This is a genomic window from Alcanivorax sp. VBW004 (genome assembly GCF_009718865.1).
Lineage (GTDB): Bacteria > Pseudomonadota > Gammaproteobacteria > Pseudomonadales > Alcanivoracaceae > Alcanivorax.
Genome location: NZ_WNHC01000001.1, coordinates 1,421,517 through 1,516,613, shown reverse-complemented (window position 1 = coordinate 1,516,613; position 95,097 = coordinate 1,421,517). Strand labels below are relative to the sequence as shown.

Below are 95,097 nucleotides of genomic sequence, written 5' to 3'. Positions count from 1 at the left end.
GTCTCGTCCGTGGCGCTTCGCTGTGGTGCGTTGCGTTGTTGCCCCGTCGAGGAGTGCGCATTCTAGAGAGTTCGCTCTGGGAGTCAAACCCTTTTTCGCACTTTTTTTAAAAAACCTGCTGACCGTTCAAATTCCGCTCAAATCGCCGAGAAAACAGGCGCCAGCGCCTGTTATTTGACCGTTACCCGGGCAATCTTCTTCTTTCCGGCCTGAATCACGTGGCTATCGCCACGGGAGAAGGTGCGCTCCTCACTGAGCTGAGCCCCATCCAGGTACACCGCGCCGCGCCCGAATACGTCCTTGGCCGCCTTGCCGTTCTGCACAAGGCCTGCTTCCCGCAGCAACGGCAGGATATGGATGCTGTCCTGATCACCCAGCTCCACCTCGACTTCCGGCACATTATCCGGGATATCGCCCAGCGCAATCTGGTTGCCTGCCGATTTGGGCGCCGCCTGGGCCGCCTGAGCCCCATGGAACCGCTCGACCATCTCCAGCGCAAAGGCTTTTTTGGCCTCCTGGGGCGAGCCCAGTGTATCGGCCTGCGCCTTCAGCTCCGCAATGCGCTCATTGGAGCAGGCACTGAGCAGTTCATAATAGCGCCAGGTGAGGCTGTCGGGAAGCGAGAGCAGCTTGCGGTACATTTCCCCCGGCGCATCATTGACCCCCACATAGTTGCCCAACGACTTGGACATCTTCTGCACGCCGTCCAACCCTTCCAGGATAGGCATGGTCAGACAGATCTGCGGCGCCTGACCATAGGACTTCTGCAGCGTACGCCCCATCAGCAGGTTGAACTTCTGATCGGTCCCGCCCAGCTCCACATCCGCCTCCAGCGCCACGGAGTCGTAGCCCTGCACCAGCGGGTAAAGGAATTCGTGGATGGCGATGGGCTGATTACCCTTGTAGCGCTTGTCGAAATCATCACGCTCCAGCATCCGCGCCACCGTGTACTGGCCTGCCAGCTTGATCATGCCGGCCGCGCCAACCTCGTTCATCCAGCTGGAGTTGAAGGCGACCCGGGTCTTGCTCTCATCGAGAATCTTGAAGACCTGCTCTTTGTAGGTCTCCGCGTTGCGCAACACATCCTCGCGACTCAACGGCGGGCGAGTCGTACTCTTGCCCGTGGGATCGCCGATCATCCCGGTGAAATCGCCAATCAGGAAGATCACCTCATGCCCCAGCTCCTGAAACTGGCGCAGCTTGTTGATCAATACCGTATGCCCCAGGTGCAGATCCGGGGCAGTGGGGTCAAAGCCCGCCTTCACCCGTAACGGCCGGCCCGATGCCAGTTTTTCCCGCAGCTCCTCTTCCTGGATGATCTCATCCGCCCCGCGGGTAATAAGTGCCAGTTGCTGATCCACCGTGGCCATGCCTACCTCTATTTCCAGACCCATTAATGAAAGCGCGCCATTGTAGCACTTGAACGCGGCCAGAGAAGGCGGGTATCTTTGCAGGTCAGTTTTTCGCTGTGCCCTGCGGGCGCGCCAGTCTCTATTTACCCAACCAGGCCCTCACAGACTCTTCATGAAACAACTTATCTCTGCTGCCGGCAGGCTGGTGCGCCAGTTCCCACGCACCCATTTACTGCTGAGCATGGTATTGCTGGGCGGCGTCATCCTGATCGCCTTTCGCCCGGACAGCACCGAAACCGCCCCGGAACGCGTTCAGGCCATCAGTCTGCCGGAACGCACAGCACCCGCACCAAAACCGCAAACCACCAGCAAACCCGCACCGGCCACACCGCAATGGCAAACGCTGACCGTGGAATCCGGGGACAGCCTGTCCTCATTACTGCACCCCCTGGGCATTGGCGCCGGGCAAATCGATGCCCTGCTCAAAGGTGACGACAAGCTGAAGCGGCTCACCCGCTTGCGCCCCGGGGAAGCGCTGGAAGTCATTGTTAGCGACAGCGGCTCCCTCACCAACGTGCGCTACCACCCCTCGAAAGTTGAAACCCTCACCGCACGGCTGACGGGCGGCGGCTGGAATGTGCGCCTGAGCCAACGGGAATACCAGAAGCAGACCCGCTTCGCCCAAGCCGACATTACCGGCTCCCTGTTCCTGGCCGGGGCCGCAGCTGGCATCACCGACCGGCTCACCATGCAGCTGGCCAACCTGTTTGCCTGGGATGTGGATTTTGCCCTCGACATTCGCAAAGGTGACCGCTTCCGCATTCTCTATGAAGAACTTTATCTGGATGGGGAGAAAGTCGGCGAAGGCGACATCCTGATGGCCGAATTCTGGAACCAGGGCCGTCATCTCACCGCCTTCCGCTACGAAACCCTGTCTGGCGACGTGGAGTACCTGAACATCAAGGGCGACTCCATGCGCAAGGAATTCATCCGTACCCCGGTGGCCTTTGCCCGCATCAGCTCGCGCTTCAACCTGAGCCGCAAACACCCCGTGCTCAACCGGATCCGCGCGCACAAGGGCACAGACTACGCAGCTCCATCCGGCACCCCCATCAAGGCTGCGGGCGATGGCAAGGTCATTTTCGCCGGAGTGAAAGGTGGCTACGGCAACGTCATCATCCTTAAGCATGGCCAGATCTACACCACCCTGTATGCCCATATGCGCAGCTTTGCCAAGGGCATTCGGGTCGGCAAACGGGTCAAACAAAGCCAGACCATTGGCTATGTGGGTTCGTCCGGTCTGGCCACCGGCCCACACCTGCATTACGAATTCCGCATTAACGGCGTACACCGCAATCCACAGACGGTGCCATTACCCAAGGCACGCGGCATCAACGACAACGAGAGAGCGGAGTTCCTGATTGCTGCCAACCGGCTGAAAGCACAAATGACCCTGTTCTCCGAAGCCTCAACACTGGCCAGCAGCGATGTCTTCTAAGACCGAGCCATCCCTGTTTATCGGCCTGATGACCGGCACCAGCGTGGACGGCATTGATGCCGCCCTCGCCCGCATTGGCGACGACCATTTCACCCTGCTCAGCACCTTGAGCCAGCCGATCCCGGCCCCGCTTCGCGATGATATTCTGGCCCTGTGCCAGCCCGGCAGTAACGAGATCGACCGGGCCGGACGCGTCAGCCAACAACTGGCCGCTGAATACGCCACTACCTGTGAGGCCCTGCTCGCACAGGCCAGCCTGACACCGGCCCAGGTTCTCGCCATTGGCTGCCACGGCCAGACCGTTCGCCACCGCCCTCAAGCACCCGGCTTTAGCGTTCAACTGGGCTGCCCGGACACCCTGGCGGTGCAGAGCAGGATTCCCGTGGTCAGCAATTTCCGCAACAAGGACATGGCACTGGGCGGGCAAGGCGCCCCGCTGGTACCCCCCTTTCACCGGCAGCTTTTCGCCCAGGCAGACCAGCGCATTGCCGTGGTCAACATCGGCGGCATGGCCAATGTGACCTTGCTGGATAACGGCCAGCTCACCGGCGGTTTTGATACCGGCCCCGGCAACGTGTTGATGGACAGCTGGATCCAACAGCACCGCCAGCAAGCCTATGACCGCAATGGTGACTGGGCCGCCAGCGCCCACCCCGATGCCGCTCTGCTTGCCTCCCTGCTGGATGACCCGTATTTCCATCAGCCGCCCCCGAAGAGTACCGGGCGGGAGCGTTTCAGCCGTGACTGGCTCAACACACAACTGGCGAACCACTCACTCCCTGAGGACGTCGTCCAGGCAACGCTGGCAGAGCTCACCGCCCATTCAATCAGCGATGCACTTAACAACTTCCAGCCCGATCATGTGCTGATCTGCGGCGGAGGCGCCCACAACCAACACCTGCTGGAACGCCTTCAGGCACTACTCGGCGCCCCGGCCTCCAGCACCGCTGAGCACGGGCTGGACCCGGACTGGGTGGAAGCCGCCGCATTTGCCTGGCTAGCCTGGGCGCGCATGGAAGAGAGGACGGGCAATGCGCCGGTGGTCACCGGGGCATCAAGGGAGGCGGTATTGGGGCAGATCACCCTGCCGTAGGAGCGTCGCTGGCGGCGCGATTCCAACTTTTGGCTCAAGGCATTTTCACCACAGAGGGCACGGAACTCACTGAGACAATCCTGTCTCTCCCTGCGGTGAAATGAAAGTGTTCGCTGTGTCCCGAGTTATCGCGCCGCAAGCGACGCCCCTACCGCAAGGGCAGTCAAACCAGCCACAGCCCAATCATGGCGCAGCTGAAACCCAGGGTGGCACCGGCGAGAATATCCGACGGGTAGTGAACCCCCAGCAGCACCCGGGACAAACCCACCATCACCGCCAACCCCAGTGCCAACGCCATTACCGGCGGGTAGAACACGCACAACAAGGTGGCCATCACAAAGGCGGCTGCGGTGTGCCCGGACGGAAAGCTGAAGCGGTCCGCCGGTTGAATAAACGCTGACAAACTTTCCAGGGCATCCGCCGGCCGGGGGCGCTTGATCAGGTGCTTGAGCAGCACAAACAAGGGCACCTCCAAGGCATAGGCCGCCATGGCAGTCAGGGCAAACTCGCTACCCCCTTGTCGATCCATCCACCAGATGAACAGCGTCAGCGCCACATAAAAGGGGCCATCGCCAAGGCGGGAGATCATCCGCGCCATACGAGCGCGGCGGGCTGCTTGCGGCTGCTGTAGCAACCAGCACATGGCCCGGGTGTCCGCGGCGGTCATTCGCTGAAATGTCGGTTTTGTCGTCATCATGGGTTCAGTGTCTACCCGAAAAGCGACGAAATGTTGATCAAACGGTGAAGGTTTTGTGACAACAAGAGACGCACCACGCTTCACGCCGCCCTTCGGGCGCACGCTAAAACCAAGAAGGCGCCATAGGCGCCTTCGTACTGCTCATGCGTGGTGCGTGTTTGCGTGGTGCGTGCTGCGTTCTCAGACCGAGAAGGACGAGCCGCAGCCGCAGGTAGTGGCCGCATTGGGGTTGCTGACCACGAAACGCGAGCCCATCAGGCCCTTTTCGTAATCCACCTGGGAGCCATCCAGGTACTGAATGCTCATGGCGTCCACCAGCAAGGTGACACCCTCTTTCTCCACCGAGGTATCGTCTTCATTCACCGCTTCATCGAACGTGAAGCCATAGGAGAACCCCGCACACCCGCCGCCGGTGATATACACACGCAGCTTGAGGTTCGGGTTTCCTTCGTCGTCACGCAGCTCTTTGACTTTGGTGGCGGCGGCATCGGTGAATGAAATTGGCGCTGACTCGCTCATACTCTCGCTATTGGCTGACATCTGGGCAGTAGAAAACCCGCCCCGGCACTAAACGCCCGAGCGGGTTGATCATGTTCCAGTACCCGACTAAAACAGTCAAGAATTATCCGCGGGCACCTTCCGCCTTCCCGGGCGCATCGTTGCTTGCTGCGTCCTTGCCGGCGGACTCCGGCTTGGCCGTTTTGCCAGCATCCGGCGCGGGCAGATTACGGCGCTCGTCATCCAGGCGGACCAGTTTGCCATTCACCCGCGCGCCCATGACCATTTCGATCATCCGGTAGTACACGTTGCCTTCCACGGACGCCTTCTCCGCCAGCTCCAGGTTCTCGGTGGCGTGCACATCCCCTTCCACGCGACCATTAATCACCACCTGGGCGACCTGGATTTCGCCTTTCACCACACCGCTTTCGCCAATCACCAGGCGACCGCCATCCTTGCCCACGCTGACATTGCCTTCCACGGTGCCCTGAATATGCAGGCCTCCGGAAAATTCGATATCACCACGAACGGTTGCGCTGGGCGCGATCAGGGTATGGTTACGGTAATCCTGGGACGATGCCCCTGTAGTCACTGCGGTTTTCTTGTCTCGGCCTAGCACACGTCTCTCCTACTGCCATTTTATGGTTTTCTGTGTCTGGTAACGGTTTCTGCCGCCGCTCTCAGCATCCACATCTACCGCTTGTACCACCACCCCTTCGGGCACCTTAAAGCGGCCATTCAGCTCCTGAAAGTAACGAAACCGGAAGCGTGTCTCACTCCCGTCTTCAAGCCAGCTACTGCCATTGAGCTCAAACGCTTCCCCGTCTTTCTCGCCATGCAGGTGCAAGCTGATATCCCCGGACAGGTAACCGCGGTTGTCACCGGACTGTACCAGCACCACCCGGTAACGGTATTCGTCAGTCTCGTTGTCCTGCTGCACCGTCATTTTTTCGATCTGCAGGCCACCCTCGGTGCCAGCCGGTGCCATCACATTCTTGTAGAACAGTACCGCTTCTTCCAGCTCGGCCACCTGGTCCTGCAACGCCTTGATCTCCTGGCGCACCTCTTCACGTGCCTCCAGGGTCAGTTCGGAATCCGCTCTGAACACCGCCAGTTCATTACGCGCAGTCTCCAGCTCTGCATCCAGGGTCTTGACCTCACCACGCAGTCGGCGATTGGATTCCGAGGCATCCAGAGCACCGCCAGCACCCAGCCAGCCGCCCAGCAAAAACAGCAACACCGCGACGACAAGCGCAACCGACACCCACAGCCGCCGCTGCTTCTTCTGCTGAGACGGGCTGATCGGCATCAGCATCACATCATCGATGCCCGCCCGGCTTTTCGGTTTCTTCGCCATAGTTACGGCGCCAACGGAACCACTGCCAGCCCCGCCCCCTCATCCAGACCAAACATGATATTCATGGCCTGCACAGCCTGACCGGAAGCCCCTTTTACCAAGTTATCAATCACCGACAGCACCACAATCACGTTCTCTCCCCGCGGTTGATGCAGAGCCAGCCGACAGATATTGGCTCCCTTCACGAAACGGGTTTCCGGGTGGCTGCCCAGCGGCATCACATCCACAAAGGGCTCATCGGCATAACGGGCCTCGAACGCCGCCTGAATATCTTCCAGTGGCGGCGCCGATTCGGTGAGCTGACCGTAGAGAGTGGCATGAATACCACGGATCATGGGGATAAGATGTGGAACAAATGTAGCGCTTACCGGGCCACCAGCGATATCGCCCAGCCCCTGCTCGATCTCCGGCAAATGCCGGTGACCGCTGGCGCCATAGGCCTTGTAGCTCTCACCCGCCTCCGCCAGCAACATGGGCACCTTGGCGCCTTTGCCGCCACCGCTGGCGCCACTGGCCGCGTTGGCGATCAGCTGATCGGGCTTGATCCAGCCCTTTTCCAGCAACGGCAAATAGCCCAGCTGGATCGAGGTGGGATAACAACCGGCGCAGGCCACCAGCCGAGCGTCACGAATCGCCGCCCGATTCACTTCCGGCAGGCCATATACCGCATCCGCCAGCAACTCCGGGCAGGCATGGGGCTCGCCATACCATTCGCTCCAGAGTTCATGATCGCGCAGCCGGAAATCCGCTGACAAGTCCACCACCCGCACGCCGGCGTCCATCAGCTCAGGCATCATCCGCATGGCCACGTTATGGGGCGTCGCAAAGAACACCACGTCACAGGCCGCCAGCCGCTTCACATCCGGCTCACTGAAAACCAGATCCGTACGGCCACGCAGGGACGGAAACAGGTCAGCCACCGCCACACCCGCTTCGCCACGAGAGGTAATCACATCCAGTTCAGCATGGGGGTGGTTAACCAACAGGCGCAATAATTCGACCCCGGTATACCCGGTACCGCCGACCACACCTACTTTCAGCGGTGCACTGGCTGGTGCTGGCTGAGAAGACATACCCCACTCCTGAACTGCATTAATAAAAGGAAGCCCTGCATGATAGGGTCGCCATCGATCAGCGGCAAGAAAGTGCCGCCCATAACGGCCTGAAAACCGCCTTGCCCACCCGGATGACGGTCAACCCGGCAGTTGCCGCTCCGACTCTTTCTCTCCATCCGCCGACTCGGTTTTTTCATTGCCTCGTTCCGCCGGCTTGTCCTGGGGCTTTTCCAGCGCCATGCCCTGACCATCAGAAAGGCGGTCAGCCAGGGAGTCATACAAGGGGCGAGCCCAGACGACTTTGGCCACCGCTGCGGACAGTAGCGCACCCGCCATCAGCGGCAGCAGGATATCGTGGCGGTTGCCGGTCAACTCCATCACGATCACGAAGGACGTGATCGGCCGCTGTATCACCCCGGCCAGAAACGCCGCCATGGCCACCAGAGTCAGGCCCACCAGCGACGAGCCAGGAAAGAAACCACCAACCACGTTACCAATACCCGCCCCTGCCGCCAGGCTGGGGGAGAACAGACCACCGGGAATGCCGGTAAAATAAGACACCAGGGTGGCTGACATCTTGGCCAGCGCGAAGGTCCAGTTACCCGGCTGCTCACCACTCAGCAGGGTAGATGCCTGCTCATAACCACTGCCGTAGGTGGCCCCGCCCGTAATCAGCCCCAGAAACACCAACACCAGCGCGCACAGCACCACCACACGGTATGGGTGCTCCTTGGCGTAGGGCGAAAGAAATTGGCTGCCCTTGATCAGCAACCGGCTAAAAAAGCCGCCCAGCAGACCACACACCAGCGCCGTCACACCAATCGCTGCCCAGTCCCGGGTGATGTCCAGCGCCCCGTCCGGGTGCCCAAAAAAACTGTAGTGCCCCATTATCATTAGCACCACCACACCGGAAAGAATGATGGCCATGATCAGGGTACCGCTGGTGCGCTGCTCAAATGATCCGGACAGCTCCTCGATGGCAAACACAATCCCTGCCAGGGGCGCATTGAACGCCGCCGAAACCCCTGCCGCGCCGCCCGCCACAATCAGGGAGTTGTCCACGTATTTCTGGTTAAGCCGCCCCACCCGGCCCACCGAATACATCATCGCCGCGCCCATGTGCACACTGGGGCCCTCGCGGCCAATACTGGCCCCGCACAGCAACCCCAGGCAGGTGAGTACAAACTTGCTGAGAATAACGCGCAAGGACAGGAAAGCAGGGCGCAACCAGTGGTAGCGCTGCTTCAGCACCACCAACACCTGAGGAATACCACTGCCCTGGGACTCGGTACCCAGCTGGCGCATCAACCAGACAATCACCACCATACCCACCGGGGTTATTAGTACCGGCAAGTATGGAGACTGGGCATGGATTTGCGTGAAAGTGTGGGACGCCAACTCTGCCACCCAGGCAAACGCCACCACCAGCAGCCCCACCATGATGGCGCCAGACCAGAACACCGCGCGCAATTTCCAGTCCTGCCAGGAACCCAGCTGCCGACGGCTCAGCCGCCGGGTGCGAAACAGGTAGTAACGCATCAGACGACTATGGCGTGGCCGCTTATTCACAGCGCTCCTTTACTTAGACAGCAGCAAGTGGACCGGAAAGAATACAGGTAAGTCTGTATAGTGTACGCCCACTGGAAACATCTCTCCAATGTCGCCACCCATAACAAGGGACAGCCCCCATGCAGTTTGCGCTCGATTACTTTCTCTGGATCAAGGCCTTCCACTTGATCGCCGTGATTTGCTGGTTTGCCGGCATTTTCTACCTGCCACGCCTGTTCGTGTATCACGCCATGGCAGAGGATCAACCCAGCCGCGAACGCTTCAAGATCATGGAACGCAAACTCTACCGGGGCATCATGAACCCCAGCATGATTGTCACCGTAGTCCTTGGCATGTGGATGTTCATGGCAAACATGGAAGCCTACAAAGGCAACGGCTGGATGCACGCCAAACTGACGCTGGTGTTCCTGCTGATTGGCTACCACCACGTCTGCCTGTCCTACATGAAGAAGTTCGCCGCCGACGCCAACACCAAAAGCGACAAGTTCTACCGCATCTTTAACGAGATTCCGGTTTTTCTACTGATCGCCATTGTGATATTGGTTGTGGTGAAACCTTTCTGAGACACGCCATAAGCTGGGCGTCACACAGCAAGCGGCGTCCGGCACCAGGCATTTAGCATCAGGCCCTCCAATGAAACCCAATATTCTTGTGATTGCCGGCCACGACCCCTCCGGGGGCGCCGGCATCCATGCCGACATTGAAGCCATTCAGGCTCTGGGCGGCTTCGCCTCCACCCTGATCACCGGCCTCACCGTACAGAACAGCCAGAACGTGCGCGGCTTCCGGCTCACTGACATCGATTTGCTGCAACAGCAGGCCGACGCCCTGCTGGACGACATGGATTATCAGGCCATCAAGATCGGCATGACCGGTTCGGTTGCCATCCTCGAGTTCATTACCCGGCTGCTCAAACGGCTGCCCGGCGTTCCCGTCATTCTCGATCCGGTACTGGCCGCCGAAGCCGGTGGCAGCCTGGCGCAGGAATCTCTCGCCGAAGCCATGCTCGAAAAACTGGCGCCACTGTGCGACGTGATGACCCCCAACCTGCCAGAAGCCCAGGCCCTGAGCGGGCAAACAACCGTCAGCGACTGCGGCCGAACCCTGGTCCAGCGCAGCGGCTGCGCCACCCTGGTCACCGGCACCCACGACGACACTGATCAGGTCATCAACCACCTGTTCACCGCCGTCGGCGAAGAACAATGGCGCTGGGACCGGTTGCCACACAGCTATCACGGCTCCGGCTGCACCCTGGCCTCGTCCATCGCCTGCCTGCGCGGTCGCGGCCAGTCACTGGACAGCGCTGTCGCCAATGGCCAGGCCCACGTGGACCGCTTTCTGCGCGGCGCCTTCCAGCCCGGGCAAGGCCAATACGTGCCCAACCGCCAGGCCTGAAACGCCCCATGTCTCGCTATCTCCGCCTCCACGGCCTCTACGCGATCACCGACCCGGCACTGACCCCGGACGAGCGCCTGTTGCCCGCCGCCGAAGCCGCCCTACGCGGCGGCGCCCGGCTGCTGCAATACCGGGACAAGACCGCCAGCCCGGCTCAACGCGAATACCGGGCCGCCCAACTACGCGCCCTGTGCCACCAGTACGACGCCCTGTTTATCGTCAATGATGACCCGGCCCTGGCCGCCCGCGTGGATGCCGATGGCGTACACATCGGCCAGAGCGACGGCGGCATCAAGGCGGCCCGCGATCAGCTGGGCGACTCACGGATAATCGGCGTCACCTGCCACGGCGATCTGGCATTGGCCGGCCAAGCTGCCGAAGCCGGCGCCGATTACCTGGCCATGGGCCGCTTCTTCACCTCGCAGACCAAACCCCAGGCGCCGCCGGCCTCACTGGCGGTGCTGCGCCAGGCCTGCCAGCAGTTTCATCAACCCGTGGTAGCCATCGGCGGAGTGAATCCGGATAATGCGCCGCAACTGATCGACGCTGGCGCCGTGTCTGTGGCGGTCATTCATGCCCTGTTCGGGCACACCGACACGGCCTCCATCGAAGCCACAGCACGCCGCTTCAGCGCCTGTTTCCCGGCCACCGCCGGACAGGCCATCCCAGAATAGATTCAACAGAGGACACACCATGAGCCGCAAGCACTCTGAACAGCTTTTCCGTCAGGCCCAGAAACACATTCCCGGCGGCGTGAATTCCCCGGTGCGGGCGTTCAAAAGCGTCGGCGGCACACCGGTGTTCTTCCATTCCGCCCGTGGCGCGTACCTGTTCGACGAAGACGACAATCAATACATCGATTACGTGGGCTCCTGGGGCCCCATGATCTTGGGCCATAACCACCCCCACGTGGTTGCCGCCGTGCAGGCGGCCGTACAGGAAGGCCTGAGTTTCGGCGCCCCCACCGCCACGGAAGTGGCCATGGCCGACAAGGTCTGCGAACTGGTGCCCTCCATGGACATGGTGCGCATGGTCAACTCCGGCACCGAAGCCACCATGAGCGCCATCCGCCTGGCCCGCGGCTACACCGGCCGCAACAAGATCATCAAGTTTGAAGGGTGCTATCACGGGCACGTGGACAGCCTGCTGGTGAAAGCCGGCTCCGGCGCCATCGCCATTCCCGGCTCCCCCGGCGTACCGGAAGCCGTCACCGCGGACACCCTGGTGCTGAACTACAACGATGCCGCCAGCGTCACCCAAGCTTTCGAAGAACACGGCGACGATATCGCCGCCATCATCGTGGAGCCGGTGGCCGGCAACATGAACTGTGTCCCCGCCACCGAGAATTTCCTGCAGACCCTGCGCCAGCAGTGTGACAACAACGGCGCGGTGCTGATTTTCGATGAAGTCATGAGCGGTTTCCGGGTAGCGCTGGGCGGCGCCCAGGGCCATTACGGCATCACCCCGGACATGACCACCCTGGGCAAGATTGTCGGGGGCGGCATGCCGGTGGGGGCTTTTGGCGGCAAGCAGGCCATCATGGAGCATCTGGCACCGCTGGGGCCGGTCTACCAGGCGGGCACCCTGTCCGGTAACCCGGTGGCCATGGCTGCAGGCCTGGCGACGCTGAACCTGATCAGCGAGCCCGGTTTCCACGACGCGCTGACGGAAAAAACCACCCGCCTGCTGGAAGGCCTGACAGCCGCCGCCCATGCGCAAGGGGTGTCATTCACCACCGCACAGGCCGGCGCCATGTTCGGGCTGTTCTTCACCGACCAGAACCGTATCAGCAGCTTTGCGGAAGTGATGGCCTGCGACAGCGAACGCTTCAATCGCTTCTTCCACGCCATGCTGGACCAGGGTATCTACCTGGCGCCCAGCGCATTCGAAGCGGGCTTCGTGTCTGCGGCGCACAGCGACGACGATATCGAAGCAACCATCGCCGCCGCACGCAAGGCATTTGCGAAGATCTGAAAAAACAGGTTCGAGTTGCGAGCAGCGAGTTTCGAAAATCAAAAGCGGAAAACCACATTGTTTAAAGGTTTTCGCAACTCGTAACTCGCTTCTCGTTACTCCTTACTGCTTTTATCGCGGACTATCTCGGCCGGTTTTCCCCCGGTGAGCTTCAGCAAATCCTGTGGCGCCATGGCGATTTCCAGCCCGCGCCGGCCGGCACTCATGTAGATAATCTCGTGGGATTCCGCGCTGCCATCCAGATATAACGGCAACCGTTTCTTCTGCCCCAGCGGGCTAATGCCGCCCAGCACATAACCCGTTAATCGTTGCGCCTTGTCCGCCGGGCACATCTGCGCCTTCTTGCCACCGTGGGCACGGGCCAAGCACTTCAGGTCCAGCTGATGGGCCACCGGCACCATGGCCACCACCGGCACGTCATCCACCAGCGCCATCAGCGTCTTGAACACCTGCTCCACTGGCAGATCCAAGGCCTCCGCCGCTTCCAACCCGTAGCTTTGCGCTTTCGGATCGTGTTCGTAGCTATGCAGCGTAAACGCGACCTTGCCGCGCTTGGCGGCCTGCACCGCCGGTGTCATGCCTTGCGCGACTCCGGGTCACGCAGCGTCGCCGCCCGTTCGCGAGCCGCCTTCGCTCCGGCGGCATCGCCTTGCCGGTCCCGCGCGGTGGCCACCAATTCCCACAAACCGGCCTGATACTCCGGGTGGTCCGGCGCCAGACGCAGCGCTTTCAGGGCAAAGCCTTCCGCACCACGGGCGTCACCTTCGGTCAGGCGCAGGTCCGCCAGCTGCTTGTACAGCCAGGAGGAATCCGGGGCAATATTCAGCGCCCGCTCCAGATACCGTTCCGCCCGGGAATTATCCCCTTGCTGGCGCGCCTGCTCGGCACTGGTCAACAGACTCAGCGCCGGAGACCCTTCCAATTCCTGTCTGGCCGTCATCGGTTCCTGCGGCTCGTCGACCACGGGTTTCACCGCACACCCCACCATCACGGCACTGATGAGCACCAATCGAACCAACCTTTGCATAAACAACATCCTGTCCCCTATTTTCTTGATCGCAGGTTGAATTGAGCGAGCCACCGCAAACCGCATGGCGCTTAATCAAACAGGCCCTTGAACCACCCTTTGATGCCCTTGCCGGTTTGTTTCACTGTGCCACAACCATCGCTGTCTTCGGGAATCGACGCGGCCAGCATGGGGTAGCGGCGGGCATTGCCACAACCTTCTGCACTCACACGACGGCCGTCTTCATTCATCCATACCCATTCCACGCTGGGCGGCGGGTTTTGTGACAAGCTGCGCTGCGGCAGCTTGCCCATCAAGTTCGCCCACACCGGCAGGGCACCGCTGGAGCCGGTAATCCCCGCGTTTTTGTTGTCGTCACGGCCCACCCAGACCACCGCCAAATGATTGGCCGAGAAGCCGGCAAACCAGGCATCGCGGAAATCATCACTGGTACCCGTCTTGCCGGCCACTTTCAGGTCCGACGGTAATGCAGCGCGGGCGGCACGGGCGGTGCCTTCTTCCACGACCTGCTGCATGGCCCACTGGGTCAAGAAAGCCGGCCCGGCCTCCACCACTTCGTCGGTGCTCACCGGGTAACGGGCCAGCGGCTTGCCATCCTTGTCCAGCACATCGGTAATGGAGCGCAGCCGGGTACTGAAGCCACCGGTGGCCAGCGGCTGATACATCATCGCCACTTCAAACGGGGTCAATTCCAGGCTCCCCAACAGAATACTCGGGTACAGCGGGATATTGCGGGTAACGCCCAGGGTCTTCATGGTGTCGGCCACCTTGTCCAGCCCCACATCCAGCCCCAGCCGCGCGGTGGCCTGGTTACGGGACAGGGCCAGCACATCCACCATGGGCATGGCACCCTTGGCCTTCTTGTCGAAATTCTGTGGCGCCCACACGCTGCCATTTGGCAGCTTCACCTGAATCGGGCCGTCTTCCACCAAAGAGGCCAACGAGTAGGTTTTCGGTTGCTCAACCGCCGACAAGATCACCGCCGGTTTGGCCAGGGAGCCCATGGGTCGCTGAGCATCCAGTGCCCGATTGAAACCCGCTTGGCGCGAGTCCCGGTTACTCACCAGCGCCAATACATCGCCCTGGGCCGGCGCCACGACAACCACGGCACCATTGAGTTTTTTCACCTGTTTCGGGTCGCGATGATCCAGATGCTCTTTCAGCGCCCCTTCCGAGGCCAGCTGGGCCAGCACATCCAGGGTGGAGTGAATATGCAGCCCTTCATCGCTGAGCACTTCCGGCGGGTAATCCCGCGCCAGCTGACGGCGTACCAGGTCAATAAACGCCGGGAACGCATACAGCGCCGACGCCCCCCGCGGCACCACTTCCAGTGGCCGGGCACTGAACTTGTCGTAGTCCGCGCTGGACAAGGCGCCTTCGTCACGGGCCACTTTCAATACGGTATTGCGACGCTCCATGGCCCGCTCCGGGCGACGGCGCGGGTCGTACCAGCTGGGGCCTTTCAGCAAGGCCACCAGCGTCGCCAGCTGATGGGGCTCCAGCTCTTCCAGCGGTCGGCCGAACAGGAACTGCGCCCCCAGGCCCATGCCATGAATGGCGCGGGCGCCGTCCTGGCCGAGATAGACCTCATTCAGGTAGGCCTCGAGAATCTGCTCCTTGCTGTAATGCAGCTCCAGCAGCAAGGCCATGGGCATTTCCATGAGCTTGCGCGACAGGGTCCGGTCGGAGCTGAGCCAGAAATTTTTCACCAGCTGCTGGGTCAGGGTACTGCCGCCCTGCACCAGGCCGCCGGCCTTGATATTGGCCAGCATGGCGCGGCTCAGGCCGCGCAGGGAAATGCCATGGTGGTCGTAGAAACTGCGGTCTTCGGTGGCGATCAGCATGTCCACCAGCAACGGCGGCACTTTATCCAGCGGCACCAGCACCCGGTCCTCGGCGTGCTGGGGGTGGATGCTGCCGATCTGCAATGGCTCCAGGCGCGCCAGGCGATCGCCGCCGGCTTCCAGGCTGCGAATCTGACCACCGGACAGGGACAGCCGAATACGTTCGGACTGCTCGCCGCCGTCGCTATCGTTGAAACCCCGAGTGTGAATCAGCAGGGAATTGCCCTGCACCGCAAAACTGCCCGGCGTACTGGCCCGCGCATCACGCCGGTAACGCATCAGGTCCAGCAGCTTGAGCATGTCATCGCGGGACAACACCCGGCCTTCATACAATTCCACCGGCCGGGCATAGACCCGTGCCGGCAGCTGCCAGGCATGGGAATCAAACCGCTCGCGCACCAGCGCATCCAGGTACGCCATGCCGGCGGCCCCAAGCACCAGGCACACCAGCCCAACCTTGGCAATAAATGACCAACTGAACCAGCGCCGGCGCTGGGCGGAGGGCTTCTTTTTTCTACTGGGTTGCCGCCGCGACTTTGCGGGGGACTTTTTCGCTTTTTTCGCCATGGGCCGGAGTATAGAGAAAAGTGTGGGTACTTTATGAGTGTAGGGGGAGAAATATGTTCCCGGGGGCGAAATACCCGAACCAGGGGGATAACGGATAACCCCCGGCCCGCTGGCGGACAAATTTTGCATGCAGCGCCTGGCAGCCCATAATAGCCGCCCCTGCAATCCGGTTCGGAGCTTCCATGACAAAGAAATATGACGTTTACGCCCTCGGTAACGCCCTGGTAGACACGGAAATCGAGGTCAGCGACGCCTTCCTGGAGCGCATGAACGTGGGCAAGGGCCTGATGACACTGGTGGATGAAGCCCGCCAGGCAGAATTGATCGAAGCGCTGGCCAACGAAGCCGAGCCCCGCAAACAGACCAGCGGTGGCTCCGCCTGCAACACAGTAGTCGCCACCCGCTACTTCGGCGGCAACAGTTACTACGCCTGCAAAGTGGCCGACGACGCCACCGGTACCATCTTCGTCGATGACCTGACCGCCGCCGGCGTGGACACCAACATGAACGGCCCGCGGGACTCCGGTGTTTCCGGCAAATGCCTGGTCATGCTGACACCGGATGCCGAGCGCACCATGAACACCTACCTGGGCATCTCCAGCCAGGTGTCCGATACCGAACTGGACGAAGCTGCCATCGCCGCCAGCCAGTACGTGTACCTGGAGGGCTACCTGGTCAGTGGCGACAGCTCCCGCGCCGCCGCCGTCAGACTTCGCCAGCTGGCCGAAAAGAACGGCGTGAAAACCTCGCTGACATTCTCCGACCCGGCCATGGTGCAGTTTTTCAAAGATGGCCTGAATGAAATGCTCGGCGAGCGTGTGGACCTGCTGTTCTGCAACGAAGCAGAAGCGACCAGCTTCACTGATACCGATAACGTGGACGCCGCCCTGGAAGCGCTCAAGCCGCGCTGCGGTTCCGCCGTCATTACTCTCGGCGCGGACGGCGCCCTGGTCTGGGACGGCGAACAGACGCACCGCATCGACCCGGTGCCGGTGAAGGCCATCGACAGTAACGGTGCCGGCGACATGTTTGCCGGCGCCTTCCTGTATGCCATTACCCACGGCCACGATTTTGCCGCTGCCGGTAAACTCGCCTCCGCCGCCGCCGCAAGGCTGGTCAGCGAATTTGGCCCGCGCCTCCCGGCAGAGGTCCACCAGGAACTTCGCAACGCCATTCTGGGCGAATAACCGCAGGGCGGACCTTTCTTCCCGACGACACAGCATCACGGAAACACCAAGACCATGGAACACATCTGCAACGTGAACGACATCGAGCACGAGAGTGCTCGGGAATTTCAGAAAGACGGCCAGCCGATTGTCGTCGCCAGGTTCGATGGGCAGATTCACGCCTACATCAACTGGTGCCCGCACCTGGGCATCGAACTGAACTTCATGCCCGATGAATTCATGGACAGCGACAGCCAGTTCATCATGTGCGCCAACCACGGCGCCCTGTTCGAAGTGGAGACAGGCAATTGCCTGTCCGGCCCTTGCAGCGGCGATAAGCTGATTCCCGTGCCGCTGGAAGTGCGTGGCGAAGAAGTCTGGCTCGGCGAGGTTCCCCAACCCGCATGAAAACAGAAAGCAGCCACCCCTTCGATTTACTGACCCCGGACTACATGCTGGATGCCGTCGATGCCGCCGGCTTTCTCAGCGATGGCCGGCTGCTGCAGCTGAACAGTTTTGAGAACCGGGTGTATCAGGTGGGGCAGGAAGATGGCCCGCCGGTGATCGTAAAATTCTACCGCCCGCACCGCTGGAGCGATGAACAAATCCTCGAAGAGCATGCCTTCAGCCTGTTTCTGGCGGACCGGGACCTGCCGGTGGTCGCTCCCATCGAGAACCACGGCACCAGCCTGTTCCATTGCGACGATTTTTCCTTCGCCGTCTTTCGGCGTGCCGGTGGCCACGCGCCCGAACTGGCCAACGATGATCACCTGGAACAGCTGGGGCGGACCCTGGCCCGCTGGCATACCTGCGGCAGTGATCGCCCCTACCAGACACGCCCGACCCTGCAGATCATCGACGATATCCGCACCGCCAGCACCTTTCTCACCAACGATGTTGTGGACCTGAACTACCGGGGACAATATCGGGATGTGACCGGCCAGATCCTGGAAAAGGTGGAGCAACAACTGGGCGAGCACAGCTTTCCCTTACTGAACGTGCATGGCGACTGCCATACCGGCAATATCCTGTGGCGCGACGAACGCCCCCACTTCGTGGACCTGGACGACAGCCTGCGCGCGCCCGCCATGCAGGACATCTGGATGCTGCTATCCGGTGAACATGACGAACAGCAACACCAACTACGGGTACTCGCCCGTGGCTATGACACCTTCCTGCCGTTCCCCTGGAGCCAGACCGTCCTGATCGATCCGCTGCGCCTGCGCCGCATCATCAACTACGACGCCTGGCTGGCGAAACGCTGGGACGACCCGGCCTTCCCCCCCGCCTTCCCGTGGTTCGAATCCATGAATTACTGGGGCAATCAGGTGACCTTATTGCAACAGCAGCTGCGCAGTTTGCAGACCCCTCTGTAGAGGAAAACGCTTTTCTGCAGGAGCGTCGCTCGCGGCGCGACAGGGCTGGTTCCGTGTTTTCTAAAGCCGCTGCTGTAGGAGTTCCTCTCGAGGGACGAACCCGAGCCCAAGCGAGGGAAAAGGCGAGGCAGGGGAGCCCCCCCGATCACTCTGGAGGCGCCCCGGTTCACAGCAACGACGCTGCTGCCCCTACAGGCGTTTTCCACGCTAACGCGTGGTTCGTCCCTCGAGAGGAACTCCTACAACGCAATCGGCAAGGGTTTTTCCAGTTCGAAACCCTCAGCGGATAACGTCACCTTCCAGGCCAGCACCTCCACGCCTTTCTCTATCGCTTCGCGCAACAACTGCCCATAGCGCACATCAATTTCGTCCGCCGGGCGCGCGGCGGTGGCGCCGCTGTGTTGAACGCAAAAGAACAGCACCGCGCGCTTTCCCGACGCGACCACATCCATCAGCGTCTGCAAGTGCTTCTGGCCCCGCTCGGTGACCGAATCCGGAAAGGCGATGACGCCGTCATCCTTGTCATCTGGCCCCGGACCCAGGGTGACGTTTTTCACTTCAATAAAGGTATGTGGGTCGGCCCGCTCGCCCAGCGCCAGGTCAAAGCGACTGTCCCCGTATTTCACCTCCCGCTCCACGCCACTGGTTGGATCCAGCACGGGGATCTGTCCGGCCCGCACCGCTTCTTCCAGCAACGCATTGGGGCGGGCGGTATTGACCCCGGCCCAGTGGCCGTGAGCCACCTGCAAGGCTTCCAGGGTGTGGCGATATTTGCGTTTGGGGTTGCCGCTGTCGGAAATCAGCGCCTGCTGCGGTTCACCCAGCACGCAATTTTTCATGGACCCGGTATTCGGGCAATGCACGGTAATCTCGCTTCCATCGGCGCGAACCACATCCGCCATGAACCGTTTATAGCGACGCAATAGCGTCACCGCTTCCAGTGGGGGATCAAAGGTCACAGGGACTCCAGATAGTGTTCCAGACGATGCAGCGCATCCGTTAGCCGCGCCTCACTGCAGGTATAGGCCATGCGTACAAAGCGCCGGTGATCGTGGCCTTCACCGAAGTCCAGTCCCGGCGTCATGGCAACCTTGGCCTTTTCCAGCAAGTCGGCACAAAAGGCAAAACTGTCGTCGGTGTAATCACTCACATCCGCGTAGACATAAAAGGCGCCGTCCGCCCGGGAGACCACCGGCAGCTTCAGGTGCGCCAGGCCGTTGAGCAAACACTGGCGGCGCCGTGCCAGTAGCTGATGGCGCTGCTCCAGAATCGTCAGTGTCGGCTCCTGCAGCGCTGCCAGCGCCCCATGCTGCGCCGGGGTGGATGGCGCCAGAAACAGGTTCTGGGCCAGCCGCTCGATGGCCGGCACCAGCGGTTCCGGCGCCACCAGCCAGCCCAATCGCCAACCGGTCATGCAGAAATACTTGCTGAAACTGTTGATCACCAGCACCGGGGCCGGCCCCGCCAGCACCGATGTGGCGGGCTGGGTGTAACACAGCCCCTGATAGATCTCGTCCACCAGCAGGATGCCGCCCTTGTCTACAGCGCCGCGGGCCAGCTGCTGCAAGGCCTCTACCGGCAGCATATTGCCAGTGGGGTTGTCCGGGCTCGCGACCATGGCCACCCGGGTATTGCTTTGCCAGGCATCCAGAAACGCCACCGGGTCCACATTGAAATGGTCATCCGCCTGCAGCGCTACCGGTTGCGGCTCGCCGCCGACCAAACGCACGAACTGGCGATTACAGGGGTAGCCGGGGTCAGTGAGCAACACGCCGTCGCCGGGATTGAGCAGCGCCGCCAGCGCCAGCTGCAAGGCCCCGGAGGCTCCGGGCGTCACCACCACCTGGCCAGGGCTGACCCGGGCGCCGAAACGATTTTGGTAATCCTCGGCGATAGCTTCGCGCAGGGCGGGCAAGCCCGCCGCCGGCGTATAGCCGGTATGGCCGTGCGTTACCGCATCCTGAATGGCCGCAAGCACTGGCTCGGGAGTATCAAAATCCGGCTCGCCCACCTCCAGGTGAATCACATCATGGCCTTGAGCAGACAAGGCCTGGGCACGCTCCAGTAACGCCATCACATGAAACGGCGGAATGCGTCGGGCGAAATCGGACAGACTGGGTGTCATGATCATGCTCCCTCGAAAATGCGTGATTTACGGTATAACAACCGCGCCACTTCATCTGCTACCCCGTACCGGGCCCACACAACAGGGCAAAAACACAGGAAAAGGCGGTCTGTCACAAGATTCCCCTTTTCTGTTGCGCCTGCATGGCTATAATCGGCCAGATTTTCACCAGCAGAGGCCAGAAAATGTCCAGCGCCCCGCTGATTGGTGACAACCCTTGCCCAGACGGGGTAAGGTCGAAGATTACATTATGCCCGGGCCTGACGATATCAGCCCGGCACCCAAGGATTGCGGGTTACCGATAGAGAGTCGCGAAGATGCTAAGGGAGTTAATCAACATGGCCACCGGCAAGAAAAAAGCCCCCAAGAAGGCGGCTAAAAAACAAACCTCCGGTTCTGCTTCCAGCAGCAAGAAAGCGTCGGCATCAGCAAAGGCTGCGCCCAAAAAAGCCGTGGCTAAAAAGGCCGCTCCTGCTGCCAAGAAGGCCGTAGCGAAGAAGCCCGCCGCCAAAAAGACCCCGGCCAAGCTGGCCGCAAAAGCCGCCACCAAAAAGACACCTGCCAAGAAGGCGGCAATCAAGAAAGCCCCGGCAAAGAAGGCCACTGCCGCCAAGGCCACCGCGAAAAAAGCCCCGGTTAAAAAGGCCGCTGCCAAACCTGCAACGAAAGTTGCACCTAAAAAAGCAGCGCCCAAAAAGGCGGTAGCGAAGAAACCTGCAGCCAGCAAAACGGCCAGCAAGACAACCGCTACGCCCAAGGCAACACCCCCCAAGAAAGTGGCCGCCAAGAAAGCCGCTGCACCAAAGGCGCCCGCTAAAACTGCGGCCAGCAAGCCGCAGTCCAAGCCAACGCCCAAGGCTGCTGCGAAAAAAACCGCCGCCAAAAAGGCCGCAGCAGCCCCAAGAACCAAATTACCGGCCTCAGGCAAGGCCACCGCAGCGGCCCGTGCGGCCGCAGCGAAAGCAACCGCAGGTTCTGCACGGACTGCAACTGCCGGCAAAAGGACTTCGCCGAGCCGTTCCCCCTCTTCTGCTCAGGTAAATCCGAAAGTGAAAAAGAAAAGCACCAGTTCCTCCGCATCACAGGCCCAGGTTCATGGCTTCACGCCTTACCAGCCCGGTCCTGACGAGGAATACATGAACGAAAAGCAACGCGAACACTTCCGCAATATCCTGCTGGCCTGGCGCCAGGAACTGATGGAAGAAGCGGACCGCACCATGCACCACCTGCAGGACGAGCAGGCCAACCTGCCCGACCCGGCAGACCGCGCCACCCAGGAAGAAGAGTTCGCTCTGGAGCTGCGCACCCGCGATCGTGAACGCAAACTGCTCAAGAAAATCGAGAAGACCCTCGACCTGGTGGGTAAGGACGATTACGGCTTCTGCGAAGCCTGTGGCGTAGAAATCGGCATCCGCCGCCTGGAAGCCCGCCCTACCGCGGAAATGTGCATCGACTGCAAAGAACTCGCTGAAATCAAGGAAAAGCAGCTGGCAGGGTAAAGGCAGTTAATAATTAATAATGAAGCGTTAACGGCTCGCGGTCGCGGGCTGTTGATTCTGCCAACCAAGGGGGCCGCGCCAATGCTTATTGCGCGGCTTCCTGCGTTTCAGCACCCAGCACAACCTCTCGCGCAGCTATTCATTATTAACTATTCACTATTAATTGCCTTATGACCTATCGCGGACGTTTCGCCCCCACCCCCTCTGGCCCGTTGCACTTCGGCTCACTGGTGGCGGCCCTGGCCAGCTGGCTGGAGGCCCGTCATCACGGAGGGCAGTGGCTGGTTCGTATTGATGATCTGGATCCGCCCCGGGAAGCCCCCGGTGCCGCTGATCATATCCTGACGCAACTGGAAGCCTTCGGGCTGCACTGGGACGAAACCGTGCGCTACCAGAGCCAGCGCGGAGAAGCCTACCAGGCAGCAGTGACTCAATTGCTCGATACTGGCCACGCCTTTCATTGCCGCATGACCCGCAAACAACTGGCCACCCTGGACCACTGTCACCCGGGCATCGACGTGGCCGTTCCCGCCGCCTCTGACACCGCCATTCGCCTGCATGTACCAGACCGTCAGCTCTGTTACCCGGACGGCATTCAAGGGCAGGTCTGTAATAACCTGCACCGCGATGGCGGCGCCTTCGTGATTCGCCGCCGCGACGGCCTGTTCGGCTACCAGCTGGCCTGCGCCCTGGACGATGCCGACGACAACATTACCCATGTGCTACGCGGTGCTGACCTGCTTGATTCCACCCTGCGCCAGTGCTGGCTGCTGGAATGCCTGGGCCGCCCTGTACCCCGCTACGCTCACCTGCCGGTCATCCTGGATGGCCGAGCCACCAAGCTATCAAAATCCGCCGGCAGCGATGCGCTCGCCCCGGACCAGGCCAGCCACCTGCTGGGGGCTGCCTTCCTCGGCATGGGCTTAACCGTTCCCGAAGCACTGTCAGGCGCGCCGGTCACTGAGCTGCTGAACTGGGGCATGAGCCATTACAGCGAACACCACTGGCCACCCGGGCAGACACAACCGTTACCGGCAATCCTCGCGTAGAGGCGTAGAGGCGTAGAGGCGTAGAGGCGTAGAGGCGTAGAGGCGTAGAGGCGTAGAGCAGCATGGGGATTCCCCCCGGCCGCCACGTTTATGACCGCAATGACAGCCCCTGCGTCCGGCCGCGCTTTTACAGTGAATCGGTGCTGACGTATGCTCTTCGACCAGAGGGCCTTAACCACCTATGTATACCGATCGCCTGCTTATTATTTTTATTCTCGGCACCTACTTGCTGTCCCCGGCCATTATTGACTGGTGGAGCGAAGGTGGCCGCGCCTGGTATCGACCCTACCTGATCTGGCTGGGCCTGATCGCGTTGAGCTACTGGATTGCCAAGAGCAAGGATGTCGATGGTCTATAGTGTCAGCGACCTCATCCTGATTGCCTGTGGCTACCTGTTTTTTCTGTTCATGGTGGCCTGGATCACCGAGCGTGGCTGGCTGCCCGCACGCTGGGTACGCCATCCTGCCGTGTATGTTTTTTCCCTGGGCGTCTATGCCAGCGCCTGGGCGGTGTATGGCTCGGTGGGATACGCCTACCAGTACGGCTATAACTTCCTGTCCTATTTTCTCGGTATATCCGGCGTCTTTCTGCTGGCACCGATTCTGCTTGCCCCGATACTGCGGCTCACCGCTACCTACCAGTTAAGTTCGCTGGCCGATCTGTTTGCGTTTCGCTATCGCAGCCGCCTGGCCGGGGCCATGACCACCATCATCATGCTCATCGGGGTACTGCCACTGCTGGCGCTGCAATTGAAAGCGGTGGCGGAGTCCATCCAGATCCTCAGCGGCACCTCCGACCCCCGCGACCTGGCCGCCGGTTTCTGCCTGATGATGGTGATCTTCGCCATCCTGTTCGGCGCCCGCCACGCCACCGCCCGGGAAAAACACGAAGGGTTGGTGGTGGCCATCGCCATGGAGTCATTGATCAAACTGCTGGCCTTTGGCGCGGTGGCCCTGCTGGGCCTGTATGGCGTTTTTGATGGCCCGCAAAGCCTGGGTAACTGGCTCGACGAGCACCCGGAAATGCTGTCACGGCTGTACTACCCCCTGCAGGATGGCACCTGGCATTCCATGATCATGGCGTTTTTCGTATCCGCCGTGGTGCTGCCACACATGTTCTACATGGCGTTCACCGAAAACCTGAACCCCCGCGCCCTGATCACTGCCAGCTGGGCGTTGCCGCTGATGTTCCTGGTCATGGCCCTGTGCGTGCCGGTCATCCTGTGGGCGGCGGCGGCCAGCAACGCCCCCACCTCGCCGGACTACTATGCACTGGGCATAGGCATGGTCACCGGTGGGCACGGCGCCATCCTCGGTTATATCGCCGGCCTGGCCGGCGCCAGCGGCATGCTGATTGTGGCCACCCTGGCTCTGTCTGGCATGTGCCTGAACCACCTGGTCCTGCCAGCCAGCCCACTGCATCAGGGCCAGAACCTGTACCGTAATTTGCTCTGGACCCGGCGCATTCTGATCGCCGCGATCCTCGCTCTGGCCTATCTGTTCTACCGTTTCACCGGCACCGAGCACACCCTGGTAGAGCTGGGTGTACTCTCGTTCGTGGCCACACTGCAATTTGTTCCCGGCCTGATCGGCGCCCTGTTCTGGCCCTCCGGCAACCGCAACGGCCTGTTCGCTGGTCTCGTTGTGGGTTTCCTGTTGTGGTTACTGCTACTGCTGCTGCCGATCACCTACCCACAATGGCAATTCCAGGGCTTGATGGAATTGATGGGCATGCGTTTCCAGACCGGCGCCAGCCAATGGCACCACGTGGCCATTGCCTCGGTCACGGCCAACACCCTGATCTACGCCATCGTTTCCATCGTTACCCCCATGTCCCGGGCCGAACAGAACGCCGCGGAAGCCTGTGCGGTGGACAGCTTGCGCCGCCCTTACCGCTGGGAACTGGAAGCCAAAAGCGTAGACGATTTCATTGATGCACTGACCCAGCCGCTTGGCCCCATCACCGCCACCCGCGAAGTGGAAATGGCGCTGCGCGACTTGCGCCTGCCACGCACCGAAACCCGGCCCTACGCCCTGCGGCGTTTGCGCGACCAACTGGAAACCAACCTGTCGGGCCTGCTCGGCCCGTCGGTCTCGCACCAGTTGATGGACGACCATCTGCCTTACTTGCCCGAAGAAGAGCAGAGCTCCAGCGAAGATATCCAATTTATCGAGTCCCGACTGGAGCAATACCGTGACCGCCTCTCCGGGTTGGCCGCAGAGCTGGATGGCCTGCGACGCTTCCACCGCCAGACCCTGCTGGAGCTACCCATGGGGGTCATTTCCCTGGGTGCGGACCGGGAAATTATTGGCTGGAACCGGGCCATGGAAGAACTCACCGGCATTACCGCCGCCGACACCATTGGCTCCCGGCTGGCAGACCTGGACCCGCCCTGGGGGGAATTCCTGACGCAGTTCAGCCACGACGACAGCCCGCATCAACCACAACAATCGCTGGAAGTCGACCGGCAGACCCGCTGGCTCAGCCTGCATAAATCCGAAGTACTGGGCACTGGCACCTCGGAACAGGCTGGCGGGCAGGTAGTGGTCATCGAAGACATTACCGAGCTGCGTCACATGGAAGCCCACCTGGCGCACAACGAACGCCTTGCCTCCATCGGCCGGCTGGCCGCCGGGGTGGCCCACGAGATCGGCAACCCGGTGACCGCCATCGCCTGCCTGGCACAAAACCTGGACAGCGAAACCGATGCCGAGGAACAGCTGGAATCCAGCCAGCAAATCCTTGAACAGACCCGCCGCATCACCCGTATCGTGGAATCACTGGTGACCTTCAGCCATTCCGGCGGCATCAAGCATAGCCAGCATGTGCCCGTGAATATCCGCGACACCGTGGACGAAGCCATTTCCCTGTTGTTGCTCGACCCGGACCATCGCCAGCAACCCTTCACCAACCAGTGTGAACCCGAACACTGGGTGCAGGGCGACCCGCAGCGCCTGCTGCAGGTCTTCATCAACCTGTTGGGCAATGCCGCCGACGCCAGTGCCGATAAACAGCCGGTTACGGTTCGCTGCGAATCCGCCGACGAGGTACTGGATGTGATTGTGGAGGACCAGGGCCATGGCATTCCGGATGAACTGCGCGACGCCCTGTTCGAACCCTTTGTCACCAGTAAACCACCGGGACGAGGAACAGGCCTTGGGTTAGCGCTGGTTTACAGTATTATCGAAGAACACCTGGGCGCGATTCGGGTAGAAAGCCCGATCACCGACCAGGGCGGCACCCGGTTTATTATTCGGCTTCCCATGCACGCCCCCACCTCCGGTGTGTAAGGCGCCACTGCAAGACAGGACAGGATCAAGTCATTCATGAGTCACATTCTGATTGTTGAAGATGAGCCGGTTATTCGCGGCGCCCTGCGCAAACTGCTGGTGCGCCACGAACACTCGGTTGAAGAAGCGGAATCCGTGGAACAGGCCCGCGAATACAGCCTCAATCAGTTCGACCTGATCATCAGCGACCTGCGCCTGCCCGGCGACCCCGGCACCAGCCTCATCGCCACCGCCGGCAATACACCGGTGCTGATCATGACCAGCTATGCCAGCCTGCGCTCCGCCGTGGACGCCATGCGCCTGGGCGCCGTGGACTACATCCCCAAACCCTTCGACCACGACGAAATGTTGCTCTCCGTGGACCGGGTATTGAAAGAAGGCCGCCTGAACCGCGGCAATCGGGCCCTGCGCCGGGACCTGGAACGCAGCTTCCCGGTTCGCAACATGATCGGTAACAGCGAGGCCATGGAAGAGCTGAAACACCGCATCAGCCGGGTGGGACCAACCAACACCCCGGTGTTGATCATGGGCGAAGCCGGCACCGGCAAGGAGCTCACCGCCCGCGCCCTGCATGAACACAGCGAGCGCACCAACGGTCCGCTGGTCTCGGTACAATGCGCGGCGCTCCCCAAGGCCCTGCAACTCACCGAACTGTTCGGCGATGACGACCAGCCCGGCCGCATTGAAGAAGCCGACGGCGGCACCCTGTTTCTGGATGAAGTGGGCGAACTGGCCAGCGAAGTACAAAGCCGCCTGCTGACCCTGCTCACCCATCACGAAATCCACCGTCAGGGCTCCCTCTCGCCCCGCCGGGTGGACGTGCGCATTCTTGCCAGCAGCCAGCTGGATCTGCCCGGCCGGGTCGCCGATGGCAGCTTCCGGCAGGATCTCTACTACCGGCTTAACGTGATGGAACTGACCCTGCCCCCGCTCAACAGCCGGCAGGAAGACCTGGAACCCCTGGCCAATGCCCTGCTGGCCCGGGGCTGCGAAAAGCTCAACCGCCCGGACCTGCACTTCACCCCGGGAGCCCTGCAGGCCATGCACAGCTATAGCTGGCCCGGCAACGTGCGCGAACTGGATAACGTGATTGAACGGGCGATTATTCTCACCGAAGAAGACGGCATTGGCCCGGCTCAGCTGGGTCTGAACCCCAACCGCACCCCTCAGCGCGTCAGCCGGGCCAGCCTGGACCCCAGCGAAGATCTGTCATTGGAAGATTATTTCACCCGCTTCGTGATGGAAAACCAGGACAGCATGACCGAGACCGAGCTGGCCCAGAAACTGGGAATCAGCCGGAAAAGCCTGTGGGAGCGGCGTCAGCGGCTGGGCATCCCCCGTAAAAAGGCCAGCTCACGCCGCTAAAGCAAGAGGGAATAGCACTTGCCATTGACCGGCAAACCCAATCCGCCTGTCATTAGAGTCAAACGGAAAAACGTTAATTCGGGACACTGAAATCGGGAGCAAGACCCGAAATAACCCAAAAACCCCACAAGTGTTACCGCTCTACACAGGAAAGTAACACAAGCGTTACCCCCATCAGGCAGATTCTAAGGCTGTTTTCACAAAACCTTCGCAACAACATGATTTAAAAGGGAAATTAGGCGTGTTGCATTGGCGGGGGTGGACGGGCACTATGAATCCCACGCCAGCAAACAACAAAAACAGCGGCGTAACGGCTCAAACAATAACAACAAGAAAGAAGAACAATAATTTCACGAGCCAATGCAGTGCTGCTGCAACTGATGATTGCAGCGACAAGGCAGAAAACAACACAAACAATAATAACAACAGAATCAGCGCAAAATGTGGGAGTCACAACTTCGGTTGTGGCTCCTTTTTACTTTCTGGCCAGGCAGTTTATCCCATTGCGTCGGCCCGTGTCGGCCCTTCCGGGCCAAAGACATCTCAACTGGCGAAAAAAAGTGCTACTATCGCCGCCTTATTGCTCATTTCGAGGCCGAATTTTTCGCATGCCCTGCAAGCTTCTGGAACATATGACACGCTGGTTCACTCCGGGTTCCCCAAAATCTTCCGGACCGATAGAACCGCGTGTGATTCCCCGCGACCAACACCCGATCTCCCGCAAGCAAGTTTCCCGAGCAGCACTTGATGTGCTCTACGGATTGCACAAAGGCGGGTTCGAGGCCTATCTGGTGGGCGGCTGCCTGCGCGACATCCTCTGCGGCAGAGAACCCAAGGATTTCGACGTCAGCACCAACGCTACGCCTGAGCAGGTCAACCGTCTGTTCAAGCGCAGCCGCATTATCGGCCGCCGCTTCCAGATCGTGCACGTGCGTTTTGGCCGCGAAGTCATTGAGGTCTCCACCTTTCGGGCCAAGGCCAGTGACGACAACCAGGACCAGAACAAACACCACGCCCACGAAGAAACCGGGCTGGTACTGCGCGACAACACCTGGGGCAGCATCGAGGAAGATGCCCTGCGCCGGGACTTCACCATCAATGCGCTCTACTACAATATTGCCGATTTCACCCTGCATGACTTTGTCGGCAGCATGGGCGATATTGATCAGGAAGTGATCCGCCTGATCGGCAACCCGGAACAACGCTTCCGCGAAGACCCGGTGCGCATGCTGCGCGCCGCCCGTTTCGCGGCCAAGCTGGGCTTCCACATTGAAGAAAGCACCGCCCGTCGCATTCCCGACATGGCGGAGCTGCTGCTGCAGGTCCCCGCCGCTCGCCTGTTTGATGAAGTACTCAAACTGTTCCTGAGCGGCCATGCGCGCGCCTCCTACGAACAGTTGCAGGAACTGGGTCTGTTCCGCTTTCTGTTCCCGGAAACCCAGCAAGCCCTGGAAAGCGATCAAGGTGAGATCTGGGAAGCCATGCTGCTGGCCGCCATGGACAACACCGACCGCCGCCTACTGATGGACAAGCCGGTGACCCCGGCCTTTATCTATGCAGTATTGCTGTGGCCGGTCATTCAACAACGCTTCGGTGGCTACCTGTCCAGCGGTCTGCCGCCGGCCCAGGCACTGCATAAAGCCGCCACCCGGGCCCTCAACCAGCAAATCAAGCACACCGCCATTCCCCGTCGCTTCTCCACCGTGATGCGTGAAATGTGGGAATTGCAGCTGCGCCTGGACAAACGGGCCGGGCGCCGCGCGGACGCCATGATGGAGCACCCGCGCTTCCGTGCCGCCTACGATTTTCTGCTACTGCGTGAGCAGAGCGGAGAGATCAAGGCCGGACTGGGCGACTGGTGGACCCGCTATCAGGAAGAAGACGAAAGCGGCCGCCGGGACATGATCACTCAACTGGGCAACCAGGGGGGAGGCGGCAACAAACGCCGTCGTCGCCGGCGCCGGCCAAAGCCTGCCGCGGATAATTGATGCAGGCGTTCATTGGGCTTGGCAGTAATCTGGATCAGCCGGTACAACGGCTGACCAGCGCCCTGCTGGCCATGGACCGCCTGCCCGGCCTGACCCTGCAACACCACTCCCGCCTGTACAGCAGTGCTCCCATCGGCCCCCAGGACCAGCCCGACTACGTCAACGCGGTCGCCGAAGTACACAGCACGCTGACACCCCACGCCCTGCTGCACAGCCTGCAGGCACTGGAGCTGGCCGCCGGCCGACAACGTCTGCGACACTGGGGTGAACGCACCCTGGACCTGGATATTTTGTTGATCGACGATCAACTTATCGACACCCCCGACCTCCAGGTACCTCACCCCCAGATGAGCCGCCGCGCCTTTGTCCTGCACCCACTGCTGGAAATCGCACCGCACTGCCACTTGCCCGACGGCACCGCACTGGGTAGTTTTCTCAGTCAGGTAGCTGAACAAACGCTTTCACCGCTGGCAGAACTGGACCGCGATGCACTCATTGAACGAAAAGACCCTCACCGAACGGATTGAACAACGCCGCAGCGCCGGTACCCTGCCCCGTTTCATCGCCGTGGAAGGCCCCATCGGTGCCGGCAAGACCAGCCTTGCCAAGCGCCTGGCCATGACCTTTGGTTATGACCAGCTGCTGGAACGGGCCGACGACAACCCGTTCCTGACCCGTTTCTATCAGGACCCGGCCCGCTACGCCCTGCAGACCGAGCTGTTCTTCCTGTTTCAGCGCGCCGATCAGCTGCGTCAGGTCCAGCAACAGGACCTGTTTGCCGGCCCACGAATCGCGGACTTCCTGATCGACAAGAACCGGCTGTTTGCCCAGGTCACCCTGGACGAAGACGAATTCGAGCTGTACCGCAACGTGGACGATCACCTGACCGTGGACGCGCCCAGGCCGGATCTGGTGATTTACCTGCAGGCACCGCCCCAGGTGCTACGCCAGCGTATCGGCCACCGGGGCAACGATTTCGAGCAAGGCATCGCCAGCGATTATCTGGATAAACTCAGCAACGCTTACACCGAGTTCTTCCATTTCTACGACCGCGCACCGCTACTCATCGTCAATGCGGCGGAAATCGACCTGGTCAACCACGACCGTGACTACCAGCAACTGATCAGCGAGTTGCTGGACATCCGCTCCGGTCGCCACTATTTTAACCCCCGGCCACTAGTGGACTGAGTTGAAAGTTTAACGTTGAAAGTTTAAGAGCGCGGACAGACGCATCCCCACACGAGTGACGCGCTGCCCGCGAAACTTTTGACATGACCGCGGGCACAGCCTGTACGCAGCGACAGACTGGACCGCGCTTCAACTTTCAACTTTCAACTTTCAACTTTCAACTTTCAATTGAATTTCCCTGGGAGGTTTCCCATGTCCATCACCATCCGCACCCTGCAAAAACGCAAACAGGACGGTGGAAAGTTTTCCGTGCTCACCGCCTACGACGCCTGTTTCTCTCGGCTGATTTCCGAGGCCGGCGTGGAAGCCATTCTGGTCGGCGACTCCCTGGGCAATGTCATCCAGGGCCAGACCAGTACCGTCCCGGTGACCCTGCAACAAATGGTCTACCACACCGAATGCGTGGCCCGGGGCAACCAGGGCAGCCTGATCATTGCCGATATTCCCTTTATGGGCGCCGCCACCCTGGAACGCACCCTGGAAGCCGCCACCGCCCTGATGCAGGCCGGCGCCAACATGGTCAAGCTGGAAGGCAGCGCCTGGCTGGCCGACGCCATCGAGATCCTTAACCGCAACGGCATTCCTGTCTGCGCCCACCTGGGCCTGACCCCGCAAGCGGTGAACTCACTGGGCGGCTACCGCGTGCAGGGCAAAGATGACGACGGCGCCGCAGAGCTGCTCGACGCCGCCAGAATACTGGACCAGGCGGGCACCGCCCTGTTTGTACTGGAATGCGTGCCGCGGGCGCTCAGCGCGGAGATCACCCGTCAGGTCGCTGCCCCCGTGATCGGCATCGGCGCTGCTCCGGAATGCGACGGCCAGGTGCTGGTGATGCACGACATGCTCGGCATCAGCCCCGGCAAGCCGGCCCGTTTCGTGCGCGATTTCATGGCGGACACCGGCGACATGCGTGCCGCTTTCAAGGCCTATGACGCCGCCGTGAAAGACGGCAGCTTCCCGGCCGACGAGCACTGTTTTTAAAAGACCGCAGCACGCGACACGCTTCACGCCACAACACGGCGTAGCGGACTTTTGGTTGTGCAAGGTTGAAGCCGCGCCCATAGCGCAAACGCGGCCCTGACACTTTATAACGCAACAAGCCAAGCGACGCGTTGCAAGCCTGTTGCGTGTTGCGTCTCAGCGAGGATTTCCATGCAAACCGTTCACTCCGTCGCCCAGGTCCGTGAATATGTCCGCGGCTGGCACAACAAGGGCCTGTCAGTGGGCTTTGTACCTACCATGGGCAACCTGCACGACGGCCATATCAGCCTGATTCGCGAGGCCCGTGCGCGCTGCGACGTGGTGGTGGTATCGATCTTTGTGAACCCCACCCAGTTCGGCCCCAACGAAGATTTCGATCGTTATCCTCGCACTCTGGACGCGGATGCCGCCGCCCTGGTCGAGGCTGGCACCGACCTGCTGTTTGCGCCATCCGTGGAGGAAATGTACCCGCTCGGCCAGAACCAGACCTGGGTGGACGTGGACCAGCTGGGCGACTACCTGTGTGGCGCCAGCCGGGAAGGGCACTTCCGGGGCGTCACCACCGTGGTCTCCAAGCTACTGAACATCGTGCAACCGGACGTAGCCGTATTCGGCGAAAAGGACTTTCAACAGCTGGCTATTCTGCGCCGTATGTGTGAAGAGCTTCTGTTCCCGGTGAAGATCGTCGGCGCCGCCACCAGCCGCGAAACGGATGGCCTGGCACGCAGCTCGCGAAACGGTTTCCTGAGCGACAGTGAGCGCACACTCGCCCCCCAGCTCTATGCACACCTGCAGCAGCTGAAAGCCGACATCGACGCCGGCGAGCGTGATTACCGGGCACTGGAAAGCCGCATCAGCCAATCGCTCGATACTGCCGGGTTCAGCGTGGACTATCTGACCATCGTCAACACCAAAACCCTGGCGCCGGCGGGCCCGCAGGACACTGACCTGGTGGCCGCCGTGGCCGCGAAATTAGGGTCAACCCGATTGATCGACAATATATCCCTGGCCGTTGTGCGTGACCGGTGATTCATGCATACTTCCGGCCCCTTGAAGTGCCTGCATGCCCACCATACGGCGTTTACAGCAGGTTTCGGGTCGCTTGAGAGGTAACCAACATGCAGTGCACCATGCTGAAAGCAAAACTCCATCAGGCTCGTGTCACCCACGCGGAGCTCGAGTACGAAGGCTCCTGCGCCATTGATGGCGATTTGATGGACATGGCGGGTATCCTGGAATACGAACAGATCCAGATCTACAACATCGACAACGGTGAGCGTTTCGAAACCTACGCAATCCGTGGCGAAGCGGGCTCCAAAATCATCTCCGTCAACGGCGCTGCCGCCCACAAGGCCCAGCCCGGTGACCGTGTGATCATTTGCGCTTACGCCAGCTACTCCAGCGCGGAGCTGATCAACTTCAAGCCCAGCCTGATTTACATGGCCGAAGGCAATGAAGTGAAAGGCACCAGCGATGCGATTCCGGTTCAGGTTGCCTGACCCCGAACTCGCTCCGAATTATTTGCTAAAACGCCGGCCCTGCCGGCGTTTTTTTTGCCCGCCGTTTTACCTCTCTCCCTTTACTCTCCCTTTATACGTCGCCTCTTTTGTCCGCTTGGGCATTGGTCATTAAGCAACGCTTTGTTTACTCTTGGAACACAACGTTTACACCCGCTCGCGCCCCTATAAGACCATGGTGGAATACCCCCGGGCAGGCGCAGCCATAATAATGATGGAAACTGGCAGGCAGTATCCCAAGGAGGCCCAAATGTCCCAAGTACACATTCATCCTGTTCCCGCCGAGTATAAAAAACAGACCCTGATGGACCGCGACACCTACGACCGCTGGTACGCCCAGTCCATCAATGACCCGGACACGTTCTGGGCCGAGCGCGCCGAACAGTTTCTGGACTGGAAGACCCCCTGGGACACCGTCAGCGAATGGGACTTCAGTGAAGGCCGGGCTGCCTGGTTCAAAGGCGCCACCCTGAACGCCTGCTACAACTGCGTCGACCGCCACCTGCCCGAGCGCGCCTCTCAAACCGCGATTATCTGGGAAGGCGACGAACCCGATCAGGACAAGCACATCAGCTATCAACAGCTGTTCGAGGAAGTCAGCAAGTTCGGTAACGTGCTCAAGGACCGTGGCGTGAAAAAAGGCGACCGCGTCGTCATCTACATGCCCATGATCCCCGAAGCGGCCTACGCCATGTTGGCCTGCGCCCGTATCGGCGCCATTCATTCCGTGGTGTTTGGCGGCTTTTCTCCGGAAGCCCTGAAAGACCGCATCCTCAATGCCGAAGCCTGCGCGCTGATCACCGCCGACGAAGGGGTGCGTGGCGGCAAGACGATTGCGCTGAAAGAAAATGCAGACAAGGCGCTGGACGGGGTCGACTGCGTCCACACCTGCCTGACGGTGAAGCGCACCGGCGGCGATGTAGACTGGCAGGCCCCGCGTGATGTCTGGTACCACGAGGCCATGGCTGATGCCTCCAGCGATTGTGAACCGGAGTGGGTCGACGCTGAAGACCCGCTGTTCACCCTGTACACCTCCGGCTCCACCGGCAAACCCAAAGGGGTGGTGCACACCACCGCCGGCTACCTGCTCAACAGCGCCCTGACCCACAAATACGTGTTCGACTATCAGGACGGCGACATCTATTGGTGCACCGCCGATGTGGGCTGGATCACCGGGCACAGCTACATCGTTTACGGCCCGCTGGCCAACGGTGCCACCACCCTGATGTTCGAAGGCGTCCCCACCTACCCGGACGCGTCACGCTGCTGGCAGGTGGTGGACAAGCACAAGGTCAATATCTTCTATACTGCCCCCACTGCCATTCGCGCCCTGATGGGGCTGGGGGATGCCCCCGTGGAACAGACCTCCCGCGCCAGCCTGAAGCTGCTGGGCACGGTGGGCGAACCCATCAACCCGGAAGCCTGGGAGTGGTACTACAAAGTGGTGGGTGATTCCCGCTGCCCGATTGTGGACACCTGGTGGCAGACCGAAACCGGCGCCATCATGATTGCCCCCCTGCCCGGCGCCGTGGACCTGAAAGCCGGCTCGGCCACCCTGCCCATGTTCGGTGTGCAACCCGGCCTGATGGACCCGGATGGCAAGGAACTGGACGGCGCGGCCTCCGGCAACCTGGTCATCAAGTCCAGCTGGCCCAGCCAGATTCGTACCGTGTATGGCGATCATCAGCGCCTGATCGACACCTACTTCAGCGCCTACAAGGACTGCTATTTCACTGGTGACGGCGCCCGCCGTGATGAAGATGGCTACTACTGGATCACCGGCCGGGTGGACGACGTGCTCAACGTGTCCGGGCACCGCCTGGGCACCGCCGAAATCGAATCTGCCCTGGTGCTGCACCCCAGCATCTCCGAAGCCGCTGTGGTCGGTTACCAGCATGACGTCAAGGGTCAGGGCATCTACGCGTATGTATCGTTGATGGCCGGCAAGGAAGGCAGCGAGGAACTGATCCAGGCGCTGCGGGATCTGGTCACCCAGGAGATCGGCCCCATTGCCAAACCCGACCTGATTCACTTTGCACCGGGCCTGCCGAAAACCCGCTCCGGCAAGATCATGCGCCGCATTCTGCGCAAGATCGCCGCCGATGAACTGGACAGCCTGGGCGACACCTCCACCCTGGCAGACCCCGGCGTGGTGGATCAGCTTATTGAGACCCGCCAGAACAAATAAACCACAACCGCAACAAGAAACGGCGCAGCGGGCGATTAGCCCCCTGCGCCGTTTTCGTTTTCCCCACTACTAAAGACAAACCAGCCAATCAATCAGGGGGAACGCGCCGCTTGGCGGCCTCCACGATCAACCTCACTCTCCCTCTTCCGGGTTACGGTCACTGAGATTGCTGCGCATGGTTTCCAGCACCCGCTGCAATGCCTCCACGTCCTCAACAGTAAGGCCATCCAGTGCCCGCTGACGGGTTTGCGCGGCTTTTCCCCGCAGTGATTCCAACGCAGGCGTTGCCGCCTCGGTGAGGTACAGCAGGCAGCGACGCCGGTCTCCAGGATCGGCACGGCGCTGCACCAGTCCTTCCTCCTCCAACCGATCCAGCTGGCGCGCCAAAGAGATCGGCGCCACATCCAACAGTTCCGCCAAAGCGGCCTGGTGAATGCCCTCGTGCCGCGACAAGTGCCACAATACTTGCCAGCGCGCCCGCGACAGGCCCGCGCTTCGCGCTCGCCGGTCAAAGTCCCGGCGCATCATTCGTGCCACGTCATGCAGCACCATGCCCACGGTGGTGTCCTTGGCCATGACAAATCCTTTATTTGATCCAACCTGTTGTAAGCAAGCTTACTACTGCTCCCGTTACGCTGCACTCATGGGCCTGACGTCAGTAGCTCGCCTTTACGGCCAGACCAGCACCGCCCAGGATGACAGATCATTGTGCCCGCCTTTCCCGCGCATAAAAAAAGGGCCGGCAAATGCCGGCCCTTTTTCAGAAACACAAAGGGAGAGATTAATCTTCCTTCGCTTCCTTCATGGACAGCTTGATACGGCCACGCTGATCCACGTCGAGGACTTTCACCTTGATGATCTCGCCTTCGTTCACGTAGTCAGTCACTTTCTCTACGCGCTCTTCAGCAATCTGGGAGATGTGCAGCAGGCCTTCGGTACCGGGCATGATCGCCACGAATGCACCGAAATCGACGACACGGGTTACCTTGCCTTCGTAGATCACGCCCACTTCAGCTTCAGCAGTGATTTCTTCCACACGACGCACGGCTTCATCCGCTTTTTCACGGGTTTCGCCGTAGATCTTCACGCTACCGTCGTCTTCGATATCGATGGTACAACCGGTTTCGTCGGTCAACGCACGAATGGTCGCACCACCCTTACCAATCACATCACGGATCTTGTCCGGGTTGATCTTCAGGGTCAGCAGGGTCGGCGCGTTGTCAGACACCTCGGAACGAGACTCGGAGATCGCCTTGTTCATTTCACCCAGGATATGCAGACGGCCGGCATTCGCCTGGTTCAGCGCCTTCTCCATGATCTCTTCGGTGATGCCTTCGATCTTGATGTCCATCTGCAGGGCAGTGACACCACGGGCGGTGCCCGCCACCTTGAAGTCCATGTCGCCGAGGTGATCTTCGTCACCGAGGATATCGGACAATACCGCGAAACGGCCGTCTTCTTCCTTCACCAGGCCCATGGCAATACCCGCCACCGGCGCGGTCAGCGGAACACCCGCGTCCATCAGCGCCATGGAAGTACCACACACGGACGCCATGGAAGAGGAGCCGTTGGATTCGGTAATTTCGGAGACCACACGAACCGTGTACGGGAAGTCCTGCACGCTCGGCACAACCGCTTCCACACCACGACGCGCCAGACGACCGTGGCCGATTTCACGACGCTTCGGGGAACCGATGAAGCCGGTTTCGCCCACGCAGTACGGAGGGAAGTTGTACTGCAGCATGAAGTGGTCCTGATGGGAGCCTTCCAGCGCATCGATGAACTGGGCATCACGCATGCCACCCAGAGTGGCCGTCACGATGGCCTGGGTTTCACCACGGGTGAACAACGCAGAACCGTGGGTTTTGGCCAGCGTGCCCACCTGGCAATCGATTGCACGGACAGCATCCAGAGCACGGCCATCGATACGCGGCTTGCCGGATACCACGGCTTCACGTACCACGCTTTTTTCGATCTTGCCGAACAGCTCTTTCACTTCACCGGCTTCCGGAGCACCCTCTTCGCCGGTGGCGAACTCAGCCACACAGGCTTCGCGCAGCTCGCCGACCTTGGCGTAACGGGCCATCTTCTCGGTGATGGTGTAAGCCTCGCCCAGTGCCGCGCCGAACTTGTCCTTGATGGCCGCTTTCAGGGTCTCGTTCTGCTCGGCCGGCTTCCAGTCCCAGGTCTCGGTACCCACTTCGGCAGCGAATTCCTTGATGCCCTGGATCAGCGGCTGCATTTCCATATGACCGAACAATACTGCGCCCAGCATCTGGTCTTCAGACAGCTCCTGCGCTTCCGATTCCACCATCAATACCGCAGGCTCGGTGCCAGCCACAACCAGATCCAGCGCAGACTCGGCCAGTTCGGAGTAGCTCGGGTTCAGGATGTACATGCCATCCTTGTAACCCACACGGGCAGCGCCGATGGGGCCATTGAACGGAATCCCGGAAATGGACAGGGCAGCGGAAGTACCGATCAGGGCAGCGATATCCGGATCACGGTTCTTGTCCGAAGACATTACTGTGGCCACAACCTGCACTTCATTCATGAAGCCATTGGGGAACAGGGGGCGGATCGGGCGATCGATCAGACGGCAGGTCAGCGTTTCTTTTTCGCTGGGACGGCCTTCACGCTTCAGAAAGCCACCGGGAATACGGCCGGTTGCGTAGGTCTTTTCCTGATAGTTAACGGTCAGGGGAAAGAAGTTCTTGCTCGGATCGGCTTCTTTTCTGCCCACTACGGTGACCAGCACTTCGGTGTCACCGATACGGACCATGACAGCGGCAGTTGCCTGGCGGGCGATCTGCCCGGTTTCCAGGGTGACGGTGTCACGGCCAAACTGAATTTGCTTGGTGATTTTATTAAACATATCTCGTCTCTTCTCTCTTCTTCACGACAGTCTTCGAGGCCCATGCCTCTAATAAACAATCTTCTTCCGCTCGCGCATCATAACCAGAAACGCACTACGCATCACGCATCGCGCCCCAGGCACTGAAACACCACAGTCTCAGGCCCATCCCTGCACCCCCGTGCTGTCTGAGGCAAGGGACTTATTGCTTGCCCCAAAACAACAGAAGCCCGGCAAATGCCGAGCTTCTGTTGTGGTTACCCGATCTGCAGCCTGTTAGCGACGCAGACCCAGCTTTTCGATCAGCTGGAGGTAACGGGTGCGGTCTTTCTTGGCCAGGTAGTCCAGCAGCTTACGACGCTGGTTTACCATGCGGATCAGACCACGACGGCTGTGGTGATCCTTCTTGTGGCCTTTGAAGTGATCCTGCAGGCCATTGATGTTGGCGCTCAGCAGAGCCACCTGAACTTCCGGGGAACCGGTGTCGTTCTCTTTGCGGCCATGCTCTTTCAGGATCTCAGCTTTCTGTTCAACGGTTAACGCCATGTTGCTTCTCCAATATGCTCAATTAAAGTCACGGCCAGCCATGCATATTTATAGCTGCCGTCATTAATCAGGCCAGTCCCCTCAGGAGGCTCCGCCTGCGATCAGACGACGGGGGGCAATCCGCCCGTCTTCCAATACTTCTCCGACACCCAGAAATTCACCACTGGATGCCTGATAAACGCTGACCCAGCCGTCCAGAGGGCGGTCTGAGGCCATCACTGGCTGCCCCTGCTGCAGGTAATAAGCAGCATTGTCACCCAGTTCAACGCGCGGCCAGTCTGCCACGCTGGTAGATAAAGGCAAGAGCAGCTCGTCGATTGCCTCGAAGCCGCCGGTTTCCTTGATCTTGCCCAACTGCTCCAGAGTCAGCATGCGCTCCGACGGATAAGGCCCGGCCGACAGACGGTGCAGCGCCGTTACATGGCCACCGCACCCCAATATCGCACCGGTATCTTCCACCAAAGAGCGCACATAGGTGCCTTTGGAGCAATCCACCTCGAATTCCACTTCATCACCATCGATGCGCAAAATTCGCAGGTCGTAAATGGTCACCGGGCGCGGCTTGCGCTCCACGGTCTTGCCCTCGCGGGCCAGCTTGTACAGCGGCACACCCTCGTGCTTGATGGCCGAATACATGCTGGGAATCTGTTCGATGTCGCCCTTGAACGACAACAAAGCAGTCTCGATCTGGTCTGGCGACGCGTTCACCTCGGTGGTTTCCACCACATCGCCGTCGGCGTCACCGGTTTCCGTAGTCACGCCCAGCTTGGCGGTGACCCGGTAACTCTTGTCGGATTCCAGCAAAAACTGGCTGAACTTGGTGGCTTCACCAAAACAAATCGGCAACATGCCGGTGGCCAGCGGATCCAGACTACCGGTATGCCCGGCCTTGGCAGCGGCAAACATTTTCTTGGCCATCTGCAGCGCGCCATTACTGCTCACGCCAGACGATTTATCCAATAACAGGATGCCGTTGAGATCACGGCCTCTGGGACGACGCTTTGCCACCTGACAGCTCCGTGTTACTCGTTGTTTCCGGTTTCGTCGTCTTCCGGACGCAACTCCCGGTCTTCGGCACGGGCATCATCAATCAACTGCGACAGATGTGCCGCCCGCTCCGGGGTCATGTCGTAATGGAAACGCAATTTGGGCGTGGTGCGGGTATTGAGGCTCTTCGCCAGGCTGCTGCGCAGGAAGCCGCTGGCCTTGACCAGCGCTTCTTCGGCTTCCACGCCGGCTTCCTCACCCTGCCCCAGCAAGGTGAAATACACCTCGGCATAGGACAGATCGCGGGAAACCGTGACATCCTGAATCGTCGCCAGATTGACCCGCGGGTCTTTCATTTCAAACTGCAGCAACCGGGACAGTTCACGCTGAATCTGGTCAGCGATACGGTCGGTGCGGTTAAAGCCCTGGGGGCGGCGATGACGGCTCATAGCAGGGTTCGGGCACACTCCTTTACAGGAAGCGCGCCACCTCCTTCACTTCGAAGACTTCGATCTTGTCGCCTTCTTTCACGTCGTTGTAGCTCTTCACCGCGATGCCACACTCCATGCCGTTACGCACTTCAGGCACATCGTCCTTGAAGCGACGCAGGGATTCCAGCTCGCCTTCGAAGACCACTACATCGTCGCGCAGAACGCGGATCGGACGGTTCCGGTACAGCGTACCTTCCACCACCATACAACCGGCAACCGCACCGAATTTGGAAGAACGGAACACGTCGCGCACCTGAGCCACACCAAGGATCTCTTCGCGTTTTTCCGGCGCCAGCAAACCACTCATGGCTTGCTTCACGTCATCAATCAGCTCATAGATCACGCTGTAGTAGCGCAGATCAATGCCTTCCTGCTCGCAGGTTTTCTTGGCCTTGGAATCTGCACGAACGTTAAAGCCCAGCAACACACCTTCACTGGTCATGGCCAGGTTAACGTCGGATTCGTTGATCGCACCCACGCCGCTGGAGACCAGATTTACCTTCACTTCATCGGTGCCCAGATCATTCAGGGCACTGGTCAACGCTTCCAGTGAACCACGCACATCGGTCTTCAACACGATGTTGACGGTTTTGGTTTCTGCGCTGCCCATATTTTCAAACAGGTTTTCCAGCTTGGATGCCTGTTGACGCTTGAGCTTGAGCTCACGGTCACGTTCCTGACGGAACTCGGCCACTTCCCGCGCCTTACGCTCGTCGGTTACAACCTGGATCTGCTCACCGGCTTCCGGTGCGCCATTCAGGCCCAACACTTCCAGCGGAATAGACGGGCCGGCTTTTTTGATTGGCTGACCATTCTCATCGATCATCGCCCGCACACGGCCAAAGTGGGCACCGGCCAGCAGCATGTCACCGATCTGCAGCTCACCACCCTGAACCAGAATGGAAGCAACGGTACCGCGACCTTTCTCGATACGGGATTCAATGACCACACCGGTGGCTGAACCAGACGCCTGAGCCTGCAGCTCCAGCAATTCAGATTGCAGCAGAATGGCATCCAGCAGGTCATCGATGCCTTGGCCCGTATGAGCCGACACATTGATGAACTGGTACTCGCCACCCCACTCTTCCGGGATCACATCCTTGGTCGCCATCTCGTTACGCACACGATCAGGATCCGCCTGCTCTTTATCGATCTTGTTGACCGCAATAATGATCGGCGCACCGGATGCTTTCGCGTGGTTGATCGCTTCTTCGGTTTGCGGCATCAGGCCGTCATCGGCCGCCACCACAATCACCACGATATCGGTCGCTTTGGCACCACGGGCACGCATGGCGGTAAAGGCCGCGTGACCAGGAGTATCGAGGAAGGTAATCATGCCCTTCTCGTGCTCAACGTGGTACGCACCAATGTGCTGGGTAATGCCGCCCGCTTCACCGCTTGCCACCTTGGCTTTACGGATATAGTCCAGCAGGGAAGTCTTACCGTGGTCCACGTGGCCCATGATGGTAACAACCGGCGCACGGTGCTCGGAATCCACGCTGTCACGGGTAACCAGATCCGCGGCCAGATGATCTTCAAGCAGCTCTTCCTGCCCTTTGCTGGCAATGGGTTTGTGCCCCATTTCTTCCACCAGCAGGAAGGCGGTTTCCTGATCGATCGGCTGATTAACCGTGACCATCTCGCCCATCTTCATCAGGGACTTGATCAGCGACTTGGCCTTGACGTTCATACGCTGGGCCAGGTCGGTCACAGTAATAGTATCTGGAACTTCGACTTCGTAGATTTTCTTCTCCGTCGGCGTTTTAAAGCCATGCTGCTTGTTCATGGAGCTCTTCATCTTGCCGTGCACAACACCCGCAACCTTGGGCTTGCGACGACGACGGCGAGACTGACGCTCTTCACGCTGGTAGCTGGCTTCCTGGGCAGCATTAACGATGGACGAACCCTTGTCCTTTTCGTCTTCCGCAGCAGGCTTCTTCTCTTCCTGCTCACCACGCTGTTCCAGCTCAGCCGCAATGCGGGCCGCTTCTTCAGCCGTGCGGCGAGCCGCTTCTTCTTCCGCTTTCTTGCGAGCTTCCGCTTCCTGCTTGCGCTTGGCTTCGTCAGCTTCACGCTGTTTGCGCTCGGCTTCTTCGCGCTTGGCTTTTTCTTCCGGCGTTTCTTCCTTGGCCGGTTTCTTGGTTGCAGAAACCTTTGGCACAGAAACGCGCTTACTCTTTTCTTCCGCCGCTTTTTCGCCGGCAGCCTTGCGTTCCTGCTCAGCCTTGGCGCGGGCTTCGTCTTCCTTCAAGCGTGCCGCTTCATCATCCGCAGCACGTTTCGCGGCCTCTTCTGCCGCGCGTTTCTCTTCTTCCGCAGCACGCGCAGCTTCTTCAGCCGCCAGGCGTTCTGCTTCTTCACGCTCTTCCGCTTCCAGCACATCGCGTTTCACGTAGGTACGCTTCTTGCGGACCTCCACGTTCACGGTCTTGGACTTGCCGGCAGCGCCGGTGGTCTTGATGGTGCTGGTGGATTTACGCTTCAGCGTAATTTTCTTTCCACTGCTTTCGTCCTGGGCACCATGAGACTTGCGCAGATGCGCCAGTAGCTGCTGCTTCTGTTCATCGGAGACCACTTCGCTGGCATCGCCATGGGGCAACCCTGCGTCTTTCATCTGCGTAAGCAGCTTCTCGACGGGCGTCCCTACGATGTCGGCCAGTTTCTTTACGGTCGTTTCTGCCATGTCAGCAACACTCTCCTGTCCGTCTCTGATGGTGCCTGCTTGATCAGCCTGAAAAGAGGCGGTTATGCCCCGGCTTCGTCTTCGCCTTCAAACCAGGGCGCCCGTGCAGTCATGATCAACTCGGCTGCACGCTCTTCGCTCAGGCCTTCAATTTCCAGCAGGTCATCCACCGCCTGTTCGGCGAGGTCTTCCATCGTGACAATGCCACGGGAAGCCAATTCAACGGCCAGCTCACGGTCCATACCTTCCATATTCAGAAGGTCTTCCGCAGGCTCGGCCTGTTCAAACTTCTCTTCAGAGACCAGGGCCTTGGTCAGCAGCGCGTCTTTGGCCCGCTGGCGCAACAGCTCAACGATCTCTTCATCAAATCCGTCGATGGCCAGCATCTCTTCCTCAGGCACATAGGCCACTTCTTCGAGGGTAGAGAAACCTTCATCAACCAGCACTCCGGCCACGTCTTCGTCCACGTCCAGCTCATTGATGAACGTCTGCAGGGCCTGTTCCGCTTCTTCTTCCTGCTTGGTTTCAGCGTCATCAATAGTCATGACGTTGAGTTCCCAGCCGGTCAGCTCGGAAGCCAGACGAATGTTCTGCCCGCTGCGACCAATGGCCTGAGCCAGCGCAGATTCGTCTTCCACGGCGATATCCATGGAATGGCTTTCTTCATCCATCACGATGGAGGCCACTTCCGCCGGCTGCATGGCGTTGATCACCAGCTGCGCCGGGTTGTCGTCCCACAGGACGATATCAATACGCTCGCCGGCCAACTCATTGGACACTGCTTGAACACGCGCGCCGCGCATGCCCACACAGGCACCCACCGGATCGATACGCTGATCATTGGTCTTCACGGCAATCTTGGCGCGGGAGCCGGGATCACGGGCGGCGCCCTTGATTTCGATCAGCTCTTCACCGATCTCCGGCACTTCAATCTTGAACAACTCGATCAGCATGTCCGGGCAAGCACGGCTGGCGAACAGCTGCGGGCCCCGGTTCTCTTCATTCACGCCCAACAGATAGGCACGAATGCGATCGTTCTGGCGAACGGCTTCACGCGGGATCATGTGCTCGCGGGTAATCAGCGCTTCAGCATTGCCACCGAGATCCAGAATAATGGAATCGCGGCTGGCTTTTTTCACCGTGCCACTGACCAGATCGCCGATGCGATCACGGTATTCTTCAACAATCTGACGGCGCTCGGCTTCACGTACCTTCTGTACGATAACCTGCTTGGCAGTCTGTGCAGCGATACGACCAAAGGCTTCGGATTCAACTTCCTCTTCCCAGATATCACCGATCTGCAGCGACGTATCCTGCTCGTGCGCTTCATCCAGAGTCAGCTGCTTGCCAAATTCGTAGAGTTCCTCGTCCGGCACCACGTGCCACACACGGAAGCTCCTGGCATTGCCGGACACCCGGTCAATATCCACACGAATCTCTACGTCTTCTTGCTTGAAACGTTTCTTGGTGGCCGCCGCGAGTGCCAGTTCAATGGCCTCGAAGATTACGTCCCGGCTTACACCTTTCTCGTTTGATACTGTTTCCGCTACCAGCAGGATCTCTTTGTTCATGGCCAGGCCTTTACAAAGACTAAAGTTCTTCAGGGCGTGCTCAGTCGAAGCGAGGCTGCAACCGGGCACGATCTACCTGACTGTAAGGAACACGCAAGGTTTCGCCATCCAGCTCAACCACCAGCGTATCGCCATCCACGGCCACAATGGCCGCCGTCATTTTGCGCTTGCCGCTTACCGGCGCCAGCAGCTTGAGCTGGACATCTTCACCGATGTAATCGACATACTGCGCAATTTCGAACATGGGCCGATCCATGCCCGGTGAAGACACCTCAAGGTTATATTCACCGGAAATCGGATCTTCCACATCCAGCACGCCGCTGACTTCGTGACTCACGGCCGCGCAATTATCTACCGAGATACCGTCTGCATGGTCAATAAACACACGCAAAACAGCCCCGCGCCCCTGGATGTATTCAACACCCCAGAGCACGAAGCCCAGATCTTCCACTACCGGAGCCAGCAGCTCCGTTAATTGTTCCGTGCGTTTTGACATAAAACTTTCCGACGGTACAAACAAAAAATGGGCCCGAGGATGTCACAGCGATTGCAGCTTTGCCGCACAACGACCGTGTATCCACCGCCCATTCCCACTAACCGGGTCGGTTTGCGGATAACAAAAAGCCCCTGCTAGAGGGGCTTTTTGTCCGCTTTGAACCAGAGATGTTTTTCTGGTTCATCTAAGTGGTAGCGGGGGCAGGATTTGAACCTACGACCTTCGGGTTATGAGCCCGACGAGCTACCAGACTGCTCCACCCCGCATCAAAATCGAGCGCAAATAGTACTTAGAGGCGCCCACTCTGTCAAGGCATTATCGAAAAAAGTATTTATTTTTCGAAGCCTTAGCATCAGGAAAAGCCACAGAACCTGATGCTGACCAGCGCAAAGGCTGATCCTGAAAAAAAGCGGCCAATTCGCCGATCTTTCTCACACGTTTCACTGACAACACTCACCAGCAAAACGTTCCCTAATTGGTGCCGAAGGCCGGACTTGAACCGGCACGAGCGAAGCTCACTACCCCCTCAAGATAGCGTGTCTACCAATTCCACCACTTCGGCAAAGAACGCTTAACTTACTGCTCCGGCTGAGGCACGTCAGCCGGGGCCGGGGATTCTACCTCAGCTTGAGGTACATCCGAAACTTCTTTTTGCCCTTCATTGGCTTCTGGCGCCACAGGCACTTCCGTCATGCCCGCGGGCACGTCGGACTGAGGCTCGTCAACGACAGGAACATCCTGATGCTCAACGGTCTCCAGCTCCGGCAGGAAACTGCGAGTGCTATCCGCTTCCTGACGCGCCATCCAGGCCAGCACCAGGCTGGTGACGAAGAAAACCGCCGCCAGTACCGCCGTGGCACGGGTCAGGAAGTTTGCCGAACCGGCGCTCCCGAATACCGTCTGCGAACCGCCGCCACCAAAGGAGGCACCGGCATCCGCGCCTTTGCCGTGCTGAATCAGCACCAGACCAATCAGCCCGAGGGCCGCCAGCACGTGCACTACATGAACAACAATATCCATAACGTCTCTAATTATTCCGCCGCCTGACAGATCGCAATAAAGCTGTCGGCTGTTAACGATGCCCCACCGATCAGACCCCCATCGATGTCTGACTGGGCAAATAGAAGGGCGGCATTATCCGCCTTTACGCTGCCGCCGTAAAGCAACCGCAGCGATTGAGCGATATCCGGGTCGTTTTCTGCCAAAGACTGGCGCAAACGGGCATGCACCGCCTGGGCCTGTTCCGGGCTGGCTGTCTTGCCTGTACCAATGGCCCAGACCGGCTCATAGGCAACCACTGCCCGGGCAAACGCCGCGACGCCCACGGCATCCACCACTGCCTGCAGCTGGCCGCAGACCACGACATCCGTGTTGCCCGCTTCCCGCTCTGCCAGGGTTTCTCCCACACACAAGACGGGAATCAGACCCGCCGCCTGCACCTGGGCAAATTTGTCGGCAATTTGTGCATCGCTTTCCGCATACAAAGCCCGGCGCTCGGAATGCCCAATAATCACATAGCCACAACCGGCTTCGGCCAACATGGACGCAGCCACTTCACCCGTGAAGGCACCCTCCGCCTGATCACTGACATTCTGCGCCCCAAGCCCGATGGCCGCCGGCAGCTGCTCGCGGGCAGACGCCAGATAGGGAAACGGCGGGCAGACGACCACGTCCGCCACGCCCTGATACTCCGCCAGGGCTGTCGCCATGGACGCCACCAGAGATTGCCCGCCATTCATCTTCCAGTTACCGGCAACCAGAGGGGTTCTTTTCATTGTTGGATTCCTTGAAGTCTTTTCTTGCGCCAATCAGCCGTACCGCAACCGCGGTCACGCAATGGCTTTTTCAACCACATCGGCCAGCTCGCGGCAGAGCGCCGCCACCTGATCGCCGTCTTTACCTTCTATCATCACCCGCACCAATGGCTCGGTGCCGGAAGGCCGCAAGAGCACACGGCCGTTGCCTGCCAGGCGCTCTTCGACACTGGCCATCGCCACCTGCACATCCGGGTGCTGCATAAATCCATCCCGGTTGGGCCCGCGCACATTAATCATTTGCTGGGGCAGCATGGCCACATCGGCCACCGCCTCGGCCAGGCCCTGCTTGCGACGGGACAGGGCAGCCAGCACCTGCAGGGCTGACACGGTGCCGTCCCCGGTGGAGGTGCAATCCAGACACACCAGATGCCCCGAGGACTCACCGCCGATGCTCCAGCCGCGCTTGTCCAGCTGCTCCATGACGTACCGATCGCCCACTTTGGCACGCACGAATTCGATACCTTCGGCTTCCAGCGCCAGCTCCAGACCAAAATTGGACATAAGCGTCCCGACCACACCCGGCATGTCCGCACCATTATCCTTGCGGTCACGGGCCACCACGAACAGCAGCTGGTCACCATCCACCAGCTTGCCGGCATGATCCACCATCAACAGCCGGTCTGCATCGCCGTCCAGCGCCACACCCAGGTCGGCCTTTTCTTCCAGCACCCTGCGCTGCAGCGCTTCCGGATGGGTGGAGCCGCAATCGCGATTAATATTGAAACCGTCGGGCTGGTTGGCCAGGGGCACCACGGTGGCGCCCAACTCTTCAAACACGTCCGGGGCGATGTGATAAGCGGCGCCATTAGCGGTATCCACCACAATTTTCATGCCGCTGAGATCCAGCCCCGGCACTGTGCTTTTGCAAAACTCGATGTAGCGCCCCCGGGCATCATCAATGCGGCGCACCTTGCCGATCTGGTCCGTGGACACCACGGAGATCTCTTCGTCCAGAAGACGTTCAATTTCCAGTTCGATCTCGTCATTGAGCTTGCGGCCATCCGCCCCGAAAAACTTGATACCGTTATCGGTATAAGGATTGTGGGAGGCAGAAATCACGATACCGGCCTGGGCCGACAGGGTACGGGTCAAATAGGCAATCCCCGGCGTGGGCAACGGCCCCAGCAGGCGCACATCCACCCCGGCCGCGGAAATACCGGCTTCCAGGGCTGATTCGAACATATAACCGGAAATACGGGTGTCCTTGCCGATCAAGATCTTGCTGCCGCCCCGCGCGGCCAGCACCTTGCCCGCGGCCCAGCCCAGCTTGAGCACAAAATCCGGCGTAATAGGAAATTCGCCCACCGTGCCCCGCACCCCATCAGTGCCGAAATATTTGCGCGTCATGACAACTCCTTTTGCGATTCTCTCTGTGATTCCCCAGGGCCTGTTAACACTACCGAGATAACGCCTGCTGGATGCATTTTTTCGTCCAGTGGTGTCAGCCGGTGTACCGTGTAGTCATTCTACATAAACAGCGGATGGCTCTGCTGGGCGGAAAAAGGAACCAGCCCTTCGGGTTAAGCCCCAAAAGCCGCCACTCGTCGTTATTCGTCACTCATTTGGAGCCACCAAACTTCACTCCTCATGCCTAGATTGACGGCCTTTGGGGCTTAACAGGTGTCATCTCGGTAGTGTTAACAGGCCCTCACCGCATGGGCAAAACGCACCACATCCACGGTTTCTTTGACATCGTGGGCACGCACGATCATCGCGCCGCGCTCCACACACATAACGGCAGCCGCCAGGCTGCCGGGCAATCGTTCACTGACATCCCGATCAAGCACTTTACCGAACAGGGATTTACGCGATACACCGATTAAAATCGGCAACGCCAACGCCTGCAACTCAGCCATTTCCTGCATAAGCTGCAAATTGTGCTGCACGGTTTTCGCGAAACCAAACCCCGGATCCACCAACAACCGCTCGCGAGGAATCCCCGCCTGCTCACAGGCGGCAACCTGCTCACGCAGAAACGCCACCACCTCGGCAGTCACATCATCGTAGCGGGGATTATCCTGCATGCTGCCGGGCTCGCCCAGCATATGCATCAGGCAAACCGGGAGCTGACTGGCGGCGGCCGCCTGCATCGCGCCGGGGCGACGCAAGGAGCGCACGTCATTGATAAGGCCGGCGCCGGCCTCAGCGCTGTCACGGATCACGGCTGCCGTACTGGTATCCACGGACACCAGCGCACCCAGCTCATTACTCAAGGCCTCGACAATGGGCACCACCCGGTCCAGCTCTTCCTGCTCGGACACGGCCGCCGCGCCCGGGCGAGTGGACTCACCACCCACATCCAGAATCGCGGCGCCGTCACGCAGCATCTGCTCCGCCTGGCGCAGCGCCGCATCACGCTCGGTGTAACGACCACCATCGGAAAAGGAGTCGGGGGTCACATTGAGGATCCCCATAACGACAGGCGCGGACAGGTTTAGTGTCCGCGCCCCACAGCTAAGCGTTGTTGGATGCATCATGAATCAGTGCGTGTTGGCAGGCCCACCAATGGGGTCGTCACCGGACGGCTGATCGCCATCGCCAGAGGCGGCGGCACCGTTACCCGGGCCTTGGTCACGCCAGTCTTTCGGCGGCCGCGGCTTGTGGCCGCCCATGATGTCCTCGATCTGATTAGCGTCGATAGTTTCGTACTGCATCAACGCGTCCGCCATGAGATCGAGCTTGTCGCGATTGTCTTCGAGAATCTGCTTGGCACGGCCATAGCAGCTGTCGATGATCGCCCGCACTTCACGGTCAATCTCTTCAGCGGTCTGCTCGGACATGCTCTTGCGTTGAGACATCTGTTTGCCCAGGAAGACCTCGCCCTCTTCTTCCTCGTAGGCCAGCGGCCCCAGTTTCTCGCTCAGACCCCACTTGGTGACCATGGCGCGGGCCAGCTTGGTGGCACGCTCGATATCGTTGGAAGCACCAGTGGTGACGCCATCAAAGCCCAACGTCATTTCCTCAGCCAGACGGCCACCGTAGAGCGAACAGATGGAGGATTCCAGGCCGCGCTTGGACTGGGAATAGCGATCTTCTTCCGGCAAATACATGGTCACACCCAGCGCGCGCCCGCGCGGAATGATGCTCACCTTGTAGACTGGGTCATGCTCGGGCACCAAACGACCAACAATGGCGTGACCCGCCTCGTGATACGCCGTATTCAGCTTCTCTTTCTCGCTCATCACCATGGAGCGACGCTCGGCGCCCATCAGGATCTTGTCCTTGGCTTTTTCGAACTCTTCCATGGACACCATGCGCTTGTTGGCGCGAGCGGCGAACAATGCAGCTTCGTTGACCAGATTGGCCAGGTCCGCACCGGAGAAACCGGGCGTACCCCGCGCAATCAACGCTGGCTCCACGTCATCCGAAATCGGCACCTGGCGCATGTGCACCTTGAGCACGTGCTCACGGCCACGGATATCCGGCAGCGGCACGGTTACCTGACGGTCGAAACGGCCGGGGCGCAGCAGCGCCGGGTCCAGCACGTCCGGACGGTTCGTCGCGGCAATGACGATAATCCCTTCGTTGCCATCAAAGCCGTCCATCTCTACCAGTAACTGGTTGAGCGTTTGCTCACGCTCATCGTGACCACCACCGACACCGGCACCACGGGAGCGACCCACCGCATCAATCTCGTCAATAAAGATGATGCACGGAGAATGCTTCTTGGCCTGCTCGAACATGTCGCGGACCCGGCTAGCGCCAACACCCACAAACATCTCCACAAAGTCAGAACCGGAAATACTGAAGAACGGCACCTTGGCCTCGCCCGCAATGGCCTTGGCCAGCAGGGTCTTACCGGTACCCGGCGAGCCCACCATCAATACACCGCGGGGAATCTTGCCACCCAGACGCTGGAACTTGGCCGGGTCACGCAGGAATTCGACCAGCTCCTGCACTTCTTCCTTGGCTTCTTCCACCCCCGCCACATCGGCGAAGGTAGTCTTGATCTGGTCTTCGCCCAGCAGTTTGGCCTTGGACTTGCCGAACGTCATGGGGCCACCGCCGCCACGACCGCCGCCCTGCATCTGGCGCATGAAGAAAATGAAGATGGCCAGGATCAACAGAATCGGCAGTACGGACAGGAACAACTGGGTCAGGAAACCCTGACGCTGAGGCTCCAGCCCCACCACATTGACGTCGTTCTGAATCAGGGTGGGCATCAGGTTGGTGTCCAGGGTCGGCGGTTTCACCGTGCGGAACTGGCCACCATCCGAATAGGTCCCGGTAATCGTGCTTTCGCCGATTTTCGCTTCCTGCACCTTGCCGTCTTCTACCCGTGAAATAAAGGTGGAATAGGGCACATCGGTGGTTGCAGGCTGGGTACTGAGACTGGATGCCACCACGTACAGGACGCCGGCAATCACCAGCCACAGCACAATATTCTTGGTCATGTCGTTCAAGGGAGACCTCGATTAATCCGGGCGCTCACGCGCACACTAACGAACTTACACCTTACACCATTTGCCAGAAGCAACGTAATGCCGGTTCGGACAGGAATATAGCCATTTTACGGCTTTTCACCGCCTATTTCAGGCCAAAACCCAACTGATAGACCTCTGTGGAGCGAGCCCGGCTTGCCGCCGGCTTGCGGCTGACCACGCGCTTGAAACGGCTTTGCAGCGCCTTGCGGTAGTCTTCAAACCCCTCACCCTGGAATACCTTGACCAGAAACAGGCCATCCGGTTCCAGCACCCGCTCAGCCATATCCAGCGCTAACTCTGCCAGATACATGGCCCGCGGCTGATCCACCGCGCTATTACCACTCATATTGGGGGCCATGTCGGACATTACAAGGTCTGCCCGCCGATCCCCCAGAGAAGCAAGAATTTGCTCATAGATAGCATCCTCACGGAAGTCCCCCTCAATGAAGGTCACATCCGGCAGGGCATCCATGGCAAGGATGTCACTGGCAATGACCGTCCCCTTGCCGCCGATCAGCTGGCCCGCCACCTGGCTCCAGCCCCCCGGCGCGGCGCCAAGATCCAGCACCGTCATTCCCGGGCGGAACAAGCGGTCCTTTTCATGCATTTCCAGCAGCTTGAAACTGGCCCGGGAGCGGTAGCCCTGCTCCTGGGCCTTGGCCACCCACGGGTCGTTGAAATGTTCTTTCAACCAGGCCTTGCTGGTCTTGGAACGGCTGGACTTCGCCATGGCCCCTCTCTCCTGAATTCTCTGTACTCGCAAACCCTCATGACTAACCCACATGACGGCTGCTTTTCGGCCGGGTAATACGTAGAATACGCGCACAGCAACCCTTTCTGGAGCTACACCGTGCCGCTATCTACCCAGGACATCAAACGGTTACGCCGTATTGGTCACCACCTGAAACCCGTTCTGATCTTTGGCGACAAGGGACTCAGCGACAACTTCGTGGAAGAGCTCAACCTGCGCCTGGAAGATCACGAGTTGATCAAGGTGAAGGTCAACGCAGAAACCCGCGACGACCGCGCCGCCATTGTGCAAGCCTTGACCGAGAAAGGCAGCGCCGAGCTGATCCAGCGCATCGGCAACATCGCCCTGCTCTACCGCCCGGCCCAAAAGCCCAGCGCCAAACTGTCGAATATCCTGCGTTATCAGAACGCTTGAGAACCGCCCCACGCTGGCAGGCTACACGCAACACGCGAAGACATAAAAAAGGCGACGTTTAACGTCGCCTTTTTTGCGTGCTGCGTGCAAGCATGACGCATGCAAACGTCTAGATATGCTCCACCTGATCGACTTCGTACTCACGGGTACCACCGGGAGTATCGATCTGCACCACATCACCTTCTTCACGGCCAATCAAACCGCGGGCAATCGGTGAGTTCACACTCAGCTTGCCTTCCTTGATGTTGGCTTCGTCGTCACCCACGATCTGGTAGACCTTGGTTTCGTCCGTATCCACATCAATGATGGTCACGGTCACACCGAAAATCACCTTGCCGGTATTTTCGATAGTCTGAATATCGATGATCTGCGCATTGGAAAGCTTGCCTTCGATATCGCCAATGCGGCCTTCACAAAACCCCTGCTGTTCGCGGGCAGCGTGATATTCGGCATTTTCTTTCAAGTCGCCGTGCTCACGGGCTTCTGCAATCGCAGCAGAAATACGCGGGCGATCTTCTTTTTTCAGTTTTTCCAGTTCCTCGCGCAGGGCTTTGGCACCCTTGGCGGTCATCGGTACACGTTGCATAGTTATCCTCGTATCTTTTAACAGGCGCAAATAACAGGCGCTGTTAACGGAACCGCCCGGAGCACTCTGCTCCGAGCGCTCCCGACGACGATTTATTTCATTTCTGCGTGCAGGTCCTGCAAGCGACGAACCGTGGGTTCACCACTGATCCCCAGCGCCTGACACACCGCATGGGCGGCCGCGATGGTAGTGGTGTAGAACACCTTGTGCTGCAGCGCCGAGCGACGAATCGCGAACGAATCACGGGTCGCCTGCTTGCCTTCAGTGGTGTTCACGATCAGGGCGATTTGGTCGTTCTTGATCATGTCCACAATATGCGGACGCCCTTCCAGCACCTTGTTCACCACCTTCACTTCAAGACCAGCCTCACCCAGCACCTTGGCGGTGCCTTTGGTGGCAACCAGACTGAAGCCGCGCTCGATCAGCATGCGAGCCACTTCCACAGACGCCGGCTTGTCCACTTCACGCACGGAAATAAAGGCCGTACCGGATTCCGGCAGCTTTTCGCCGGCACCCAGGGATGCCTTGCCAAAGGCTTCCGCGAAAGTCGCTCCCACACCCATGACTTCCCCGGTAGATTTCATTTCCGGGCCCAGGATCGGATCAACTTTCGGGAATTTGGCGAACGGGAACACCGCTTCTTTCACAAAATAGTGCTGCGGTTTGACCTCTTTGGTGAAGCCTTGTTCCTTGAGACTGGTGCCTGCCATACAGCGGGCGGCCACTTTCGCCAGAGACACGCCAATACACTTGGACACATACGGCACTGTCCGGGAGGCGCGCGGATTCACTTCCAGCACATACACCTCACCGCTTTTCACGGCGAACTGCACATTCATCAAACCGACCACACCCAGCTCCAGCGCCATATCGGCAGCCTGCTGACGCATCACGTCCTGGACATCGTCATCCAGCGAGTACGGCGGCAGGGAGCAGGCGGAGTCACCGGAGTGCACGCCGGCCTGTTCGATGTGCTGCATGATGCCACCGATAACCACATCGGTACCGTCACACACCGCATCCACATCCACTTCGATGGCATCGTCCAGGAAGCGATCCAGCAGCACCGGCGAATCATTGGACACCGACACGGCATTCATCATGTAGTTACGCAGTTCTGCTTCGCTGTACACGATCTCCATGGCGCGACCACCCAACACATAGGAAGGACGCACCACCAGCGGATAACCGATTTCTTCCGCCAGACGCACACCATCTTCCATGGAACGGGCGGTGCGATTGGGCGGCTGCTTCAGGCCAAGCTTGTTGACCATCTGCTGGAAGCGCTCGCGATCTTCCGCTTCGTCAATGGCATCCGGCGGGGTGCCAATAATGGGCACGCCGGCAGCCTGCAGGGCACGGGCCAGCTTCAACGGGGTCTGCCCGCCGTACTGGACGATCACACCCTTGGGTTTTTCTTTCGCCACAATGGCCAGCACGTCTTCCAGCGTAATCGGCTCGAAGTACAGGCGATCGGAGGTATCGTAATCGGTGGACACGGTTTCCGGGTTACAGTTGACCATGATGGCTTCGTAACCGTCGTCCTTCATGGCAAACGCCGCGTGCACACAGCAGTAATCGAACTCGATACCCTGGCCGATCCGGTTGGGGCCACCACCGATGACCATGATCTTGTCACGGTCGGTGGGATTGGCCTCACACTCTTCATCGTAGCTGGAGTACATGTAGGCCGTATCCGTGGCGAATTCCGCCGCGCAGGTATCCACCCGCTTGTAGATCGGCAGCACACCCAGCTCTTCACGCTTGCCACGTACATCCGCTTCCTTCACGCCCAGCAACTGCGCCAGGCGGGCATCGGAAAAGCCCTTGCGCTTGAGCGCATACAGACTGTCGCGGGTCAGGCCGCTGAAAGTGCTGTCGGCCAGCTGTTGCTCGGCACGAATCAAATCTTCGATCTGTACCAGGTACCAGCGATCGATCTTGGTGATGTTGAACACGTCGTCCACGGTCATACCGACACGGAACGCATCGCCAACAATCCAGATGCGCTCCGGGCCCGGCGTGGACAGCAACTGCGCCACCTGCTCACGGGCATCCGGCGCCGCCGGGTCCACATGGGGATCAAAACCGATGGACTCGGTTTCCAGACCACGCAGCGCTTTCTGTACCGATTCCTGGAAGTTACGGCCAATGGCCATCACTTCACCCACGGACTTCATCTGGGTGGTCAGCACCGCATCCGCTTCAGCAAACTTCTCGAAGTTGAAGCGCGGGATCTTGGTAACCACGTAATCGATGGACGGCTCGAAGGAGGCCGGGGTCTTGCCACCGGTGATCTCATTCTGCAGCTCATCCAGGGTGTAACCCACCGCCAGCTTGGCAGCCACCTTGGCGATCGGGAAGCCAGTGGCCTTGGAGGCCAGCGCCGAGGAACGGCTCACCCGCGGGTTCATCTCGATCACCACCATGCGACCGTTGTCCGGGTTGATGCCGAACTGCACGTTGGAACCACCGGTTTCCACGCCAATTTCACGCAGCACCGCCAGAGAGGCGTCGCGCATGATCTGCAGCTCTTTATCGGTGAGCGTCTGCGCCGGCGCCACGGTGATGGAGTCACCAGTATGCACGCCCATGGGGTCAAAGTTCTCGATGGAACAGACGATGATGCAGTTGTCCTTTTTGTCACGGACCACTTCCATCTCGTATTCTTTCCAGCCCAGCAGGGACTCGTCGATCAACAACTCGTTGGTGGGCGACAGGTCCAGACCACGCTGGCAGATTTCCTCGAATTCTTCCCGGTTATACGCAACACCACCGCCGGAGCCACCCATGGTGAAACTGGGGCGGATAATGCAGGGAAAACCCAGGTCTTCCAGGGCCGCGCTGGCTTCTTCCATGTTATGGGCAATGGCAGAACGCGGACATTCCAGGCCGATGGCTTTCATGGCCTTGTCAAAGCGAGAGCGATCTTCCGCCTTGTCGATGGCATCTTCAGTGGCGCCGATCATTTCCACGCCAAACTCTTTCAGCACCCCATTGTGGTCCAGGTCCAGGGCACAGTTCAGTGCGGTCTGGCCACCCATGGTGGGCAGCAGCGCGTCCGGGCGCTCCTTCTCGATGATCTTGGCCACGGTCTGCCAGGTAATCGGCTCGATGTAGGTCGCATCCGCCATGGCCGGATCGGTCATGATGGTGGCCGGGTTGGAGTTCACCAGGATGACCCGGAAACCCTCTTCCCGCAGCGCCTTACACGCCTGCGCACCGGAGTAGTCAAACTCACAGGCCTGGCCGATCACAATCGGGCCAGCGCCAATAATGAGGATGCTTTTTAAATCACTTCTTTTCGGCATAGTCACTAACCGTCAGACGTTAATTTCAATTGCCAGGGCGTCAGACGTGGAACGTCGGACGTCGGACGCTTATTTTGCTTGCATGAGCTCGATGAAATGATCGAACAGCGGCGCGCAGTCTCGCGGCCCCGGGCTCGCTTCCGGGTGCCCCTGGAAGCTGAAGGCCGGCACATCGGTGCGCTCGATGCCCTGCAAGGTGCCGTCAAACAGTGACACGTGGGTCACTTTCAGGTTGTCCGGCAAGGTATCGATATCCACCGCGAAACCGTGGTTCTGGCTGGTGATCATCACCGTGTCATCCGCCAGGGTTTTCACCGGGTGGTTGGCGCCATGATGGCCAGTAGCCATCTTCATGGACTTGGCACCACTGGCCAGTGCCAGCAATTGATGACCCAGGCAGATACCGAACACCGGCAACCCGGTGGCAACGATCTCCTGGATCGCGGCGATGGCATAGTCGCAAGGCTCCGGGTCACCCGGGCCGTTGGACAGGAAGACACCGTCCGGCTTCATGGCCAGCACCTCGGACGCGGGCGTCTGGGCCGGCACCACGGTGAGCTTGCAGCCACGCTCGGCCAGCATGCGCAGGATGTTGCGCTTGACGCCGTAATCGTAGGCCACCACATGAAAGCGGGTCTCGCCCTGTTCGGTATGACCTTTCTCAAGGTCCCAGGTGGACTCGGTCCAGCTGTAGGGCTCGGCAACGGTCACTTCCTTGGCCAGGTCCATGCCTTTCAGGCCGGGAAACCCCTTGGCCGCCGCCAGCGCCTGCGCTTCATCCACATTGTCGCCGGCCAGAATGCAACCATTCTGGGCACCCTTGTCACGCAGAATGCGTGTCAGGCGGCGAGTGTCGATATCGGCGATGGCAACGATGTTGCGCTCACGCAGGTAGTCCGGAAGAGTTTGCTCACTACGCCAGTTGCTCACTGTCATGGCCAGATCACGAATCACCAGGCCCGAGGCCCAGATTCGGGAGGACTCTTCGTCCTCGGCAGTGACGCCAGTGTTACCAATATGCGGATAGGTAAGGGTTACAATCTGTTTGGCATAGGAAGGATCCGTCAGGATTTCCTGATAGCCAGTCATGGCGGTGTTAAACACCACCTCACCCACGGTTTCACCCGTGGCACCGATTGCAACACCCCGAAAGATGCTTCCGTCTTCAAGAGCGAGAATGGCGGGAACCGTCAACGCAACCTCCAGGCTGATAGGGAATAGGGAGATCTGCGGCGGGTGCGCTCGCAAAAAAGCGAGATGGATTCCTCCACCTCGCTTTTTCTAAATTCTTCATTCGGCGCCCCGCACGCCCATCACGGGCTGCGCGCTATTTTAGGGCTTTGTGGCCCCGCTGTCACGCGGCAATCCCGATGATAGACCAGTGGCAGGCCTGGCAGTCGGCTAGGCCTTGCCCCAACCGGCGCTTTCCCCGGCCAGCCCGAGCACATCCTGCATGTCGAACAGGCCCTTGTCATGGCTGCCCAGCCAGGCTGCTGCCCGCACCGCGCCACGGCCGAACGACATACGGCTGGAGGCCTTGTGGGTAATTTCCACGCGCTCGCCTTCCGCCGCGAACATCACCGTGTGGTCGCCGACGATATCGCCAGCGCGAATGGTCTCGAAACCGATGGTGTGGCGCTCACGCTCGCCGGTGCGACCTTCGCGGCCGTACACAGCACACTCGTTCAGGTCACGCCCCAGGGTCTGGGCGACCACTTCGCCCATGCGCAGCGCCGTGCCAGACGGCGCATCGATCTTGTGCCGGTGATGAGCCTCGATCACTTCGATATCCACTTCATCACCCATGATCTGGGCCGCGGTTTCCAGCAGCTTGAAGCACAGGTTCACCCCGATGGAATAATTCGGCGCAAAGCAGATGGCGATATCGTCACTGGCGGCGCGCAGGGCCGCTTTCTGGGCATCATCCAGCCCGGTGGTGCCGATCACAAGCTTGGTACCCGCCGCGCGACAGACCTCAAGATTCTTTACCGTGGCTTCCGGCACAGTGAAGTCGATGAACACATCCGCATCGTTCACCACCTTGCTCAAATCATCCGCCAGCAACACACCACTACTGCCCTGGCCCACCAGCTCACCAGCATCCGCACCGATCAGGCTGGAGCCGGGCACATCCACCGCCGCCGCCAGCCTCGTATCCGGGTTGGCCAGCGTCGCCTCGATCAGAATACGGCCCATGCGACCGGCGGCGCCGATAATACCTACTTTCATGGTGTCTCCTTGATTAAAAGCGGGACGGCGAACGCCAGAGGCCTCACGCCCCACCCGCCCCGGACAGGAACGGGTAAAGCGCCAGGCCTCTGGCGTCCGGCATCAAGCGGATTATTCTACCAGAAAGGGCGGCAGGGTCACCGCGTAGAGATTGGTGTTTTCCTTGAGCATAAACTTGCGCCGCTTTCGGTCGAAGCGCTTGAAGCTCATGCCGCTATCACGCCAGGCCAACACCTCCTGTAACCGCTTGCGGGCATAGGCGCGGTCGAGCCACTCCATGGAAAAACCCGCAGGCAGCTGGGCCGCCACCTGCAACTGGGCCAACGCTGGTTTCAGCGCCTCTTCCTGATAGGTATAAAGCAGACTGTTAGCGTATTCATAGCGGACAATCGCCAGATCCTTTTCTTGCCTGAGTGCGGTCTCGAACGGCTGAATGGCATCATTACTGTCCGCCGCCAGCGTCAGTTTGCCCGCCGTTTTTCCCACCCGGCGCAGCACGTTGGCCTCAAACGCCGCACTCAACGACAACGCCAACGGGTGATCCGGCGCCACCGCCAGCATTTCCGTGGCCGCATTGATCACCATGGCGGCGTAATTGCGTTGCAAGGTGGCCGGCACGGACTCATCTTCTGCCAGCCGCGCCACCGCATAGCCAAACCCCAGCCGCATCATGCAGTAATCCGCAGTCAGCGCCTTGTCACCGGGCAACACCGCCATGTTTTCACCAAACCAGGCCATGTCATTGATGGCTTCCTGCAACAGCTGCTGCTTCTGCTCATGAGTGGGCGCCAGATAGGTGGCATACACAATTTGCGCCACCACCGCCGGCACCCGGGCGTAGCCGCCGTAGCGACGCCCAAGATCCCGGGCGTGGCGAAAATCACCCCGAAAAAAAGCCTGCCAAACTTCCAGCACATTGCGGCTATGCTGCTCCCAGTCGTCATCCTGATAACGCAGATCCCGATACAAATTCGGGAAGCGCTGATAGCGGGCCTGCAGGTAACCGGCCGAGGGGTACGGCAGGCGCAGCCCACGCATAAACTGATTCCAGTTGGCGCGGATTTCTTCCACCGTGAAGGTATAAGGAGCCGGGTCGAAAGGCGCAGGCTGCCAGTCGGCATGCAACACTTGCGGGTTCGGCACCAACGGCGCCTTCTGGGAAAAGGTAGCGCGGACGCGCTCGTAGGCCTGATCCACCGGTGCGCACACCGCAAGGACAGGTGCACAGCACAACACCGCCCCCAGCACACACGCCAGTCGCCGTGAACTCATATTTGCCTCTGATTATTGTTGTTTTTATGCACAATATCGCAAGGCTGTTCACAGCGGCAATGAACCTGATCAAATTCCATACTATTGGCTGAGGGCCGCGGTGCGCGGCACACGACCACAAAAAAGCCCGGCATGATTTCTCATGCCGGGCTTTTTTAAGCGGACCAGAACGCTTACTTGGTATCGAAAAACCGTTTAACGCCTTCGAACCAGCTGCTCTTGCGTGGGTTGTGGCGGTTACCGCCACTCTCCAGGGACTCCTGGAATTTGCGCAACAACTCTTTCTGCTCACCGGACAGCTTCACCGGGGTCTCGATGACCACCTTGCAGAGCAGGTCACCCGGCGCACCGCCACGAACCGGCGCCACACCCTTGCCACGCAGACGGAAGACTTTTCCGCTCTGGGTTTCCGCCGGCACTTTCAGCTTCACCTTGCCATTGAGGGTGGGCACATCCAGCTCACCACCGAGCGAGGCATCGACAAAACTGATCGGCACTTCGCAGAACAGGTTGTCACCATCGCGCTGGAAGATGTCGTGCTCACGCACGGCCACCTGAACATACAAGTCGCCGGACGGCGCACCATGCATGCCCGCCTCGCCTTCACCGGCAAGACGGATGCGGTCACCGGTATCCACGCCCGCCGGAATCTTCACCGACAGGGTCTTGGTGTTCTGCACCCGGCCCTGGCCACCGCAGTTACCACAGGGATCCTTGATGATCTTGCCTTCACCCTTACAGGTGGGACACGCCTGCTGCACGGTAAAGAACCCCTGCTGCATGCGCACCTGACCGACGCCACCACAGGTGGTACACGCTACCGGCTGACTGCCTTCTTTGGCACCAGTGCCATGACAGACATCACAGCCATCCCAGGTGGGGATACGGATCTTTTCATCGCAGCCGCGCACGGCCTGCTCCAGGGTCAGCTCCAGCGTATAACGCAGGTCTGCACCGCGGGCAGAGCCACGACGTCCGCCGCCGCCACCAAAGATGTCGCCAAAGATATCGCCGAAGATGTCACCAAAACCACCGCCGCCGAAGCCGCCGCCAGCACCGGCACCACCCTGACCGTTAACGCCGGCATGGCCGAACTGGTCATAGGCCGCACGCTTCTGCTCATCGGCCAGCACTTCGTAGGCTTCTTTCGCTTCCTTGAATTTGGCCAGCGCCTCTTCATCATCCGGATTACGGTCCGGATGGTATTTCATCGCCAGGCGACGATAAGCCTTCTTCAAATCCTGCGCGCTGGCATCCTTCGCCGCACCCAGCACTTCGTAATAATCACGTTTGGACATAGATAAGCCTTTGGCTTAGCCAGACGCCCAACGCCGGAGGCCAGACGCAGAAGCCAAAGAGCATCCGCGTCCAACGTCCGGCGTCAGACTTCAGGCGTTACTTACTTCTTCTTGTCGTCGTCGACTTCTTCGAACTCGGCATCGACCACGTCATCGCCTTTCTGCTGCTCGCCGCCTTCGGCGCCGGCAGCACCTTCAGCCTGCTGGGCCTGCTCGGCGTACATCTTCTCGGCCAGCGGTGCAGACACTTCGGACAGCGCCTTGATCTTGGCTTCGATATCGTCCTTGTCGCTGCCCTTGGCGGCTTCTTCCAGCTCGTCCACAGCCTTGGTGATGGACTCTTTCTCTTCGTCGGTGGCCTTGTCGCCGGCTTCCTCAAGAGTCTTGCGAGTCGCATGCACCAGGTGGTCCGCCTGGTTGCGGGTCTGCACCAGCTCTTCGAACTTCTTGTCTTCGTCCGCGTGCGCTTCTGCATCCTGCACCATCTGTTCCACTTCCTCGTCGGACAGGCCGGAGGAGGCTTTAATCTGGATGGTCTGCTCTTTGCCAGTGGCCTTGTCTTTCGCGCCCACATGCAAAATGCCGTTGGCATCGATATCGAAGGTCACTTCGATCTGCGGCATGCCGCGCGGTGCCGGCGGAATGTCTTCCAGATTGAACTGGCCCAGCGACTTGTTTTGCGCTGCTTGCTTACGTTCGCCCTGCAACACATGCACGGTCACGGCGGTCTGGTTGTCGTCCGCGGTGGAAAACACCTGCGACGCATTGGTCGGGATGGTGGTGTTCTTCTCGATCAGCGGAGTCATCACGCCACCCATGGTTTCAATACCCAGGGTCAGCGGGGTCACGTCCAGCAACAGCACGTCGGTCACGTCGCCGCTCAGTACCGCGCCCTGAATCGCTGCACCCATGGCAACCGCTTCATCCGGGTTCACGTCCTTGCGCGGCTCTTTGCCGAAGAACTCGGTAACGCTCTTCTGCACCATCGGCATACGGGTCTGACCGCCCACCAGAATCACGTCGGTGATATCGGCGGTTTTCACGCCCGCATCGGCCAGCGCGGTTTTGCACGGCTCCAGTGAACGGCTCACAAGATCACCCACCAGGGATTCCAGTTTGGCGCGGGTCACTTTCACCACCAGGTGCTTGGGACCGGTGCTGTCTGCAGTGATGTACGGCAGGTTCACTTCAGTCTGCTCGGCAGAGGACAGCTCAATCTTGGCTTTCTCGGCCGCTTCTTTCAGGCGCTGCATGGCCAGCGGGTCGCCGCCCAGATCGATGCCGGAGTCCGCCTTGAACTGATCCGCCAGGAAGTTGATCAGTGCCAGGTCGAAATCCTCACCACCCAGGAAGGTGTCACCGTTGGTGGCCAGCACTTCAAACTGGTGCTCGCCATCCACTTCGGCAATTTCGATGATGGAGATATCGAAAGTACCGCCACCCAGGTCATATACGGCGATGGTGCGATCACCACCTTTCTTGTCGAGGCCATAAGCCAGAGCGGCCGCGGTGGGCTCGTTGATAATACGCTTCACATCCAGGCCCGCGATGCGACCGGCATCCTTGGTAGCCTGACGCTGGGAATCGTTGAAGTAAGCCGGCACGGTGATAACAGCCTCGGTGACGGCTTCACCCAGGTAATCTTCCGCGGTCTTCTTCATTTTCTTCAGCACTTGCGCAGAAATCTGCGGCGGCGCCATTTTCTCGCCTTTCACTTCAACCCAGGCATCGCCATTGTCAGCCTTGGTGATCTTGTAGGGCACCATCTTGATGTCCTTCTGAACCACCTTGTCCTCAAAACGACGGCCGATCAGACGCTTCACCGCGTACAGGGTGTTTTCCGGGTTGGTCACCGCTTGGCGCTTGGCAGACTGACCGACCAGAGTTTCCTTGTCGTCGGTGTAGGCGATGATGGACGGCGTAGTGCGCGCGCCTTCTGCGTTTTCAATAACCTTGGTCTTGTCACCTTCCAGCACGGCCACACAGCTGTTGGTCGTACCCAGGTCGATACCGATAATCTTACCCATAGTCGTTCTATCTCCTTCACACCAGCCGGGACCCTGTCGGCACCCCAGGCAGTTGAATTGTTAATTCGTCTGGCTCCTATATGGCGGTCGTTGCCGGCATTTCAAGGGAGCCTGTTTGATTTTGAGTGCGTCACTTTTGTAACGGCTTTGACGCTGAAACCGGGCCAGGGCCGCAGCCTCAGGCATCCACCCTGATCATCAGGGGGCCTTGCTGACCACCACCCGCGCCGGGCGAATCAGACGGCCATTAAGCTGGTAGCCCTTCTCCAGCACCTCGATCACAGTATTGGGGTCCACATTGGGGACCGGCACCATGGTCATGGCTTCATGCAATTCCGGGTTGAACGGCTCGTCTGCCGGAGCGATCTGCTCCAGGTTGTAGCGGGCAAACGCATCCAGCAGGGATTTCAGCGTTAGCTCGATACCTTCACGGGCGCCTTTCAGGGCCTCGTCCTCGGCATCCAGTGCCGCCAGGCCGCGCTCCAAGTTGTCCGCCACACTCAGCAGATCGCCGGCGAACTTCTCCAGGGCAAACTTGCGGGCATGCTGCACATCCCGCTCGGCACGCTTGCGCACATTCTGGACTTCTGCCTGGGCACGCACATCCGCCTCAGCCAGCGCCTTCTTCACCTTGGCCAGCTCGGCATCCGCCTCAGCCAGCTTCTCTTCCGTGGTGGGTTCTGCCTGCTCAGCGTCGGCGTCTGCAGCAGCCTGCTGCTCTTCCACCGTTTCCAGCTCCGGCTCGGCGCCCTTCTGTTCTTTTTCCTGCTCACTCATTACTCACTCCACATCCCCGAACGGGGCCTTAACTCAGGAAAGCCGGCAAAGATATGGGAACTATCGGGTGGGATTCAAGGGGGAGGAAGGCAGTTGGCAGTGGATAGTGGGCAATTGACAGCGTCGCGGGATACCCCGGTCAGCTTCTGAGGTGCAAGAGGCCGCGCCAAAAGAGCACAAAAACCGGGAAGACGAGCCAACCGAGGGTTTTGCCTTTCAAAACTCGCTTATCGCAACTCGACGCGGCATTTTCGCGCCTCACCAAGCGAAGCGCAGGAACGTCGAAGACGGCCCCGAAGGGGTGAGCGCAGCGAATAACTGGCGCTCCTACAGCGGGTTAAAGCTGGGTCAGCGCTGCCGAGAGGATCTTGGCAGTGATATCCACGGTGGGGATGACCTTTTCATAGTCCATGCGGGTGGGGCCGACCACCGCCAGCACACCCACCGGGCCATTATCCGCCTTGTAGGGCGCGGAAATCAGCGAGTAATCCTCGAACGGCTGGAAGCCGGATTCGCGACCGATAAAAATCTGCACCCCGTCGGCCTTCATGGAGCGCTCCAGCAGATGCAGGATATCGCGCTTGTGATTGAAGGCATCAAACAGGTTTCGCAGCTGGCCCAGGTTTTCCGCCTCGGCGGACTGAATCAGGTTGGACTCCCCGGAGACCACATAATCGGAATCGGGCCGCTCGGTGCGCAGGGCCTTGTCCGCCACCGCCATCGCCGTCTGCATCAGCGCATCCATCTGCTGACGGTCGGCGTTCATGGTGTTCAGCAAACCATCGCAGATACTGTTCAGGTCACAGCCCGCATAGGTGTGATTGATGTAATTGGCCGCCTGGCGCAACTCCACCTCATCGTAATCCCGGTCGGTGTGAATAATGCGGTTCTGCACCTCGGAGCGGTTAATCACCAGCACCACCAGCACCCGCTTGCCCGACAGCGGCAGGAACTCCACCTGCCGCAGCGTTGACACCTCACGTCGCGGGACCGCCACCAGCCCGGCCATGCGCGTCAGCTCGGCCAGGGTTTTTGAGGCCTGGGCGATCAACTCCTGGGAGGACTGCTCCGGCGCCAGCATCTGCCGCAGCTCTTTTTTCAGATGCCGGTGATCCGGGCGCTCCATAACACTGGTCGCCAGCAGCGAATCCACGTACAGGCGATAACCCAGCTCCGTGGGAATACGCCCCGCCGAGGTGTGCGGGCTGCTCAGCACCCCCAGCTCCTCCAGCTCCGACATGATATTGCGCACCGTGGCCGGGCTCACCGTCAGGCCGCTGCCACTGGCCAGCGTCTTCGAGCCCACCGGCTGGCCATCACGGATATGCCGCTCCACCAGCGTCATCAGCAGGCGTTGTTTACGTTCGTTAAGATCCAGCTTTGTCATGGGGGTATATGTACCAGAAAATCACCTCCCTATTATATAGAGAAGCGCAGCCGGGTTTCATTGAGCAGGGGCTTACACTCTCCGCGCGAATCCCCTACCATTAGCCAATACTGTCCATAAGAGCAGTCATCATAACAAGGATGTCATCATGACCGACGAAAACCCGCACAACCCCTACCAGGCCCCGGACAGCACTATCCAGAGCCAGGCAAAGCCCGACACACCGGAACTGGCCAGCCGCCTGTACCGCCTGCTGGGCTCTCTCATCGATGGCCTGGTGCAGTTACTGGTGATCGGCCCGATCATCTATTTCACCGGCATCTGGGACGCCCTGATGCAGGGCAACGGCGACATCAACCTGACCACCAGCATCGGCCTGTTCATCGCCGGGGAACTGATCTTCCTGGCCCTGCAGGGCTGGCTCCTGTTCAACCGCCAGCAAACCATCGGCAAAATAATTCTCAACATGCGCATCGTCGGCATGGAGCAGGACAACGTGCCCGCCGGCAAGCTCTATGGCCTGCGCTATTTTGTTTTCCACGTGCTCGCCCAGCTGCCCGGCATCAACCTGATCATGATTCTCGACCCGTTACTGATTTTCCGGTCCGACCGCCGTTGCCTGCACGACCACCTTGCCGGCACCCAGGTCATACAGACCCAGAGCACCACCGCTTAACAACGATTTTGCCTGTTCCGGAGGAACACCATGCTGACACACTTGAGCGTTCGTCATTTTGCCACCGTTGACCAGCTGGAACTGGAGCCCGAGAACGGGCTCACCGTCATCAGCGGCGAAACCGGGGCAGGCAAATCCGTCATCATCGACGCCCTTGGGCTCACCCTCGGGGATCGCGCTGACTCCTCCATCGTTCGCCACGGGCACGACCGCGCCGAGGTGCTGGCCACCTTTGATGTGAGCAACAACCTGGCCGCCCGCCAATGGCTTGCCGAACGGGAACTGGACGATGAAGAACAGTGCCTGCTGCGCCGCACCGTGCGTGCCGACGGCCGCTCTCGGGCCTACGTAAACGGCACCCCCACCCCGCTGGCGGAAGTCCGCGAGCTGGGCGAGCGCCTGATCAGCATCCACAGCCAGCACGAACATCAGGCGCTGCTGAAAAAAGACGCCCATCGCCAGCTGCTGGACAACTTTGCCGACGCCCGCGACCTGGCCAACAGCGTGCGCGAGCACTGGCGCCACTGGCAGAAAGCCCGCCGCGCCCACGACGAGGCCCTTAATCAGGCCCGCGAACAGAACGAAAAGGAAGAGCTGCTGCGCTTCCAGCTGGAGGAGCTCGATGCCCTCGCCCTGCAAGACGGCGAGCTGGAACAGCTGGAGCAGGAACAGCAGCGGCTGGGCAACGCAGAAAGCCTGATCCGCGTCTGCCAGCAATCCCTGAACGCGCTTTATGAAGGCGAGGACGGCACCTGCAACGACCACCTCAGCCAGGTCAGCCACTGGCTGGATGACGCCCGCAACAACGACGACGGCCTGGGCAGCATTGCCGACACCGTGGAATCCGCCCGTCTGCAAGTGGAAGCCGCCGCCGATGATCTGCGTCATTACCTGGAAAAACTGGATCTGGACCCAGCCCGTCTGATCCAGGTGGAAGAACGCCTGAGCCAGTGCTACACCCTGGCCCGCAAACACCGCATTCGCCCGGAAGAACTGGTGGAGCATCATCGCAGCCTGCTGGCCGAATCCGACGCGCTGGGCAATGTGGATGCCCACCTGCACGCCCTGGCCGAACAGGAAAGCAGCGCCCAGCAACACTACATGGACAACGCCCGCAAGCTCAGCAAGGCCCGCCGCAGCGCCGCCAAGACCCTCAGCCAGCAAGTCCAGAAACAACTCACCGCCTTGGGCATGAAAGCGGCCCAGCTGGATGCTCGCCTTAGTGAGTGCAGCCCCACGCCCGACGGCCTGGAAGAGGTGGAATTCCTGTTTTCTGCCAACCCGGGCCAACCGCTCAAACCGCTGGGCAAGGTGGCGTCCGGTGGCGAACTGTCACGGGTCAGCCTGGCCATTCAAGTGATCTGCGCGCGCAACCTGACTGTACCCAGCCTGGTCTTCGACGAAGTGGACGTGGGCGTGGGCGGCGGCGTCGCCGAGATCGTCGGCCGGCTACTGCGCGAGCTGGGCCTGCACGCCCAGGTGCTGTGCATTACCCACCAGCCACAGGTTGCCAGCCAGGGGCATCAGCACTGGCAGGTACACAAGATTCAGGGGGACGACACCACCCACACCCGCATTCAGGGGCTGGACGAAACCGCCAGAGTAGAAGAGCTGGCGCGCATGCTGGGTGGCGTGGAAATCACCGAATCCACCCGCAATCACGCCAAAGAGATGCTGAGCAAAGCCCAGGCTGCATGACAGGATACGCAGCAGGTTTTACGCAGCAGGCTTCATACCCGCGTGCGGCATGAAGCCTGCTGCGTGAGGCGCCACTATTACTTCTTCGGCTTGACGTACAGCACCAGCGAGTGATCCACGATTTCGTAACCGTGCTCCTCGGCAATGGCATGCTGGCGCTTCTCGATCACGTCATCCATGAACTCCACCACCTGGCCGGTTTCCATGCACACCATGTGGTCGTGATGGTCCTCATCGGCCAGCTCGAATACGGCGGAGCCGCCTTCAAAGTTATGACGCAGCACCATGCCCGCCTGCTCGAACTGGGTCAGCACACGATATACCGTGGCCAGCCCCACATCCTCGCCGGAATCCATCAGTGACTTGTAGATGTCTTCCGCGCTCAAGTGACGCTCTTCAGACTTTTCCAGTTGCTGCAGGATTTTCACCCGCGGCAGGGTCACTTTAAGGCCCGCTTTTCTGAGATCCTGATTATCCAATGCGTATGCTCCATCTGCCAATCAATGGCGGTTTTGAAAAGGGCGGGAAATCTGCACCACCGGGGCACCAGGGCGAACTCATCGCCCCACTGGCTGTCTATGGAACAGGTCCAGACAGCCAGACCGGAGTTTGTCATAGGTTCCCAAGTCTGTATTATCGCCCGAACACTTAGCGAAGTCGAAAATCATGCCCCGCATTCTTGTTTCACTGACACTGATATCTCTTCTGGCCACCGCTGGCTGCAGCTCACTGCGCTTCCCCGGCGTCTATCGAATTGATATTCCGCAAGGCAACTTCGTCACCGAAGACATGCTCAGCGAACTGCAGCCAGGCATGTCGCCGGAGCAAGTGCGCTATGTTCTCGGTGCCCCCACCCTGGTGGACCCGTTCACTCCGGACCTGTGGCTCTATCCGATGACCTACCGACCCGGCAAGGGCGAGAACGTCAGCCAGACCATTTCCGTCCACTTCGAGAACGGCGCCTACAGCCGCTACGAAGGCGAAGTCATCGACGACTTCAAGGCCAAAACGTCCGGCCGCAACGATCTGGAATTACAGCGCAAAGCCGCTGATCGCAAGGATGACGCCGAATAAACGCGCCACCTTCATGGCTGACTGACCACGCCACACAAAAGCCTCTCAGCCCTTGTCTGCAGAGGCTTTTTCTTTCGCTCGTTTCTTGCGATTAAGCTTCGGATCGGCCGTCAACGGGCGGTAGATCTCCACCCGTTCACCCGCCTTGAGTATATGCCCCGCCGGGTTCGCCACCACCTTGCCGAATACCCCCATGGGCGCCTTGCCCAGTTCCAGGTCGGCAAACTGCTCATCGATCCCTGACAACCGCGCGGCCTCCAGCATGGTGGTACCCTCAGGCACATCCAGGCCTATCAAACGCTGCTTTTCCGGCAACGCATAGGTCACTTCCACGTGGATCATGGCATCGCTCACGGTGCAGGCTCCACAGCGGCCGGTGCCGATGGCACCTCATAACCCTCTGAATCATCCGCCGGCTCCGCCACTGGCGCAGGCACTTCGGTTTCGGCCTCCACACCCGGCGCTTGCGATGCCGCCGGCGCAACCGGCTCCGGCTCCTGCACAGGGGCCACCTCATCGGCAGGCGCCACCGCACTCCAGATGGAATACACAAACAAGGCAACCACCGCCGCCGGAGAAAAAATCCGCACCAGCGCGCGCCACACCAGGTACAGCTTGAAGTTCTTGATCCCCAGCTCCTTGCGCGCATGGGTTTCCTTCATCACCCAGCCCGCGAAGATAGCGATCAGCAAGCCACCCAGCGGCAGCATCACCGTGGTGGACAGGAATTCCATATTGTCGAAGAAGGTGCCCGCCAGGAACGTATTGTCCTTCCAGACATTGAAGGACAGCACCGAGCCCACGCCCAGCAACCAGGCCCCCAGCCCGACCACAATAGCGGCCTTGGCGCGGGTCAGCCCCTTTTCCACCAACCAGGCCACCACCGGCTCACCCAGGCTGATGGACGAGCTCCACGCGGCGCACACCACCAGCAGGAAGAACAGGGTGCCGAACAACACCCCACCGGGGATACTGCCGAACGCCAGCGGCAGGGTCACGAACATCATGCCCGGGCCCTGGCCCACTTCCAGGCCCCCGGAAAACAGCAGCGGGAACATGGCCATACCCGCACCCAGCGCCACCAGCGTATCCAGCACCGCAATAATGGCCACGGTAGAGAGAATCGACACCGGCTTCTTCTTGCCGGTTTTCGGGTCGGTCACTTCGCGGGGCATATAGGCCCCATAGGCCATGATCGCCCCCATCCCCAGGCTCAGGGTGAAAAACGCCTGCCCGACAGCCACCAGCACGGCTTTGCCGGTCAGCTTGGAGAAATCAAACGCAAACAGGAAATTCATGCCTTCGCTGAAACCAGGCGTCGTCGCCGCGTACCCCACCAGCACCAGCAGCAGCACAAACAGCAGCGGCATCAGCACCTGCACGGCTTTTTCCAGCCCGCCCTTCACCCCGCGAGCCACCACCACCATGGTGAGCAACATGAACAGGGAGTGGAAACCGAGCATTAACCAGGGGTCGGCCAACATGCTGTCAAAGTGCGCCTCGGACTGGGTGGCCGTGATGCCCTCAAACACGCCACGGGCCGCCTCCCAGGTGTAATACAACGCCCAGCTGGCCACGGCAGAATAAAACGACAGGATCAGAAACGCGGACAGCGCCCCCATAATCCCGATGCCCGCCCAGCGCTGGGTGACCTTGCTCTCGCCGGCAAGCTTGCGCATGGTGTTGATCGGGCTCAGCCCACCCTTGCGGCCCAGCATGACCTCTGCAGCCATGATGGGAATGCCCACCACTGCAATACACAACAGATACAGCAGCACAAAGGCACCGCCCCCGTTTTCCCCGGTGATATACGGGAACCGCCAGATGTTACCCAGCCCCACTGCCGACCCGGTTGCCGCCAGAATAAACACCCAGCGGCTGCCCCATACTCCATGGACCGACTTGTTTTCTTGCTTCATAACACCATTACTCTTGTTCGCGTGGCGGTATTGTCTTTTTTTTGGCAGGGCGGCTCAAGTGACGGCCAGTAACAGCGCAAACGATGGTAAGCAGTCACTCACCCCGCAACAGCCACAGCAGACAAACCGCTATCAGCCACTCACCCCTTGCTCTATAATCGCCGCCCTATGGGAAAAGCCAACAAGAAAGCCAAAGCACCGTCGGCCACCATTGCGCAAAACCGCAAGGCACGCCACGAATATCATCTGGAAGAGCACTTTGAAGCCGGCCTGGTATTGGAAGGCTGGGAAGTGAAATCCCTGCGTGCCGGCAAAGGTAACCTGACAGAAGCCTACGTCTTGCTGAAAAACGGCGAAGCCTTCCTGTTCGGTGCCCGCTTCGAGCCACTCAACACCGCCAGCACCCACGTTAACCCGGACCCGACACGCACGCGCAAACTGCTGCTGCACCGTCGTGAGCTGGGGCGAGTATTTGGCGGCGTACAGAAAGACGGCTTCACCTGTGTGCCGGTGAGCCTGTACTGGAAGAAAGGGTTCGCCAAGTGCGACATCGCACTGGCCAAAGGCAAGCAGAAATTCGACAAGCGCGCCACTGAGAAAGAGCGCGACTGGAATCGCCAGAAGCAGCGCATACTGCGGCAGAGATGACGCCGTAAAGAGGCGTCACGCCCTGCCGCCGGGCACTGTCTCAGGCTGTCTTGATTACGCCGTGTGGCGAGTATTTACATCCTGTGCACGGCTATCGCCACGCAGCTGCCAATACAATTGCAGCCAGGCGCGAAGCACCGCAGGCAGGAAGTAAACGGCGAACAGAATCACCGGAATACGTGCTTCCGGGGTCGCCATATTCACCAGGTAGATACCTGCTGCATACGCAGCCAGCGCAAATACCAATTGCAACGCTCTGTAGAGCAGCGGCTGAGCCTTCAAAGGCGACAGTGCCTTCTCGGAAACTTGCCCTGCTGACCGAAAGATCGTGTTCATCATCCTTCTCCTTCAATGAACGACAATGCTTTGATCAGCGGCCTTCTTGATACGTCAATCTCAAGGCTCGCTGTAAAGCCATTGTGTGGTACACAATATTTGAGCCCGATGCCCTTGGGTCGCTTATGGCTGCCAGCACATCGCTTGCTCAACCTCACCACTGGCCGATGTAACTTTGCCGTGATGACACAGCTATAGTGCGCCCGAAAGATGACAGCACAAGGTTATCAGGTTGGATTGTCGGACAATAAATGGGTATTCAGGTAACACTTTTCACATTCTGATTACAAAATGAACAGCCTTCATGCCGCCCGCCACCAATATATGGTCAGTTCCGCCGTCGCCCGACATATCCCCCTGGCCGCACATTGAAATCGACTTCCCCACCCCCATCCCTTAGAATGAACCCATCACAGGGGCCGACCTGGATTCGACGCCGGTACTGAATTCTGTGGTGCATGCCGAGAAGGTCACGAGTCTCGTAAATCATTTGTGGCACATTAAAGCAATCGCAAACGACGATTCTTACGCACTAGCAGCTTAAACCCTGCTTATCGCCAATCGACCCTGCCTGTGGGGAAGAGCGGCGAGCATCGCAACACAGGCTCGCAGCAAAGTCCGCCCCGGATGGCGCTGTTAAAACTCTTAGGGGCCCGGCCTTCACGTCCTGCCAATTGGGCTGTGAAGGCTTAAATTAATAAATATGGCTAAGCATGTAGATCTGCAGATGGATTGCTGACGGACGCGGGTTCGATTCCCGCCGGCTCCACCAAACAGCAAGTAGCAAATCAAAAGGGCCACCCCGATGGGGTGGCCCTTTTTTTGTGCCGCGCGGCGGCTGACTGACGCCTGACGCCAAGAATCAAACTTCCGCAGGAACGTAGCGCAGCGAAATAACGCACGGAGTGCGGCCCCGAAGGGTTGAGCGCAGCGAATAACTTGCCTGCAAGGGATAGTCCTCGCTGGTTAACCAGGGAAGACCCTTGACCCAATACCGGACGCACGGGGAAAGACTGATCCCGAAGCCCGCTCCATGCGGGAATTCGACGCACTCTGCCTGCCTGAAGTAAAAAAATATACACTGGGACAAATCAAAATTATCCGGACACAAACAAAAGCCAGCCAGGCTGCATTTGCCGCATTCCTGGACATCAGTGCATCCACGATTCGGCAGTAGGAACAGGGAGAAAAAGCACCTAACGGCGCGTCGATGAAGTTGCTTAGCATTGCCAAAAAGAAGGAGCTTCAGGCGCCTCGCTAATAAAAGGCACCTGAAAAGTAGGCACCCTCGATTGTGCGCACTTTCTTTATGCCTTCCCATCATCTTAATGATAGCAGGCACGGAGCAAGCCCCCTCCAAGCCTTATACGAACACTTAAGGCCCAGGGCCACTATTTATTGAGCTGCTTTCCTTACCTCTTTAATAAAATCTGCCATGGTGTATAACCAGCGTTTCTGGGCTTCAGAAAAGCTTCCATGGATCGCCGCCGGGATGACCAACTGCAGATTCTTCGCTATCATTTCATCGGTCTGAAACGAACTGATGCCAGCCTCTAGTGTGGCCAGGAATTTCCGGTCCAGCAGGTCACCTTCAGACAGAACCTGCCTCCAGCGGTCTTTACAGGTTGTTTTGGCCCCGAGAAGAAAGATCTTTTCCTTAGGGTATTCTGGGTCGTGGTAGGCGCCGAAATCAGGAAACAGAAAATCAGGCTTGGCCTTGTTTTCTGTTACGCGCACCCCACCCCCCTTCTCAAATGGAAGCCTGTTCTGCTGAAAAACAAATCCCAGATGATTCTCAAAGGCGTGACCAACCCGTGATTTTCGGCGGTTCTGAACACTCAGAGAGAATGCAATAAACTCATCTACATCGTCTCCTGCAGCACCGAAACCGGAGCGTAGCCTTTCAGACACCACATGCCGTTCGTACGCTCTGAAGAGCGCTTCCTCACGCTCCATCCAGCCAATCAGAGCATTGTCGGGATCTGCGATGCAATCAAAGTCAGCCACATCTCTAGCTACTGCTGAAAATTCTGCAGTTTTTGGAAACTTTTCAGGAAATCTCGCCAAGAGCATATCGAGGTCATTCTGAGCCTCACTCACGTCGAATGCTCTGACACCAAGGTCTTCCAGCAGCATCTTTATAGGAAGGATTAGGGTCTGTGACGGCATGGACGCAGAGGTGAAGCTCTGGTCGACGCCCGACAGACCGAAAAGATGACGCAGCTGAAATTCCACGGATGAGCTGGCAGGGGAAAAAAGAAGGAGAAGACTTCCGTCACGCTTCTTCGCTACCAGCAAGAAATCTGTCGGCTGGATCAAATCCGTGACAGGATTTGATTTATAGTAAAGGCGATACTCTGGTGGGCGTTTCGGGTTTCTCCAGCGTGCGTCGTACCAAGTCACCATATCCTGGCAGAGTTCGACATCTTCCTCATCTTTGATGTATGCCATTAGCGCAGGGAAGTGGTACCTGTCGGATTTTCCGGGTGCCCCGAGATAGCTTTTAAAACCCACGCTGGGCAACCCGCCGATCTCATGTTGATTTGATCGAGCTGGATCGGCATCTACAGCACTCAAGTACTTCGCTGCCGCCCCCTCAAAGATCTCATTTACTGAATCGAGCACTGCAATATCTCCACTCGGAAAATTCTGAAACCGAACACAGCTACAATCTGGCGCCTATAAACCGAATCAGGACGCTAATACCAACTTGGCACGATCCAAGCATTTGCTCATCAACTGGTCTACCTCCATTTCTTTCATCGCCTCGAAAACCTTGCCAGCGCCAACTTTATTCAATTCAGTCATGAATTTGCGCCAGTGCTCTTCACGAGCAAGAACCCACTCATCCCGGGAAAACGCCCGAAGTATACCGGCAGAAATTGCCGGTCGGATAAACAACCCCGGGCGTTCAACGGTGCTAAGTCGCATGTCAGTCGAGCGAAAAATAATGCTCAGCGCCTTCTCAGGATCGTCAGGCATTAGTCGCTTAGCAATCCAGTAGTTCCACCAGAGCCGCGAAACAGCATTATCATCCCTCCACCTCGTCCGGGTATCAGCAAAAAAGTGAGCACGAATCGCTTTAGCCAGAACCTCCCCTGTTTTTCCTTCAAGCCAGCGCTTCTGACAGAACCCAAGGCATTCAAGATGAGTTAGCCGGATCCAGATTCTGTTTTCCGTTGCCAGAGAAGGGGTTAAGCTACTGAGTGACCGCCATACCAGTATTGAGTTGTTAATTTCCGCCTCAGCAGTTCTGGCAGGGTCAAGCTCTCTCAGGGGACCGGGATCGTAGGTAAGGCTGGTTGCAATCTCCCAGTTACCCTGTTCTGCGAGATCCCGAAATCCTTCCGAGCAATATCGCTCGACATTTTCATCAATCGAATCGATTAGATGATCAGCAACCGCCTGACCAACATAAAGTACTTTCTTCAAGCTCATTAACTCAGCGCCTCCACCGCTTCATGCACCTTGCCGACCGGGCAGTCGAGCAACATCTGTGCTTTTCTGAGGAGATCTTTTCCGTCGAGTTCCACTCCTACCTGACGGCAACGGGATTCAATTGCACGGTACCACCTGAGGTGATCACTCTTCTCTCTGGAAGCGACATCAAGGACCTCCATAAGACATGGCAGGTATAATGAGGACAACAGTATCTGGCGCCCATGGCCGCTATTGCGAACTAGATTCAACGATTCGTATAGCGTTGGATGAACCTGAATAACAATGACCTGAGTATCCGTACCAACCCTGAATAATCCATTCTCAACACTGCGTGCCGATTCAAGACGAAAGACTGACTCCATCGGAACCAGCTTATCCAGGCCGGCATCAAATTCGAACTCGTCACTTACACCAGCAAGTGAGTATTTTCTGAGCGGAAAATCCTGCTTCCCGAACTCTTCATGAATTAACCCTGCGGGCATCGATAGCGTATCTACAGCAACATAGATGATAGCTCTGAGCTTAACCACGCCCCGTAGATTCCCTCCGCTGACGGACACCTTCCAGCTGCTGGGAGAGATCGGGAAAAACTCCGAATAGTAGGTATGCTCGCAGGTGACGTACAATCCGCATGCCATCTTTCCTTCTGCGAGCACACGATCTAAAAACCGCTCCCCGGGCCTGAGCTCGCCTCGAATCTCGACTTCACCGGTTTCAGTTACTTCCCGGACGGGCTCAACGTCCAAACTGAATGTTGCCGATGGATAGTCATCCGTAAAGCTGGCCAGCACCGGGTAAGGGAAGCGGGTATCAGCCTTGAGCTTCATTGTTATTCTCCTCTTTCAGGCTGAGCGAGATTTCAATTGGCCCTTCATATGGTTCAGCCAGTTCAACCAAAATCGCTATCCGATCACCTTCCTTCAGCTCAATCTCACATGCACCCTTGGTTACCGTATGCCCCGGCGCCGCGACAACCGGCAGCCGTTCTTCATCGGCAATACCAGCGGCGATGACATCCAGTCGTGCCGTACCCGATTTCTCCGGTGTAAAAAAAATCTTTCTGGACCGGGTGTCGCCACCTTTGACTGTATTACGTAATCCCTTAATCGGGACCTGTCCTCCTCGAGGCCCAGCTACTCCACCCTTTCCTTTACCGGTTCCTGGGCCGCTGGTTGACCCCCCGCTTCCCCCGGGTTTCTTTCCGCCACTTCCGCCTTCTGACCCTCCAGACGCTGATGCACCCGAGCTCTCCGGTTTCTTTCGCATTTCAACTTTTATCGATGTGGGATCTTTTTCGCTTGTGCCTGTATTCTGTATTCTGTCGGCTTTATCTTCCGGAGCCGCGAAAAAGTTATTGAGGTCATCCAGCTGAACTTCGTCATCCGGAGGGAGCGTGGTGTGGCTTTTTATCCTCTCCCGGATCCAAGCATTCATTTTGTTCACAGCTTCCCTCAGGGAGCGACTCAGTTCAGGATCTTCAATCCGTTCGGGAGAAAGCTCATCATGCCTCGGATTCTCCAGAGCCCTGATGTGCGAGGAAGCACTATCATCAATTGGCTCAACAACTGCAATGAAGTCTTTTTGGAGTGGAAACCGGGCAAGTTTCTCCTTGAAATGCCGGAAACGGGACGTGATGAACATTCCGTTCCGAATTAGACCAACCTGCTTTTCGAGCCGGTCCTCAATTAGAATTGATAGCCTTACTCTTCCCAGCCCCTGAATGGTCTCCTCATAGCGAGCGCTTTCCGGGCTAGTCAGGCAACGATAGAGGTTATAACTAAATTTTAGATCTTCATCAGAGCCACGGCTAGAAGCAACTTCACGGAGCGTTTCGTTTACAAACAGTGCTGGCAGGGTGTCCCGGTCAATAACAAGGCCATCCCCGACCTCAAAAACCACTTTGCTGTTGTGGACGGCCGTGAAAAAATTTCGCACCAGTGACTCAGCAATACGCCAGTCCCACCCGTCCTCTGACAAAAAACCTAGCGCTGTCACAGTGGTTCCCGGCTCAGTCCTCTGCAGCCATTCGGGCAACGCTGACATAATCGTGGCCGGCATATAGTTTTCAGCCTCGCCCCAATATCCTGTCGCGCTGTATTCCTGCCCCGGACCTTTATTGTGGGAAACAAGAATAGCTTTGGCCTGCGCCAGAAACTGACTGCTACCAGATGAGTCCGTATACACCGTTGAATAAAAGACGCTTCTCAGGGCTGAGACTGCGTAGGCCGCGTTTTTTCCGATACCGAAGGAGCCTCCGGACGTATCATCGCCTTTTTTGCTTACGCCTTTAGCTTTGATCAGCGCGTGATAGGGCGTACCAGGTTCGCATGGGCCGATAAGTCCCGTGGTTCCTTCATCAATCACGTGAAGCAGGTCTATGTCCGAGGCACGGACAATTCGTTTGGCCCGCTCAAAGAACTGAATTTCTTTATCATCCCCCCTGTCCTTTGCGCGGCTCAGACAGGCCTCAATCGTTGCCCTGAATCCGGCTATATCAGGAACAGACTCTGTCGATATGGTTTCTTTCCAGAAGCGGACGATTACTCGTTCAGCATTGCCATCCGGCCCGGAATGTCGTGCTGCATCGATACTGTTCTGGCCACATTCGCGGGCGAGGCCTGCGAAGGGGGCATCTCTAAACGTCTCAACACCTGCATCAGCAAGCCCTTCATCTTCCTCCGCCTCATTGCGCAAAAACCTCCACAGCAACCCCATATGCCGTCCCTTAATGCAAGCCAGTCAATTTAGGGACTTAATCTCGCATTAATAGCACAGTCCGTCCAGACGGAAAGTGCTTTTCTGAAACAAGGGCGAGCGATTTTAGCGAGACATCAAAACCTGAAGAGAAACAATTTAACACCCACCTCTATTCAATTTACTGTCAGAAGATCAGGCTCAGAAGCCCAATATTCATGCTCGACAATATAAGGTCTCATGATCCGAGCCACCTCCTGAAAAGCTAGCGTCACAACAGAGTTTCCAAACTGCTTATATGCTCGGGTATCAGACACAGGAATTCTGAATTCATCAGGAAACCCCATCAATCTGGCACATTCACGAGGGGTTAACCGACGCGGTCTCTTCCTTCCTCTTTGTACAAGAATTTCCGACCCATCCTTGTAATATCTGGCAGAAAGGGTACGAGCAACGCTATCAGGCCCGACAAGGCCAAACCCAAAACCATTCCCTTTAGCCTGATGTTTTGCCTTGTAATCTTTCAGATATTTCCAAAGCTTCGGGGTTAGAATGTACTTTTCGTTCACCTCACCCTTTCCGTGGTCAAAGAAACGGTCGCCATCCCATTCAAGATAGGGTTCAGAACCGTCTTCTCGGTGCAAAACCTCTCGCATCCTCTTCTCACCCTTACCTGCCATTTTCATGGCATCCCATGAAAATGGCATAGGCTCACGAAAACCAACAATAGCAATTCGTTCCCGGTGCTGGGGCACAAAATGCTGGCCATCAATCACTTTAACGTGAACCTGGTAGCCCAACTCTTTTTCCAAGGTATCTATTATTACCCTAAAAGTGTTTCCCTTATCGTGTGATTTTAAATTCTTCACATTCTCCAAAAGGAAAGCCTTTGGCCTTTTTTCTTTAATGATCCTGGCGACATCAAAAAACAATGTACCTTGGGCCTCGCACGCAAAACCGTGCGAACGGCCTAAAGCATTTTTCTTGGATACCCCAGCAATGGAAAAAGGCTGACAAGGAAACCCGGCAAGCAGAACGTCATGATCAGGGATATCAGCAGCATTCACCTCTGTAATATCGCCATTAAGCTGATGGCTATCACCAAAATTACCGAGGTAAGTACGCTGAGCATAGCTGTCCCACTCACTCGTGAAGACACACTGCCCTCCGGCAGACTCAAAGGCCATACGCAGGCCACCGATTCCGGCGAAGAGATCCACAAACTTGAAATCCCCTGCTACCGGCTCTCTATTAAAAGGCAGCATTAGCTGCGTCAGGCGATCAGCCACATAGGGTTTGGGCTCGTTTTCTCGGGTTAACCAACGCCCCAAGGTACTCCCGTTGATCTCCAGAGCTTGCGCTAAATCACGACGTGTATAGACCCGAAGGGCCTCTTCCAGCTGTTCATATACGGTTGCATTACCCAACTTCAAGCCCTCCGGCGGGAATTTTTTGTGCATTTTGCATGCTTTTTGACCCAGCATCAACGAGTCATAGTCATGGATACCTGAAAAGCATGTAGCATCGAAGCATCTTTAAGCATTGAGCAAGAGAGAGCTCTCAATGGCTGATATTGTGCCGCCCAAAACCCGATCAAGAATGATGTCCAACATCAAGGGGCAGAACACAAAGCCAGAGCTCATCATACGATCCGAGCTTCACAGGCGTGGCTTCCGCTACCGACTTCATGAAAAACGCCTGCCCGGCAAACCAGACCTGGTTTTCCCCAAATACAAGGCAATAATCCAGATCAATGGCTGCTTTTGGCATGGCCATGATTGCCATCTATTTAAATGGCCCAGCACCAGACAGGAGTTTTGGCAACAGAAGATTGAGCAAACTCGCAAGAGAGATGCGGCCAACCTTGTCGAATACCGAAAACTCGGATGGAAGACGCTCACCATCTGGGAATGCGCCCTCAAGGGCAAAAACAAGCTGGGTATCAAGGAAACAATAGAAACCGCTGTGCGCTGGCTGCAGTTTGATGAAAATGACGCCGAAATCAGACAGAGACCCGCTGGTCGGCCAAATTGATGGTTCTCGCAGGCGCACTCGATCATCCTTGATCAACTTGTAGCCAGGCATTCCCACACCGCCTGAAAACCGGCATCGTAAATGCTGTTCCCGTGTTGGTGCTCCATCCGGACAAGGATACTTTCGAGCTTGCGACAGGCGCCAGCAGTAAACATCGGCTCTCCGCTCTCGATGAACACAATGGTTGAGGGAGAATCATCGGGATGAAAAGCCATCCCTCTATTCGCCATCTCATGCCACCACTCAAAAAGCCCGGCTTTGCTTTCATCGTTCCAGTCAGGAATATCCTTTTCACTGATCATGGCGACCTCCTTCCCCTGAATACTGTACATAAAGCCAGTAAAAGTAAAGCCCTAATCCGCACCTTCAACCCTTTCTGACAAGCGCCTGTCAGCTTCTTTTTGACCCATCTTCGCCCGCCCCCTAAGCTGAACCAAAGCCCCACGAACGGATAACAACAATGAAGCTCACCACCCTAACCCCTCCCCTGGAATCCCTCCACGCTTCCTCCGACGAGATTCTTCTGGTCTCCCTGATCAGCAGCGACGGGATGCCGGTGGTGCACTTTGGTGAAGGGCTGGATTTTGATGAGCAGAGCGCGCTGTTCTTTGAGATGAAGAAGGCCTGCGACCGGGTACTGGAGGGCCTGAAACTGGGGGATAGCGAGGAGGTGTTTATCCGCTGCCGGGAGGGCTGCATCAGTATCTGGCCGGTGAAAGATATGGTGTTTGCCTGCCTGGCGAAGCCAACCATCAACTCCCAGCGCATGCAGATGCTGGTCTGGAAGACCGTTTCCCAGCTAAGCGGACTGGTTTAAGCCTCCTCCTGCGCATCTTCACGACCAGTTCTCATTTTTACCCCACACCAGTGAGCACGGGCCTTCCAGGCACCTGAATCATTTTCATAGCAACAAAAATCCTACACCGGGCTCATGGAGAGATACACGGCGTTTCCCTACCTTTCAAAACCAGACTTTCTGGAGGGATCTCAATGCCGCGTTCAACATTCAAAGCCGCTGTGCTGGCCACTATCCTGGGGGGCAGCGTTCTGTCCCCTGCCTGGGCCGACGACAACACCGAAAGCCCCGCAGCCGGGGACATCATCCAAAACCAGTATATTGTCACCCTGGTTCCGAACATCACCGAACAGCTGGGCCTTAACAGCCTGACCACAGCCATTCAAACCTTGCTGGCCGGCATTGGTGGCGGCGAGGTGCTCTATACCTATGACAACGCCTTGTTGGGCATGACCGTCAGGCTGACCAGCCTGCAGGCGTCTTTGCTTGGTATTCTGCCCGGCGTCATCTCTGTTGAGCCGGACCGCATCGTCACCACGGTGGCAGTGCAGAATAACGCCACCTGGGGGCTGGACCGCGTCGATCAACCGGCCCTGCCACTGGATAACAGCTTCCAATACCCCGACAACGGCGGCCGCGACGTAAACATCTACGTGGTGGATACCGGGGTGCGCACCACCCACCAGGAGTTTACCGGTCGTATAGTGCCCGGACGTAACTTTGTCGCCGACGGCGCGCTGGGTTTTCTGTTCGGCGGCAGCGTTGACCCTGACAATTACGAAGACTGTAACGGCCATGGCTCCCACGTAGCGGGCACCGCAGCGGGCAGCACCTATGGTGTGGCCAAACAGGCCAACGTAATCCCAGTACGGGTCCTTAACTGTAACGGCAGCGGTAGCACCTCTGCCGTTATCGCCGGTATCGACTGGGTCGCTGGTAATCACCAGAAACCCGCCGTCGCCAATATGTCGCTCGGGGGCTTCACTTCCACCGCTCTGGATACCGCCGTTTCCAACGCTGTGACAGCAGGCGTGACCATGGTAGTGGCTGCAGGTAATGACAACACCAACGCCTGTAACGGCTCCCCTAACCGGGTGCCCGAAGCGCTGACGGTCGGTGCGACTACTCGCCAGGACCAGCGCTCCTCTTTTTCCAACTACGGCGCCTGTGTGGACCTGTTTGCACCGGGCAGCGACATCACCTCGGCCTGGTATCAATCCGATACACAGACGTCCAGCATTGATGGCACCTCCATGGCGGCGCCACATGCTGCCGGCGCCGCCGCCCTGTATTTGGCCGCCAACCCCAGCGCTACACCTGACGCGGTTAACCTTGCGCTGGTAAACGACGCCGCAACAGGCGCCATCAGCAACCCGGGCAGCCAGTCGCCTAACCTGTTACTGCAGATCACGCAGCAAGACGGCTCCGGGATCGACCGCCTGCCGACCGCAGCCTTCACCGCTGATTGCCAAGGCACAGTCTGTGAGCTGGATGCCAGCGGCTCCAGTGATGATGTGGCCGTAGCGGCCTGGGACTGGACTCTGGGCGACGGCAATGTGGCCAGTGGCGAGCAGATCAGCCATGACTACGGGGTGGATGGCGAGTTCACCGTGACCCTGACCGTTACCGACACCGCCAACCAGACCGGCAGCACCGACCAGACCCTGAGCGTGGGAACAGACACCTCCCCGTGCCCGGACTGCACCCGCTATGAAGGCCAGCTGAACAACGGTGGCTCTGCGATCCTGCCGTCCAACGGTTTCAACTTTTCCGGCGGGCAGATTGACGCCTGGCTGTATAGCCCGGCGGGCGCCAGCTTCACCGTGACCCTGCAAGCACAAAGCTGCTTCCTGTTCTTCTGCGGCTGGAACAACGTAACCACCGCCAGCCCACAAGGTGGTGTAGCCGAGATCCATACCAATGTGAACAGCGGCTATTACCGCTGGCAGGTACAGGCCCAGAGCGGCTCCGGAGCCTATACGCTACTCACCAACCCGTAAGTTTTTCTGCCTACGGTTTTATGCCGGCGTTAACCTCCTGGTGCGCCGGCTTTTTTGTGTCTGATAAATAGACGCATCATGCTTCACGCCACAAGCAACAGGCCGAAAACCGTTGAGCGCGCAGCGTCTCTTGAAACAAAAAAACCACCGCGAACGGTGGCTTTTCGTTTCTACTGGTGAGCGCCAGCGGGTCAGGCGACAGCAGATTCCTTCTGCTCGCCTGTCTTGCTTTCACTTTCATACAAGGCATCCAGTCGATCGCCCTGGGTCATCAGGTATTCAAAAGCCGCCAGGGACGCCTTGGAGCCTTCCCCCATGCTGATGACAATCTGCTTGTACGGCACCGTGGTCACGTCACCGGCGGCGTAAATGCCTTCCTCTGAGGTCTGGCACTTCTCGTTGATTTCGATTTCACCAAACCGGCTACGCTCGACCACGCCGTCCAGAAAATCACTGTTGGGCACCAGGCCGATCTGAACAAACACACCGTGCAACGGCAGGGTATGCACTTGCTCTGTCTCGCGGTCCACGTACTCGATGGCATCCACCTTGCCATTGCTGGCAGTGATCTGTTTGGTCGCCACGTTTCTGTGAATGGTGACATTGGCTTTACTTTCCGCCTTGTCCACCAGCACCTTGTCGGCTTTCAACTCCGGCATGAACTCGAACACGTTCACGGATTTGACGATACCGGCCAAATCCAGCGCGGCTTCAATGCCGGAGTTACCGCCACCGATCACCGCCACATCCTTGCCCTTGAAGAAGGGGCCATCGCAGTGCGGGCAATAGGCCACACCATTACCGATGTTTTCCTTCTCCCCGGGCACACCCAGCTCACGCCATTTGGCACCGGTGGCCACGATCACGGTCTTGGTATCAATTTCTTCACCGGAAGACAACACCACCGTTTTGATATCACCCTTTTCCACACGGGCGACTTTCAGGTGCTCTTTCACCGTCACCTCGTAATCGTTCATGTGTGCCTGCAACGCACCGGACAATTCCGGGCCGGTGGTTTTCTTCACGGAGATCAGGTTTTCGATATCCATGGTGTCTTTCACCTGGCCACCGATACGGTCGGCGATCAGGGTCACTTTCAACCCCTTGCGGGCACTGTAGATGGCAGACGCCACACCGGCAGGACCACCACCAATCACGGTCACGTCCTGCAATGGCATTTTTTCGCCAGCGCCCGCCTGGGCAATGCTCGGGTCATGTTCGAGCAGCTTGTCGATCAACTCGGCGGCGGTCACCTTGCCGTTGGCGAACAGCTCACCATTCAGGTAGACGCTGGGCACCCCCTGAATGTCGCGCTCGTTGACCACGTCCTGAAACAGGCCGCCATCAATCATTTCCGCGCGAATGTTCGGGTTCAACAAGGCGAACTGGTTCAAGGCCTGGACCACGTCCGGGCAGTTGTGACAGCTCAGGCTGATAAACACTTCGAAATGCATGTCGCCTTTGGCATTGGCGACCATGCGCTGGAGGCTGTCGTCCAGCTTGATGTCTGTCCCGGATGCATGCAGAAACGCCAGCACCAGGGAATTGAATTCGTGGCCTGCGGGAATACCGGAGAAACGGATACCCGTGTCTTCTCCATCGGCTTCCAGCAGAAAACTGATCGGGCTACGCAAGGTGTCGCCCGTATCGCGTTCTTCGAACGCCAGGTTGTCACTGACACCAGCGATGTCGGAAAGAAAGCTGACCAGTTCATCGCGCTTGTCGTGGGTGCCTGCTTGCAGCACGAAAGTGACTTTCTTCTGCATGTTGGCGGCGTAGCCCTTGAGAGCCTGCAAAATTTCATTCGTGAGCATGAGTCTTCCCTTAACGTAAAAGCGTATTCAGTGACGTCAAAAATTCGGGGGGACAACAGCCCGGCGATCCCGCCGGACTGTTGTAACCTGAGGCAGATTTAGATCTTGCCGACCAGGTCCAGAGACGGGGCCAGAGTGGCTTCGCCTTCTTTCCATTTTGCCGGGCACACTTCGCCTGGATTGTTGCGAACGTACTGGGCGGCTTTCACCTTGCGCAGCAGATCGTCGGCATCACGGCCGATACCTTCGGCAGTGATTTCCATGGCCTGGATCACGCCATCCGGATCGATCAGGAAGGTAGCGCGGTCTGCCAGGCCCTGGCCTTCACGCATCACCTGGAAGTTGTTGGTGATGGTGCCGGTCTGGTCGCCAACCATGTAGTAGTTGATCTTGCCGATGGTGTCGGAGGTGTCGTGCCATGCCTTGTGGGTGAAGTGGGTATCGGTGGATACGGAGAACACTTCCACGCCCATGTTCTGCAGCTCTTCGTACTTGTCAGCCACGTCGCCCAGTTCGGTGGGGCAAACAAAAGTGAAGTCGGCGGGATAGAAGAAGAAGATCGCCCACTTGCCTTTTACGTCGGCATCAGAGATCTCTACAAATTCGCCCTGCTTAAATGCGGTGGCGTTGAACGGTTGGATCTCGCTATTAATCAGTGCCATGTTTCCAAGACTCCCTAGGTTATCGGTAAAACGATTGGGTTAACGTTTTCGTCGAAGGCAAGAATGGGGCTTTTTTGGCGATTGGTAAATTTGGATACTTTCATTGCAGTGATAGGCAATACCTAACGCGCCCCGCCGACCAGCCAGTAGCGCCTGGAATCAGGAACCCCACCGCTGCCGCCCTGTCCCATGTGAAGACACACAGAGCAGGAGGCCTTTATGGAACGCACAGGATGGCGCCAGCTGGCACTGACCGCGGGCTGGGTGATGATCGTGGCGGGCACTGCCGCCCCGGCGTATGGCAGTGATTACGACTACATTCGCGGGGATGACGTCTACGAGGAGGATTACCAGTACGGGGTGGATTACGACGGCCTTACCAGCGTGCCCCAGCCCGGCCTGAAAAAAGGCGGGACTGGCAGCGCGAAAAACGCGGAGGGCCGCCTGCAGAAGCGGGCGCTGGAGCTACAGGAAAACACCACGCAACCGTCCATGACCCGCGAACTGGACCGCTGGAAGCCGAGCAGCGACCTGACCACACCGGGCAAGAGTTCTCCCTGATCATGGCAGCGGCAGCCGCCCCGGCGTCACCGGCTGCGCGCCACAACCTCTGCGCCATCCGGGGAGCCAACACCACGGTGTTGCTGCTCAAATAGCGCGCTCAGTGGTTGTGGCCGGCCAATGGCATAGCCCTGGACAAAGTCCACCCCCGCCTCTTCCAGCACCCCGATCAGCGCGTGCTCTTCCACGTATTCGGCCACGGTTTTTACGCCCAGCCGGTGCGCCACCTCATTGATGGATTCCACAATGGTGCGGTCCACACTGGAGTGCAGCAGGTTGCGCACAAAGCTGCCGTCGATCTTGATGAAATCCACCGGGAAGTGTTTGAGGTAACTGAACGAGCTGAACCCACTGCCAAAATCGTCCAGTGCCACCTTGCAACCCTGCTCACGAATACGTCCAAGTAAATCACTGGCCGAGGACAGCTGATTCACCACCGTGGTTTCGGTGATTTCAAACGTGAGCCGCTCCGGTGACAACGAGGTCTTGCTCAGCAGGGACTCCAGAAACGGCATAAAGGTCGGATCATCCAGCGAGGTCGCCGACAGGTTAATGGCGATATTCAGCTGCGGCAGCGCGGCCAGTTCGTCGCTGAGCGTCACCAATAGCTGGGTGAGTACCCAGCGGTCGATGTGCGGCATCATCTGGTAGCGTTCTGCCGCGGGAATGAACGAGCCCGGGTTGAGGATATCGCCATTGCGGTCGCGCAGGCGCAGCAATACCTCGTAATGCGACGGCTCCGTGCTGGCATCAATGGGGCGAATCTCCTGGGCGTAGAGCAGGAAACGGTTTGATTCCAGGGATTCACGCAGCCCCGCCGCCATCTGCAATTCCAGATGACGACGGGACGCTTCGCTGTCGTCGGGGGTGTACACCGACACCCGATTGCGACCCCGATGCTTCGCTGCATAGCAGGCCACATCGGCCCTGCTCATGGCCTCTTCCACGGTGATCACGTTGGCGTCCAGCTGCACCAGCCCGGCGCTGGCGCCGATATCGTAAAGCGACTCCTTCCAGGCAAAGCGAATATCCCCCAGCGCACCGATTAACCGTTCGGCAATCTGGATCGCCCGCTGTGCCGGGCAATGGCGCAACAACAACCCGAATTCGTCACCGCCCAGCCGAGCCACCACATCCCCCTCGCGCACCTGCCGGCCGATCACCCGGGCGCATTCGCGCAGCAGGGCATCCCCCGCCACATGGCCGGCGGTATCGTTCACCACCTTGAAGCGATCCAGGTCGATAAAGCACAGCATGCTGTGCTCCGCCCCCGGCTCATCGAGGGATTCCTGCAAGGTATTCTCAAATTCCCGGCGATTGGTGAGGCCGGTCAGAGCATCGTGGGTGGCGTGGTAGCGCAGCTTCTTCTGCATGGCCCGCCGGGAGGTCACATCCCGAAACACCATCACCGCCCCGGTCACCTGACCATCCGCCGATTTAAGCGGCGCCGCGGAATCCTGAATTTCGTAGCGGCTGCCGTCGCGGCTTTGTAGCATGCTGCCTTCCCGCAGAAAACACACATCGCCCCCGCTCAGGGCCACGCTAATCGGGTTGGGGATCGGCATCGTGGCGTTGTCGTCACTGAGCATCAGAATATCGCCCACCGGCAACCCTTCCGCTTCCGCTTCGCGCCAGCCGGTAAGCGACTCGGCCACCGGGTTCATAAAGGTCACCCGGCCGATCTCATCCGTGGCCACCACGCCATCGGCAATGGAGGTGAGAGTAACGCGCAGGCGCTCTTTCTCATGGGCCAGGGACTGCTGCATGCCCTTTTCTGCCGTCACATCCCAGTTGGTGCCCACCACCAGCGTTTCCGCGCCGTCAGAGCGCACCACGGTTTCTGCCCGCACGCGGATATGCCGGATTTCGCCACCAGGCCGCAGAGTCCGAAATTCCGTGTCCAGATCTTCCTCACCCGCGATAACGCGCTGGAAGGCCGCGTTGATATCGGTGTAATCGTCCGGATGCACCTGGTCACGCCAGATCTGCAAGGTCCCATCGCCAGGCGCCCCGGGCTGCACGCCGTAGAGCTCGTACATGCGTTCATCCCAGAACAGCACGTCACTCTGAGGGCTGTACTGCCAGATACCCACCCCGCCCACTTCCAGGGCCATTTGCAGCCGGTGGCGGCTCTCCTGCAGCGCCTGCTCAGACATTTTGGCGGCATGAATATTCTCCACCTGGGCAATCAGATAGCTGACCTGCCCCTCGACACGCACCGCCGATACCGACAGACGCACCCAGAGGTCGTCGCCACGGCGGGTAATAAAACGTTGCTCCAGCGAATAGCCGGTAATGTCGCCGGACAACAGGTCCGCCAGCATCCCCCGACTTTTGAGCAGGTCATCCGGGTGGGAAATATCCTGAAAGGAGGTGCTCAGCAATCCCGCTTCGTCATAACCCGCCAGATCACACAGAGCGTGATTCACCGCCTGCCATTCTCCCCGGGGGCTCAGCAACGCCATGCCAATGGAGGAATGCTTCATCGCCAGCCGAAAGCGGATTTCACTGTCTTTTACCTGGGCCAGCTCCGCCCGATTACGCCGCAACACACACCGTAAAAACAGCGCCGCCAACAGCACTACCGTGACGGTGACAGCCCCAATCAGCACACCCTGCATGGCATTCGTCCATTATTGTGATTGTTATCCTGCGTTTTCCCGCCCCTCTGTTCACTTTTTGGACGCCTCACGCCTCCCTGGCCAGCTTCACCTGACAAAGCCGGAACTTTCACCGACAATTGGGGCCTGTTACAGGGATTCCCGGTTGCCACCGCATCCGGGTGTCCCAGAAGCTCCAGGGAGAAGCAAAGCTGGCCCCGGTCAGCGCCGATCATGACGTTCCGACGACGCCTGTTACAGTGTCTGGCCCTGCTGTTTGTGGCCGCGACCCTGGCCCAGCTCTGGTATCTGGGCCAGGTGTTACGCCTGCAGCACCACAACCCGGACAACAGCGCTTATATGCACCGCGCCCAGGAGCAGGGCAACGTGCAGCAGTACTGGCGCGATTATGATCAGATCAGCGATTACCTGAAGCGGGCCGTATTGATATCCGAAGACGCCCATTTCACCCAGCACACCGGCTTCGACTGGGAAGGCATCCGCTATGCCCTGAAGCGCAATATGGAAGCGGGCAAGCCGGTGGCCGGCGGCTCCACCATTACCCAGCAACTGGCCAAAAACCTGTACCTGTCCGGCGAGCGCACCTATACCCGCAAAGCGCAGGAAGCAGTGATCGCCCTGATGCTGGAAATCGGCCTGAGCAAACGTCGCATCCTGGAGCTCTACCTGAATGTGGCCCAGTGGGGGCACCAGATTTATGGCGCCGAAGCCGCCGCCCGGCATTACTTTCAGGTCAGCGCAGCGCAGCTCTCGCCCCTGCAGGCAGCGCAGCTGGCCGCCATGCTGCCCCGCCCCAATCTTTACGATTTCAAAGGCCCCACCGACTACGTACAACAACGGGCTCAATGGATTCAGGCGCAAATGGCGCTGGTACGCATTCCCGACCCGGGAACCGTCACCCTGCCCCCGCCGCCTGACCCTGCGCCCCCCGAAGGAAACACGCAATGAAGCAGTATGCCGTCCCCTTTGCCGCCCTGTGTTTTAGCGGCCTTGCCCTGCTGGGCTGTAGCGACAACAACAGTGACACCAAGCCCCAACCCGCCCCTGCCGGCAGCGACAGCACCGATGGCATTGCCGGCGTCTGGCAGAATGACCAGCACGTGCTGGTGCTAGAGAGCAATGGCGACCTGTACCTGCCCACAGACAACAGCCTGCAGGGGCTACGCTGGGAACAGCAGGACGACACCCTCACGTTCGACTACCTGGATAACCGCGAACAACGGGTTACCCAGGCCAGCGCCACCGGCCTGCAACAGGATGACACCCTCACCCTGACCCGCGCGCCAGCAGCCCCGCAGAGCAGCGACACGACAGAGACCGCCGACCCCGAAGCGCCCGCGCCCGCGCCAGACGCTGAAGCCGAAACCGAAACCGAAACCGAAACCGCCAACGATGAAGCCGCTCCGTCACTGTTCAATGGCGACTACCAGCGCGCCAACCAGGCCGTGGGCCATATCAGCGGCACCGTTACGCGCCCGGAAGACAGCGAGCTGCCCGACAATGCGGTACTCACCGTCGCCCTGCTAAACAGCCAGATCGACCCCGATGCCGCAGGAGCACAACCCGTTGCCAAACGGCTGATCCGTCTGGATAAAGACAGCCCCACTCTGCCCTTCCGGTTGTACTACCTCCCCGACGACCTGAAGGCAGACCACGACTACCAGATCATCAGCCAGATTCTTGCTGATGGCGGGCTCTTCTACCAATCCGACGCGGTCACTCTGGAACGCAACCCGCAGGGCTTTGCCGATGTCACCCTGCCGCTCACCGCAGTGATGACCGACAGCGAAACCCTGCGCGGCGCAATCACCCGCGGCAAACCCGGCCAGGACCGTGACACCTTCACCCTGTGCAACAGCGACCGGCGCCTGCTGATTCGCGGGCCACAAAGCGACGACCTGCTGTCGGCCTACGACAAGGGCATTCGCTACCCGCAACAGCCCCGCGTGGCCACCGTCAGCGGCCTGGTACGCAAGGTGCCCGGCAGCCAAGAAGGCAGCACCGAAGCCGCTCTTATCGTGGAGAGCTTCAACCTGGAACCAGGCATGGAAAACTGCCAACTGCCCACCGCCGAACTGACCCACACCCGCTGGCAGCTGACCCACCTGGGCCCGGACCGCATTATTCTGGGTAGCGCGGCACAGGTGCCGTTCCTCACCTTCAACGATGACGGCAAGGTCAAAGGCCACGGCAGCTGCAACAGCCTGAACGGCGGCTACCAACGCGACGACCAGCAGCTGGCGCTGTCTGATCTGGCCAGCACCCGCAAAGCCTGCCCGACCAGCACCATCGAAGGCCGCTACCTTGACGCACTCAAGGCCAGTGACCACTTCCGTATCGACGGCGAGCTGCTTACCCTGTTTGATAAAGATGACGAGGCGGTGGCCAGTTTCCAGGCCATCTACCTGTAGCGCGACACGGGTTGAACAAACCGCAAAAAAGGGAAATCGCCATGCGTGTTCATTACCTGTCCCATGTTCCCTTCGAACAACTGGGCGCCATGGAAAGCTGGTTTCAGGAACGGGACATCAGCATCGGCCACTCGCTGCTGTTCGCCGGTGACGCGCTGCCCACCCCGGCAGATTTTGATGTGCTGGTGGTCATGGGCGGCCCCATGGGCGCCGATGACGACGACCGCTTTCCCTGGATGAGCGCGGAAAAGGTACTGATCCGCGAGAGCATCGCGGCGGGAAAGAAGGTACTCGGCATCTGCCTGGGCGCACAACTGATCGCCCGGGTGCTGGGCGCCCCGGTTACCGCCAACCCGGAAAAGGAAATCGGCTGGTTCCCGGTGTACCCCTCGCCCGCCGGCAAGAACGACAGCATCGGCAAGCTGTTTGCCAACGCTCCCGCCGTGCTGCACTGGCATGGCGACAGCTTTGCCGTTCCCGATGGCGCCGTGCATTTACTGGAAAGCGAAGGCTGCCGCCATCAGGCGTTCCGCTACGGGGATAACGTGCTGGCCCTGCAATTTCATCTGGAACTGGAAAAAGGGAATGCCGAGGCCCTGTGCGACGCCTGCCCGGAGGACCTGACACCGGGCCGCTGGGTGGAAGACCGCCAAGCGCTGCTTGGCGACCCGCAGCGCTTTACCGCATCGAAAGCCTTGTTAGGGCGCGTCCTGAATGTCTTCCTGGGCTAGCGTCTCGCCCGCTTAATGTCGGATTACGGCCTTCGGCCTAATTCGACCTACTTGAAAGGCTAGATTTTGTAGGTCAGATTAGCCAGAAAGGCGTAATCCGACATATGCGATCCCACCAAAGCGAAGAAGCCGCACCCCAGACAGGGCGCGGCTTCTTCGCTTTCCAATCAACCCACGCGGCAGCTTGCTAACTATTTGCCACTAACTGCTCATTAGCTTGTTGCACCCGGCCCACCGCAGACAGAATCGCCTGCAAGGCCGCCGCCGTGGTATCCGCCGCCGTGGCCACGGCGCTTTGTGTGGAGTCACCCACCTGCACGCGCACACAGGCCATGGCGTTGGCTTCGGTGTTATCGCCCAATGAATATTCATCGAACGACACCACTTTCACCTCGCCACCGATACGCCGGTTAAGTGCATCCACCAGGGCCGACATGGCGCCGTCCCCTCGACCAGACAACAACGTCACCGGCTGGCTTTCATCGCCGATGCTGATCTGTGCCTGCACCTGCTCATTACTGCGGTTCAAGTCGTAGGAGCGCAACACCCAACCCATGGGCACGTTCAGATAGTCGCTGTTGAAACGACGATGCACCCGTTCGCTGGTGATCTCGCCACCGTCTTCTTCAGCATCACCCTGCACGACACCGGCCAGCTCCTGCTGCAACCAGCGCGGCAAGTCGATACCGAAATCCCGCTCCAGCACGTGGGCGACCCCGCCCTTGCCGGACTGGGAGTTGATGCGTACCACTTCCTCGTAACGCCGTCCCACATCGGCCGGATCAATGGGCAGATAGGCTGCGGTCCAGATATCCCCTTCCTGATAACGAGCCAGGCATTTACGAATGGCATCCTGGTGGCTACCTGAAAAGGCGCTGAATACCAGATCACCCGCATAGGGATGACGCGGATGGGTCTGGATATCGGTGATCTCTTCCACCAGCGCCACAATCTCTTTCATGCGCGAGAAATCGATTTCCGGATCAATGCCCTGGCTGTACAGGTTCATGCCCGCCGTCACCAGGTCCATGTTGCCGGTGCGCTCGCCGTTACCCAGCAAGGTGCCCTCGACACGATCCGCCCCTGCCATCACCGCCATTTCCGCGGCGGCCACACCGCAACCGCGGTCGTCGTGGGTGTGGACACTGATAATCACGTCATCGCGGTACTGAATATTGTCGTTAACCAGCTCTACCTGATCTGCAAAGACGTTCGGGGTGCTGACTTCCACCGTGGCCGGCAAGTTAATGATCACCCGCTGCCCCTGATCCGGACGCCACACGGCGTTCACCGCATCAATGACTTCGATGGCGAAATCCGTCTCCGTGGCACTGAAGGTTTCCGGGGAATACTGGAAGCTCCAGTGGGTCTCAGGCTGTTTGGCCGCACAATCGCGTACCCACTCAGCCGCGCGTACCGCAATGGCCTTGCAGCCGGCCTTGTCCACGTTGAACACCTGCTCGCGGAACGTGGGCGAGGTGGCGTTGTAGATATGCACCACTGCATTTTTGGCGCCTTTCAGGGACTCAAACGTCCGCGCGATCAATTCTTCCCGAGCCTGGGTGAGCACTTGAATATGCACATCGTCGGGCACCAGATCTTCCTCGACCAAGGCCCGGCAAAAATCAAAATCGATCTGGCTGGCCGACGGAAAACCCACTTCGATTTCCTTGAAGCCCAATTCCACCAGCATCTGGAAAAAACGGCGCTTCTGCGCCACGGACATGGGCTTGATCAGCGCCTGGTTACCGTCACGCAGGTCCACCGCCGCCCACAGGGGCGCTTTCTCGATTCGCTGGTTCGGCCAGCGACGGTCGGGCTTGTCGATAACAGGAAAAGGCTGGTACTTGGTGTGATCAAAGCTCATCTCGAATCCTCAAAGTAAAAAGGGGCAGACACTGCCCCCAGAATTACTAACCGGCTCTCCCAGGGATACTGCTTGATGCGGCTAACAATGATGTCGTGATCTTGGATCTCGATCAGGGCACCGGTCGGTGCAGGTAGCAACAGAGAGAGGCATTCGGCTTGTGGCCGTCTGCGTCACCGCCCTACGAGAGATACTTTACGGCTCTGCGCCGGCAATGTGCTTGCTTTTTTCACCAATATTCGGCCTTATTAGCAATAATATTGCTCAATTTTAGACTTTAACGATATCAAAACCGTATGAGCACCTCAGAACTGGCAAAACTGGACCGTACCGACCTGCGCATTCTGGAAGCCCTGCAGGGCAATGGCGGCCTCACCAACCAACAACTGGCCGAGACCGTGGGCCTGTCCCCCTCCCCCTGTTCACGCCGGGTACAGAAGCTGGAGACCGCCGGCATCATCGTGAAACGGGAAACGGTGCTGGATGCCCGCAAGCTGGGGCTGGATCTGACGGTAATGATCCAGATCAGCATGGACCGCCACACACCGGAACGTTTTGCCAATTTCGAAGAACAGGTGGCCAGCTACCCGGAGGTGCAGCTGTGCTATCTGGTCACCGGGCAGGAAGCCGATTATCTGCTGAAAGTGGTGGTGCCCGATATCGACGGCTACCAGCACTTCCTGCTTAACAAGGTCACCCGGATCGAGGGCGTGAGCGGCGTGCATTCCAGCTTTGTAATGCGCCGGGTAGTGGATACGGCGGCGCTGCCGTTGAATTATGTTGATGCGTGAGGATCAGTTGAAAGTTCAAAGTTTAAACGCGATTCAGGCTGCCTGATATTTGTAATGTCGTGCCCGCGCTCCCCGGCAATAGCGCGGGCACAGACTCAAAGGCAGCAACCCCCTCGCGCGCGCTTCAACTTTGAACTTTGAACTTTCAACTCAACCCACCAAGCCTACAGGTCCCCCACCCTGAGCTGATATGCTGGCTCCATCGACCGCGTTGAATTGCGAGACCATGAAAAAACTGCTGATCGTTGCCCACGCTCCGTCACCGAATACGCAAAAACTCCGCGAGGCCGCCGCCCGTGGCGCCGGGCATGAGGATATCGAAAACGTCTCGGTCACGGTAAAGGCACCGCTGGATGCAGGCCCGGAAGACGTGATGGCCTGTGATGCCATTCTGCTCGGCACCACCGAAAACCTGGGCTATATGAGCGGCGCACTGAAAGACTTCTTTGACCGCACTTATTACGCCGTACTGGAAGAAAAACAGGGCCTGCCCTGCGCCCTGTACATTCGTGCCGGCCATGACGGCACCGGTACCCGCCGGGCAGTGGAAACCATTGTCACCGGCCTGCGCTGGAACTGGGTACAGGACCCACAGGTGTTAAAAGGGGAATGGCAGGACGACTTCGAGGCCGAAGTGGAGGAACTGGGGATGTATCTGGCGGCGGGACTGGATGCGGGAATTCTTTAGCTGCGAGTTACTAGCTTCGAGTCGCGAAAAGCTAAAACCTGTTTCAGACGCTCCTG

Annotated in this window: 86 protein-coding genes, 2 tRNA genes and 1 other RNA gene; 37 read left to right on the top strand and 52 right to left on the bottom strand. The window is 59.0% G+C overall.

The genetic code is table 11. The features are described 5' to 3' along the window. Positions 1–170: 170 nt before the first annotated feature. Positions 171–1,370 (bottom strand): tyrosine--tRNA ligase, encoded by a 1,200-nt coding sequence (gene tyrS, locus F1529_RS06900; protein WP_155137124.1) that lies wholly within the window; start codon positions 1,368–1,370, stop codon positions 171–173. A 154-nt stretch (positions 1,371–1,524) separates the two neighbouring features. Between tyrS and F1529_RS06895 the strand changes: the two genes are divergently transcribed. Both F1529_RS06895 and F1529_RS06890 read left to right on the top strand, forming a co-directional pair. Continuing rightward, complete coding sequence (locus F1529_RS06895; protein ID WP_155133216.1) at positions 1,525–2,850, top strand: peptidoglycan DD-metalloendopeptidase family protein; 1,326 nt, start codon at positions 1,525–1,527, stop codon at positions 2,848–2,850. Then, entirely contained in the window at positions 2,840–3,943 is a 1,104-nt protein-coding gene (locus F1529_RS06890) for an anhydro-N-acetylmuramic acid kinase (RefSeq protein WP_155133213.1), read from the top strand. Before F1529_RS06895 ends, F1529_RS06890 begins: the two co-directional genes overlap by 11 nt. A 163-nt stretch (positions 3,944–4,106) precedes the next feature. Here F1529_RS06890 and F1529_RS06885 read toward each other — a convergent pair whose 3' ends face one another. The 6 genes from F1529_RS06885 to F1529_RS06860 all read right to left on the bottom strand — a co-directional run bounded on the left by F1529_RS06885 (position 4,107) and on the right by F1529_RS06860 (position 9,119). Further along, positions 4,107–4,640, bottom strand: a complete 534-nt coding sequence (locus F1529_RS06885; protein WP_155133210.1) for a phosphatase PAP2 family protein — start codon at positions 4,638–4,640, stop codon at positions 4,107–4,109. Positions 4,641–4,820: 180 nt separating this feature from the next. After that, the gene (gene erpA, locus F1529_RS06880) at positions 4,821–5,180 is read right to left on the bottom strand and encodes an iron-sulfur cluster insertion protein ErpA (protein ID WP_039926795.1); all 360 of its coding nucleotides are present in this window, start codon (positions 5,178–5,180) and stop codon (positions 4,821–4,823) included. 82 nt (positions 5,181–5,262) lie between these two features. Beyond that, positions 5,263–5,757: a polymer-forming cytoskeletal protein gene (locus tag F1529_RS06875; RefSeq protein ID WP_039926794.1), complete on the bottom strand. Its 495-nt coding sequence runs from the start codon at positions 5,755–5,757 to the stop codon at positions 5,263–5,265. Positions 5,758–5,766: 9 nt separating this feature from the next. Beyond that, on the bottom strand, positions 5,767–6,495 hold the full coding sequence (locus tag F1529_RS06870; protein WP_155133207.1) for a DUF6776 family protein: 729 nt from the start codon (positions 6,493–6,495) through the stop codon (positions 5,767–5,769). Between the two features lie 2 nt (positions 6,496–6,497). Further along, on the bottom strand, positions 6,498–7,568 hold the full coding sequence (gene argC, locus F1529_RS06865; RefSeq protein ID WP_155133204.1) for an N-acetyl-gamma-glutamyl-phosphate reductase: 1,071 nt from the start codon (positions 7,566–7,568) through the stop codon (positions 6,498–6,500). A gap of 120 nt (positions 7,569–7,688) precedes the next feature. Continuing rightward, positions 7,689–9,119, bottom strand: a complete 1,431-nt coding sequence (locus F1529_RS06860) for a chloride channel protein (RefSeq protein ID WP_050760167.1) — start codon at positions 9,117–9,119, stop codon at positions 7,689–7,691. Between the two features lie 119 nt (positions 9,120–9,238). Between F1529_RS06860 and hemJ the strand changes: the two genes are divergently transcribed. The 4 genes from hemJ to hemL all read left to right on the top strand — a co-directional run bounded on the left by hemJ (position 9,239) and on the right by hemL (position 12,488). Then, positions 9,239–9,682, top strand: coding sequence for a protoporphyrinogen oxidase HemJ (gene hemJ / locus F1529_RS06855; RefSeq protein WP_155133202.1), 444 nt, complete (start codon positions 9,239–9,241; stop codon positions 9,680–9,682). A gap of 70 nt (positions 9,683–9,752) precedes the next feature. Continuing rightward, positions 9,753–10,514, top strand: a complete 762-nt coding sequence (locus F1529_RS06850) for a hydroxymethylpyrimidine/phosphomethylpyrimidine kinase (RefSeq protein ID WP_155133199.1) — start codon at positions 9,753–9,755, stop codon at positions 10,512–10,514. A gap of 8 nt (positions 10,515–10,522) precedes the next feature. Further along, positions 10,523–11,188, top strand: a complete 666-nt coding sequence (gene thiE / locus F1529_RS06845) for a thiamine phosphate synthase (RefSeq protein ID WP_155133196.1) — start codon at positions 10,523–10,525, stop codon at positions 11,186–11,188. Between the two features lie 19 nt (positions 11,189–11,207). Then, complete coding sequence (gene hemL / locus F1529_RS06840) at positions 11,208–12,488, top strand: glutamate-1-semialdehyde 2,1-aminomutase (protein WP_007150376.1); 1,281 nt, start codon at positions 11,208–11,210, stop codon at positions 12,486–12,488. A 95-nt stretch (positions 12,489–12,583) separates the two neighbouring features. On the opposite strand, the gene ybaK is transcribed toward hemL, so the two are convergent. The 3 genes from ybaK to mrcB all read right to left on the bottom strand — a co-directional run bounded on the left by ybaK (position 12,584) and on the right by mrcB (position 15,926). Further along, positions 12,584–13,066 (bottom strand): Cys-tRNA(Pro) deacylase, encoded by a 483-nt coding sequence (gene ybaK, locus F1529_RS06835; protein WP_155133193.1) that lies wholly within the window; start codon positions 13,064–13,066, stop codon positions 12,584–12,586. Then, positions 13,063–13,515 carry a tetratricopeptide repeat protein gene (locus F1529_RS06830; protein ID WP_230457735.1) on the bottom strand — a complete coding sequence of 151 codons (453 nt, stop codon included), beginning with the start codon at positions 13,513–13,515 and terminating at the stop codon, positions 13,063–13,065. The genes ybaK and F1529_RS06830 overlap by 4 nt, the downstream gene beginning before the upstream one ends. 71 nt (positions 13,516–13,586) lie before the next feature. After that, on the bottom strand, positions 13,587–15,926 hold the full coding sequence (gene mrcB, locus F1529_RS06825; protein WP_155133190.1) for a penicillin-binding protein 1B: 2,340 nt from the start codon (positions 15,924–15,926) through the stop codon (positions 13,587–13,589). Between the two features lie 182 nt (positions 15,927–16,108). Here mrcB and F1529_RS06820 point away from each other — a divergent pair, with 182 nt between their 5' ends. From F1529_RS06820 to F1529_RS06810, 3 genes are read left to right on the top strand one after another with little or no spacing between them, the layout of a single operon-like run. Continuing rightward, the gene (locus F1529_RS06820; RefSeq protein ID WP_155133187.1) at positions 16,109–17,113 is read left to right on the top strand and encodes an adenosine kinase; all 1,005 of its coding nucleotides are present in this window, start codon (positions 16,109–16,111) and stop codon (positions 17,111–17,113) included. Positions 17,114–17,167: 54 nt separating this feature from the next. Continuing rightward, positions 17,168–17,500, top strand: coding sequence for a Rieske (2Fe-2S) protein (locus F1529_RS06815; RefSeq protein WP_155133184.1), 333 nt, complete (start codon positions 17,168–17,170; stop codon positions 17,498–17,500). Beyond that, positions 17,497–18,468 (top strand): serine/threonine protein kinase, encoded by a 972-nt coding sequence (locus F1529_RS06810; protein WP_155133181.1) that lies wholly within the window; start codon positions 17,497–17,499, stop codon positions 18,466–18,468. Before F1529_RS06815 ends, F1529_RS06810 begins: the two co-directional genes overlap by 4 nt. A gap of 239 nt (positions 18,469–18,707) precedes the next feature. On the opposite strand, the gene sfsA is transcribed toward F1529_RS06810, so the two are convergent. The 3 genes from sfsA to F1529_RS17595 form a co-directional block, all read right to left on the bottom strand. After that, on the bottom strand, positions 18,708–19,427 hold the full coding sequence (gene sfsA / locus F1529_RS06805; RefSeq protein WP_370456969.1) for a DNA/RNA nuclease SfsA: 720 nt from the start codon (positions 19,425–19,427) through the stop codon (positions 18,708–18,710). Then, a complete protein-coding gene (locus F1529_RS06800) occupies positions 19,424–20,593 on the bottom strand; it encodes an aminotransferase class I/II-fold pyridoxal phosphate-dependent enzyme (protein WP_230457734.1) in 1,170 nt (389 codons plus the stop codon). Before F1529_RS06800 ends, sfsA begins: the two co-directional genes overlap by 4 nt. A gap of 295 nt (positions 20,594–20,888) precedes the next feature. Then, entirely contained in the window at positions 20,889–21,593 is a 705-nt protein-coding gene (locus F1529_RS17595; RefSeq protein WP_230457733.1) for a hypothetical protein, read from the bottom strand. Positions 21,594–21,729: 136 nt separating this feature from the next. On the opposite strand from F1529_RS17595, the gene dksA reads away from it, so the two are divergent. The 13 genes from dksA (at position 21,730) to acs (ending at position 35,658) form a co-directional block, all read left to right on the top strand. Then, complete coding sequence (gene dksA / locus F1529_RS17590) at positions 21,730–22,092, top strand: RNA polymerase-binding protein DksA (RefSeq protein ID WP_230457880.1); 363 nt, start codon at positions 21,730–21,732, stop codon at positions 22,090–22,092. Positions 22,093–22,262: 170 nt separating this feature from the next. Next, positions 22,263–23,141 (top strand): tRNA glutamyl-Q(34) synthetase GluQRS, encoded by an 879-nt coding sequence (gluQRS, locus tag F1529_RS06790; RefSeq protein ID WP_155133175.1) that lies wholly within the window; start codon positions 22,263–22,265, stop codon positions 23,139–23,141. 181 nt (positions 23,142–23,322) lie between these two features. Further along, entirely contained in the window at positions 23,323–23,499 is a 177-nt protein-coding gene (locus tag F1529_RS17525) for a hypothetical protein (protein WP_007149317.1), read from the top strand. Next, a complete protein-coding gene (locus F1529_RS06785; RefSeq protein ID WP_007148388.1) occupies positions 23,489–26,431 on the top strand; it encodes a sensor histidine kinase in 2,943 nt (980 codons plus the stop codon). The genes F1529_RS17525 and F1529_RS06785 overlap by 11 nt, the downstream gene beginning before the upstream one ends. A gap of 36 nt (positions 26,432–26,467) precedes the next feature. Beyond that, positions 26,468–27,796: a sigma-54 dependent transcriptional regulator gene (locus tag F1529_RS06780; RefSeq protein ID WP_155133172.1), complete on the top strand. Its 1,329-nt coding sequence runs from the start codon at positions 26,468–26,470 to the stop codon at positions 27,794–27,796. Between the two features lie 271 nt (positions 27,797–28,067). Then, a complete protein-coding gene (locus F1529_RS17520; RefSeq protein ID WP_196220448.1) occupies positions 28,068–28,544 on the top strand; it encodes a hypothetical protein in 477 nt (158 codons plus the stop codon). After that, positions 28,429–29,784 (top strand): polynucleotide adenylyltransferase PcnB, encoded by a 1,356-nt coding sequence (gene pcnB, locus F1529_RS06775; RefSeq protein WP_083787485.1) that lies wholly within the window; start codon positions 28,429–28,431, stop codon positions 29,782–29,784. The genes F1529_RS17520 and pcnB overlap by 116 nt, the downstream gene beginning before the upstream one ends. Next, positions 29,784–30,311 carry a 2-amino-4-hydroxy-6-hydroxymethyldihydropteridine diphosphokinase gene (gene folK / locus F1529_RS06770; RefSeq protein ID WP_155133169.1) on the top strand — a complete coding sequence of 176 codons (528 nt, stop codon included), beginning with the start codon at positions 29,784–29,786 and terminating at the stop codon, positions 30,309–30,311. Before pcnB ends, folK begins: the two co-directional genes overlap by 1 nt. Beyond that, positions 30,271–30,972: a deoxynucleoside kinase gene (locus F1529_RS06765; protein WP_039926786.1), complete on the top strand. Its 702-nt coding sequence runs from the start codon at positions 30,271–30,273 to the stop codon at positions 30,970–30,972. The genes folK and F1529_RS06765 overlap by 41 nt, the downstream gene beginning before the upstream one ends. Positions 30,973–31,164: 192 nt before the next feature. Further along, positions 31,165–31,953: a 3-methyl-2-oxobutanoate hydroxymethyltransferase gene (gene panB / locus F1529_RS06760; protein WP_155133166.1), complete on the top strand. Its 789-nt coding sequence runs from the start codon at positions 31,165–31,167 to the stop codon at positions 31,951–31,953. A gap of 171 nt (positions 31,954–32,124) precedes the next feature. Then, on the top strand, positions 32,125–32,982 hold the full coding sequence (gene panC, locus F1529_RS06755) for a pantoate--beta-alanine ligase (protein ID WP_155133163.1): 858 nt from the start codon (positions 32,125–32,127) through the stop codon (positions 32,980–32,982). A gap of 89 nt (positions 32,983–33,071) precedes the next feature. After that, positions 33,072–33,452, top strand: a complete 381-nt coding sequence (gene panD, locus F1529_RS06750; protein ID WP_007151139.1) for an aspartate 1-decarboxylase — start codon at positions 33,072–33,074, stop codon at positions 33,450–33,452. Positions 33,453–33,720: 268 nt separating this feature from the next. After that, positions 33,721–35,658, top strand: coding sequence for an acetate--CoA ligase (gene acs / locus F1529_RS06745; RefSeq protein ID WP_155133160.1), 1,938 nt, complete (start codon positions 33,721–33,723; stop codon positions 35,656–35,658). 132 nt (positions 35,659–35,790) lie between these two features. Here the strand turns inward: acs and F1529_RS06740 are convergent, their stop codons facing one another. From F1529_RS06740 to rlmE, 16 genes are all read right to left on the bottom strand, one after another. Next, positions 35,791–36,234, bottom strand: coding sequence for a MarR family winged helix-turn-helix transcriptional regulator (locus F1529_RS06740; RefSeq protein WP_155133157.1), 444 nt, complete (start codon positions 36,232–36,234; stop codon positions 35,791–35,793). 205 nt (positions 36,235–36,439) lie between these two features. Beyond that, on the bottom strand, positions 36,440–38,533 hold the full coding sequence (pnp, locus tag F1529_RS06735; RefSeq protein ID WP_007149968.1) for a polyribonucleotide nucleotidyltransferase: 2,094 nt from the start codon (positions 38,531–38,533) through the stop codon (positions 36,440–36,442). A gap of 255 nt (positions 38,534–38,788) precedes the next feature. After that, positions 38,789–39,058, bottom strand: coding sequence for a 30S ribosomal protein S15 (gene rpsO / locus F1529_RS06730; protein ID WP_007148581.1), 270 nt, complete (start codon positions 39,056–39,058; stop codon positions 38,789–38,791). Between the two features lie 81 nt (positions 39,059–39,139). Next, entirely contained in the window at positions 39,140–40,066 is a 927-nt protein-coding gene (gene truB / locus F1529_RS06725; protein WP_370456968.1) for a tRNA pseudouridine(55) synthase TruB, read from the bottom strand. Positions 40,067–40,080: 14 nt separating this feature from the next. Beyond that, a complete protein-coding gene (gene rbfA / locus F1529_RS06720; protein WP_007151594.1) occupies positions 40,081–40,494 on the bottom strand; it encodes a 30S ribosome-binding factor RbfA in 414 nt (137 codons plus the stop codon). 22 nt (positions 40,495–40,516) lie between these two features. Continuing rightward, on the bottom strand, positions 40,517–43,219 hold the full coding sequence (gene infB / locus F1529_RS06715; RefSeq protein ID WP_007150689.1) for a translation initiation factor IF-2: 2,703 nt from the start codon (positions 43,217–43,219) through the stop codon (positions 40,517–40,519). Between the two features lie 62 nt (positions 43,220–43,281). Continuing rightward, entirely contained in the window at positions 43,282–44,790 is a 1,509-nt protein-coding gene (gene nusA, locus F1529_RS06710) for a transcription termination factor NusA (protein ID WP_155133154.1), read from the bottom strand. A 40-nt stretch (positions 44,791–44,830) separates the two neighbouring features. After that, positions 44,831–45,286 carry a ribosome maturation factor RimP gene (rimP, locus tag F1529_RS06705; protein ID WP_007149481.1) on the bottom strand — a complete coding sequence of 152 codons (456 nt, stop codon included), beginning with the start codon at positions 45,284–45,286 and terminating at the stop codon, positions 44,831–44,833. A 189-nt stretch (positions 45,287–45,475) separates the two neighbouring features. Next, positions 45,476–45,552: transfer RNA gene (locus F1529_RS06700), tRNA-Met, on the bottom strand. Positions 45,553–45,762: 210 nt separating this feature from the next. Beyond that, a tRNA-Leu gene (locus F1529_RS06695) sits at positions 45,763–45,848 on the bottom strand. Positions 45,849–45,862: 14 nt separating this feature from the next. Continuing rightward, on the bottom strand, positions 45,863–46,306 hold the full coding sequence (secG, locus tag F1529_RS06690) for a preprotein translocase subunit SecG (RefSeq protein WP_155133151.1): 444 nt from the start codon (positions 46,304–46,306) through the stop codon (positions 45,863–45,865). Positions 46,307–46,317: 11 nt separating this feature from the next. Further along, complete coding sequence (gene tpiA / locus F1529_RS06685) at positions 46,318–47,061, bottom strand: triose-phosphate isomerase (RefSeq protein ID WP_155133148.1); 744 nt, start codon at positions 47,059–47,061, stop codon at positions 46,318–46,320. Between the two features lie 54 nt (positions 47,062–47,115). Next, a complete protein-coding gene (gene glmM / locus F1529_RS06680) occupies positions 47,116–48,450 on the bottom strand; it encodes a phosphoglucosamine mutase (RefSeq protein WP_155133145.1) in 1,335 nt (444 codons plus the stop codon). Between the two features lie 290 nt (positions 48,451–48,740). Beyond that, the gene (folP, locus tag F1529_RS06675) at positions 48,741–49,577 is read right to left on the bottom strand and encodes a dihydropteroate synthase (RefSeq protein WP_196220434.1); all 837 of its coding nucleotides are present in this window, start codon (positions 49,575–49,577) and stop codon (positions 48,741–48,743) included. A 6-nt stretch (positions 49,578–49,583) separates the two neighbouring features. Next, entirely contained in the window at positions 49,584–51,497 is a 1,914-nt protein-coding gene (ftsH, locus tag F1529_RS06670; protein WP_007149868.1) for an ATP-dependent zinc metalloprotease FtsH, read from the bottom strand. A 133-nt stretch (positions 51,498–51,630) separates the two neighbouring features. Then, the gene (gene rlmE, locus F1529_RS06665; protein ID WP_007149033.1) at positions 51,631–52,257 is read right to left on the bottom strand and encodes a 23S rRNA (uridine(2552)-2'-O)-methyltransferase RlmE; all 627 of its coding nucleotides are present in this window, start codon (positions 52,255–52,257) and stop codon (positions 51,631–51,633) included. Positions 52,258–52,377: 120 nt separating this feature from the next. Here rlmE and F1529_RS06660 point away from each other — a divergent pair, with 120 nt between their 5' ends. Then, on the top strand, positions 52,378–52,692 hold the full coding sequence (locus F1529_RS06660; RefSeq protein ID WP_007151514.1) for a YhbY family RNA-binding protein: 315 nt from the start codon (positions 52,378–52,380) through the stop codon (positions 52,690–52,692). A gap of 109 nt (positions 52,693–52,801) precedes the next feature. Here F1529_RS06660 and greA read toward each other — a convergent pair whose 3' ends face one another. From greA to hrcA, 9 genes are all read right to left on the bottom strand, one after another. Continuing rightward, on the bottom strand, positions 52,802–53,278 hold the full coding sequence (gene greA, locus F1529_RS06655; protein ID WP_039926785.1) for a transcription elongation factor GreA: 477 nt from the start codon (positions 53,276–53,278) through the stop codon (positions 52,802–52,804). 92 nt (positions 53,279–53,370) lie between these two features. After that, positions 53,371–56,589, bottom strand: a complete 3,219-nt coding sequence (gene carB / locus F1529_RS06650; RefSeq protein WP_155133139.1) for a carbamoyl-phosphate synthase large subunit — start codon at positions 56,587–56,589, stop codon at positions 53,371–53,373. 69 nt (positions 56,590–56,658) lie between these two features. Beyond that, positions 56,659–57,783 (bottom strand): glutamine-hydrolyzing carbamoyl-phosphate synthase small subunit, encoded by a 1,125-nt coding sequence (gene carA, locus F1529_RS06645; RefSeq protein WP_155133136.1) that lies wholly within the window; start codon positions 57,781–57,783, stop codon positions 56,659–56,661. Between the two features lie 207 nt (positions 57,784–57,990). Beyond that, a complete protein-coding gene (gene dapB / locus F1529_RS06640) occupies positions 57,991–58,818 on the bottom strand; it encodes a 4-hydroxy-tetrahydrodipicolinate reductase (RefSeq protein ID WP_155133133.1) in 828 nt (275 codons plus the stop codon). A gap of 111 nt (positions 58,819–58,929) precedes the next feature. Further along, positions 58,930–60,090, bottom strand: coding sequence for a hypothetical protein (locus F1529_RS06635; protein ID WP_155133130.1), 1,161 nt, complete (start codon positions 60,088–60,090; stop codon positions 58,930–58,932). Positions 60,091–60,263: 173 nt separating this feature from the next. Continuing rightward, complete coding sequence (gene dnaJ / locus F1529_RS06630; RefSeq protein WP_155133127.1) at positions 60,264–61,388, bottom strand: molecular chaperone DnaJ; 1,125 nt, start codon at positions 61,386–61,388, stop codon at positions 60,264–60,266. Positions 61,389–61,489: 101 nt separating this feature from the next. After that, positions 61,490–63,415: a molecular chaperone DnaK gene (dnaK, locus tag F1529_RS06625; RefSeq protein WP_155133124.1), complete on the bottom strand. Its 1,926-nt coding sequence runs from the start codon at positions 63,413–63,415 to the stop codon at positions 61,490–61,492. 198 nt (positions 63,416–63,613) lie between these two features. After that, positions 63,614–64,192: a nucleotide exchange factor GrpE gene (gene grpE, locus F1529_RS06620; protein ID WP_007148399.1), complete on the bottom strand. Its 579-nt coding sequence runs from the start codon at positions 64,190–64,192 to the stop codon at positions 63,614–63,616. 337 nt (positions 64,193–64,529) lie between these two features. Beyond that, positions 64,530–65,579 carry a heat-inducible transcriptional repressor HrcA gene (gene hrcA, locus F1529_RS06615; RefSeq protein ID WP_007148673.1) on the bottom strand — a complete coding sequence of 350 codons (1,050 nt, stop codon included), beginning with the start codon at positions 65,577–65,579 and terminating at the stop codon, positions 64,530–64,532. A 148-nt stretch (positions 65,580–65,727) separates the two neighbouring features. Here hrcA and F1529_RS06610 point away from each other — a divergent pair, with 148 nt between their 5' ends. Together F1529_RS06610 and recN are read left to right on the top strand one after the other, a co-directional pair. Continuing rightward, positions 65,728–66,255, top strand: a complete 528-nt coding sequence (locus F1529_RS06610) for an RDD family protein (protein ID WP_155133121.1) — start codon at positions 65,728–65,730, stop codon at positions 66,253–66,255. A 30-nt stretch (positions 66,256–66,285) separates the two neighbouring features. After that, positions 66,286–67,953: a DNA repair protein RecN gene (gene recN / locus F1529_RS06605; protein WP_155133118.1), complete on the top strand. Its 1,668-nt coding sequence runs from the start codon at positions 66,286–66,288 to the stop codon at positions 67,951–67,953. Between the two features lie 77 nt (positions 67,954–68,030). Here the strand turns inward: recN and fur are convergent, their stop codons facing one another. Beyond that, on the bottom strand, positions 68,031–68,432 hold the full coding sequence (gene fur / locus F1529_RS06600) for a ferric iron uptake transcriptional regulator (RefSeq protein WP_155133115.1): 402 nt from the start codon (positions 68,430–68,432) through the stop codon (positions 68,031–68,033). 187 nt (positions 68,433–68,619) lie between these two features. Between fur and F1529_RS06595 the strand changes: the two genes are divergently transcribed. Next, positions 68,620–69,027: an outer membrane protein assembly factor BamE gene (locus F1529_RS06595; protein ID WP_007151389.1), complete on the top strand. Its 408-nt coding sequence runs from the start codon at positions 68,620–68,622 to the stop codon at positions 69,025–69,027. A gap of 45 nt (positions 69,028–69,072) precedes the next feature. Here the strand turns inward: F1529_RS06595 and F1529_RS06590 are convergent, their stop codons facing one another. Together F1529_RS06590 and F1529_RS06585 are read right to left on the bottom strand one after the other, a co-directional pair. Next, entirely contained in the window at positions 69,073–69,381 is a 309-nt protein-coding gene (locus tag F1529_RS06590; RefSeq protein ID WP_007150195.1) for an RnfH family protein, read from the bottom strand. Beyond that, complete coding sequence (locus F1529_RS06585; RefSeq protein ID WP_155133112.1) at positions 69,378–70,946, bottom strand: sodium-dependent transporter; 1,569 nt, start codon at positions 70,944–70,946, stop codon at positions 69,378–69,380. Before F1529_RS06585 ends, F1529_RS06590 begins: the two co-directional genes overlap by 4 nt. A gap of 168 nt (positions 70,947–71,114) precedes the next feature. On the opposite strand from F1529_RS06585, the gene smpB reads away from it, so the two are divergent. Beyond that, a complete protein-coding gene (smpB, locus tag F1529_RS06580; RefSeq protein ID WP_063521317.1) occupies positions 71,115–71,594 on the top strand; it encodes an SsrA-binding protein SmpB in 480 nt (159 codons plus the stop codon). A gap of 54 nt (positions 71,595–71,648) precedes the next feature. Here the strand turns inward: smpB and F1529_RS06575 are convergent, their stop codons facing one another. Then, on the bottom strand, positions 71,649–71,930 hold the full coding sequence (locus F1529_RS06575) for a hypothetical protein (protein ID WP_230457732.1): 282 nt from the start codon (positions 71,928–71,930) through the stop codon (positions 71,649–71,651). A gap of 415 nt (positions 71,931–72,345) precedes the next feature. Between F1529_RS06575 and ssrA the strand changes: the two genes are divergently transcribed. Beyond that, positions 72,346–72,702: a transfer-messenger RNA gene (ssrA, locus tag F1529_RS06570) on the top strand. Positions 72,703–73,325: 623 nt separating this feature from the next. On the opposite strand, the gene F1529_RS06565 is transcribed toward ssrA, so the two are convergent. From F1529_RS06565 to dcm, 5 genes are all read right to left on the bottom strand, one after another. Further along, positions 73,326–74,555, bottom strand: coding sequence for a type II restriction endonuclease (locus F1529_RS06565; protein WP_007148444.1), 1,230 nt, complete (start codon positions 74,553–74,555; stop codon positions 73,326–73,328). A gap of 66 nt (positions 74,556–74,621) precedes the next feature. Then, the gene (locus tag F1529_RS06560; protein WP_050760164.1) at positions 74,622–75,368 is read right to left on the bottom strand and encodes a DUF6339 family protein; all 747 of its coding nucleotides are present in this window, start codon (positions 75,366–75,368) and stop codon (positions 74,622–74,624) included. Then, on the bottom strand, positions 75,368–76,198 hold the full coding sequence (locus F1529_RS06555) for a hypothetical protein (RefSeq protein ID WP_039926779.1): 831 nt from the start codon (positions 76,196–76,198) through the stop codon (positions 75,368–75,370). The genes F1529_RS06560 and F1529_RS06555 overlap by 1 nt, the downstream gene beginning before the upstream one ends. Beyond that, a complete protein-coding gene (locus F1529_RS06550) occupies positions 76,182–78,086 on the bottom strand; it encodes a hypothetical protein (RefSeq protein ID WP_155133108.1) in 1,905 nt (634 codons plus the stop codon). The genes F1529_RS06555 and F1529_RS06550 overlap by 17 nt, the downstream gene beginning before the upstream one ends. A 155-nt stretch (positions 78,087–78,241) precedes the next feature. Then, positions 78,242–79,549: a DNA (cytosine-5-)-methyltransferase gene (gene dcm / locus F1529_RS06545; protein ID WP_007150915.1), complete on the bottom strand. Its 1,308-nt coding sequence runs from the start codon at positions 79,547–79,549 to the stop codon at positions 78,242–78,244. A gap of 79 nt (positions 79,550–79,628) precedes the next feature. On the opposite strand from dcm, the gene F1529_RS06540 reads away from it, so the two are divergent. Continuing rightward, the gene (locus F1529_RS06540; protein WP_155133105.1) at positions 79,629–80,099 is read left to right on the top strand and encodes a very short patch repair endonuclease; all 471 of its coding nucleotides are present in this window, start codon (positions 79,629–79,631) and stop codon (positions 80,097–80,099) included. Between the two features lie 32 nt (positions 80,100–80,131). Here the strand turns inward: F1529_RS06540 and F1529_RS06535 are convergent, their stop codons facing one another. After that, positions 80,132–80,401, bottom strand: coding sequence for a hypothetical protein (locus tag F1529_RS06535; RefSeq protein ID WP_155133102.1), 270 nt, complete (start codon positions 80,399–80,401; stop codon positions 80,132–80,134). Positions 80,402–80,559: 158 nt separating this feature from the next. On the opposite strand from F1529_RS06535, the gene F1529_RS06530 reads away from it, so the two are divergent. Together F1529_RS06530 and F1529_RS06525 are read left to right on the top strand one after the other, a co-directional pair. Further along, complete coding sequence (locus tag F1529_RS06530; protein ID WP_007150672.1) at positions 80,560–80,916, top strand: hypothetical protein; 357 nt, start codon at positions 80,560–80,562, stop codon at positions 80,914–80,916. 173 nt (positions 80,917–81,089) lie between these two features. Further along, the gene (locus tag F1529_RS06525; protein WP_155133099.1) at positions 81,090–82,895 is read left to right on the top strand and encodes a S8 family serine peptidase; all 1,806 of its coding nucleotides are present in this window, start codon (positions 81,090–81,092) and stop codon (positions 82,893–82,895) included. 191 nt (positions 82,896–83,086) lie between these two features. Here F1529_RS06525 and ahpF read toward each other — a convergent pair whose 3' ends face one another. Further along, positions 83,087–84,709: an alkyl hydroperoxide reductase subunit F gene (gene ahpF, locus F1529_RS06520; protein WP_155133096.1), complete on the bottom strand. Its 1,623-nt coding sequence runs from the start codon at positions 84,707–84,709 to the stop codon at positions 83,087–83,089. A gap of 98 nt (positions 84,710–84,807) precedes the next feature. After that, a complete protein-coding gene (gene ahpC / locus F1529_RS06515) occupies positions 84,808–85,371 on the bottom strand; it encodes an alkyl hydroperoxide reductase subunit C (protein WP_155133093.1) in 564 nt (187 codons plus the stop codon). Positions 85,372–85,590: 219 nt separating this feature from the next. Between ahpC and F1529_RS06510 the strand changes: the two genes are divergently transcribed. Further along, the gene (locus F1529_RS06510; protein ID WP_155133090.1) at positions 85,591–85,932 is read left to right on the top strand and encodes a hypothetical protein; all 342 of its coding nucleotides are present in this window, start codon (positions 85,591–85,593) and stop codon (positions 85,930–85,932) included. Between the two features lie 26 nt (positions 85,933–85,958). On the opposite strand, the gene F1529_RS06505 is transcribed toward F1529_RS06510, so the two are convergent. Beyond that, positions 85,959–88,553: an EAL domain-containing protein gene (locus tag F1529_RS06505; protein WP_155133087.1), complete on the bottom strand. Its 2,595-nt coding sequence runs from the start codon at positions 88,551–88,553 to the stop codon at positions 85,959–85,961. A gap of 213 nt (positions 88,554–88,766) precedes the next feature. Here F1529_RS06505 and mtgA point away from each other — a divergent pair, with 213 nt between their 5' ends. The 3 genes from mtgA to F1529_RS06490 are packed head-to-tail and all read left to right on the top strand — an operon-like array spanning position 88,767 to position 91,695. Beyond that, complete coding sequence (gene mtgA / locus F1529_RS06500) at positions 88,767–89,501, top strand: monofunctional biosynthetic peptidoglycan transglycosylase (RefSeq protein WP_155133084.1); 735 nt, start codon at positions 88,767–88,769, stop codon at positions 89,499–89,501. Then, entirely contained in the window at positions 89,498–90,964 is a 1,467-nt protein-coding gene (locus F1529_RS06495) for an META domain-containing protein (protein ID WP_155133081.1), read from the top strand. The genes mtgA and F1529_RS06495 overlap by 4 nt, the downstream gene beginning before the upstream one ends. Positions 90,965–91,005: 41 nt before the next feature. Continuing rightward, positions 91,006–91,695, top strand: coding sequence for a type 1 glutamine amidotransferase (locus F1529_RS06490; RefSeq protein WP_155133078.1), 690 nt, complete (start codon positions 91,006–91,008; stop codon positions 91,693–91,695). Between the two features lie 187 nt (positions 91,696–91,882). On the opposite strand, the gene F1529_RS06485 is transcribed toward F1529_RS06490, so the two are convergent. After that, a complete protein-coding gene (locus tag F1529_RS06485; RefSeq protein ID WP_155133076.1) occupies positions 91,883–93,562 on the bottom strand; it encodes a 2-isopropylmalate synthase in 1,680 nt (559 codons plus the stop codon). Positions 93,563–93,858: 296 nt separating this feature from the next. Between F1529_RS06485 and F1529_RS06480 the strand changes: the two genes are divergently transcribed. Both F1529_RS06480 and F1529_RS06475 read left to right on the top strand, forming a co-directional pair. After that, positions 93,859–94,353, top strand: a complete 495-nt coding sequence (locus tag F1529_RS06480; protein WP_155133074.1) for an Lrp/AsnC family transcriptional regulator — start codon at positions 93,859–93,861, stop codon at positions 94,351–94,353. A 226-nt stretch (positions 94,354–94,579) separates the two neighbouring features. After that, the gene (locus F1529_RS06475; protein ID WP_155133071.1) at positions 94,580–95,041 is read left to right on the top strand and encodes a flavodoxin family protein; all 462 of its coding nucleotides are present in this window, start codon (positions 94,580–94,582) and stop codon (positions 95,039–95,041) included. Positions 95,042–95,097: the final 56 nt, after the last annotated feature.

Excerpts from the sequence above, each read along its gene's own strand:
- carB (WP_155133139.1), bottom strand. The coding sequence starts at position 56,589 with ATGCCGAAAAGAAGTGATTTAAAAAGCATCCTCATTATTGGCGCTGGC.
- dksA (WP_230457880.1), top strand. The coding sequence starts at position 21,730 with ATGAACGAAAAGCAACGCGAACACTTCCGCAATATCCTGCTGGCCTGG.
- F1529_RS06575 (WP_230457732.1), bottom strand. The coding sequence starts at position 71,930 with ATGAACACGATCTTTCGGTCAGCAGGGCAAGTTTCCGAGAAGGCACTG.
- F1529_RS06510 (WP_155133090.1), top strand. The coding sequence starts at position 85,591 with ATGGAACGCACAGGATGGCGCCAGCTGGCACTGACCGCGGGCTGGGTG.
- F1529_RS17525 (WP_007149317.1), top strand. The coding sequence starts at position 23,323 with ATGTATACCGATCGCCTGCTTATTATTTTTATTCTCGGCACCTACTTG.
- pcnB (WP_083787485.1), top strand. The coding sequence starts at position 28,429 with ATGACACGCTGGTTCACTCCGGGTTCCCCAAAATCTTCCGGACCGATA.
- F1529_RS06610 (WP_155133121.1), top strand. The coding sequence starts at position 65,728 with ATGACCGACGAAAACCCGCACAACCCCTACCAGGCCCCGGACAGCACT.
- F1529_RS06785 (WP_007148388.1), top strand. The coding sequence starts at position 23,489 with ATGGTCTATAGTGTCAGCGACCTCATCCTGATTGCCTGTGGCTACCTG.
- dnaJ (WP_155133127.1), bottom strand. The coding sequence starts at position 61,388 with ATGTCCAAACGTGATTATTACGAAGTGCTGGGTGCGGCGAAGGATGCC.
- F1529_RS06490 (WP_155133078.1), top strand. The coding sequence starts at position 91,006 with ATGCGTGTTCATTACCTGTCCCATGTTCCCTTCGAACAACTGGGCGCC.
- ftsH (WP_007149868.1), bottom strand. The coding sequence starts at position 51,497 with ATGACCAAGAATATTGTGCTGTGGCTGGTGATTGCCGGCGTCCTGTAC.
- F1529_RS06540 (WP_155133105.1), top strand. The coding sequence starts at position 79,629 with ATGGCTGATATTGTGCCGCCCAAAACCCGATCAAGAATGATGTCCAAC.
- panC (WP_155133163.1), top strand. The coding sequence starts at position 32,125 with ATGCAAACCGTTCACTCCGTCGCCCAGGTCCGTGAATATGTCCGCGGC.
- panB (WP_155133166.1), top strand. The coding sequence starts at position 31,165 with ATGTCCATCACCATCCGCACCCTGCAAAAACGCAAACAGGACGGTGGA.
- panD (WP_007151139.1), top strand. The coding sequence starts at position 33,072 with ATGCAGTGCACCATGCTGAAAGCAAAACTCCATCAGGCTCGTGTCACC.
- dnaK (WP_155133124.1), bottom strand. The coding sequence starts at position 63,415 with ATGGGTAAGATTATCGGTATCGACCTGGGTACGACCAACAGCTGTGTG.
- smpB (WP_063521317.1), top strand. The coding sequence starts at position 71,115 with ATGGGAAAAGCCAACAAGAAAGCCAAAGCACCGTCGGCCACCATTGCG.
- F1529_RS06850 (WP_155133199.1), top strand. The coding sequence starts at position 9,753 with ATGAAACCCAATATTCTTGTGATTGCCGGCCACGACCCCTCCGGGGGC.
- F1529_RS06495 (WP_155133081.1), top strand. The coding sequence starts at position 89,498 with ATGAAGCAGTATGCCGTCCCCTTTGCCGCCCTGTGTTTTAGCGGCCTT.
- F1529_RS06780 (WP_155133172.1), top strand. The coding sequence starts at position 26,468 with ATGAGTCACATTCTGATTGTTGAAGATGAGCCGGTTATTCGCGGCGCC.
- folP (WP_196220434.1), bottom strand. The coding sequence starts at position 49,577 with ATGCATCCAACAACGCTTAGCTGTGGGGCGCGGACACTAAACCTGTCC.
- F1529_RS06895 (WP_155133216.1), top strand. The coding sequence starts at position 1,525 with ATGAAACAACTTATCTCTGCTGCCGGCAGGCTGGTGCGCCAGTTCCCA.
- gluQRS (WP_155133175.1), top strand. The coding sequence starts at position 22,263 with ATGACCTATCGCGGACGTTTCGCCCCCACCCCCTCTGGCCCGTTGCAC.
- ybaK (WP_155133193.1), bottom strand. The coding sequence starts at position 13,066 with ATGACACCGGCGGTGCAGGCCGCCAAGCGCGGCAAGGTCGCGTTTACG.
- greA (WP_039926785.1), bottom strand. The coding sequence starts at position 53,278 with ATGCAACGTGTACCGATGACCGCCAAGGGTGCCAAAGCCCTGCGCGAG.
- argC (WP_155133204.1), bottom strand. The coding sequence starts at position 7,568 with ATGTCTTCTCAGCCAGCACCAGCCAGTGCACCGCTGAAAGTAGGTGTG.
- F1529_RS06765 (WP_039926786.1), top strand. The coding sequence starts at position 30,271 with ATGCACTCATTGAACGAAAAGACCCTCACCGAACGGATTGAACAACGC.
- pnp (WP_007149968.1), bottom strand. The coding sequence starts at position 38,533 with ATGTTTAATAAAATCACCAAGCAAATTCAGTTTGGCCGTGACACCGTC.
- glmM (WP_155133145.1), bottom strand. The coding sequence starts at position 48,450 with ATGACGCGCAAATATTTCGGCACTGATGGGGTGCGGGGCACGGTGGGC.
- hemL (WP_007150376.1), top strand. The coding sequence starts at position 11,208 with ATGAGCCGCAAGCACTCTGAACAGCTTTTCCGTCAGGCCCAGAAACAC.
- hemJ (WP_155133202.1), top strand. The coding sequence starts at position 9,239 with ATGCAGTTTGCGCTCGATTACTTTCTCTGGATCAAGGCCTTCCACTTG.
- infB (WP_007150689.1), bottom strand. The coding sequence starts at position 43,219 with ATGGCAGAAACGACCGTAAAGAAACTGGCCGACATCGTAGGGACGCCC.
- hrcA (WP_007148673.1), bottom strand. The coding sequence starts at position 65,579 with ATGACAAAGCTGGATCTTAACGAACGTAAACAACGCCTGCTGATGACG.
- secG (WP_155133151.1), bottom strand. The coding sequence starts at position 46,306 with ATGGATATTGTTGTTCATGTAGTGCACGTGCTGGCGGCCCTCGGGCTG.
- F1529_RS06505 (WP_155133087.1), bottom strand. The coding sequence starts at position 88,553 with ATGCAGGGTGTGCTGATTGGGGCTGTCACCGTCACGGTAGTGCTGTTG.
- F1529_RS06480 (WP_155133074.1), top strand. The coding sequence starts at position 93,859 with ATGAGCACCTCAGAACTGGCAAAACTGGACCGTACCGACCTGCGCATT.
- dapB (WP_155133133.1), bottom strand. The coding sequence starts at position 58,818 with ATGAAAGTAGGTATTATCGGCGCCGCCGGTCGCATGGGCCGTATTCTG.
- rlmE (WP_007149033.1), bottom strand. The coding sequence starts at position 52,257 with ATGGCGAAGTCCAGCCGTTCCAAGACCAGCAAGGCCTGGTTGAAAGAA.
- F1529_RS06535 (WP_155133102.1), bottom strand. The coding sequence starts at position 80,401 with ATGATCAGTGAAAAGGATATTCCTGACTGGAACGATGAAAGCAAAGCC.
- F1529_RS06525 (WP_155133099.1), top strand. The coding sequence starts at position 81,090 with ATGCCGCGTTCAACATTCAAAGCCGCTGTGCTGGCCACTATCCTGGGG.
- nusA (WP_155133154.1), bottom strand. The coding sequence starts at position 44,790 with ATGAACAAAGAGATCCTGCTGGTAGCGGAAACAGTATCAAACGAGAAA.
- mrcB (WP_155133190.1), bottom strand. The coding sequence starts at position 15,926 with ATGGCGAAAAAAGCGAAAAAGTCCCCCGCAAAGTCGCGGCGGCAACCC.
- rbfA (WP_007151594.1), bottom strand. The coding sequence starts at position 40,494 with ATGAGCCGTCATCGCCGCCCCCAGGGCTTTAACCGCACCGACCGTATC.
- F1529_RS06475 (WP_155133071.1), top strand. The coding sequence starts at position 94,580 with ATGAAAAAACTGCTGATCGTTGCCCACGCTCCGTCACCGAATACGCAA.
- ahpC (WP_155133093.1), bottom strand. The coding sequence starts at position 85,371 with ATGGCACTGATTAATAGCGAGATCCAACCGTTCAACGCCACCGCATTT.
- F1529_RS06810 (WP_155133181.1), top strand. The coding sequence starts at position 17,497 with ATGAAAACAGAAAGCAGCCACCCCTTCGATTTACTGACCCCGGACTAC.
- F1529_RS06635 (WP_155133130.1), bottom strand. The coding sequence starts at position 60,090 with ATGAGTTCACGGCGACTGGCGTGTGTGCTGGGGGCGGTGTTGTGCTGT.
- thiE (WP_155133196.1), top strand. The coding sequence starts at position 10,523 with ATGTCTCGCTATCTCCGCCTCCACGGCCTCTACGCGATCACCGACCCG.
- rpsO (WP_007148581.1), bottom strand. The coding sequence starts at position 39,058 with ATGGCGTTAACCGTTGAACAGAAAGCTGAGATCCTGAAAGAGCATGGC.
- tyrS (WP_155137124.1), bottom strand. The coding sequence starts at position 1,370 with ATGGCCACGGTGGATCAGCAACTGGCACTTATTACCCGCGGGGCGGAT.
- F1529_RS06530 (WP_007150672.1), top strand. The coding sequence starts at position 80,560 with ATGAAGCTCACCACCCTAACCCCTCCCCTGGAATCCCTCCACGCTTCC.
- rimP (WP_007149481.1), bottom strand. The coding sequence starts at position 45,286 with ATGTCAAAACGCACGGAACAATTAACGGAGCTGCTGGCTCCGGTAGTG.
- grpE (WP_007148399.1), bottom strand. The coding sequence starts at position 64,192 with ATGAGTGAGCAGGAAAAAGAACAGAAGGGCGCCGAGCCGGAGCTGGAA.
- acs (WP_155133160.1), top strand. The coding sequence starts at position 33,721 with ATGTCCCAAGTACACATTCATCCTGTTCCCGCCGAGTATAAAAAACAG.
- F1529_RS06560 (WP_050760164.1), bottom strand. The coding sequence starts at position 75,368 with ATGAGCTTGAAGAAAGTACTTTATGTTGGTCAGGCGGTTGCTGATCAT.
- F1529_RS06740 (WP_155133157.1), bottom strand. The coding sequence starts at position 36,234 with ATGGCCAAGGACACCACCGTGGGCATGGTGCTGCATGACGTGGCACGA.
- folK (WP_155133169.1), top strand. The coding sequence starts at position 29,784 with ATGCAGGCGTTCATTGGGCTTGGCAGTAATCTGGATCAGCCGGTACAA.
- dcm (WP_007150915.1), bottom strand. The coding sequence starts at position 79,549 with ATGCTGGGTCAAAAAGCATGCAAAATGCACAAAAAATTCCCGCCGGAG.
- F1529_RS06595 (WP_007151389.1), top strand. The coding sequence starts at position 68,620 with ATGCCCCGCATTCTTGTTTCACTGACACTGATATCTCTTCTGGCCACC.
- F1529_RS06485 (WP_155133076.1), bottom strand. The coding sequence starts at position 93,562 with ATGAGCTTTGATCACACCAAGTACCAGCCTTTTCCTGTTATCGACAAG.
- F1529_RS06585 (WP_155133112.1), bottom strand. The coding sequence starts at position 70,946 with ATGAAGCAAGAAAACAAGTCGGTCCATGGAGTATGGGGCAGCCGCTGG.
- F1529_RS06820 (WP_155133187.1), top strand. The coding sequence starts at position 16,109 with ATGACAAAGAAATATGACGTTTACGCCCTCGGTAACGCCCTGGTAGAC.
- tpiA (WP_155133148.1), bottom strand. The coding sequence starts at position 47,061 with ATGAAAAGAACCCCTCTGGTTGCCGGTAACTGGAAGATGAATGGCGGG.
- recN (WP_155133118.1), top strand. The coding sequence starts at position 66,286 with ATGCTGACACACTTGAGCGTTCGTCATTTTGCCACCGTTGACCAGCTG.
- F1529_RS17520 (WP_196220448.1), top strand. The coding sequence starts at position 28,068 with ATGAATCCCACGCCAGCAAACAACAAAAACAGCGGCGTAACGGCTCAA.
- F1529_RS06885 (WP_155133210.1), bottom strand. The coding sequence starts at position 4,640 with ATGATGACGACAAAACCGACATTTCAGCGAATGACCGCCGCGGACACC.
- mtgA (WP_155133084.1), top strand. The coding sequence starts at position 88,767 with ATGACGTTCCGACGACGCCTGTTACAGTGTCTGGCCCTGCTGTTTGTG.
- F1529_RS06830 (WP_230457735.1), bottom strand. The coding sequence starts at position 13,515 with ATGCAAAGGTTGGTTCGATTGGTGCTCATCAGTGCCGTGATGGTGGGG.
- ahpF (WP_155133096.1), bottom strand. The coding sequence starts at position 84,709 with ATGCTCACGAATGAAATTTTGCAGGCTCTCAAGGGCTACGCCGCCAAC.
- F1529_RS06870 (WP_155133207.1), bottom strand. The coding sequence starts at position 6,495 with ATGGCGAAGAAACCGAAAAGCCGGGCGGGCATCGATGATGTGATGCTG.
- F1529_RS06555 (WP_039926779.1), bottom strand. The coding sequence starts at position 76,198 with ATGAAGCTCAAGGCTGATACCCGCTTCCCTTACCCGGTGCTGGCCAGC.
- F1529_RS06800 (WP_230457734.1), bottom strand. The coding sequence starts at position 20,593 with ATGACACCCAGTCTGTCCGATTTCGCCCGACGCATTCCGCCGTTTCAT.
- erpA (WP_039926795.1), bottom strand. The coding sequence starts at position 5,180 with ATGTCAGCCAATAGCGAGAGTATGAGCGAGTCAGCGCCAATTTCATTC.
- F1529_RS06550 (WP_155133108.1), bottom strand. The coding sequence starts at position 78,086 with ATGGGGTTGCTGTGGAGGTTTTTGCGCAATGAGGCGGAGGAAGATGAA.
- F1529_RS06890 (WP_155133213.1), top strand. The coding sequence starts at position 2,840 with ATGTCTTCTAAGACCGAGCCATCCCTGTTTATCGGCCTGATGACCGGC.
- F1529_RS06815 (WP_155133184.1), top strand. The coding sequence starts at position 17,168 with ATGGAACACATCTGCAACGTGAACGACATCGAGCACGAGAGTGCTCGG.